This window comes from Mesorhizobium sp. M0862 (assembly GCF_040319795.1).
In the GTDB taxonomy this organism is placed as follows: Bacteria; Pseudomonadota; Alphaproteobacteria; order Rhizobiales; family Rhizobiaceae; genus Mesorhizobium.
In genome coordinates this window covers 225620-338145 of sequence record NZ_JAMYOJ010000002.1, presented here as the reverse complement: position 1 = coordinate 338145, position 112526 = coordinate 225620, and the positions used below count along the sequence as shown (strand labels likewise).

The window sequence follows — 112526 nt, the reverse complement described above, 5'->3', positions numbered from 1 at the left end:
CATCAGGTCGAAGCCATGTACCGTATGACCCGCCTTGACCAGATTGGCGGCCATAGGATTGCCCATATTACCCAAGCCGATGAAGGCGACAGTGGTCATAGTGGTGCTCCATGATGAGTAGGCAGTAGGCAGTAGGCAGTAGGCAGTAGGCAGTAGGCAGTAGGCAGTAGGCAGTAGGGCGACCTATTCGGGTGCGAGTTTGAGAATAAGTTGGCGAAGCATTTTTCCGATGGCCTCGGCCGCCAGAAGCAGGTGCTCAGCTTGCCCATGCGTGGCAACGCCAATGCGTTGAGCGATTTGGAGGTGTGTCTCGAACTCCTTAAGCGAGCCTTGGGCTATCCTGAGAAATTGCTGATAGGAGCCTCGGTTGTCTCGGCCATAGCCTTCCGCGATGTTTGCAGGGATAGAGGTTGCTGAACGGCGGATTTGGCTGGTCAGCCCATATAATTCCTCTTTGGGCCATGTCTTGGTCAATGAGTAGGTGCTGATAGCCAGATCCATCGCCTGCTGCCATACGATAAGATCCTTGTACGAGTTGACCTTGCCGGTCATCTTTGCCTACTGCCTACTGCCTACTGCCGTCCGATCAACGCCCGCGCGATGATGACGCGCATGATCTCGTTGGTGCCTTCGAGGATCTGGTGGACGCGCAGGTCGCGCACCAGTTTTTCGATACCGTAATCATGAAGATAGCCATAACCGCCATGCAGCTGCAGCGCCTCGTTGGCGACGTTGAAGCCGATGTCGGTGACGAAGCGCTTGGCCATGGCCGACCATTTGCCGGCATCCGACGCCTTGCGGTCGAGTTTCGAGGCGGCGGCGTAGAGAAAGATCCGCGCTGCCTGCAATTCGGTCTCCATGTCGGCCAACCTGAACTGCAGCGCCTGGAACTGGTTGATCTTCGAGCCGAAAGCCTTGCGCTCGGCGGTATAGGACAGCGCCTTGTCGAGCGCAGATTGCGCGCCGCCGAGCGAACAGGCAGCGATATTGAGGCGGCCGCCGTCAAGGCCGGCCATGGCGATGCCGAAACCTGCGCCTTCCCCCGACAGCAGGTTTGCAGCCGGCACCTTGCAGTCCTCGAAGATCACCTGGCGGGTCGACTGCATGTGCCAGCCCATCTTGTGCTCGTTGGCGCCGAAGGACAGGCCGGGCGCATCCTTCGGCACGACGAAGGTGGAAATGCCCTTCGGCCCGTCGGCGCCGGTGCGCGCCATGACGACATAGAGGTCGCTGTCGCCGGCCCCGGAGATGAACTGCTTGGCGCCGTTAAGCACATAGTCGTCGCCGCTCTTCACCGCGCGCGTCTTCAGCGCCGCGGCATCCGAGCCTGAGCCCGGCTCGGTCAGGCAGTAGCTCGCCAGCCATTCCATCGAGGTCAGCTTCGGCAGGAAGCGTTGGCGCTGCTCGTCGTCGCCGAAGCGGTCGATCATCGACGCCGCCATATTGTGGATCGAGATGAAGGAGGAAAACGCCGGATCGGCGTGCGACAGTGCCTCGAAGATCAGCACGGCGTCGAGCCGGCCGAGCGCCGAGCCGCCGACATCGTCCCTGACATAGATGCCGCCGAGGCCGAGCGGGCCGGTCTCGCGGATTACATCGGCGGGAAAGTGTCTTGCCCGGTCCCATTCGAGCGCATTGGGCGCAACGCGATCGGCGGCGAAGGCCTGTGCCATCTCCTGGATGGCGCGCTGCTCCTCATTGAGTTCGAACTGACTGGTGCTCGCATCGACCGCGGCGTCCATGGCGTGCTCCCTGTGTTTCCCCAGCTGGGGTTGGCTTGCTGGCCTGTTGTTTTTGGCTTTGCGCGCCGCTCAATCTAGACCAATGATGCCGCCGCGCAACCCGGCTCGCCGCGCAGCCGCTGTGCATGAATGGATCAACGGAGCATTGCGTGCCGACATATTTCGACGAATTGCTCGACCGCTTCCATGCCTATCTCCGGGGCGTGGACAACGCGCTGGTGCGGGACGCCGTGACCCGGATCGGCTGGAATATGACGGCGCGCGTGCTCGAAGCGCATCCGCTGCCTTGCCTTGGTCTGCTCGACCGCATTGTCAAACTGGCGCCGCCGGCCCCGCAGCCTCTGGTGCAACTGCTGGCGGAGCGTCGTGACGATCTGTGCTGGGGGCAGACCTACAACGCGAGCGATTTTGGTGAAGCGTTCTTGCAGAACTACGGCTGGCTGGAGGTGTTTGGCACGCGCGGCCATTTCGCCAATGAAGAGGTCGCGGCCGGATTGCTGATCCTGGGGCCCGGCATCACCTATCCCGACCATCATCACATTGCCGAGGAGATCTACATTCCGCTGACCGGCGGCACCGAGTGGCGCATGGGCGAAGGCGGCTTTCACACCCGCCAGGCGGGCGAAATTATCCATCACGCCTCCAATGTCAGCCATGCCATGCGCACCGGCAGCGAAGCGTTGCTGGCGCTCTACATCTGGCGCGGCGGGCCGCTGGCGCAGAAATCGACCGTTTCCGGCGCGCAGGGCAGGGGCTGAGCATGGCCAAGGCGATCATGCTGCAAGGCACGGGTTCGGATGTCGGCAAGACGGTGCTGGTGGCGGGGCTCTGCCGCGCGGCCAGGAATCGCGGGCTGAAAGTCAGGCCGTTCAAGCCGCAGAACATGTCGAACAATGCCGCCGTCGCCGACATTCCGGGCGACAACCGCCCCGGCGGCGGCGAGATTGGCCGTGGGCAATGGCTGCAAGCGCTGGCGTGTGGTGTTCAGCCGACCGTGCATATGAATCCGGTGCTGCTCAAACCCCAGAGCGACATCGGTTCGCAGGTGATCGTGCAAGGCAAGGTGTTCGGCGAGGCGCGAGCGCGCGACTACCAGACAATGAAAGCGGGGCTGATGGACGCCGTGCTGGAGTCCTGGACGAAGGTCGGTGAGGGCGCCGATCTGGTCGTCGTCGAGGGCGCCGGATCGCCGGCCGAAATCAACCTGCGCAGCCGCGACATCGCCAATATGGGCTTTGCCACACGCGCCGACGTGCCGGTGATTCTGGTCGGCGACATCGACCGCGGTGGCGTCATCGCTTCGGTCGCCGGCACGCATCTGATCCTGCCGGAGGAAGACAGGCGCATGATCGTCGGCTACCTCATCAATAAGTTCCGCGGCGATGTCTCGCTGTTCGACGACGGCATCCGGTCGATCGAAAGCTTCACCGGCTGGCGCTGCTTTGGCGTCGTGCCGTGGCTGAAGGCGGCGGCGCGATTGCCTTCGGAGGATTCGGTCGTGCTCGAACGCCTGGCATCGGGCGAGAAGCGGGCGTTGAAGGTCGCCGTGCCGATGCTTGGCCGCATCGCCAATTTCGACGACCTCGATCCGCTCAAGGCCGAGCCGCAGGTCGAAGTGGTGTTCGTGCCGCCGGGGCAGCGCTTGCCGGAGGATGCCGGCCTGGTGGTCATTCCCGGTTCCAAATCGACGATCGGGGATCTCATGAAATTCCGCGAGAATGGCTGGGATCGCGATCTCCTCGCGCACCGCAAACGCGGCGGCCATATCGTCGGCATTTGCGGCGGTTTCCAGATGCTCGGCCGCCTGGTGCGCGATCCCGATCGCATCGAGGGCAGCGTCACCGAGGCCGAGGGACTCGGCCTGCTCGACATCGAGACGGTGATGGAGCCGGAAAAGACGGTGCGCAATGTCAGCGCCCGCTCAGCGCCGTTCGGCCTGGCGCTCGAGGGCTACGAAATTCATCTCGGCCGCACCACCGGGCCGGACATGGCGCGGCCGTCGGCTGTGATCAACGGCATCGACGACGGTGCGATTTCCGCCGACGGCAAGGTTTTTGGCACCTATCTGCACGGCCTGTTTTCCGCCGACGCTTTCCGGGCGAGATTCCTGGAAAGCCTCGGCGTGAAAGGCGGCGGCATCGACTATCGCGCGGACGTGGAAAAAGCGCTGGACGAGATCGCCACCGAGCTGGAGCGCCATCTTGAGTGCGATGCGATTTTTGGGTTAGCAAGGTAGGACCGTCCACCGTTTCGCCATCCTCGGGTCTGCGCGTCCGCTTCATTTCCACTCCGTGGATGTCGAAGTTCGGGCGCTTTCGCCGACCTTCGACGCGGCGCTGAAGGACCAAGGCCGATGGCGAAGGATTCTGCGAAACTGATCACCAGCGGGACGGTGAGCGAGGCGTATTCGACATTGCGAAAATGGCCGGGCGCCGTTTCGCGATAGCCACAAATGTCGGTGACCGCGTTCTGCAGCCGCAGGCCCGGCGCGCGCCGCACCATCTCGAACCGGTCGGCTACCGGGCGGTGCTGTTGATCGTGGCGCTCCGTCTCGCCGGACATGGTCATCCTTCCGCGCGGAAGAGCCTAACGGACCATGCATCCAAAGCAAAAGCGCCCGGCTTTTGACCGGGCGCTTCGAATTGCAGAAGTCGCGGGCGCCTAGGCGCCGCGCATCAGGCAGGCGGCGGCAAGCACGATGTATGCGATGAGGACAATCCACACCGCAGCCAGAGGAATGAACGCAAGAACGCCGAGCGCGGCGAGCACGCCGATGATGGCGATGACAAGGGATATGATGAAAACAAGCTGAGTGGGTGCACTAAGATTCATGTGTGGTCCCTCCAACATGATTCGTACAACGGCACTCTATCAGGCGTGAGGCTTATACACCAATCAGCTGGCGCAATGGGTTCGCCGGGTCGGCCAGCAGCTTCACCGCCAGAGCCAGGCAGATGATCACCAGCAGCGGCTTGATCAGCCGGGCGCCGATGCGGATGGCAAGGCTGGCGCCGAGCCGGGCGCCGAGGAACTGGGCGACGCCCATCATCAGCCCGATCTTCCAGTAGACGACGCCGGCGACGGCAAAGACGATGAAACCGCCAATGTTGGAGGCGAAATTGAGCAGCTTGGTGTGTGCCGTGGCCTTGAGCACGCCGAAGCCGGCGAGGCTGACGAAGGCCAGCATGTAGAAGGAGCCGGCTCCCGGCCCGAACAGCCCGTCATAGAAGCCGACCAAAGGGGCGATGACCAGCCCGAACAGGAAGGGCGACAGGCGCTCGGCGCGGTCGACATCGTTCATGTTGGGTTTCACGGCGAAGTAGATCGCGATGGCGATTAAAAGCAGCGGCAGCAGCGCCCGCAGGAGATCACCCGGCACGAATGCCGCCAGCAAGGCGCCGACGGCACTGCCGGCAAGGGCCAGAAGCGCCGATGGCAGCTGTCGGCGCAGATCGACATGGCCATTCATGGCGTAGTGGATGGTCGCCGAAGCGGTGCCGAAAATGCCCTGCAGCTTGTTGGTTCCAAGTGCTGCGACCGGCGGGAAGCCGGCAAGCAGCAGGGCCGGGATGGTGATCAGCCCGCCGCCGCCGGCTATCGAATCGACAAAGCCGGCTGCAAAGGCGGCGAAGGCAAGCATGATGACGGTCTGGGTAGCGAGGTCGAGCATCGGGATTTTCTGAACATTCCGGCGGGAAAGGTGGTGCCGCGCCTTCTCATGGCCATCCGGTTTGCGCAAGGCCGATTCCGCGCTACGTCCATCCAAGCGCGTTGCGCTTGGATTTCCTGTGGTGCATGTCATTATCTCAGTACCGCTAGCAGTTTTGGGTCATGTGCGCTGGGCGGGCTCGGGAAAGGGACACTGTTGGCGATGGCATTGCTCGACCAGATACGCTCGATCTTCGATGGTGACCCCGGCGTGCGCAAGGTTGCCGACGACCCCGTGCTGTCGGCGGAACTCTTGATGCTGTTTCGCATGATCCTGGCCGACGGCTCGGTTTCGGAGAGCGAAATGGTCGCCTTCCGGCGCATCTGCAAGGACGCCTTCGGCATCCCGGAAACCAGCATCGACGCGGTCATCGAATATCTCAATGATTTCGGCTACGAGACCAACGGTTCGCAAGCCATGGCGCTGTTCCGCGATCTCGATGTCGAACGGCGCAAGTTGCTGGCGCTCCACATGGCGGAGATCGCCAAAGCCGATTCCAAACTGGCCGAGAGCGAAGTGCGGCTGTTGCGCCGCACGCTCGATTTGCTCGACATCAGCCCGGTCGATGTGGTGAAGCCGGAGGAGTGAGGCAGACCAGGGGCAACGGCCGCCCAGCCGGGTCCCCGCTGCTTCGCAGCGTCCCAGCGTTTGTGACCTTTCATCGTGCCACTGGCACGATGAATTCGCTGCGCGAACCGGTCACTTACCCCTGTTCCTGCATACGGTGAGCGATCGCCCGATGCAGATCGGGCGCAGCCGCGACCAGCGCCCTGGCCGCCTCCGACTGCGGATGATCGAGCACGTCGCCGGTCTTGCCGCGCTCGACGATCCTGCCGTCATGCATGACCAGCACCTCATCGGTGATGGCGCGGGCGACGGTCAAATCGTGGGTGATGAAGAGATAGCCGATGCCGAGCTTCTGGTTGAGCTCTGCGAACAGATCGAGGATCTGGGCGCGGATCGAGACGTCGAGCGCCGAGACCGGCTCGTCGGCGACGACCAGCTTCGGCCTAGTGATGATGGCGCGGGCGATCGACAGGCGCTGGCGCTGGCCGCCGGAAAACTCATGCGGATATTTGTCCATGTCGCTGGTGCCGAGGCCGACCTCGTGCAGCGCATGCGCCACCATCTCGCGCCGCTCGGCCGGTGTCGGCTTCGTCTCCAGTACATGCAGCGGCTCGGCGACCAGTTTTACGACCTTCTGGCGCGGGTCGAAAGAGCCGTAGGGATCCTGGAACACGACCTGCATGTCGCGCCGCGCGGCTTTGAGCTCCGCCTCGCTTTTGCCGGTTATGGTCTCGCCGCGAAAGCGGATCGTTCCCGATGTCGATTTGTCGAGCGCCAGGATCATGCGGGCAAGCGTTGACTTGCCGCAGCCGGAGCGGCCGACCAGCGCCACCGATTGGCCCGGCGCCAGCGACAAGGACACGTCGTCGACGGCGCGGATCGGAGCCGCTGACTTGAACAGGGAGGTGCGCCGGCCCGGATAGTCCCGTGTCACGCCTTCGACCTCAAGCAGCGGTTTGCCCTGGCCGGCGGCGTGAACCTTGGCGCGCGCGGGCACGTGCATGGAGGCCAGCGCCAGCTGGCGCGTGTAGGGATGCAGCTGTTCCGACAGCGTGCGTGCGGTGTCGCCGGCTTCCATCACCTCGCCATGGCGCAGAATGGTGATGCGGTCGGCCATTTCGGTGACGACCGCGAGATCGTGCGAGATCAACAGCAGGCCCATTCGGTTTTCGCTGACAAGGCCGCGCAAGAGGTCGAGGATCTGCGCCTGCAGCACCACGTCGAGCGCCGTGGTCGGCTCGTCGGCGATGAGCAGCTTGGGTTTCAATGCGCAGGCAATGGCGATGACGACGCGCTGGCGCTGGCCGCCCGACAGTTCGTGCGGATAGCGCGACAGCGGGAATTTGGCCTCCGGCAGGCCGACGCGGTCGAGCATTTTGCGCGCGCGGTCTTCGGCGTCGGCACGGCTTGCCCTAGTGTGCCAGCGTATGCCTTCGGCGACCTGCTCGCCGATGGTCTTGACGGGGTTGAGCGCCGTCATCGGCTCCTGGAACACCATGCCGATGTCGTCGCCGCGCAGCGCGCACATCTGGTCCTCGGTTGCGGCCAGAATATCGATGCCGTCGAAGGTCACGCGGCCGGTGGCGCGCGCCGCATGCGGCAGAAGCTGCATGATGGTCAGCGCCGTCATCGATTTGCCGGAACCGGATTCGCCGACCAGGCCCATCACCTCGCCGGGCGCGACGGAGAGCTCGACCCCTTTCAGGATCGGCGTGTCGCCGACGGCCAGCGACAGGTTCTCGATCTGCAGCAGGCTCATCGCTGCCGCCGCGATTTCGGGTCGAGTATGTCGGCGATGCCGTCGCCGAGCAGATTGAGCCCAAGCACGGTGACGACAATGGCCATGCCGGGGAAGATCGCCATCCACGGCGCCACCACCATGCGCGTCTGCGCGTCGAACAGCATGCGGCCCCAGCTCGGCATTGGCGGCTGGGCGCCGAGGCCGACATAGGAGAGACCGGCTTCGGCCAAAATGCCGAGCGCGAACTGGATGGTGCCTTGCACCAGAAGCAGCGTGGCGATGTTGGGCAGCACGTGCTCGATTGTAATCTGCGTCTTGCTCTTGCCGGCGGCGCGCGCGGCGAGAATGAACTCGCGTGGCCAGATCGCCAGCGCGCCGGCGCGGGCGACGCGCGCAAACACCGGGATGTTGAAGATGCCGATGGCGATGATGGCGTTGATCGCGCCCGGTCCGAAGATGGCGGTGATCATGATCGCCGACAGCAGCGCCGGGAAGGCGAAGACGAGGTCGTTCAGCCGCATCAGCGCCTCGTCGACCAACCCGCCGCGCGCCGCGGCGAAGGCGCCGAGCGGCACGCCGACGCCCATGCCGATGCCGACCGCGACCAGCGCCACGGCGATCGAGTTGCGGGCGCCGACCATGATCATCGACAGGATGTCGCGGCCGAAATGATCGGTGCCGAACCAGTGCGCCGCAGAGGGCGCGAGCGTCTTGTCCGAGATCACCAGTTTGGTCACGTCGTAGGGCGTCCAGACGTAGGAGATGACCGCTATTGCAGCCACCAGCACCGTGATGGCGAAGCCGATGAGGAAGGAGCGGTTGCGGAAGGCCTTGGCCAGAATGCTGCCCAACGTCTCCTGCGGGATGTCGATGTGCAGCGTCATTGCCGGCCTCGAAGGCGCGGATCGACGATGGCGTAGGAGACGTCGACGACGAGGTTAACGGCAATGACGGCGACGACCAGCAGCATGACGATGCTTTCGACGACGATCAGGTCGCGCTGAGTGATCGCCTGGAACACCAGCCGTCCGAGGCCGGGGAGATAAAAGACGTTCTCGATGATGATGGTGCCGGCGAGCAGGAAGGCGAATTGCAGGCCCAGAATGGTCAGAACCGGGATCATCGCGTTGCGCAGCGCGTGCCGCCATAGTACGGCACGATAGGGCAGGCCCTTGGCGCGGGCGGTGCGGATATAATCCTCGTTCAGCACCTCGAGCAGCGCGGAGCGGGCAACGCGCGCCAAGATCGCCGCCTGCGGCAGCGCAAGTGCTACGGCCGGCAGCAGCAGCGATTTCAGCGCCGGCCAGACACCGGCGCTCCAGCTGGGAAAGCCGCCGGCCGGCACCAGCCGCAGCCAGACGGCAAAGAGGTAGATCAACATCAGCGCGAACCAGAAGTTCGGGATGGCAACGCCAAGCTGGGCGGCGCCCATGGCGATCGTATCGCCGGCCCGGCCGCGCCGGCTGGCGGAAAAGAGCCCGACGGGAATGGCGATGACGGTAGAGAGCGCCAGCGCGATCAGCGCCAGCGGCAGGGAAACCGCCATGCGTTCGCGGACAAGGTCGATGACCGGCACCGAATAAGTGTAGGAGCGGCCGAAATCGAGGCTGAGCAGACCGCCGACCCAGTGGAGGTAGCGCAGGAAAAGCGGCGCGTTGAGGCCCATCTGGTTGCGCAGGAGTTCGACCTGCTCGGCGCTGGCGTTGAGGCCAAGCATCAGCCGCGCCGGATCGCCGGGCAGGATTTCGAGCACGGTGAAGACGACCATCGAGGCCAGGATCAAGGTGGCGATGGCAATGGCGAGGCGTTGGAGGAGGTAGGCGGTCATGGTGGAGGGAATGGTGCGTTGCCAAGTGCGATGACTGAGCAAAGGCAGCGTTCTGTCACACCCCCCTCTGTCCTGCCGGACATCTCCCCCTCAAGGGGGGAGATCAGCAGTTTCAGCGCCGGGCTTTCCTTTGCGGCGCTGGCAATTGGCGAAAGCAGAGATGAGAGCGCAATCTCCCCCCTTGAGGGGGAGATGTCCGGTAGCACAGTGGGGGGTGTGAAGGAATGCACACTGTTGCCTGTCGGGCGCCGCCTCAATTCGCCCACTTCACCTTGGTCAGGTCATTCGCCTGGATCGGGGCGTTTTCCCACAGGCCCTGCAGCTTGGCGTCCCAGACGCCGACCTTCGGCAGTTCATAGAGGAACCCCACCACGGCGTCGTCGGCCAGGATCTTCTGTGCTTCGCCGAGCCGCGTGTTGCGCTTGGCGTCGTCGGAGGTGAGGTTCAGCTCGGCGATGATCTTGTCGAAGGCGGGGTTGTCGTAGTTGAAGTAGTAGTCCTTGCGCGAGTAGATATCGATGTCGTTGGGCTCGGTGTGGGAGACGATGGTCAGGTCGTAATCCTTCTTGGTGAACACCTGATCCAGCCACTGCGCCCATTCGACCGGAATGATTTCCAGGTCGATGCCGACATCGCGCAGCTGCGAGGCGATGATCTCGCCGCCAAGCCGTGCATAGGAAGGCGGCGGCAGTTTCAGCGTCGCCTTGATGCCGTTTTCGAAGCCGGCTTGCTTCAGCAGCTCCTTGGCCTTGTCGACATTGTGCGGGTACAGGCCGGTGAGGTCGACATAGGCCTTGCTGGCGGGCGACATGTGCGAGCCGATCGGCACGCCGAGGCCGGCCGAGGCGCCGTCGATGATCGCCTTGCGGTCGAGCGCGAAGGCAATTGCCTGCCGCACCTCGAGCTTGTCGAAAGGCGGCTTCTTGTTGTTGATCGCCAGAATGGTCTCGCCCTCAGTCGAGCCGATCACCACCTTGAAGCGCGGATCGTCCTTGACCTGCGCGACGCTGTCGGGATCGAAGAAAGGGAAAGCCTGGATGTCGCCGGAGAGCAGCGCCGGCACGGCGGCAGCGGCGTCGGGAACGATGCGGAACTCGGCCTTGTCGAGGAACACCGGGGCGCCCCAGTAAGTGTCCGATTTCACCAGCGTGATCGACGAGCCCTTGGCCCAGCTCTGGAATTTGAACGGGCCGGTGCCGATGGGCTTTTCCTTGTTGGTGTCGGCGCTCTCGGGCGCCACGATCACCGCGTCGCCCCAGCCCAGATTGTAGAGGAACGACCCCTGCGGGTTCTTCAGCGTCACCTTGACCGTTGTCGGATCGACGACTTCGACCGTATCGATGGCGGCGAACAGGGCCTTTTGCGCGTTTACGGAATTGTCGGCACGGGCGCGGTCGAGCGAGAACTTCACGTCGCCGGCGTCGAAATCGCTGCCGTCCTGGAATTTGACGCCGGTGCGCAGCTTGAAGGTGTAGACCTTGCCGTCGTCGGAAATGGCCCAGCTCTCGGCGAGGTCGGGCAGCACTTCGCCATTCGGGCCGATGCGGGTCAGGCCCTCGAAGACGTTGGCGTAGAGCACTTCGTCGATCGCCGCGGCAGCACCGGCGGTCGGATCGAGATGTGGCGGCTCGAGCGGAATGCCGATCACCAGGTCGGTGCGTGCGGCAAATGCCTGACTGCCGGCCAGTGCCAGCACCGCGGCGGCAAGAATGGTTTTCCACAATTTCATCGTGCAACTCCCAAATGCTCGAACCCTAGTGCGATAGAAGCGTGATTTCGAGGTGGAGTAAATTGCGTTTCGTGCTCTGCAGCGGCGCGGGGAGGAATGTTTTTTCAGCGAAGTCGATGGTTCAGCCCGCGGCCGTGCCCCTGAGCAGCACATTGAGCCCGATCGCCATCACCTTGGCCGACTCCACCATATCAGAGATACCGACCCATTCGTCGGGCCGGTGGGCGAGGTTCAAAATGCCCGGGCCATAGGCGATGCAATCATAGATGTGGCCGATGCGGGCGATGTGCTTCTGGTCGTAAGTGCCTGGTGAAATGACATAATCCGGCTCGCGGGCGAAGATCGCCATGATGCCTTGCGCCACCGCCTTGACCACCGGCGCATCGCGCTCGGTCATCAGCGGCAGCACCTCCATCAGGTCGCGAATCTCGTAATCGAACTTTTTGCGCTCGCGCTTCAGCCGGTCGAGGATATCGGTCACCTCGCTCTTGACCGTGGCAAGGTCCTCCTCGAGCAGGAAGCGGCGATCGATGGTCAGCCGGCAGGCGTCGGGCACGTTGGGTGAGGGCAGGCCGGGGCGGAAATCCTCAGTCTGGCCGCCATGGATCGAGTTGATGTTCATGGTCGAGCGCTTTGCGCCTTCGGGCACGACAGGCATGCGCGTCACCTTGCGATCGAGCGCCGGAAACAGTTCATCCTCGAAGGCCTGCAGCACGGCGCCCATGTGGCGCACGGCATTGTCGCCGAGGAACGGCATCGAGCCATGCGCGATCTCGCCCTTGGTCTCGATCTCCGCCCACCAGACGCCGCGATGGCCAAGACAGATGCGGTCCTTGTTCAGCGGCTCGGGGATGATGACGTGGTCGACCTTGGGTTTCGAGAAATAGCCAAGCTTCGCCAGATGGGCGACGCCGCCGAAGCCGCCGGACTCTTCATCGACGGTGCCGGAGATTTCGATGGCGCCAGGAAAGTCGGGGAATACCTCCATGAAGGCTTCCGCCGCGATGATCGAGGCGGCCATGCCCCCTTTCATGTCGCAGGCGCCGCGCCCGTAGACCTTGCCGTCCTTCACCACGCCGGCAAAGGGATCGACGCTCCAGCCCTCGCCGGCTTCGACCACATCGATGTGCGAGTTGAAATGGACGCAGGCCCCAGGCGAGCGGCCGTCGAAGCGGGCGACGACATTGACGCGGGGATAGCGGTCGGTATCGCCGGGCGTGCCTTCGGCGCGGATGAATTCGGTTTCGAAGCCAAGCCTGCCTAGGCGCGCACCTATATATTCGACGCAGGGGCGATAGGCTTCGCCAGGCGGGTTGATGGTCGGGAAGCGGATCAGGTCGGCGGTCAGTGCGACCAAGTCATCAACACGGGCGTCTATCGCTTTGAAGAGTCGTTCGTTCATTCCCGGATTTGAGCAGGCAAGGGGGTGGTTTTGCAAGCATCGCGCCACTGGCGCCGAAACTTCGTGTCGCAGCGGCAACTACGGCGGGAAAATCGTTCAAATTCGCTGCTTTAGATTGGCGAATTTATCAAGGAGTGTGTGTTAGATCACTCACCTGTCGTTAAAAAGATGAAAAACCGCGTGATGACAGGGCAGGCAAGGGGCATCAAAGGGGTTTGATCTCATGACTAAAATCGTTCTCATGGCAGCTGCTTTTGCGGCGATGCTGTTCGGCACGTCCATCGAAAGCAGGGCTGCCTCGCTGGTGGCCAGCATCGACGTCTCGTCGCAGACCATGACCGTCAGCCAATACGGCCAGGTGCTTTATCGCTGGAGCGTGTCGACCGCCCGCAGTGGCTATTTCACGCCGCGCGGCACCTATCGGCCGCAACGCACGGCGAGGATGTGGTATTCGAAAAAATACCACATGTCGCCAATGCCTTACTCGGTGTTCTTCCATGGCGGCTACGCCATCCACGGCACCGGCGCGGTCAGGCAGCTAGGGCGTCCCGCATCGCATGGCTGCGTGCGGCTGCACACCGCCAATGCCGCGATGTTCTATGCGATGGTGCGCGAAGTCGGCTTCGGCAATACGCGGATCGTTGTTACGAACTGAGGCTATCGACGACTTAAGATTGACGCTGCCGCTGGCCGGTGGCGTTGGCCTGTCCGCGCCGGCGCCGACGCCGGCCCGAGATTTCCCACCTTTTGTGGAACCACATCCACTGTCCCGGATCCTCGCGCACCCAGCGCTCGACCACGTCGGCGAGCAGTTGGGTGGTGGCCGCGACATCGACGCTGCCGCTTTCATTGCGCGGCAAGGTCAGCTTGTCCTCGATCTCGAGGCGGAAGCGGTTGCCTGGCAGCCGCACACATCGCGCCGGATAGACGTCGCAATCATAGTGACGGGCGAGCATGCCCAGAACCGGATTGCTCTGGCACGGGCGACCGAAGAAGATCGTCTCCAGCCCGCTGGAGAATTTCTGGTCGACCAAAACGCCGATATTGCCGCCTTTCTCCAGAATCGACGCCAGCGCGAAGGAGGCGCCGGTCGAAGACGGCAGCAAGGCGCCCATGCTCGAACGCCGCGTCGAATGGATATAATCGGCGAGGTAAGGATTGTTCGGGGGACGAAACAGCGCCGTGATCTTCATGCCGAACGTCGCGGCTGCCACGGGCAGCAGTTCGAAATTGCCGAGATGGCCGGTGAACAGGATATGCGGTTTGTCCTCGCCAGCTATCTGATGGAAATGATCGGCGCCACCGACTTCGACGCGGCCGGGCGTCGCTGCGTTCGGATCATAGTCGAAGAGCGCGTCGAGAAAGATGTATTCGGCGGCGAGCCGGGCCATGTTGCCCCACATGTCGGAGGCGATGGCCTCGATCTCGACATCGCTCTTTTCGGGATAGGCAAGGCGCAGATTGTTGATGGCGACGCGGTGACGCCCGACCCACGGACCGATGCGCCGGGCCGCCCGGTCGGCGAAATTGAGCGCCCTGTCCGCGGGCAAGAGGCGCAGCAGCGAGATGATCGTCATCGCCACGCGCGCCACCAGCCAGTGCTCCATCTGGCGCAGTCTTCGGCCATAGCGGAACATGAAGTCCCGGCGGGCTTTCTTGAACACCTTGCCGACCATAGTCCTAAGAAACGCGCAGGATGATCTTGCCGAACACGTCGCGGCCTTCCATGCGCTTCAACGCGGCGTCGATGCCGTCGAAGCCGACCTCGGTGTCGATGACAGGTGCGACCTGTCCCGCCGCCATCTTCTGCATGGCGTTGGCCATGTTCTCCATGCGGCAGCCGAAGGACCCAAGCAGCTTCAGCTGCTGCTGGAACAGCTGCATCAGATTGATCTGCGTCGACACGCCGGAGGTCGAGCCGCAGGTGACCAGGCGGCCGCCGCGCTTGAGGCACAGCATCGAGGCGGCAAAGGTGTCGGCGCCGACATGCTCGAAGACGACGTCGACGCCCTTCTTCCTGGTGAGCTTGCGCACGACGCCTTCGAAACGGTCGTCGCGGTAGTTGATGACGTGATCGGCGCCGAGGGCCTTGGCCTTGTCGATCTTGTCGTTGGAGCCGACCGTGGTGATGATGGTGCAACCCATGCGCCTGGCCAGCTGGATCGCCGCCGAGCCGATGCCGGAGCCGCCGGCATGGATGAGGATGGTTTCGCCGGGCTGCAGCTTGGCATTGTCGAACAGCATGTGCTCGACGGTGCCGAAGGTGACAGGGGCGACGGCAGCGCCGACGTCGGTCACGCCGGGAGGGGCAGGGACCAGCAGGCGCGCCGGCAGGTTGATCTTCTCCTGCGCAAAGCCGTCGAGATGGAAGCCGTGGACGCCCGAGACATGTTCGCAGAGATTGTCACGGCCTTCGCGGCAGGCGCGGCAAAGGCCGCAGGTGCGCGCGCCGTAGATCGATACCAATTGTCCGGGCAGCAGGCTGGACACGCAGGGGCCGACAGCCTCGACCTCGCCGGAGGCTTCGGCGCCGACGACCAGCGGCAGCTTGCGCTTGGCGAACGCCATGCCGCGCCAGCCCCAGACGTCGATATGGTTCAGCGCCACCGCCTTGATGCGCAGCGTGACTTCGCCCAATGCGGGGGGCGGCGGGGGCGGCAGGTCCACCGTTTCAAGACGGCGGTCCTCGATAAGTTGCAGTGCGCGCATGGAGCCTGTCAGTTCAGTCTGGCTGAAAAAGGTCGCTTAGACCGGTTCCCGCGCCATGACAAGGCAAGTGTTCTGGCCGCCGAAGCCGAACGAGTTCGAGAGCACGGTGCCGACTTCGGCATTGCGCTTCTTGTTGGGCACCACGTCGAGCACGATTGCCGGGTCGGGATTGTCGTAGTTGATGGTCGGCGGAATGACGCTTTCGCGCATGGTCATCAGCGAAAACGCCGCTTCGACAGCACCCGCCGCCGACAGCGTGTGGCCGATCATCGACTTGTTGGACGAGACCGGCATCGAGCCGATGCGATCGCCGAACACGGTCGACAGCGACAGATGCTCCATCTTGTCGTTTTCCGGCGTCGAGGTGCCGTGAGCGTTGACGTAGTCGATCTCGTCCTTGCTCAAGCCGGCATCGGCAAGAGCGGCGCGCACTGCTGCGATCGCCGGGGAACCGTCGGGCTTGGAACGGGTGCGATGGAAATCGTCGGCCTTTTCACCGCAGCCGCGCAGGATGCCGAGAACGCTGGCGCCCCGGGCAAGGGCTGCCTCAAGCGATTCCAGCACCAGCGCGCCGGAGCCTTCGGCCAGCACAAAGCCGTCGCGGTCCCTGGAGAAGGGTTTTGACGCCTTTTCAGGGATGTCATTGTGGGTCGACAGCGCCGAGAGCAACGAAAAGCGGATCAGCGCCTCGGCGGTTGCCGAACCGTCGGCGCCGATCGACAGCGCCCGGTCGCATTCGCCGCGGCGGATCGCCTCGACCCCGAGCTGGATTGCGGTGGCGCCCGAAGCGCAGGCCGTCGACAGCGTGATCGGCAGGCCGCGCGTGCCAAAGCGGTCGGCCAGCCGGTCGGCGATCGCGCCGAACTGCGTGCTTGCGAACGTATCTGTTTCCTTCAGCCCGCGCGCCACCCTGAGCAGCCTTTCGGCGCCGGCGCCTTTGCCGTCGGAATTGTAAAGCGCGAAGCGGTCGTGCCAGTCGAGTTCGACCGGCGGCGAGGCGAGGAAGAGCGGGCCACCGAAATCAGAGGAATCGAGGCCGGATTCGGCCACCGCCTCATTCGCGGCGGTTTCGGCCAGTTCGTAGGTCAGCAGGCTGGCGCCTTTCGAGCTTGAGTCGAGGAAATCGACCATGCCGGAGATGCGGGTGTTGAGGTGGTCGACGGGAAAGCGGGTGATCGGGTGGATGCCCGATTTGCCGGAGGTCAGTGCCGCCCAATTGTCTGCCTTGCCGACGCCGAGCGAGGTTACCACGCCGATGCCGGTGACGGCGACGATCGGCCTGCCCATGTGATCTCTGAGATTGGCCATCCGGAACCTCTTAACTTTGCAGCATGATCGCGCAGCGCTGCTTCAAGCAGCGTTGACCAGCGCCATGCCCTCGAATTGGTGATAGCCGATCGCCGTTGCGAGCACGGTTTCGGGAATGCCTTCGAACGGCTTCTCGGCCGCGGCGTCGAATACGGGGTAGGCGGCCTTGCGGTCGACGGCCAGGGCGGCGAGGGCGACCGCGAATGGAAACTGCGCTTCCTTCATATGCCCGGTCAGCGTGGCGAAGCCGCGCGCCGATATCGCCGGATTGGCATCCAGCGCTGACTTTTCGGCTGACGTTGCGGTATGCGCCCCGGAGGCGCCCGACAGGGCCAGCAACTTGCCGTTCGGGAGAGTTGCCTGTTTGAGCAGTGTCGCGATCTCGGCGTCAAGCTCGCCGCGCGAACGCCGGGCGCGGCCTGAGACGACCGGTCCGAGCTCGGCATAGATTTTGCGGCCGCGGCTTTGCGCGTGTTCGCGCTGCTCCAGCACCAGGAACGCGCCGCCGGAGCCGGAGACCAGGCCGCCGCCCTCGGCGCCCTGTCTCTGCCAGACCGGCTTCCATGGGCCGCGATGCAGATAGCCGGCCAATTCATAGCCGAGCAGCATGTCGGAATGTTCGGTCTGGAAGGCGCCACCGACCAGTATGTGCGTCGACTGTCCGGAGCGGATGCGCGCGGCGGCGGTCTCGACGGCGGCGACGCCGGCACCTTCCTCGCCCATGAAGGTCCTCGACGATCCCGTCACCTTGTGGACGATGGAGATGTTGCCGGCGAGCAGATTGGAGAGCTGGGCCAGGAAAAGCGTCGGCCGCAATTCGGTGGTCAGTTTCTCGTTGAGCAGCACGTCGCGGTCGTTGCGACTCTCGGACGCTGCGAGGATGGCGGCATCGACCGCCTCGTCTCGCTCGCCGCCGCCGGCAGCGACAACCATGTCCATGGTCGTGCAGAGCTCGTCATTGCCCTTGATGCCGGCGTCGTCCAGCGCCACGCCGGCGGCATAGGTGCCCAGCCTCTGCCATGTTTCCATCTGCCGCTGGTCACCGCGCTTGGCGATCTGCAAGTTCCAGTCGATCTCCGGCAGGGGATGCACGGTGTAGGGCGCAAAGCGCGCGGATTCGAGCACCGGCTGCAGGCCCGGCTGCGCCAGCTTCTGCCAGTGGGTATCCGGACCCTCTCCCAGCGAGGAGACAAGGCCGATACCGGTGATGACGACGTCGCGAGGGCTGCTCATGAGCGGCTTTGTGGGTCAGGCGGCGCAGCCCGTCAAGGCCGCGCGCCAGCCGATATCAGGCGGTCTTGGCGGCGACCAGCGCGTCGATCTTGGCGCACAGGTTCTTCATGACGAAGTAATCGTCGGTCGAAGCCTTGCCGTCATTGACTTCCTGGGTCCACTTTTCCAGCGGCACCTTGATGCCGAATTCCTTGTCAATGGCAAAGACGATATCGAGGAAATCGAGACTGTCGATGCCGAGATCGTCGATCGTGTGGCTCTCGGGAGTGATGGTGTCGATATCGATCTCGCTGGTGTCGGCAATGATCTTGGCGACTTTGTCGAACGTGGTGGACAAGGGCTCTTCCTTCGGTTGCGGGCGGAATCTGTCCGCATCTGGTTTGGGCGCTGTCTAATCGGTTTTTCCCGGCAGGAAAAGGCCTGATGCGCGGGGCGCAGATGGGATGGCCCTCCCGTGAAGACAAGAAGGGCCGCCCGACAAGCTGGTGGCCCTTCCAGTTGACGTTACGTCAGCTCAGTTTTCACGGAGCTTGACCACTGGCTCTCTCAGAACGTGACGCGGCCGAGCACGCGCAAGCCATCGCCCTGCGGCTCGACCACCACCGCTTCGCCCTCGCGCGGCGAGACGCCGGTCAGCGCGACGATGTTTTCGAGATGCGTGACCATGACCAGATTGTCGGAACCGGTGTAGGCGCGGATTTCCTTCATCACCGCGTCGAGCTGCGCGGCCTTCTCGGTCGGATCGCTCCTCAGGAGGTCGAGCGGCGCAAAAAGCTCCGGCTCCGCCTCGAAGGCGATGCGGGCGGTGTCGAGGCAGCGGCAATATCGGCTGGACAGCACCCGCTCGATGGGGGCGGCACGGGCGCCGAACAAGGCGCCGATCTTGCTCGCCTGCTGCTTGCCGCGCGCCGATAGGTTGACCTGGGTGGCGCAGTTGTCGATGACGAAATTGGCGGGGTCGGTGGTGCCGGTGACCAGTGCGTGGCGAAGCAGCACGACATGGCCGCCGTCACGCAGCAGCGCCCAGCCGGCGTCGGTCGCGTGGGCGACGGCGGGAACAGCAAGCAGGAACAGCGACAGCACAAATCGAATCATCGAAACCTTTCCGGGAGCCGGATGCCGCTCCGGTCATTCTGATATAGGGATCGGAAAGCCGGCACAAAGACAAGCGAAAGGCGAACCCTCGGTTCGCTTCACATTTTCGCCATTTGCTTCTTCGCCAGCTCGATCTTCTGATCGGTGAGCGGGATAGGGATCGTGTAGCCGGCTTCGGTGAAGCCCTGCTTGGCGTTCTCGAAGAATTCGATCGCCTTGAGATATTCCGGCTTGCCCGCGCCATAGCTGGCGCGGTTCCAGTGGACGTCGCCGATATTGTTCTGCTCGAAGGCCCACTGCAGCGGCTGACTTTCGCGCGTAAACACCTTCAGCGCCGCCGTGAACGCGGCTTCGGCGTCGTTGAGATATTTGTCGGTCCGTTGGAGATTGCCGAGATTGAGCAGGCTCATACCGATGCCATTTTGAGCGTTGGCCCAGTCGACCGGCGCGGCCTCGATGGTGAGTATTTCGAGCGCGGCTCGCCGCGCCGCAATCGAATCCTGCAGCGTCTTGGCATCGCCATTGCTCATGCTCAACCAGTGCAGCGTCGAGCCCAGGCCGGCCTGGGCCATTGCCCATTGCCGCGGGTTGGTCTCGCGCTTGTACTCGCGCAACGCATTGCCGTAGGCGTCGACCGCCTCGCTGTAATGCTCGGGCTTGTCGGTGACGCCGCCGAGAAGCTGCAGCGTGTTGCCGAGATTGTAGTAGCTCATCGCCCAGTCCTGCGGGAACTTCCGCCTGACATAGACCTGCCGTGCCGCCTGGAAGGCTGCCGCCGACTGTTCCAGCTTGGCCGCATCACGCGTGCGCTGGCCCAAAGTCTGATAGATCGAGCCGAGATTGTTCTGGGCTGACGCCCAGTCCATCGGGAAGCGCTTGCGGGTAAACACCGTCAGAGCGTCGTCATAGGCAGCAGCAGCTTCTTCGAGCGTAGCCGTGCCCATATCGAAGCGGGCGATACCGCTCAGCGCATTGCCCAGGTTGAGGCGGCTGGTCGCCCAGGACACCGGGAAAGTTTCGCGGGTTCGCACTTCCAGCGCGGCGCGAAACGCGTCGGCCGCCTCGTTGATCTTCGCCTTGTCGTTGAGCTGGATGCCAAGCGTTACAAGCGTGTTGCCGAGATTGTTCTCGACCATCGCCCATTCCACGGGTGCTTTCTCGCGTGTGTATTCCTCAAGCGCCAGCCGGTAGGCTGCTTCCGCCTGGGTGAGATGCTCGCCGGCAGGCTCACGCTCGGAGAGTGCATAGAGCGCGAGGCCTAGATTGTTCTGCGAACCGGCCCAGTCCAACGGCAGCTTGTCGCGCGGACGCTTCTCAAGGGTGGCGCGCGTCGCCGCCACCGCTTCATTGAGACGCTTCGGGTCGCTCTCGCGTTCGCCGATCTTCAGAAGCACGTTGGCCAGGTTGTTCTGCGCCGCGGCCCAGTTGCGGTCGTCCTTCTCGCGCTCGAACACCACCAGCGAATCGCGGAAAATCACCGCTGCTTCTTCGAGATGCGCAGTCTCGGTTTCGCGCTCTCCAATGGTCTGCAGCACCACCGCCATGTTGTTGCGGGTGATTGCCCAGTCGCGATTCTGTTCGCCGTTGGGGATGAAGTTCAAGATGGTGCGATAGGCCTCGATGGAGTGCTGCAGCGCATCGAGGTCGCCGGTGGCGTAGCCATGAGCGTTCAACGCCTCGGCCTCCTGGTTCTTGTAGTTCCAGCGCAGCTTTTCGTCCCACTTCTCGACCAACGAATACGCCTTGGCATAGTCGTTGGCGGCGGATTTGTAGTCGAAGACCAGCGCGGCGGCGTCGGCGCGTTTGGCATAGATGGCGGCGTCGGCGATGCGCTTTTGCCGGAGCAGGTCCTCGGCCTCGTCGACCGCACCGCTGTTTTCCTCGATCCGGCCGACCGCGTCGTCGAGGAATTTGCGCGCCGTCACCATGGCGCCCTGGCCTATGGCCTTGTCGGCGGATGCGACCAGGCGACTGATCTCGGGATCGTCGGTGCGTAATGCGGCGCGCTCGGCCATCATCTTCTTCAGACGCTCGGCCTGGCTGTCCAGCACCTTCTGCAGGTCGTTCGGGTCCTCCGGGATCTTTTCCGTGCCGAGCGCCTTGAGCACGCCGTAGAGCGCGTCAAGGGGCACGCCGTCCTGCAGAGAAGCCAACTCCACCTGAGCCCGTTTGGGATCGGGCAGGTCGGAAATGGTCAGCAGCAATTGCCGCCGCTCACCGGTGATCAGCCCGTCGTCGCCGGTCGGTTCCGGCGGCGCGACGCCGAAATAGAGCAGGCGACGCAGACTCTCGCTGACCCAGGGGCGCTGCTTTGCCTTGGTGTCGAGATAGACCTCCTCGGTGACCATGCGCATGACCGAGCCGAATTCCGTGCCTTTCATCGCGGTGAGGTGGCGCAGCAGGGCGGCGGCGTAGGGGCTGTTTTCGCCGGCTGCGCCATCAAGCGCGGGTCGGCCCGGCTCGGCGGCGAAGCCGACCACGGTTCCCAGGCTGGCATCATCCACTGAGGCATCGGCGAGGGCCTTGGCGCCGCGCACCGGCTCCAGCCCACCGGCGCCCACAGGCTCGGCGGAAGCCGTCGGCCCGCGGCGCACGACCGCGTCCGGCGGAAACGGGTTGGTGCGGCAGGCGTCAAGCAGCACGATCGTCATCGGCACGGTCTTTTTCAGCTCGTCCATGACGGCTGAAATCGGCACCAGCGCCTCACCGGCATTTTTCAACGACGAGACGTCGGCATCGACCGGCACCAGATAATTCTCGCCGCCCGCCTCGATGCCGTGGCCGGAATAATAGATGAAGGCGACGTCGGCGCCTTCGGCGTCCTCGACAAACCGATCGAGATCGCGCTTCAGCTTGGCGGCATCGCGATCGGTGACGTTGCGGGCGTCGAAGCCGAGGTCGGTCAGCATCTTGGCCATGTCGCGGGCGTCGTTGGCCGGGTTGGCAAGGGCTGCGATGTGTTCGTATTTCGACTGGCCGATGATCAGCGCCACGCCCTTGAGACTTTTGGTCTCGGCGGCCTGGGCCACAAATACGCCAAGGCAAAGCAGTATAGCGACGAAAGCCGCCAGCCACTCCTGTCTGACCAGCCACTCCTGTCTGAAATGACGCTGTTTCGGCGTCGCAACCATTCGCTGTGTGTCCGCCCTGATGATCCCAAGCCTGTATAGCGCTGCCACCCGACCATGATCAAATTCAGGCGCCGGGCGGATCGAGGATCAGTTTCTGAAGATCATGGCGATTGCGCTGGAATCCGGGCTCGCCTATCCCTGAAAAATGTCTCCGCTTACCGAAACCGTTCTTTTCGTCTTCAGCCTCGTTGCGCTCGGCTATGTCACCGGGCTCACCGGCTATCTGAAACCGGCCAGCGGGGACGGCATCTCCGAATTCGCCATCAACGTGGCGATGCCGCTGCTGCTGTTTCGGACGATGGTGAATTCCGATTTCCACGGCGTGGCGCCCTGGTCGCTGTGGGGTGCTTATTTCGCGGCGGTTGCAATGACATGGGCCGCCGGCCATCTGGTGACGACACGGATCTTCGGGCGGGACGCGCGCACCGGCATCGTCGGTGGAGTGTCGTCATCCTTCTCGAATGTGGTGTTGCTGGGCATTCCCTTCGTTCTCGGCGTATTCGGGTCCAGCGGATTCGAAGTGCTGTCGCTGCTCGTTTCCGTGCACCTGCCGACCATGATGATGGCTTCGATCATCATGTTCGAGATATTTGGCCGCGGCGGCAGCGAGCCCGTACACCCGCTGCGCATCATCCAGAGCTTTCTGAGAAGACTGTTCACGAACCCGCTGATCATCGGCATCCTGGCCGGGCTGGCATGGCGCCTCACCGGCGCGCCGCTGCCGAACCTTGCGACGCGGCTGGTCGATGCGCTGGCTAACACCGCCGGGCCGGTGGCGCTGTTCGCCATGGGGCTCAGCCTGCGCCGTTTCGGCATTTCCGGTAACATCCGACCGGCGCTGGCGCTGTCGACGCTGAAACTGTTCCTGATGCCGGCGCTGGTGCTCGGCCTGGTCTGGCTGTTTGGCCTGCCGCCCTTGACGGCCAAAGTGGCGGTCGTGGTGGCGGCGCTGCCGTCCGGCATCAATTCCTATCTCATCGCCGTGCAGTTCAACACCGGCCAGGCGCTGGCGTCGAACCAGATGACCATCGCCACGGCAAGCGCGGTTGTTACAACCGCCTTTTGGCTGACGGTGGTGGTGCATGTCTTTGGGTAGGCTTGGTCTTCTGTAAGGCTGGTCTTTGGCAAGGCTGGTCTTTGACAAGGCTGCGGCCCAAACTAATTTACATGTGAATTTTCTCTGGCGTTGGGCTGGCCCAAAGCCTATATGCCATCTTGCAATTGCTTGCCGGGCTTGCCCTAGGTAAAGAGCATTGGCTTCAGCGTGTCGGCTCCGCCGCCATTGTGCACGCTCGTTCAAGAGATCCAGGAAACCGGCCCGTCAGTGCGCCGAACGGAGGCTAGACCATGCTGCAGAAAACCAGCCATTTCATGCGCCAGGCCAATCTCATCAACGGCGAATGGGTGCAGGCCGACAGCGGCCAGACGGTCGACGTCAACAACCCGGCCACCGGTCTCAAGATCGGCACCGTGCCGAAGTCGGGCAAGGCGGAAACCCGCCGCGCCATCGAAGCCGCAAGCGAAGCCTTCAAGACCTGGCGCAAGACGACCGCGCTTGAGCGCTCGAAGCTGTTGCGCAAGCTGCATGACGCGATGATGGATAATCAGGATGTGCTGGCCGAACTGCTCACCATCGAGCAGGGCAAGTCGCTCGCCGAATCCAAGGGCGAGATCGGTTCGGCCGCCGCCTACATCATGTGGTTTGCCGAGGAAGGCCGCCGCACCTATGGCGATGTCGTGCCATCGCCGTGGGGCGATCGCCGCATCCTGGTGACCAAGGAGCCGGTCGGCGTCATTGCCGCCATCACGCCGTGGAATTTCCCCTCCTCGATGCTTGCCCGCAAGCTCGGCCCCGCGCTTGCCGCCGGCTGCACCGCCGTGGTCAAGCCCGCCTCGCAGACGCCGTATTCCGGCCTTGCATGGGGCGCGCTCGCCGAGGAAGTCGGCTTCCCAAAGGGCGTCATCAACATCCTCACGGGTGCTGCCGGCGAAATCGGCGACGAGATCTGCGCCAATCCGCTGGTGTCGAAGATCACCTTCACCGGCTCGACCGAGATCGGCAAGCTGCTGATCCAGAAGTCGTCCGTCACCGTCAAGAAGGTCTCGATGGAACTCGGCGGCAATGCGCCGTTCGTGGTCTTCGACGATGCCGACCTCGATCGCGCCGTCGCCGGCGCCATCACCGCCAAATACCGCAATTCAGGCCAGACCTGCGTGTGCACCAACCGCTTCCTGGTGCAGGCCGGCATCTACGACAAGTTTGTCGAGAAGCTGGCCGCTGCCAGCAATGCGCTGAAGGTTGGCTCGGGCCTGGAAGAGGGCGTGCAGCAGGGACCGCTGATCGACGTGAAGGCGGTCGAGAAGGTCGAGGAATTCATCGCCGACGCCACGTCGAAGGGCGGCAAGGTCGTTGCCGGCGGCAAGCGCCACGCGCTTGGCGGCTCATTCTTCCAGCCGACCGTCATCGCCGATGCGAAGCCTGACATGCGCTTCATGAAGGAAGAGATTTTTGGCCCGATCGCCCCGGTGTTCAAGTTCGAGACCGAGGAGGAAGCCATTGCGCTTGCCAACGACACCGAGTTCGGCCTTGCCGCCTATTTCTACACCGGCGACCTCGGCCGCGCCTTCCGGGTCATGGAAGGCCTGAAATACGGCATGGTCGGCGTCAATGAAGGCCTGATCACCACGCCGGAAGCGCCGTTCGGCGGCGTCAAGGAATCGGGCCTCGGCAAGGAAGGCGGACATCAGGGCATCGAGGACTATCTCGACACCAAATATGTCTGCATCGGGGGTCTCGGCCTCTAAATCATTGACGGGCAGGGCAGGCCGCGGGCCGGCCCTTGCCAGACGACATTCAGCCGGCCTGGAGCGGTTCAGCGTTTCACGGAAACGCCGAACCGCTCCAGTTCTTTGTTTTTTGCAATTCCGGACGGAAAACCGTTTCACACTTTTCCTGGAATTGCTCTAAGTCGATAGATCGACGAATTAGCATTTGGACATAGCGATGAAGGACGGCGAAGTCTTCGGCACGACGCAGGCGGGCGAACCCGTTCGCCGTTTCACCATCCGGGGCGGCGGCATCAGCGCCAACATCATCGGGCTCGGCGCAATCATCCAGGATCTGCGCCTCGCCGGCCACGATGCGCCGCTGGTGCTGGGCTACGACCGCTTCGAGCCTTACGAGACCGACCGGGCCTTCTTCGGCGCGGTCGTCGGCCGTTACGCCAACCGCATCCGCGACGGCCGCTTCACCATTGCCGGCCAGCGCTACCAGACCGAGCGCAATTTCCTCGGCAAGCACACGCTGCATGGCGGTTCGGAGGGCTTCTTCCAGCGGCCGTGGACGGTTTCGCTGCATGGCCGGGATTTCGTCACCCTGACCCTGCACGATCCCGAGGGCACGATGGGCTTTCCCGGCGCGCTCGACGTCACCTGCACCTACCGGCTGAAGATTCCCGGCACGCTCTCGATGGAGCTGACCGCCACCTGCGAGGAGCCGACGCTGTGCAATCTGGCGCAGCATTCCTATTTCAATCTCGACGATGGCGGCACCGGTGACATTCTCGACCACCGGCTGATGCTGAATGCCGGCGCCTATACGCCGGTCGATGGCGAGATGATCCCGACCGGCGTCGTCAAACCTGTCGACGGCACGCCCTTCGACTTCCGCCAGGCGCGGCCGCTGCGCATGGAAACGGAAGGCGAGCAGCTTCCCTACGACGTCAATTTCTGCCTGGCGTCAGCCCGGGGCCCGCTTCACCAGGTGGCGTGGGCGCAAGGCGCCAATTCCGGCGTCGAGATGGAAGTCTGGACCACCGAGCCGGGCCTGCAGCTTTACACCGGCCAGTATGTCGCGCCGACCTCGGGCGGCCTGGACGGACGGCGCTACAAGGCGTTTTCCGGCTTTTGCCTGGAAGCGCAGACCTGGCCCGACGCGCCGAACCGGCCCTATTTCCCGCAGGCCACGCTGTGGCCGGGCCAGATCTATCATCAGGTGACGGAATATCGTTTCAGGCTTCCCTAAGGTCTTAGCCCTCGAAAGCGGTTCTTAGAACCTCGAACGGCGCCAGCGCGCCTCGCACCTGCACGACAGCGGCGGCGACGCGATGCGCGCGCTGCACGGCATCCGCCGGGGCATGGCCGGCAAGCCGGGCGGCGAGATAGCCGCCATTGAAGGAATCGCCGGCGCCGGTGGTGTCGACCGGGGTGGCGACATGCTGGGCCGGAACCGGCTGCAGGGCTCCGCCAGTGGCGATCAGCGCGGGTTCCTCGCCATTCTTGACGACGACTTCGCCGACCAGTTTTCCGAACCGCTCGGCGGTCGCTTGCGATGCCGTGTCGCCAAACAGCATCTGCTCGTCGGGAAAGGTCGGCAGCGCGATGTCGGTGACGGCAAGCGCGTCGAGGATCGCGGCTTGCGCCTCCTCGCGGCTCTGCCACAGGCGCGGCCGGTAGTTGGGGTCGAAGGCGACGAGCGAACCGGCAGCCCGCGCCTTGGACACTTCCGCCAGCAACGTCTTGCGCGCGGCGGCATCCAGAATTGCCAAAGTGATTCCGGAAAAATACACAAGAGCCTGGTTTTCAAGGCTTTTTGCCAAGGCGGCCGGGTCCGAGGCGAGCCGCCTGGCCGCCGCGTCGCTGCGCCAGTAGGTGAAGGCGCGTTCGGCGCCGGTCAAGGTGATGGCGTAGAGGCCGGGCCGCGCGCCTGGGATGACCGGGCTGGCGCCGATGTCGATGCCGTTTTCGGCGAAGAACGAAATCTGGCCCTGCGAGAAGGGATCGTCGCCGAAGGCCGAGACATAGGTCGCCGGCCGCTCGCCGCTCAGCGCATGCAGCGCCCACAGCGTGTTGAACGTGTCGCCGGCAAAGCCCATGCGCCAGTTCGGCCCGGCCTGGCCGGACAGCTCGAGCATGCATTCACCGATCGAAGCGACGCCGTCTGCTGCCATGTATCTGTCTCCGGATCAGTTCGCTGCTGTAGCTTTTTGCGGCCGGCAGCGCCATGCTTGGCGGCGGCGGTTTTTTGCGCCAGAAGCGTTTTCCCACAGAAGCGGCGGGACGCGAATTGCTTCCCGAGACGTTATGCCCAGAAGAGGAACCGGTTTGGCATCGATATGGCGTTATCTTCTTGCGGGCGTTGGTCTGGCCGGCTTGCTGGCTGGCATATTGGCGATCGTCTATCTGACCGCGCCGCAGTCGGCGCCGGGCCCGGATATTTCGCGCTCGAAGAAGACGGCGAACGGCTTGTTTGTCGCCAGCATTCAGCCGGAACGCGGCGTTATCCGGCAAGGCGAACTGCAATCCTGGTTGCTGACCCTGAAGACGGTCAACGGCGATTCCGTGGAAGGTGCGGCGATCTCGGTGTCCGGCGGCATGCCGCAGCACAATCACGGCTTGCCGACCAGTCCGCAGGCGACCGATTATCTTGGCGAGGGGCGCTACAGGATCGAGGGGCTGAAATTCACCATGAGCGGCGTGTGGCAGTTGCGCTTCGCCATTTCGGCGGCGGCCGGTTCCGACACGGTCGTCTTCAACGTGGTGCTGTGAGCGGATGAACGGCCTGTTGCGCCTTCTGGCATTGGCGGCGGTCGTGCTCGTTGCCGGCTGCGGCAAACCGGATTTTTCCGATGCCGAGAAGAAGACCATCGCTTCGCTGGCGCTGAACACCTTGCCGGCGCTCAAACCCGACACCACCAACCGCTTCGCCGACGTGCCGGCCGCCGCCGCCCTGGGCTCCACTCTGTTCTTCGATCAGGGGATGAGCCGTGACGGGAACGTATCCTGCTCGACCTGCCACAAGATCGACCGGCAATTCCAGGATGACCTGCCGCAATCCGTCGGCGTTGGCCGAACCAACAGGCGCTCGATGCCGCTGGCCGGCATTGCCCGCAATCCGTGGTTCTTCTGGGATGGACGGCGCGACAGCCTGTGGGCGCAGGCGCTGACGCCGCTGGAAAACCCGCTTGAGCAGGCGGGGAACCGCGCGGCCTTCGCGCATTACATCCAGAAGCGGTTCGGCGAGCGCTATGAGCGCATCTTCGGGCCACTGCCGGATCTTTCCGCCGTGCCGGCCAACGCCAGCCCGCTCGGCAATGAGGCCGAGCAGGCGGCGTGGAAGGCAATGACCGCGGCGCAAATGGACGACGTCAACCGCGTCTTTTCCAACATCGGCAAGGCGATCGCCGCCTTCGAACGGTCGATCGAACCGGCACAGACGCGCTTTGACCGCTTTGCCATCGATCTTGCGTCAGGCGCCAAGCCGAAAGCCGACGATGCCTTTTCGCAGGAGGAGATGCTCGGGCTGAAACTGTTCATCGGCAAGGCCAATTGCGTCACCTGCCATAACGGCCCGCGCTTCACCGACAACGCTTTCCACAACACCGGCGTGCGGCCGGTCAGGGATTTGCCATTGGATCGCGGCCGTTTCGATGCGGTGGCCCAGGTTCAGGCCGACCCATTCAACTGCTTCGGCGCCTTCCGCGATGGCGACGCCGGCGCCTGCGGAGAACTGCGCTTCATCGTCAAGGCAGCACCCGAACTGATGCGTGCCTACAAGACGCCGTCGCTGCGGGGCGCGGCGACACGGCCGCCCTATATGCATGCCGGACAGTTCTCCACGCTGGAGGAGGTGGTGGCGCACTACGCGAAGGCGGAGGCGGCCGTTGAAGGCACCTCCGAAGTGCACCCGTTGCAACTGTCGGACCGCGAACGCGCGGCGCTGGTGGCGTTTTTGAAGACGCTGTCGGAGTGAGCTAGCGATCCTTCACCGTCTCCATCGCCACGAAGGTCGAGGTCTGGGCGACGTGGGGGAGCGCCGAGATGCGCTCACCGAGAACACGGCGATAGGCGGCGATGTCGGTGGTACGGACTTTCAGGAGATAATCGAAGCTCGACGCCATCATGTGGCACTGCTCGATCTCCGGCACGGCCTGCACCGCGCGATTGAAAGCATCGAGCGCGGCCGAGCGTGTGTCCGACAATTTGACCTGGACGAAGGCGACATGACCTTCGCCCATGCGCTCGCGATCGATGATCGCCTGATAGCCCCTGATATAGCCGTCCTTCTCCAGGCGCTTCACCCGCGCCTGCACCGGCGTCTTCGACAGGCCGACCTTGCCGGCCAGTTCCGACATGGACAGCCGCCCGTCGCGCGCCAGCGCCGACAGGATGTTTCTGTCGATGCGGTCCAATTGGTCTCCTGTCACGGATATCACAGTCCATCTGATAACAATTTAGCCGCATGATAGACCGCTCGGCCTGCCATGTCGATTTCTTTGGACCGGCCGAAAATGCGGCTCTGTGCTAGCTTGCGCCATTCGGTCCGGCGACCGCCGGCCCGCTCCCAGATGCTTGCTCCGCAGGACCGCCATGCCGCTCGACACCATCCGCCAGCAGATCCGCGCCAACTACCTGCCCGACGAAGACGCGGCTGTGAAGCGCCTGGCTGCCGCGACAGAACTTTCGGCCGATGACCGCAAAGCCGTCTCGGCCCGTGCCGCGGATCTGGTGCGCGCGGTGCGCGGCTCGTCCGACCCGCGGCTGATGGAGGTTTTTCTCTCGGCCTACGGCCTCTCCACCAAGGAAGGAGTGGCGCTCATGTGCCTGGCCGAGGCACTGCTGCGCGTGCCTGACACCGAGACCATGGACGACCTGATCGCCGACAAGATCGCACCGCATGACTGGTCGGCGCATTCGGGCGGTTCGAGCTCGATCTTCGTCAACGCCTCGACCTGGGCGCTGATGCTGACCGGCCGTGTGCTCGACGAAGGCGAGGGCGGCATTGAAGGCACGCTGCGCTCGATGGTTCGCCGGCTGGGCGAACCGGTGATCCGCAAGGCGGTCGCCGCCGCCATGCGCGAAATGGGCGAGCAGTTCGTGCTCGGCCGCACCATTGCGGAAGCCGTCAAGCGCGGCAAGTCGATGATCCAGAAAGGTTATCTCTATTCCTTCGACATGCTGGGCGAGGCCGCCCGCACCGAGGCCGATGCGCTGCGCTACCTCAAGGCCTATGCCGACGCGATCTCCTCGCTGGATTCAGGCTCCAACGGTCCCGATATCCGCCAGAACCACGGCATCTCGGTCAAACTATCGGCGCTGCATCCGCGCTATGAAGAGGCACAGAAGGAAAAGATGCTGCCGGTGATGGCCGAGCGGCTGCTGTCGCTGGCGCTGGCCGCACGCCATTCGCGCATGGGCCTCAACATCGACGCCGAGGAGGCCGACCGGCTCGACCTGTCGCTCGATGTCATCGAGCGCGTGCTGGCTGAGCCGGAGCTTGCCGGCTGGAACGGCTTTGGCGTCGTCGTCCAGGCCTACGGCCCGCGCGCGGCCTTCACAATCGACTGGCTCTATGCGCTGGCGAAAAAGTACGACCGCAACATCATGGTGCGGCTGGTCAAGGGCGCCTATTGGGACACCGAGATCAAGCGGGCGCAGACGCTGGGGCTTTCCGGCTACCCCGTCTTCACCCGCAAGGCCAACACCGATGTTTCCTATATGGCCTGCGCTAGGAAGCTGCTTGGCATGACCGACCGTATCTATCCGCAATTCGCCACGCACAATGCCCATACCGTCGCCGCCATCCTGTCGATGGCTGACAACCGTGACGCTTTCGAATTCCAGCGCCTGCACGGCATGGGCGAAGCGCTGCATGAGACGGTGCGCCGGGCCGAAGGCACGCGCTGCCGCATCTATGCGCCGGTCGGCGCGCACTCCGACCTCTTGGCCTATCTGGTTCGCCGCCTGCTGGAGAATGGCGCCAACTCCTCCTTCGTCCATCAGCTCACCGACGAGGACGTCGAGCCGGAGGATATTGCGCGCGATCCGCTCGAGACGGTCGAGAGCCAGGGCCCCGCCGCCAATCCGGCAATCGCTCGTCCTGCGACGATCTTCGGCGCTGGTCGGCGCAACTCGAAGGGGTTCGACATCACCGATCCGGTGACGCTGGCGGCGATCGACAAGGCCAAGGCGGCCTTTGCCGGGCCCGAGCGCTGGCATGCCAAGCCGATGACGCGCGCCGCCGGCTACGGCAAGCAGCGCCCGGTGGTCAATCCGGCAAAGCCTGCCGAGATCGTCGGCACGGTCGCCGAAGCCGCTGCCAAGCAGGTCGCGACCGCGGTGCGCTTTGCTGTGGAAGCGCAGCCGTCCTGGGCGAAGCGTCCCGTTGCCGAGCGCGCCGCCATCCTCAACCGCGCCGCCGACCTCTATGAGGCCAATGCGGTCGAGTTTTTCGCGCTGGCTACAAGGGAAGCCGGCAAGTCGCTGGCCGACGGCGTGGCTGAAGTGCGCGAAGCCGTCGACTTCCTGCGCTACTACGCTGCCGAAGCGGCCAACAACGAAGCGGGCACCGAGGCGCGCGGCGCGATCGTGTGCATTTCGCCGTGGAATTTCCCGCTCGCCATCTTCACCGGCCAGATCGCGGCAGCGCTCGTCACCGGCAATTCGGTCATCGCCAAGCCAGCCGAACAGACCCCGCTGATCGCCTTCCGCGCCGTCGAGCTGCTGCGCGAGGCCGGCGTGCCGGAAGATGTCATCCAGCTTCTGCCGGGCGACGGTCCGTCGGTCGGCGGACCGCTAACTGCGGATCCGCGCATTGCCGGCGTATGCTTCACCGGCTCGACCGAGGTTGCAAAGCTGATCGAGAAGCAACTGGCCGAGACAGCCGCGCCCGACGCCATGCTGATCGCGGAGACCGGCGGTCTCAATGCCATGATCGTCGATTCCACAGCACTGCCCGAACAGGCGGTGCGCGACATTCTGGCATCCGCCTTCCAGAGTGCGGGTCAGCGCTGTTCGGCGCTGCGCGTGCTCTACGTGCAGAAGGATGTCGAGAAGAAGATGCTGGAGATGCTGAAGGGCGCCATGGAAGCGCTCACCATCGGCGATCCCTGGCAGATTTCGACCGATGTCGGGCCGGTCATCGATGACGAGGCGCAGGAATCGATCCGCGAGTATTGCACCAAGATGGGGCTGCAGGGCCGGTTGATTGCCAAACTCGAAGCACCGAAGGACGGCCGCTTCGTTGCGCCGCATGTGTTCCGGGTCAAAGGCATCGAGGAGATGGAGCGCGAAGTGTTCGGCCCGGTGCTGCATGTCGCCAGCTTCGACGCCGACGGGATCGACGCCGTCATCGCCGCCATCAACCGCAAGGGCTATGGCCTGACCTTCGGCCTGCACACCCGCATAGAAGGCCGCGCCCAGCATTTCGTCGACGGCATCCATGCCGGCAACATCTATGTCAACCGCAACCAGATCGGCGCCGTCGTCGGTTCGCAGCCCTTTGGCGGCGAGGGGCTTTCGGGCACCGGGCCGAAGGCCGGCGGGCCGCATTATCTCCGGCGGTTCCGCAAAGGGCCGGAGGCGGGCACGGAGATTGCCGAGGGCCACAAGGTGACTGCGACCGAACTCGCCGACAATCTGCCCGATCCGACGCTTGGCGGCTGGTCGACGCGGCCGGATCGCATCGCCATCTTGAGAAAGCATTTGCGTGGCAAGGGCGCTGCAGCCATCGGCGCTGCAGCCGCCATCGATTTCGGCCAGGTCGACCTGCCCGGACCGACCGGCGAGGCCAACACGCTGTCGCTGTCGCCGCGCGGCCGGGTGCTGTGCCTCGGTCCGGACGCCGAAACGCTGCTTGCCCAGACGATCCAGGCGCTGGCCGCCGGCAATGCGGTGCTGGCCGTGGCGCCGGGCGCGCCGGCAGCACTGTCGGCGCTGACCGGCAAGGGGTTGCCGCTGGCGGCCATAGACGGTCGGCCAGACCCAGTCGAAGCGCGTTCGCTGCGCGTCGATGTCGTCGCCTTCTCGGGCAGGCCCGAGGCGGCGCGGATCGTGCGCAAGGTCATTGCCGACCGCAGCGGGCCGATCGTGCCGCTGGTCAGCGAGGTGCTCAACCCGGCGGCCTATGCGCATGAACGCGCTGTCTGCGTCGACACCACGGCTGCCGGCGGCAATGCCAGCCTGCTCGCGGCGGCCTAGGGGGCTTTTCGCGGCTCGCTTGCCTGCGTCGGGTTGCAAGGGTATGCGCAAGGGACAGAGAGCAACTCGAGCGGGGCAGCCGAACAGATGGAAGACACGTCCCGACCGTTTGAGCTGCCGCGCGTGGCGGTGGTCATCACTTGCTTCAACTATCGGCCGTACGTCGAACAGGCGATCCGCTCGGTGCTTGCGCAGACCTACCGGAATTGGGAATGCGTCATCGTCGACGATGCCTCGACGGACGGCTCGGCCGACCATGTCCGACAGCTTCTAAGGGATATAGACGATCCGCGCCTGCGCCTGTTGGCGCGCACGGAGAATGGCGGCCAGACCGCGGGATTCCGCGACGGCTTTGCCGCAACCGACGCGCCCTTCGTCGCGTTTCTCGACGCCGATGACGTGTGGCTGCCAGATTTTCTCCTCGCGCATCTGTCCGCCCATCTCAACACGACGCATTCGGCCGCTCTCTCGAGTTCCGATGTGTTCCTTGTCGATGGCGACGGCACGTTGCTGGGCGGCACCTTCCTTGCCTTGCGCAAACCGCGCTCCGGAGCGGATCGCAGCGGCGTCGCCATCGCGCCCGGTGGCTGGCTTGCCGGCATGGCGCCTGGGATCGCCTACGCATCGGAGCATCCGGTAACCTATTTCGCACCTGCGGTGACGGGCTGGCTGTGGTCGCAATGCTCGGCGATCATGTACCGGCGTGGCGCGCTGGAACCGGTATTGTCCTTCCCGTTCAAGGCCAAGGTCGGGACGGATTATCTGACGGCGACACTCGCGCACCAGGCCGGCGGCAGCCTCATCCTGTCAGAAGGTCTCGGGCTCTATCGCCTGCATGGCTCCAACCTGTCCACCGGAACTGCCTTTGCTGGCGGCAATGTGCGGCAAACGCCTGCATACAGGAGCTACAGGAGCGTGTTGGCGGCGGATGCCGCAGACTATTTGCTGGCGAATTCTGCCTGGCTCAGCGATCTCAACGGGCGCAATTTCATACCTGCATTCCTGACGCAGCATGTGAGCCAGTTCCCGGAGTTGGCCGGTGATCCGCGGTTGGCGCGCTACCTGACACGCGGACAGCCCTGGCGGCGGCTGCGCCTGCACATTGCCCAGTGGCTTCGGCGACTGGGCGGCCGGAATTCAACCGGAACCTGACGGCATCTGCCCGTCGTCAGATCTCGTCGACGGGTGAAATCTCAATCAGGCCCCTTCGACGACCGAAAAGCCTTCGAACTGCGGATGGCCGAGATAATGCACCTTCGAGGTGCCGGTGTTGCGATGGGCGGCGCGAAAATTCTCGGATTTGGTCCAGGCGACGAAATCCTCATGGCTTGCCCACACCGTGTGCGAGGCAAACAGCGTGTAACCCTCGGCCTCGTTGACCGGGCCGCGCAGCAAGTGGAATTCCCTGAAGCCTTTCATCTCCGAGAGGCTCGAATCGCGGTTCTTCCAGACATCCTCGAAGGCGGTCTCCGAGCCATTCTGGACCTTGAAGCGGTTCATGGCGATGTACATTGGCTTCCTCTCGAATTGGTGGACGATGCCATTTGGCGAAGGTCTACAAGCTGTTTAAAACGGACCGATCCGCGCCCTGAACACCCAACTTGATAATCCGGTCTCGGGTGGAATGGGCGGGAACGGGGCTTGCTGGCGCACCAGTTTCAAAGCGAATTGGTCTAGCTCGGCAGACCCTGAACTTTCGACAAGCTGCAAGTCGCTGACGCTGCCGTCGGCCATGACGACGAAATAGACCCTGGCATTGTTGCGAGCCTTGGCTTGAACCGCCTTCGAAACGTGGCGGTTGGCGCGGACAAGCTTGTTCTGAACTTCAACGCTGTAGCCGGATTCCATCGAATTGCCCGCCGCGCTCTGTTTTCCGCCTTTGCTGGCAACCGCCGTTGCCTCGCGCTCCTCGCCATCTGCCGTGCCGCCAGTCTCTCCCGATATTGGTGCGCCCGATATTGATGTACTTGGCCTCGGGCTTGGGACTGGTGGCCTCGCGGCAGGCAATTCAACGGCAGGCTGATTGGCGGGAGATGCCTCCGAACTCTGCGTTTGAACCGGTGACGGTGCAGGCGTCTCAGCCTCTGGGGCGACACTTTGATCATCCGGGATGGCGGCCGTTGGTGCATCGGGAGCGACGGTTGCCTGGTTGGCAGATTCCGGCGCAGATTTGGGCGCCGCCGGCTCCTCTACGGCTTGAGGCGCCTCGGTTTGCGGCGTGGGTTGGACGGGCTTGGCCGGCTGCGGATCGGTTACCAGGGTAACATCCACCGCGTCGGGTACCGGGTTTTGCAAAGCGGTGCCGAGGACGTCTGCGCCTGATCGATCGGCGCCTTCGGCCTGTATTGCCTTCCCGGTATCAAATGTCCCGGCGGGTGCGACCATGAACGCCGCTGCGGCAGCGGCATGGAGCAGGCAGGACGCGACGATCGCCACAGTCCATTTGCGGTCCGCGGCCGCCGGCTGTACGAGCTCGTCCATTGTTATCGCCGGTTCGTTGCCGGCGTCGGGGAGGGGGGTGATGTCCTGCATGGTTCGCGGCGAGACCTGCCGCGAGCGCGGCGGGATTGTCAAATCAAGATCGGTTGCCGGCCATAACGGCGGAGCTGCGACCGGTCGTGTCGCATTGTCGTGCAGGAAGGCGGGATGCAGACCCACCTCAAACGCCGAATGCGATACCGGTCTTGGTCTGCGTCTTCAGGCCGCGCATGCAGGCGCCCGGTTCGACGCCGGCGCATTCGGTGGCGCTGTTGATCAGCACGCGGCTGAGTTTGGTGCAGTCGGTGCCGGCGAGGTCGAAGCGGATCACCTTGGTCTTGCCGGCCGGCAGGTCCTTGAAGTCGAGCACGCTCAGGCGGTCGACAATGCCGGCCTCGTTGAACAGCGCGATCTCGAATGCCGCCTTGGAAAGATCGGCGCCGAGCGCATTGTTGACGACGAAGGTCAGGCGGCAACCCTTTTCGGAGGGCTGCGCGGCATTGAGCTCGAGGCTGAGTTGCGGAGCCGGCGCGGACTGAGCCCACGCCGGCATCAAGCCAAGCGACATCGCCAGCGTCGAGGTCAGGAGCCGAAGCGATGCCGTCAAACTTGTCATGGGTGTCAGCCTCCAAAGCGCATGGTTGCGGCCAGCTTCAGCGTGATGCCGGGTTCATAGATGACGGCGGTGGTGCCGCCGTTCAGCGGGTTGGTGTATTTGACGTCGAACAAATTGTCGGCGCGGAAGTCCACCTTCAGATTGTCGGTGGCCTGGTAACTGGCGAAGGCGTTGACCAGAGTATAATCCTTGGCCACGGGGTTGCCCTTCGGCTTGCCGTTGTACTGCACCTCGCCGCCGACGGTCAGCTTGTCCTGAAGGAAGCGGAAGCCGAGCTGCCCGGTGACCTGCGAGGACGGGATGGTGGCAAGGTCGGCGCGCTCACCTTCATCGGAGATGGTGTGGCCGTTGGTGATCGAGGCGGAGAGCCCGGCATAACCCCAGGCGGCATCGTAGACGCTTTCCAGTTCGAAGCCGTTTATCTTGGCCTGGGCGACGTTCTGGTACTGGAAGCAGATCGGAATGCCGGGGCCGAACGGGCAGCCGCTGGTCGGGTCGAATGCCGACAGCGTGACGCCTTCGATGTAGTCGTCGACATCGTTGTGGAAGTAGGCGGCCTTGAGCCGGAACGCGTCGCCGGCCTCGATAAGGTCGTCCAGCTTGTAGTTGACGCCGAACTCGGTGGTCTTGCCGGTTTCAGGCCGCAGGTTTGGGTTGGGCAGGAACGGGAAGGTGACGCCTGCCGGATGGTTGCCGCTGATCAGCGTTTCGGTCAGCGACGGCGAGCGGTAGCCTTCCGCGTAGGTGCCATAGAACTGCAGGCCCGCCAGGCTGGCGCTTTCGAAGGGCGTGACACCAACGGTGATGCGCGGCGACAGCCTGGCGCCTGAGGTTTCGTTGTCCGAATCCTTCAGGCTGTAATTGTCGTAACGCAGACCGGTGATGACCTCGAGCCAGTCCCAGCTCAGCCTGTCCTGGATATAGGCGCCCGAAACGTTGCGCTTGCCCGACGGCGTATAAAAACTGTCGCCGCCCGACGTGCCGCCGGTCTCGACATCGTCGCCGACCCAGTCGCCGCCATAAGTCAGCTCATGCGAGATGCCGGCGGTCTCGAAGCGCGACGTGTTCCAGATGTCGATGCCGGTCGTGCCGACACCGAAGGTCGACGTTGAGCCTGCCGGAAGCACGACGGGAAGACCGGTTACCGGATCGAAGCGGTTTTGCGAAACAAGCGTGGTGAGGTCGAGATTGGTCTTGTTGTAGGAGGCGTTGATGTGGAGATCGAGCCAGCTCCTGGCGTCGTCAGTGATGTTGTAGCGGGCGGTGAAGGTGTTCGACTTCAGGTCGACGTCGTTGGCCGGCACGCCGCCGCTGGTTTCCGTCCAGCCGTCGCTCGAGCCGACCCAGCCGAGCTTCAATTCGCTGTCTTCGCTGGGGCGGATTGTGGTCTTGAGCAGGCCGCTCAGCAGGTCGAAGCCGGTGCCGGCGACGGTGTCGCCGCTGCCATTCTTGTAGTCTCCGTAGTCGCGGTAGACGATGTTGCCCAGCACATCCAAATCGTCGTTGAATTTGTAGGCGCCGCTGGCACTGGCGGTCCAGCCCTTGCCGTTGCTTTCATAGCGCCCGGTGACGGAGCCGGCCCAGGTTTCGCCCGGTCTGAGGAAATCCACCGCATCCTTGGTGTCGAAGAAGACGACGCCGCCAATGGCGCCGGAGCCGTAGGTGTTGGCGGTCGGTCCGCGAATGACGTCAACGGATTTGATGAGCTCGGGATCGACATAGAAGGTCGACTGCGTGCCGTGGTCTGAGCGCTGGAAATTCTGCCTGGCACCGTCGATGATGACGGCGACGCGACCGAAATCCTGCAGGCCGCGGATGTTGATGCTGGAGCTGACGCGTCGCGCATCGGCCTGCACGGCGACACCAGGCACACCGAGCAGCATTTCGTTCGGCGTCGTCGCCATGCGGCGGTCGAGCTGTTCCTGGTCGACATGGCTGGCTGAGGCCAGCGATTCGATTGCCGTCTTGCCGGTGCGGCTGATGACGAGGATCTTGTCCAGCAGGGTCGCGCCGGCGGGCGCCGGCTTGGTGTCCTCGGTTTTCCTGGTCTGGTCGGCCTGGTCAGCGGCCGGCTGAGCGCTGGCCGGCGATGTCAGCAGCGCGATCGTCGCTGCCCCCGCAAGCGAGGCTGCCATTGCCTTTGCCATAGGCCGATGCACCGGATCGGCGTTCGCCAGACCCAGTCGTCCACAATTTCCCAAGCCCATGCCCCAACTCCAAAATTCCAGGTTCGATGCTGGCTGGCTTGGTGCTCGCTGGCATTTTTCATTCTGTCCGGCGTCTTAAATGTTGACTAATTTGGTCCGGTATTGCACTGACTAATAAACATGATTATTCGAGTCAAGAAATGAATCGGCATTTTTGCAACGCCTAGCCAGTTGCCCGGCACAGGAAAGGGATCGAAAGAGATGAACACCCACAATCCCAACGACTTTCGTTACCGCGTCCGCCGTTCCGAGGAGACGCCGACCCGCTTCGACCGGGTGCCGCTGGCGGTGCGGACGCTGTCCTCCAACACGCTGTTCCAAGGCGAGCACGAGATCGGCATCGAGCACCATGGCGCGCTCTATCGGCTGAAGATCACCCGCCAGGGCAAGCTCATCCTCAACAAGTGACGAAACGACCAAACACGGCAGACAGGTAAGCAGGACATGGACCAGCGCGCAAAACCCGCCCCGCATGAAATCCGGCGGGCGCGGGCAGACAATCCGAAAGCGCGCGAGCGCGATCTTGCCGCCGAGCTCGGTATTTCCGAGGCCGAGCTGGTGGCCGCGCATTGCGGCGACGGCGTCGTGCGCGTCGAGCCCAGGGTCAACGATCTTCTGACCGGCCTCGACGCCGTCGGCGAAGTGATGGCGCTGACCCGCAACGAAAGCGCGGTGCACGAGAAGATCGGCGTCTACGACAAGGTTGTCACAGGCACGCACAACGCCATGGTGCTGGGCGAAAACATCGACCTGCGCATTTTTCCCAAAGTCTGGGCGCATGGCTTTGCCGTGGAAAAGCGCGACGGCGGCGACATCCGCCGCAGCCTGCAATTCTTCGACGCGGCCGGCGATGCGGTGCACAAGGTGCATCTGCGGCCGGCGTCCAATCTCTATGCCTACCAGAAGCTCGTGGCCGCACTCGAATCGCCGAACCAGGAGGCGACCGTGTCTATCGCAGGCTTGGCCGACGACGACGCGGAGACGTCGGGCGTTGCCGCAGACATCGATGACCTGCGCGACCGCTGGAGCCGGCTGACCGACGTCCACCAGTTCTTCGGCATGTTGAAAGAGCTGAAGCTCAGCCGCCGCCAGGCCGTGCGCATGGTCGGCCAGGACTATGCCTGGCTGCTCGACAATGACGCCGTCAGCGCCATGTTCCATCATGCCGCCGCCGACGGCATGCCGATCATGTGTTTTGTCGGAAACCGCGGCTGCATCCAGATCCATTCGGGTCCCGTCAAGTCGATCAAGCCGATGGGTCCGTGGATCAACGTCATGGACGAGACCTTCCGCCTGCATCTGCGCACCGATCACATCCAGGAGGTGTGGGCGGTGCGCAAGCCGACCAAGGACGGTCATGTGACGTCGCTCGAAGCCTATGGCGCCGACGACGGCAAGATGATCATCCAGTTCTTTGGCAAGCGCCGTGAAGGCGAGGGCGAGCGTGACGACTGGCGGTTCCTCGCCGAAAACCTGCCGCGCATTCCAAGCCCGACCGCAGCCTGAGGATCACGACGATGATTTCACTGTTCAGGCGCCCGACGCTTGCCGCAGCCATGGGCCTGTCGCTGGCTCTTGCCGCGCCCGCGCCAGCCAGCGAAAACCTCGCCGTCTTTGACGACACGTCGCGGATCGCGGCGATCGGCGGCTCGATCACCGAGATCGTTTACGCGCTTGGCGAAGAAGGCCATCTCGTCGCCCGCGATTCGACCAGCCGCTACCCCGCGGCCGCGGTCGCGCTGCCCGATGTCGGCTATATGCGCCAGCTGTCGCCGGAAGGTGTGCTTTCGGTCAATCCGTCGGGCATCCTGGCGCTGCATGGCAGCGGCCCTAGGGAAGCGGTCGACGTGCTGAAAAAGTCGAGCGTTCCGTTCATCGACGTGCCCGAGCACTACAGCCATGACGGCATCCTGGAAAAGATCCGCATCGTCGGCAAGGCGCTTGGCGTCGACGCCAAGGCCGAGACGCTGGTGGCTGAGACCGACGCCAAGCTGAAGGCGGCCGAGAAGCAGACGGCGTCGATCAAGCAGCGCAAGCGCATCCTGTTCGTGCTGTCGATCCAGGGCGGCAAGATCCTGGCCGCCGGCACCGACACCGCCGGTGACGGCATCATCAAGCTCGCCGGTGCGGTCAACGCCGTCGAAGGTTTTTCCGGCTACAAGCAGATGTCCGACGAGGCCGTCGTAACCGCCAGGCCGGACGTGATCCTGGCCATGAAGAATGCCGGCCCGCCGATTGCGGAGGCCGAGCTTTTCGCCATCCCGTCGATCACCTCGACGCCGGCGGGTGAAGGCCGCAAACTGACCCTGATGGATGGCAGCTATCTCCTCGGCTTCGGGCCGCGCACGGCCGATGCCATCCACGATCTGGCCGCCTCGCTCTATGGCAGCCAGGTCACGGACTGAGCCGATGGTGGATCAGTCGATCGCCGGCGCGGCGGGCAAGGTGGCCGAGGGCGATCGCTCCGGGCGCGCTCGCCTGGTTATTGTGCTCCTGTGTGTGGCGCTTGCCCTTTCGATGTTCCTGTCGCTGAGGACGGGCGCTTCCGATGCATCGGCCGTTGGTGTCATTCGTGACTGGCTGACCGGCGCCATGCCGGACGACGCCGCGCTTGGTGCCCGCGACCGGTTGATCGTCTACGATATCCGCATGCCGCGCGTACTGCTCGGTGTGCTGATCGGGGCGGCACTGGCCGTATCGGGTGCGGTCATGCAAGGCCTGTTTCGCAACCCGCTCGCCGATCCCGGCCTGATCGGCGTTTCCGCCGGGTCGAGCCTCGGCGCGGTCGCCGTCATCGTGCTCGGCACGACGTGGCTGGCGCCGCTCACTCTGGCGCTCGGCGGGCTGGCCTTGCCGCTCGCCGCTTTCTGCGGCGGCCTTGCGGTCACGCTGGTGCTCTACCGCGTCGCCACGCGGCAGGGGCGCACCTCGGTCGCCACCATGCTGCTTGCCGGCATTGCGCTCGCAGCCCTTGCCATGGCGCTGACCGGTATCCTGATTTTCATGGCCGACGACCGGCAGTTGCGCGACCTGACCTTCTGGCAGCTGGGCTCGCTTGGCGGCGCGACCTGGCCGAAGATCGCTTCCGTCGGGCCGATCATCGTGCTGGCGCTTGCGGTAATGCCGTTCCTGGCCAAAGGCCTCAACGCCCTGGCGCTCGGCGAGGCGACGGCCGGACATCTCGGCATCCCGGTACAGCGGCTGAAATACACCGCGATCGTCGGCGTCTCGGCAGCGGTCGGCGCCTCTGTCGCAGTCAGCGGAGGCATCGGTTTTGTCGGCATCGTCGTGCCGCATCTCTTGCGGCTGCTGATCGGTCCGGACAATCGCTATCTCTTGCCGGCATCGGCGCTGCTCGGCGCCTCGATGCTGCTGATCGCCGATGCCGTTGCCCGCGTGGTCGTGGCCCCGGCCGAACTGCCGATCGGCATCGTCACCGCGATCGCCGGCGCACCGTTCTTCCTCTGGATCCTGCTGCGCAAGCGCGGCGTAATCGACTTGTGAGATTTGAAACCTATGAGGCCGGCATGATCGAAGCACGCGATGTCTCGGTAGCGATCGGCGGCAAGCGCATTGTTGCCAATGTCGATTTCGTCGCGCGGCCGGGCGAAATTGCGGCAGTCGTCGGACCCAACGGCTCGGGCAAGACGACGTTTTTGAAGGCGTTGTCGGGCGATCTGGCGTTTGTGGGGACAGTGGCCGTCAACGGGCGCGATCTCACGGCGATGAGGCCGGTGGAGGCCGCCACCGTGCGTGCCGTGCTGCCGCAGGCCGCGACGCTGTCCTTTCCCTTCACGGTGCACGAAGTGGTCAGGCTCGGCCTTATCGGCGGCCGTTCCGGCGTTCTGCCGGGCGAAGATGATCGTCTGCCCGAGCGGGCGCTGGCGCGGGTCGACCTCGACGGCTTTGCCGGCCGCTTCTATCAGGAGCTTTCGGGCGGCGAACAACAGCGTGTGCAGCTGGCGCGCGTGCTGTGCCAGGTCTGGGCGCCGGTGCTGGACGGCAAGCCGCGCTATCTCTATCTCGACGAGCCGGTCTCCAGCCTTGATATCAAGCACCAGCTGATCATCATGAACATCGCCCGCGATTTCGCCCGGCGCGGCGGCGGTGTGATCGCCATCCTGCACGACCTCAATCTGACGGCCATGTATGCCGACCGGATTTTCGTGATGCATCGCGGCCGGCTCGCCGCCGACGGTTCACCGCAGGAGGTGCTGAGCGACGATCTGATCGAAAAGGTGTTCGATTGTCGGCTAAGGGTCGGTGTGTTGCCGGCGGCGAACATGCCGTTTGTCTTGCCGCAGTCAGCCGCCTAAAGCGCGTCGCGTTTGAACGAACTCAGGCGACGCGCTTTAGGTCTTTGTCTTTATGCATGTCGTTGTCTCAAAACCGGGGCCACTTTTGAGCGACATGCACTAGAAAACTCAGGCGGCCGGTGCTCGCTGGACCAGCATGTCGATGCCGAGCAAATGACGCACATTCGGGCGCGCCGCCACCATATCGGCGATGGTGTAGCGGGAGAGTACGGCAAAGAAGGCGTTGAGCGCCTCGCGCAGCGCCGAATTCAGCTGGCAGCTGTCGACCAGCGGGCATTCGGCGGCGTCGTTTTCGAAGCACTCGGCCATGGCGAAGCTCTCTTCGGTCACCCGTACGACGTCGAACAGGCTGATCTGCTCGGCGGGGCGGCCGATCCTCACGCCGCCATTCCTGCCGCGCACCGTCTCGACCAGGCCATGCTCGACCAGCGGCTGCAGGATCTTGAACAGGAAAAGCTCCGACACCGAATAGGCGGCCGCAATCTCGGGGATGCGGCTCAGGCGATCGTTGTTGGCGGCGCAATACATCAGGATGCGCATGGCGTAGTTGGTCTGGCGCGTCAGCCGCATTTAATTCCTCACCCGAGTGCTGGCGCGCTGGAACTGCACCAGATTTTAGATTGTGCTGGTGCGGCTTTCTCACCCGGAGTTTCGGATTCGCCCACACTGGCCTGATCGGAATATGGCCTATACCTTGGAACAATTCCAGACTGGGATTGCATGATAGATGAACATTCTTGTCAACTTTGCGTGCGAAACCGGCAATCCCCGGACGAAATCGGCCCATCCGATCATGCTACGGGCCCAAACACCCCCTAAATAGCCCATGCCAGATAGCCAAGAGATCGATGAGGAGCGGCGTATCATGTCCCAATCGGCTTCGTCCCTGGCGCCTGGCGGTTTTGATGCCGAGACGGGCGCCAAGCTTTTCGCGTTGCGGCGGACAAAGTTCCTCGCCACGGCTGCGCTGGTGCTTTGCGTCGTGGTTTTTGCCGTGGCCAAATCGTCCGAGGCCAAGTATCCGTGGCTGGGCTTCGTGGCGGCCTTCGCCGAGGCGGCGACCATTGGCGGCCTGGCCGACTGGTACGCGGTGGTGGCGCTGTTCAAGCGGCCGCTGGGCCTGCCGATCCCGCACACCGCCATCATCCCAGCGAACCAGAACCGCATCGCCGATAATCTGGGCCGCTTCATCGAGGTCAATTTTCTGGCGCCGGAGCCGGTGCGGGAAAAGCTGGCCGAGGTCGATTTTGCAGCACTCGTCGCCGACTGGCTGACTGACGCCGAACGCTCTGCCGGCCTGTCACGCTTCGTCGTACGGCTGGTCCCGCAGACGCTTGCGGCGATCGAGCAATCCGGCCTGCGCGGCTTCGTCACCAGCCGCATGCTGGAGCAGATCGACAAGGTGCCGCTGGCGCCGCTCGCGGCCGAATTGCTGTCGGCACTGACCGACGACCGCCGCCACCAGAAACTCTTCGACGAATTCACCAGGGTGATCGGCCGGTTCCTGAACGATGAAGAGGCGCTGGCGACCATGCGCGAGAAAATCCGCGAGGAATTGCCGTCGCTGTTCAACCTGTTCAGAGCCGACGCCTATCTGCTGAAGAAGATAGTCGCTTCCGCCGGTTCGCTGCTTGACGAGGTGCGGGCCGACCCCGACCATCCGATGCGCGCCGAATTCGACCGTTTCGCGCACAGCTTCATCGAGCGGCTCAGAACCTCGAAGCAATACGCCAAACGGGCCGAGAAGCTGAAACGCGATTTCCTGGCGCGGCCGGAAGTGAAGTCGCTCGCCGGCGACATGTGGCAGAGCCTCAGCCTGTTCATCGAACAGGACGCCAAGGCGGAGAATTCGATTGTTCGCGCGCATCTCGCCAACATGTTCGTCGAGGTCGGCCGCCATCTCTCAGGCGATCCGCAGATCAGGGCCGACATGAACCAGGGCTTTGTCGTGGCGCTGTCGTCGTTCGTCGAGAGCCAGAAGAGCGGTGTGTCGACATTCATCGCCGACCAGGTCAAGCGCTGGGACCTTGCCCAACTGACGAGGCTGATCGAGATGAACATCGGCAAGGACCTGCAATATATCCGCTTCAACGGCATGATTATCGGCGGATTGGCGGGTATCGTGCTCTACACGGCGGAGAGGCTGTTTCTCGCTGGCTGATGCTGCATTTGCCGCTGAATTGCTTGGGCGTCCGAATGGACACACGGCGCGCGAGTGCTATTGTCCAGAACAGGGTTCAGCATTTGCGACACTGGGGAGCACGAGCAATGGCCAAACAACCCGACTCCGATTCGTTCCTTGACATGTTCAGCCGGTTCGGCCGTGACCTGAAGGTGCCGAATGTCGAGGCGATCCTCGCGCATCATCGCAAGAACCTCGAGGCCCTGGAAAGATCGGCGCGGGCGGGAGCTGCCGGCGCGACCTCGTTGTTGTCCAGACAGCGCGAGATGCTGCAGGACACGCTGCGTGAAGTCAGCGACATGGCGCAGAGCTACAAGGCGCCGGGCAATCCCCAGGAACTGATGACAAAACAGGCGGAGTTCGCCAGGAAATCCTTCGAAGCCGCCCTGAAAAATGCCGGCGAAGTGGCCGAGCTGGTCAAGAAATCCGGCACCGAATCGATCGAAATCCTGCGCAGCCGCATCAAGGAAGCGATGGAGGAAATCCGCTCGGGCTATGACAAGAAGTGACTCTCAACGCAACCATGAGAGGAGCGGGCCGGTTGCGGCGCATGAGCATGGACGAGGGACGCTGTTTGGCGGAAAATGGCGGAACGGAATCGCAACGGGCGAATTGACAGGAGCCGTCCGTTCGTGGTCCGAGGCACTGGGAGCCACCGGGAAAGCAGGAATGACGGAACTACGGCCGAAAACGCCGCCGACCTTCGAGCAGTTAAGGGCGATGGCCGGGCAGGAGCTCGGCGTGTCGGAATGGACGACCGTCGACCAGAACCGCATCAACCAGTTTGCCGAATGCACAGGCGACCATCAGTGGATCCACGTCGATCCGGAGCGGGCGAAGCGGCAGAGCCCATTTCGCACCACGATCGCGCATGGCTATCTGACGCTGTCGATCATCGGCGCGCTGGCGCTGGGCATGGGCATCGTCCCCGAAAACACGCAAGCCGCCTTCAATTACGGCTTCGACAAGGTGCGGTTCCTGGCGCCCGTCAGGGTCGGCGCACGCATCCGGCTGCGCACGACGCTGTTGTCGGTGGAGGACAAGGGGCCGGGCCAGTATCTGATGAAGGCCGCCAATACGGTCGAGATCGAGGGCGAACAGAGGCCGGCGCTGACCGCCGAAACGCTGGTCATGCTTTATGAGCGGCGCAAGCGGGCGGGAGCGTAAGCTCCCTATCTTCGGTCATGATGGCTGTTGCCGCACCGACAGCCTGCCGCCGGCGCGGGTCGAGAGCAGTGCCAGCAACAGCGCAGCCACCGCCAGGACCGTTGCCGTCTGAAAGGTAACCTGCATGCCGTGCGCGGCTGCCGCTGAGGTCAGCATGTCCTGGCTTTGCCGTTCTCCCGTCGAGGCAGCCGCAAAAATGGCGCCCATAAGCGATGCGCCGGTGATCAGGCCGAGATTGCGCGACAGATTGAGCAGGCCGGACACCACGCCGCGCTCGCCGGCAGCGACACCGCTCATGACGGCGGCATTGTTGGATGTCTGGAACAGGGCGTACCCGAAGCAGGTGACGGCGATCGGCACGATATAGCTGGCAATGCCGAGTTTTGTTGCGGCGAGCGACAAAAGCAAGGTGCCGTTGACCAGGCCGAATAGTCCGGCGATCATCATCCTGTTGGTACCGAAGCGATCGGTGAGGCGGCCGGCGATAAGTGCCGAGAGCGCTGAGACCAGCGGACCTGTCGACAGGACCACGCCGACCATCGCAGCATTGAGCCCCAGCCCTCGCGACAAATAGAACGGAGCGACCACCAGGGTCGCCATCATCACTGTGGCGACAACGAGGTTCGTGGCGAGGCTGGCGCTGAGCCGGATGTCGTACAACCGGGCAAGCCGGATCAAGGGATTCTTCGCCCTCTTCTGCGCGACGCCGAACAGAACGACGCCGATGCCGGCGGCAACCAGCAGGCCGGTGTTGAGGGCGCCGAAATGGCCGTGGCCGAGCGTCATGGCCAGTGCATAGGCGGCGAGCGTCAGGCCTAGCAAGACCGTCCCGATCGCGTCGAACCCGCCTTGAACGCCCGCAGCCTTGCCGCGGGCAGGCAGGGCCAGCCAGGCGAGGGCAAAGGTCAGGAGGCCGAGCGGCACATTGACGAGGAAGAGCGCCCGCCAGCCAAAGCCGGCGATCAGCAAGCCGCCGAGGGAGGGTCCGAGCGTCGTGCCGATCGCCGACATGGCGCCGAGCAGGCCCATGGCGCTGCCGGTTCTCTCCTTGGTCACGGTCTCCGCGACAAAGGCCAGCGTCAACGCCATCATCAGCGCGGCACCCAGCCCTTGCACGGCGCGCGCCGCAATCAGCAGCCAGAGCGTCGGCGCCAGGCCGCAGAGCACCGAGGCCAGTGTGAACAGCGCGATGCCGCCGAGCAGCAACGGCCGGCGGCCGACCATATCGGCCAGCCGGCCGGCGCTGACGATCAGGGCCGTGATGGCGAGCAGATAGGCGAGAACCACCCATTGCACGGACTGGAACGGCGCACCGAACGCCTGCATGAGGGAAGGCAGTCCGACGCTGGCAATGCTGGTTCCAAGCGAGGACAGCAGCGTGGCGAGCGACAGGCTGGCCAATGCCAAGACAGGAGAGTGGGCCAGGCCTGCGGACCGGGTGTTCTGCGGCGCCGATGCGCACTCGTTCTGCTCGGCAGTTGCCATGGCGATTTCCTCCTTGTCAGTCCCGCAACCGGACCTGTCGGAGATCTAGTCGTCAGGGTGGAATGGCGGAAGGCGCAGCATTTGCATCTTATTCGTGCACCAAACGCCATGGCATGTGCTACAATCCGCCAATGACATCGCCCGACCTCAATCTGCTGTTCGCTCTCGACGTCCTGCTGACCGAAGGTAGCGTGGCTCGCGCGGCAACCCGGCTGCGGCTCAGCCCTTCGGCGATGAGTCGCACCCTGGCGCGACTGCGCGAAGCGACCGGCGACCCGCTGCTGGTTCGGGCCGGTCGAGGCCTTGTGCCGACGCCGCGCGCGGAGGCATTGCGGCAGCAGACCGGCCGTGTCGTCCAGGAAGCAGAAACGTTGCTGCGCCCTGCCAGGCCTCTCGATCTCGCGAAGCTGAACCAGATCTTCACGCTGCGCACCAATGAAGGGTTCGTCGAGGAGTTCGGGCCGCGTCTTGTCGCTCGCATCCAGGCCGAGGCGCCGGGCGTGCGGCTGCGATTTGCGCCGAAAGCCGACAAGGATGTCGCCTCGTTGCGCGACGCAGCGATCGATCTGGAAATCGGCGTTGCCGGCGAGACCGGACCTGAAGTGCTGATACAGGCGCTGTTCCGTGACCGGTTCGTCGGCGCCGTAGGAGCCGGCCATCCCTTGAGCGAAGGCGCGGTGACGCCTGAACGCTACGCGGCCGGCCGCCACATCAGCGTTTCACGGCGGGGTCGGGAAAGAGGGCCGATCGATCAGACTTTGGCGCTGCTCGGCCTGCAGCGAACCGTGGCGTGCATGGTCTCCGGCTTTTCGGCTGCACTCGCCATGGCGCGCGCTTCGGACCTTATTGCCAGCGTGCCCGAACGGCACACGCAAGGCGCACGCGCCGGCATGGTCAGCTTTCTGCTGCCGGTCGCCACGGTGGAGGTCACCATCTCGATGCTCTGGCATCCACGGCTCGATGCCGATCCGGCGCAACGCTGGCTGCGAGATTGCGTTCGGAAGGTCTGCGCGGCCTCCCGCTGAGCGCTCAGCGCGCCATTGCCGCCTTGAGCACCCTGAAAATCCGCTCGTCTTGGCATTGGGCAACGTTGAAGCGCAGGAACCGGCTGGCGGTTCCCGACAGGCTGAATGCATTGCCGGGCGCCAGCACGATGTTGTCGGCCAATGCACGGCGAGCAATTTCAGCCGCATCCACGCCATCCGGCAGGCTGCACCACAGGAACAAGCCGGCCGGTTGGTCGATCCAGGGCGTGATGCCGATCGCCTTCAGGCGCGCGCCCGTCTCACCCATGGCGCGGGAAAGCCGCGCGCGCAGCAATTCCATGTGCTTGCGGTAGCTGCCGTCCCTAAGCAGCGTCAGCACCAGTTCGGCCGCCAGCCGGCCGCCGCCGAAGGTGGTGGCAATCTTGAGGTCGGTGAGTTGCTCGATCCAGTCGCGCGGTGCCGCGATGAAGCCGCAGCGAACCGATGCCGATAGCGTCTTGGAGAAGCTACCGATATGGACGACGCGGTTGAGGCCGTCGAACGCCGCCAGCCGGGGCGCGGGACTGTGCTCGAAATCGGCGAAGATGTCGTCCTCGACGATGGTCAGGTCCGACTGGTCGGCGAGCTTCAGCAGCCGGTGCGCGGTGACCGGCGACAGGATCGCGCCGGTCGGGTTGTGGATGGCGGAATTGGTGATGTAGAGGCGCGGCCTGTGCTCGGCGAGCGCCTGCGCGAACAGCTCGATATCAGGCCCCGATGGCGTGTAGGGCACGCTGACGACCTTGGCGCGGTGGGCGCGCAGCAGCGCGTGAAAATTGAAATAGCAGGGGTCGTCGACCAGCACGGTATCGCCCGGTTCGATCAGGAAGCGGCACAGAAGATCGATGGCCTGCGTGCCCGATTCGGTCAGCATGATCTGTTCGGGCGAGACCTCGATGCCGTGGCCAGCCATGCGCCGCGCGAGCAATTGCCTGAGCGGCGGCAGGCCGAGCGGCGTGCCGTAATCGGCTAGGTCGACATCGTCGGCGCGCGCCACGGTGCGCAGCGCCCGGCGCAAGGCCCCCTGCGGCATCCATGAGGCCGGCATCCAGCCGCAGCCGGGTTTCAGCATCTCGTCGCCGGCTTCCAGTGACTGGCGCGAAACCCAAAGCGGATCGACAGCGCGGTCGAGCCGCGGGCCTATCTCGGCCAGCGACAGTGGCGCCAGCGATCCGGCGGCATAAAAACCCGAACCCGGCCGTGAGCGTATCGCGCCTTCGGCAGCGAGCCGCTCATAGGCTTCGACCACGGTCGACTTGGACACCTGCATGGCCTTGGCAAAGGCGCGGATCGAAGGTAGCCGCGCGCCTGGCGTCAGGCTGCGCGCCGATATCCGCTGGCGGATGGTCGCCATGACAGTTTCCACAAGCGTGGTCGCGACAGGAGGGTGCGCATTGCCGGTTTCCAAAATGAGTTCGGTCATCTGTATTGCTCTGATAGCCATTACAGTTTTGCGGAATTGTACTGCATTGTCTCTGGCTGCACCATAGGCACTTGCCCGATAGAGGGCGAAAGCAATGGAGCCTGGAATGGACAAAACCGCGAGCGGCTGGATGAACGGATTCATCGGCGTGCTGATCTTCTCAGGCTCGCTGCCGGCAACGCGCGTGGCCGTGGCCGATTTCGATCCGATATTCCTGACCTCGGCCCGCGCCGCGATTGCCGGACTTCTCGGTCTCGCCATGCTGATGCTGTTTCGGCAGAAACGCCCGGAGCGCGGCGATTTTCTGTCGCTGGTGATCGTCGCCCTTGGCGTGGTTGTCGGCTTTCCCTTGCTCACCGCGCTGGCGCTGAAGCACGTCACCTCCGCCCATTCCATCATCTTCGTCGGCCTGCTGCCGCTGGCCACCGCGATCTTCGGCGTGCTGCGCGGTGGCGAGCGTCCGCGCCCGGCCTTCTGGCTGTTTTCCTGCATCGGCAGCGCGCTGGTCGCCGGTTTTGCCCTGATGCAAGGCGTGACGGCCTCACCTGTCGGCGACGGCCTGATGCTGGCCGCCATCATCGTCTGCGGCCTGGGCTATGCCGAGGGGGCGGCATTGTCGCGCAGGCTGGGCGGCTGGCAGGTGATCTGCTGGGCGCTGGCGATCTCGCTGCCGATCATGCTGGTTCTGACCTTTGCGACGCTGCCGTCGTCCTTCGCCGGCATCGGCTCTCACGCCTGGATGGGTCTCGCCTATGTCTCGCTGTTCAGCATGCTGATCGGCTTCGTGTTCTGGTATCGCGGCCTGGCCCAAGGCGGCATCGCTGCCGTCGGGCAGTTGCAGTTGCTGCAGCCCTTTTTCGGCCTGGCGCTGGCAGCGTCGCTGCTGCACGAGCAGGTCAGCCCGCTGATGGTGGTCGTGACGCTCGGCGTGGTGGCTTGCGTGTTCGGGGCGAAGAAATTTGCGCGCTAGGAGTTTGGTGGTGGAGGGCGACTCCGCCCTAGAACTTCGTCACCACCCCAATGCCAATCCCCTCGAACCCGCCCATTGCCACCAGCGCCGCAGGCGCCTCATCAAGGCTGATCTTGTTGCCGACCAGCAGTTCGGGCTTGAGCTTGCCGGTGCGGATCATCTCCATCATGGCGGGGTAGCGGTGGGCCTGCATGCCGTGGCTGCCGAGGATTTCCAGCTCGAAGGCGATCACCTTGTCCATCGGCACTTGCGGGCGGGCGTGTTCGCCCAGCATCAGGCCGACCTGCACATGGCGGCCGCGCCGGCGCAGATTGGCAATCGAGTTGAAGGATGTCGTGGGGTGGCCGAGCGCGTCCATCGACATATGCGCGCCGCCATTGGTGATTTGCTTGACCGCCTTGACCACGTTCGGCGTGGTCGCGGCGTTGATGGTCGCCACGGCGCCGATCTTTTTGGCGAAGTCCAGTTTCTCGTCGGTGAGGTCAATGGCGATGACATTGGCGCCCATGGAACTGGCGATCATGATCGCCGACAGGCCGACGCCGCCGCAGCCATGCACCGCCACCCATTCCCCCGGCGTCACCCGGCCCTGGTCGACAATGGCGCGAAACGAGGTGACGAAGCGGCAGCCGAGGCTGGCGGCGGTGGCGAACTCCATCTCCTCGGGCAGGCGTACGAGATTGGTGTCGGCATTCTCGATGGCGACATATTCGGCAAACGATCCCCAGGCGGTGAAACCCGGCTGCGTCTGGTGCTCGCAGACCTGATGATTGCCCGAATTGCATTCGAAACAGCGGCCGCAGCCGACGCAAAACGGCACGGTGACGCGTTCGCCGGCCTTCCAGCGGGTCACCTGCTTGCCGACGGCGACGACGATGCCGGCCAGTTCATGGCCCGGCACATGCGGCAGTGTGATGCCATCGTCATGGCCCATCCAGCCATGCCAGTCGCTGCGGCAGAGCCCGGTCGCCTCGACCTTGATGACGACGCCGTCGGCGGCCGGTTTAGGATCCGGCACGGTCTGGATTCTCGGCGCTTCGCCGAATTTTTCGAAGACGACGGCTTTCATCGGCAACTCTCCGTGCTCTGCTCCGGCATTGTGAGCCTATTCGGCATCTATCTGATTCTCCGGCGCTGCCTTCTGAAAGGCCGGCAGCGCCATGCAGGCGGCGTGGATGCGCGAGATCTCGGGGTAGGGTGTCAGGTCGACTCCGAAGCGGGCGTTGCTGGCGATCTGGGCGACCAGGCAGATGTCGGCGAGGCCCGGTGCGTCGCCATGGCAAAATGTGCCGGTCTCATCCGATGAAGCCAGAATCTTTTCAAGCGGCTGGAACCCTTCGTTCACCCAGTGGCGAAACCAGTGGATGACATCCTGGTCGCCGGCGCCGAACAAAGTGCGCAGCGAGGTCAGCACGCGCAGATTGTTCACCGGGTGGATGTCGCAGGCGATCATCTGCGCCAGCATTCGCACGCGCGCCCGGCCGAGCGCGTCCTTCGGCAGCAGCGGCGGTTCGGGGTGGGTCTCGTCGAGATATTCGATGATCGCCAGCGACTGCGTCAAAAGCGTGCCGTCGCCCAGGATCAGCGCCGGCACCAGCCCCTGCGGATTGACCGCCAGGTAAGCCGGCTCCAGATGGTCGCCATGACGCAGATGATGCGGCACGTAATCGTAGCCCAGCCCCTTCATCTCGAGCGCAATGCGGACGCGGTAGGAAGTGGAGGAGCGGTAGTAGTTGTGGAGGACGAGGTCGCTCATCGGATCACGGCTTGCCGGTGGAATTTTGGCCGATCGAATCTTGGCCGACAGTGATCTCGATGGTGCCGATGCCGTCGACACCGCCGGTCATCGTCTGTCCCGGCGCCACCGCGCCGACGCCGGCCGGCGTGCCGGTGAAGATCAGGTCGCCCGGTTGTAGTACAACCGCACTGCTGCAGATCGAAACGATATCGGCGATCGGCCAGATCAATTCGGCGAGGTCGCCCTCCTGTTTCACCGTGCCGTCGACGGCGAGCCAGATGCGGCCCTTTTGCGGGTGGCCGGATTTGGCGGCTGATACCAACGGGCCGCAGGGCGCCGAGCGGTCGAAGGCCTTCGACCAGTCCCAGGGCCGGGCTGCTTTCTTGGCCTCGTCCTGCAGGTCGCGGCGGGTGAGGTCGATACCGACGCCGTAGCCCCAGACATGGTCGAGCGCCTGCGCGCGAGGAATGCGGAAGCCGGCCTTGCCGATCGCCGCGACCAGCTCGATCTCGTGGTGCAGGTTCTTGGTCAAGGGCGGGTAGGGGATCGTGGTGCCGGAATCGACCACCGCATCGGCCGGCTTGGTGAAAAAGAACGGCGGGTCGCGCTCGTCATTGCCGAGTTCGCGGGCGTGGGCGGCGTAGTTGCGGCCGACGCAGAAGATGCGGCGCACCGCAAAACGCTCGGCCGAGCCGGCGACGGCGACCGATGGTGTTGCGGGCAGGGGAAGGACGAAGTCTGTCATGCGCGGGTCTCTGCTTGGGATCTTGACGGCACATTTGACCGATTTGAACCCCCGGGCAAGGCATCAGCGTCCGCAAAAGCACGAGCTGCGCCTTGATTGTCGGATAAAGTCGGCTTCGCCTCCGGGGGTTAAGATGGCGATAGACTATTTGCCAATAAGCTGGCCATACCAGCGGGAGTATCGTGCCCACGGAGAACTGAAACGAACACCATGACCGCAATCAACGATCGCGCCCGGTTTCTGATCATCGACGACCATCCGCTGTTTCGCGAGGCGCTGCACAGCGCCGTGCAGATGGCGTACCCGGAAGTCGACACGGTGGAGGCGCGCTCGATTGCCGAAGCGCTCGATCTCCTGGGTGGGATAAAACCGTTCGATCTGGCGCTGCTCGATCTCAACATGCCCGATGTGCATGGCTTTGACGGGTTGCTGCAGCTGAGGACCCGCCATCCGCGGCTGCCGGTGGTCGTCGTCTCGGGCTATGAGGAGCCGAAGATCATCTCCGAGGCGCTTTCCTATGGTGCAGCCGGCTTCATCCCGAAATCGGCGCGCAAGAGCGATCTCGCCGCCGCCATCCGCTCGGTGATGGAGGGCGCGATCTATGTGCCGGAGACATATGAGGGACAGCCGCCCGACGCCGACAGCGCCGACCGCGCCGACATGGTGCAGCGGCTGGCCAAACTGACGCCGCAGCAGCTGCGCGTGCTGCAGATGCTGCGCCAAGGCCTGCTCAACAAGCAGATCGCCTACGAGCTGCAGGTCGGCGAGACCACGGTCAAGGCGCATGTCTCGGAGATCCTGCGCAAGCTCAACGTCTACAGCCGCACGCAAGCGGTGATCGAGGTGTCGAAGCTCGACAATGCGGAGCTGTTTCGCGATCAGGCCGGGTTTTGATCTTTACCCTCCCCCTTGTTGGGAGGGTCGATCCGCGAAGCGGAGCGGGGTGGGGGACCTTGGCGCTGCACCCCGCCCCGGCGTTGCGCGCCGACCCTCCCCATCAAGGGGAGGGTATGGGGCTCAAGCCAGCAGATGCGCCAGCAGCGCCCTTAGCTGCGCCGGTTTCAGCGGCTTGCGCATCAGTTCGATGCCGGCGGCGCGGGCGGCTTTGGCGACGGCCTCCGATCCGTCGGCGGTGACGATCAGCGCCGGCACGGCGCGGCCGAGATAATCGCGCACTTCGGCTATTGTTGCGGTGCCGAGGTCGCCGTCGTCGAGATGCTGGTCGGCAATGACGATGTCGGGCACCCAGTCGGTGTCGCCGAGCAGGCTGAGCGCATCCTCGGTCGAGGTCGCGGCACGCACCAGGCACTGCCAGCGCTCGAGCAGGAAGGTCATCGCCTGCAACACATCGGCGTCGTTTTCGACCAGCAGCACCTTGGTGCCGAACAGGCCGTAGCCGCGCGGCCGCTCCATCTCGGCAAGGCTGGCGATGGCGTCGGCGCTGGCGCCGATGCCGACCGGCACATCGATGTGGAAGATGGTGCCGCGCCCGACTTTCGACGAAAACGTCACGGGGTGGCCGAGCGCGGCGGCCATGCGCCGCACGATGGCAAGGCCCAGCCCCAGCCCGCCGCCGGAAATTCCGGTATCGGCCGGAATGGCGGAGCCGCGATGGAATTCCTCGAACACCGCCTCGCGCTGGTCGTCGGGAATGCCGCAGCCGGTGTCGGCGACATCGATGCGGATGGTGTCGCCGCGATGCCTGGTGCCGACCAGCACGCCGCCCGAGCGGGTATAGCGCAGCGCATTGGACAGGATGTTCTGCAGGATGCGGCGCAAAAGCGTGCGGTCCGAACGCACCACGGCGCTGACCGGGCGGAATTTAAGTGTCAGCCCCTTCAGCTTGGCAACCGGCTTGAAATCCGAGCGCAGCGACGAAAACAACGTCTCCAGATTGACGTCGCCAATGTCGGGCTGGACCACGCCGGCGTCGAGCTTGGAAATGTCGAGCAGCGTGCGCAACAGGTCTTCCATCGTCTCCAGCGAGCGCTCGACCTGACGGACGAGTTTCTTGCCCTCGTCGCTGGTCTGCACTTCGGCCAGTGCCGAGACCGAGAGGTGGGCGGCGTTCAGCGGCTGCAGCACGTCATGGCTGGCGGCGGCCAGGAACCTGGTCTTGGACAGGTTCGCCAGCTCGGCGTTTTCCTTGGCGGCGCTGAGGTCGATGTTCGACTGTTCCAGCCGGCGCAAGGTCGAGTGCAGTTCCTCGGTGCGCATGCGCACCCGGTTTTCCAGTGAAATTGCAGTCTGGAACAGCGAGAAGGCATTGCCCTGCTGGTCCATCGAGCGCTCGACGCGGCTGACCAGAGCGGCGTTGATCTTCTTCAGCCTGTCGACGTCGTCGATGTCCCTGAGCGGCATGGGCTATTCCGCCGCCTGGCATTCGCCGAAGGCGATGCCGGTGAAAGTCTGGTTGAGGTGCATCGAACGATACTGTTCGCCATAGGTGCCGAAGCCGATGACATTGTTGACCCGGTAAAGCTCCGAAATGTCGCGGAACACCTGGCGGTTGCGGGCGTCGAGCCGGCGCAGCACGCAATCGAAGCCGAGGATCATGTCGATGCCGCCGAGCCGCTCCTCGACGTCGCGCAGTGCGGCGCGCGTCGATTCCACCATGTCCTTGGGCTGGGCGATGGACAGCACGACGCCGTCGTCGATGGCGCAGAAGAACGACAGCGAGCCGTCGGGATGCATCTTCTGGATCGAGCGGCAGTAGTATTCGCCGCCCACCTTCACCACAACGGGGTGAGAGGCGAAGCTCAGCGGCGTCAGGTTCTGCGCAACGATGCCGACCGAGGCTGCATATTCCTCGGCCGCATTGGTGGCGTTGAACTCGCGCACGGTGCGGTGGTCCGGGTCGGATGCCGTCACCACCAGCTTTTCGTCGGTGGGGATGAAATTGTCGGTCTTGAAGACGTGGAAGGGAATTTCGGTAGCAATCAACACGATGATGGCGCTGTCTGACGCCACCTTGCCGTTCGAAATCAGACTGGTGGTTTCGAATTTGAGGTCGTCGCCCGCCGAACCGCCGAGCAGCGGGATGTCGTCCAGCCCCCAATGGATGGCCGAGGTCACCGCTTCCTCGGCAAAGGACAGGCCGTCGATGAAGCAGAGCGCGAAGGTGCTTTTGGTATGGCAACAGCCGAGGCGCCCGCGCAGTAGGCGCCGCAGGGCCTCGACTTCATCAGTGATCCTGTCCATGCCCGACGAGGAGAGATTGTCGACCATGGTGCTGACCGCCGAAAACGACGCGGAGGGAAAGAGCAGCGCCAGCACATGGCCTTCCTCCAGGCCCTGGGGGGTAATCTCGCCGGCGGTCGAGCAGGCGGCGTAGGCCAGCGTCGGCGCGTGGGTCTTCAGCCCTTGCGAAAGGACGCTCGCGTCAAACAGGCTCTGGGAGAAGAACAGCAGGGCAAAGCCGGCATCGATGGCTGCGGCCTCGACGGCGACCGCCAGGGCGAATGCATCGGCGTCGGGCTCGTCGGTGGTGAGCGCCGACAGACCGGATGCATAGCTCGTCCGTGAACTGGCCAGAGGCTTCCTCCCGATATCCTCCGACGCTTCCTGCGCGCGCCCGTTTTATGTCTCTCGGCGCGCTGGCGTCGAGGGCATTGTTGCCCCCTATTCGCTCTTTGGCAATGGGGCGGACAGGCCCATGATTTTCGTTTTCTCCATGACCGAAAGTACAATGAGCGCCGTGTGTTTTTTGCGCTTTGTGCAGTGTACCAATAGCGCATGGCCGAGCGCCAAAGCCGCATCGGCAGCATGACTACCAAGGTCATACCCAGGGAGGATGCATGTCGGACGTTTCGTTTGTCGTGAACGGAAAACGGATCAGCGGCGCTGCCGAGGACCGAACGCTTCTGGTTCATTTCCTGCGCGAAAATCTTGGTCTCACCGGAACGCATGTCGGTTGTGACACCTCTCAATGCGGCGCCTGCGTCGTGCATGTCGACGGCAAGGCGGTGAAGTCCTGTTCGATGCTGGCCGTGCAGGCCTCCGGGTCGACCGTGGTGACGATCGAAGGGCTTGCCAATGGCGGCGACCTGCATCCGATGCAGGCCGCGTTCAAGGAACATCATGGGCTGCAATGTGGCTTCTGCACGCCGGGCATGATCATGACCGCGACCGACATGGTCGCGCGCCATCCCGAAGGCCTCGATGAGGCGACGGTGCGCGCCGAGCTCGAAGGCAACATCTGCCGCTGCACCGGCTACCACAACATCGTCAAGGCGATCCTCGCCGCATCGCAGACTATGGCGAAGGTGCCGAAGGGCAGGGCGAAACAGGCAGCGTAAGAAAGAAGCGAGTAGCGAATAGGGAGTAGCGAGTAGTCGGTTTAGCCGAACCGCTCCGAGCACAATTCCCTACTCACTAATCACTATTCGCCACTCACTATTCGCTATTCCGGAGGAATTCCTATGGGCATTGAAGGCATCGGCGCTCGGGTCGTGCGCAAGGAAGACAAACGCTTCATCACCGGCGCCGGCCGCTATGTCGACGACATGGTGGTTTCCGGCATGAAGCATGCCGCTTTCGTGCGCAGCCCGCACGCGCATGCTCAGATCAAGAAGATCGACGTCAGACGAGCGCAGGCGATGCCCGGCGTCATCGGCGTCTTGACCGGCAAGGAGCTCAAGGCCGACGGCATCGGCAACCTGATCTGCGGCTGGATGATCCATTCCAAGGACGGCTCGCCGATGAAGATGGGCGCGTGGTCGCCGCTGGCCGTCGACAAGGTGCGCTATGTCGGCGACGCGGTCGTCATCGTGGTGGCGGAAACCAAGGGCCAGGCCCGCGACGCGGCCGAAGCGGTCGAGATCACCTACAAGGAATTGAAGGCGGTGGTCGATGCCACTAAGGCGCTGCAAAAAGGTGCGCCGCAGGTCCATGCCGAAGCCGAGGACAATCTTATCTTCGACTGGGAGATCGGCGATGCCAAGGCGACCGACGCGGCGATCCAGGCGGCGGCCCATGTCACCCGCATGAAGATCGTCAACAACCGGCTGGTTCCCAACGCCATGGAGCCGCGCGCTGCGCTTGGCCATTACGACAAGGCCGAGGACCATTTTACCTGCTGGACGACGTCGCAGAACCCGCATGTCGCGCGGCTAGTGATGAGCGCCTTCTACAATGTCGCGCCGGAAAACAAGCTGCGCGTCATTGCGCCCGATGTCGGCGGCGGCTTCGGCTCGAAGATCTACATCTATCCCGAAGAGATCGTCTGCCTGTGGGCGTCGAAGAAGACCGGCGTGCCGGTCAAATGGGTTGCCGACCGTACCGAAAGCTTTCTCACCGACGCACATGGCCGCGACCATGTCTCGACGGTCGAAATGGCGTTCGACAAGAACAACAAGATCACCGGCTTCAAAGTCGACACCATCGCCAATCTCGGCGCCTACATGTCGCTGTTCTCGTCTTGCGTGCCGACCTATCTCTACGCGACGCTGCTGTCGGGCCAGTACAACATCCCGACGATCCACGCCAATGTGCGCACCGTCTACACCAACACGGCACCCGTCGATGCCTATCGTGGGGCAGGGCGGCCGGAAGCGACCTATTTGCTCGAACGCACAATGGAGACCGCCGCACGCGAACTCGGCGTGTCTCCGGCGGAGCTTCGGCGCGCCAATTTCATCACCGAGTTTCCGCATCAGACGCCGGTCATCATGAACTATGACGCCGGCGACTATGGAGCTTCACTCGATGCGGCGACACAGGCGTCCGACTATGCCGGCTTCGCCAAGCGCAAAGCGGCGGCCGCCAGCCAGGGCAGGCTGCGCGGCATCGGCATGAGCTGCTATATCGAGGCCTGCGGCATCGCGCCGTCGGCGGCGGTCGGTTCGCTCGGCGCCGGCGTCGGTCTGTGGGAATCGGCCGAGGTGCGGGTCAATGCCGTCGGCACGATCGAGGTGCTGACCGGCTCGCACAGCCACGGCCAGGGCCATGAGACGACCTTCGCGCAACTGGTCACCCAGCGCTTCGGCGTGCCGCTCGACTCGGTGTCGATCGTCCATGGAGATACCGACAAGGTGCAGATGGGTATGGGCACCTACGGCTCGCGCTCGGGCGCGGTCGGCATGTCGGCAATTGCCAAGGCGCTCGACAAGGTCGAGGCCAAGGCCAAGAAAATCGCCGCCCATCTGCTCGAGGCCGACGAGGGCGACATCGTCATCGAGAATGGCGAGGTCAAGGTTGCCGGCACCGACAAGAGCCTGCCCTGGTTCCAGGTGGCGCTTGCCGCCTACACCGCTCACAATCTGCCGGCAGGCATGGAGCCGGGACTGAAGGAAACAGCCTTCTACGATCCGGCGAACTTCACTTTCCCGGCGGGCTGCTACATCTGCGAGGTCGAGATCGATCCGGAAACCGGCACGACCGAGATCGTCCAGTTCGTCGCGGCGGACGATTTCGGCAACATCATCAACCCGATGATCGTCGAGGGTCAGGTGCATGGCGGCATCGCCCAGGGTATCGGCCAGGCGCTGCTGGAAGGCGCGCACTATGACGATAGCGGGCAGCTGCTGACGGCGAGCTACATGGACTACACCATGCCGCGCGCGGACGACCTGCCGTCATTCAAGGTGTCGACCTCGAACACGCCGTGTCCGAGCAATCCGCTTGGCATCAAGGGCTGTGGCGAGGCCGGCGCCATCGGCTCGCCGCCGGCGGTCATCAACGCCATCACCGACGCTTTGGGGATTGTGGACATCGCCATGCCGGCCTCGCCGTCGACGGTGTGGGCGGCGATTAGGGCGAAGAAATGAGTGAGTAGGGAGTAGTGAGTAGGGAATGGGCATTACCGGAGATGACAGCGTCCCTATTCCCTATTCCCTACTCACTACTGCCTAACCACTTCAGGGGAGGATCCCATGTACGCAGTCAACTACCACCGCGCCGCCTCGGTCGCCGACGCCGCCAAGCTGGTGAAGAGCGGCGACGCCAGGCTTTTGTCGGGCGGCATGACGCTGATCCCGGCGATGAAGACGCGGCTCGCCGCACCCTCCGACCTGGTCGACCTGTCGCGGATCAAGGAGCTGCAAGGCGTCAAGGTGTCGGGCAAGACCATCACCATCGGCGCCGCCACAACCCACTACGACGTCGCCAATGACGAGAAGCTGCGGAAGGCCTGTCCGGCGCTTGCGCACCTTGCGTCGCTGATCGGCGACCCGGCGGTGCGCCACAAGGGCACGATCGGCGGCTCGGTCGCCAACAACGATCCCGCCGCCGATTATCCGGCGGCGCTCTTGGCGCTGGGCGCCACCATCGTCACCAACAAGCGCGAGATTTCAGCCGCGAAATTCTTCACCGGCCTGTTCGAAACGGCGCTGAAGGAGGGCGAGATCATCACCGCGGTGAGTTTTACCGCGCCGGCCAAGGCTGCTTACGAAAAATTCCGCAACCCGGCCTCGCGCTATGCGATCGTCGGCGTGTTCGTGGCCAAGGGCAAAGACGGGGTCAGCGTTGCCGTTACCGGCGCCGGAGATGACGGTGTGTTCCGCTCGAAGGAGATCGAAGCCGCACTGGCGAAGAATTTTGCCACATCGGCGCTCGACGGCGTGAAAGTGCCGGCGAAGAATTTGATGACCGACCTCCACGCTTCGGCCGAATACCGCGCCAATTTGATCGCCGTGATGGCCAAGCGCGCGGTGAACGCCGCCAACGCTTGACATCATAAAGCTACTGACAAGGAAAGGGGCCATCGCGGCCCCTTTGTTCGTCTGCGGCGGGCTGTAACTGCCCAGTCCTTGCGGGTTCGCTGCCACGCGCAAATCCGTTGTTTAGGTAATTCCCGTGCAAGAACAGGCGCATACTTCCCAAGGGACTGCCCAGCCCCATTCTCGCACTTGCACAATCTGATATTGCACTGCAATATGTATAGCTAGGCGGAACACGGGGTGGATTCTGCGCGCGGCGGTGTGAGCTGCGCCAAGATCTTGCGTCGTAGAGGATCGGCATGGCCGACATCTCCGCAGCGTCTGTTGCCCTGCCGCGGGCCACAGCCGACAAAGCAGCCAGAGCAAGACTGGCCTATCTCGATGGCTGGCGCGGGCTTTCGATCGCACTGGTGCTGATCGGCCATTTCTTCCCCGTTCCCGGGATCAATCTCGGCGTGCTCGGCGTCGAGTTCTTCTTCGTGCTCTCAGGCCGGCTGATGGGCGAGATACTGTTCATCGAACGCTTTCCGCTGAAAAAATTCTTCAAGCGCCGCTTTTCGCGCATCTATCCCGCGCTGCTGGTGTTCGTGACATCAGCCATGATCGGGCTCTCCGGCACCTTTATCGCCTTCAAATGGAAGGCGGCGCTGACGGCGCTGACATTCACCTACAACTATGCCGGAATTCTCATCACCCGCGCCGGCGCGCTCGACCACATCTGGTCGCTATGCGTGGAAGAGCACGCCTACATCATCCTGGCGCTGATCAGCGTGGCGGTGACCGGGCGGGGCAATGTCGTGCGGCTGCTGGTGACGCTGTCGCTGCTGGCGATGGCCAATGGCGCCATTTCGTACTGGGTGCTCGGCATGGATTACGAGCACAGCTATTGGCGCACCGACGTGCATATCGCCTCGATCCTGCTGTCGGCATCGATCTGCCTGCTCAGGCACGATGACCGGCTGCCGGCATTCCTGAAGGGTCCCTATGTCAGTCTGGTGTCGGCGGCCGCCGCCATTCTGCTGTTCCTCGATCCGGTGCCGACGCCGGTCCACTATCTCCTGGCGGTGCCCTTGCTGGCGCTTGCCGTCAATACGCTGGACACCAGCAGCTGGCATCTGACCGGCCTGCTTTCATCCAGGCCGATGGTGATGATCGGGCTGTGGTCGTACTCGCTCTATCTCTGGCAACAGCCCTTCTACAAATTCGTCGCCGAGCAGGGCAGTGCGCCGATCCCGATGCTGGCGGCTGTCTTCGCCTGTGCATTATGCAGCTACTATCTGGTCGAGAAGCCCGCGCGGGCCTGGCTGAACCGGAATTGGTGAGGGCTACGGACTCCTAATCTTATGCCGCCGTGGCGATCTGCTTGCCGATCATCAGCCGGCGACCCATCAGCCGGCGATCTCCTTGAGGTAGTAGCGCACCGCCTTCTTGCCGCCATGGATCACCGCGTCACCGACCTCGGCAAAGCCAAGCGCCGCATGGAAGGCGTCCGAAGCCGGATTGGGCGGTTCGACATTGACCTCGCAGGTGACGATGCTGTGGCCCGCGCGTGCGACTTCCCCGAACAGATCCTCGTAGAGCCGGCGGGCATGGCCGCGGCCGCGCGCTTGCGCCGCGACGACGACGCGGTCGACATAGACGAAGCGTGGATAGCGCTCGCGGAACCAGAGGAAATTCGGGCTGTCGTAGGCCGCATTCTGGTCGAAGGTCATGATGAAGGCTTCGAGCGTGCCGATGCGCCTGACGTAAAACGCTTCGCCAAGCAGGAAAGACAGCCGTTCGGGCTCGAGCCATGACAGTTCGGCGGCGTGCTCATTGTTGAGTGCGAGGATGGCCGCTTCGTCCTGAGGCGAGACACGGCTGATCGGCGACGGCCCAGTCACGGCTTCGCTCATCATGCTCTGGCCGCCGCAATCGTCGCGGCAACCAGCGCCCCATCGGTGACTGTGGTGCGGTATTCGCGGTCCAGATCGCCGCCGCCCATGCCGACTTGCGGGTTGCGGTAGGCCATGGCGCTCGGTACGTCCTTGAGCGCGGCGAAATGCAGTTCCGTCAGCCCGGTTGATGCCAGCACCCCGGCGATGTTTTCGGGGTCCAGCGCGCCGCAGCCGAGGATGATGATGCGGCCGTCGGCCTGGCGGACGAGATCCGCCAACAGGCCGGCGCCTTCCACCGCGGTGTCCCTCTGGCCGCTGGTCAGCACGCGGCCGACCTTGCAGCGGATCAGCGCTTCCAGCGCCTCGGCCGGGTCGCGGGTCATGTCGAAGGCGCGGTGGCAGGTGACGGCGAGCGGACCGGCGGCATGGACCAGCGCGCCCATGCGGGTTTCATCGATGGTGCCGTCGGCATTGAGGCAACCGACAACGACGCCGGCGACGCCGAGGTCACGAAGCGCTGCGACATCGGCGAGCATCGAGCTGTATTCGGCCTCGCTGTAGAGGAAATCGCCGCCGCGCGGCCGCACGATGACATGGAAGGGAATTGTCGCGCTCTCGAGTGCGGCGCGCACCGTGCCGAGGCTGGGCGTGATGCCGCCTTCGACCAGGCTGGCGCAGAGCTCGACCCGGTCGGCGCCGGCGGCCTGCGCAGCCAGCAGTCCATCGATGCCTTCGACGCAGATTTCGATCAGGGGGCGAGCATTTCCGGCCAAGGGGCGATCCTTCATGATTGCATGACGGCCAGCCCTAGCATCGGCTCGGTTGGTGGGGAAGCCGGAACAGCCAGTCGCTGCTTGGGCCAGCCCGGCAACCCGGCCGATCCGCAATTACTGGCGCAGCACCGTGTTCTTGGCGCCTTGTTCGACCTGGTCGATGACCAGCAGCTTGACCGGGCCGTCGCCGATGTTGGTGGCCTGGTGCCACTGGCCGATCATCTCGATGATGAAATCGCCCGTCTTGTAGGTGTTGCTGTTGCCGGTCTCGACATTCGTCACTTTGAGTGTCCCGGCTTCGACATAGGCGTAGCGGGCAAACGGGTGCTTGTGCACCGGCAGAGTGGCACCGACCGCAATGTCATAGGTTGAAACCAGGACCTGGACATTTTTCTGCGGCAGCACGATCGGCTGGCCGGACGCCGTCTGGCTGCGATCGGCAAGCGGTGTGACGACAACCGGCGGGATGGTACTGTCCAGCGCCCGAGCGGGGTTTGCCGATAGCGCTGCCGCGAACAGCAGCATCGATGCCAGGATCTTTCGCATGGTTCCTCCAGGTTTTACCGCCACCGCGCGGCGCGACGCCAAAGTTCTAACTCTCGTCAGTTACTGGAGACACAACGTCATCCGCCGGTGCCGTCGTCCATCATCGTATTCGTGAGCGCTTCATAGATGTTGCTGCATACCTGAGACCGCGGACAGTGTTTTACGATGAATGCCGGCACGACAGTCAGTGCGGCGGCGATCAGGATTTGCAGGAAGAGAGGAGCAGGCTCGAAGCGTTTGCCAAACAAGGCTCGGCAAGCGAAGTAGAGACTTTGAGCCAGGCATGCCCAGACAAGGACATGCAACAGCGTGCTCGTTGCTCGGGCATAGGGCGTTATGTATCCGTCGGGAAAGCCGACCATGCCAAGGTCGACGAGCCACTGCAGAGCCAGAACGCAGGACAGGCATGCCCACAGAAAGAGCGCCACGCGGGTAACCAAAACTCTGCTGCGATCCACGCTCATATGCAATCGAAGCACAACTGCGCTCGGCCTTCCAGAGCGGCTGCTGCGTGGCTTGGAGTATCGCCTATTTAAGAGTGCGCAGCGTGATCGAATAGCGGTGCCCGGCGACCGGCGGAATGCTGTGCTCCCATTCGTGGCGCGCTGGGCCATTCATGAGATAGACAGATCTCGGCTGAACCTCAATCGTCTCGCGATTCCATTTCGAGCCGTTTTTGCGGCGCAGCCGAAAGCTGCAGGACGCCAGCAGCGAGACGCCGGCGACGAGATCGAAATGCGGCTTGTCGCGATGCCAACCTATGCCCGCGCCCGGCCGATACTCGTTGATGAGCACTTGGGCGAATTCCGTGGCCTGCCTGCCGGCAAAATCCGCGACCTTGTCGCGAAGCGGCAGCAGGAATTTCGGGATGGGCGGCGCTTCGACGACCTGGCGCCGGTCGTAGTCGTAGCGCCAGCCGAAGCCGGCGACCAGCCGGTTGGCAATATGGCCATGGAAATCGAACGGCTTGAAGGACAGTTCATTGAGGTGACGGACCAGTTCCGCCTCTTCGTCCGTTGTGATCAGGCTAGGCCGGTAAGAAAATCCTTCCGGCAACGCGTCGGCCGCGCCGAAGAGATCGCCCTGGCTGGCATATGCTGTTGTGCTGGATTTCGTCTGTGCCATCTGACGGAGAGATAGGAAGCCTCGCCGCCCGGGCAAGATTGTCGGCGTTGTGGTGCGCCTCCCTCTCGGAACCTCCGCATCGTTGCGGCATTACGCATGTTCGAAGCAGGATTTGGGGCGAAAGATTTGGGGACGAAGCAGGATTTTCGACATGCCGTCCACTGCCATTCGCAACACCCACTACGACCCGTCGACGAAAATCCTCTCGGTCTGGTTCGTCCCGAGCGGAGCCCGCTACGACTATGAAGAGGTCGAGCCCGAGACCTATGCGGCGTTCCGCGCCGCCTTCTCGAAGGGGCAATTTTTCAACGAGTTCATACGCGATCGCTACCGGTTTCACCTGGTTGAAGAAGGGCGCCGGCGCGTGACTGGATCCTGAAGGCGCTACCAGGAGTCGCAGCGCAGGGCTAGTTTTCGGGCTGAGAAGACCAGGGACCCAGGCAGCTATAGGCCCGCCAAGCGCGAGTGGAATGCCAAACGGGCCCGTATAGCCGCTCATCAAAGCCCTGTTCAACTCCTCAATTCGTGGTAAGGTGATTATACCAGTTAATAACATGACGATCGGCGCGGCCGTCGTTTAATGCGGGAGTAAGGATAGATGACGACGATTGCGCTGTTCGGTGCCGGCGGCAAAATGGGTTACCGCCTGTCGACCAATTTTCGCGGATCGCCCTACACGGTACGCCATGTCGAGGTCAGCGAGGCCGGCCGCGAGCGGCTGAAGACCGGACTGGGCTTCGACGCGGTCAGTGCCGATGCGGCGCTCGACGGGGCGGATATTGTCATCCTGGCCGTTCCCGACACGCATATCGGCAAGGTGGCGGCTGATATCGAGAGCAAACTGGCGCCAGGCACAATGGTGATAGTGCTCGATGCGGCCGCACCCTTCGCCGGCCATCTGCCCAACCGGCCGGACCTGACCTATTTCGTCACCCATCCCTGTCATCCGCCGATCTTCAACGACGAGACCGACATGGCGGCCAAGAAGGACTATTTTGGTGGCGTCAAGGCCAAGCAGCATATGGTCAGCGCGCTGATGCAGGGACCGGAAGCGGATTACGCCAAGGGCGAGGCGGTCGCGAAAATCATCTGGGCGCCGGTCATGCGCTCGCACCGTGTCACCGTCGAGCAGATGGCGCTGCTGGAGCCCGGTCTATCGGAGACGGTGTGCGCATCACTGCTTGTCGTCATGAAGGAAGCCGTCGACGAGGTCGTCGCGCGTGGCGTCGACCAACAGGCGGCGCTCGATTTCCTGCTCGGCCACATGAACGTGCTCGGCGCCGTCATTTTCGGCGAGACCAAGGGTGTGTTTTCCGACGCTTGCAACAAGGCGATCGAGTTCGGCAAGCCGGTGCTGATGCGCGACGACTGGAAGCGGGTGTTCGAGCCGGAAGAGATCGCCGCGAGCATTCGGCGCATTACCTGAGGCAGGCCGAGTCAGGCGCTGGCCGGAGTGCCTCGATCGCTCGACACACCCGCCATGACAGCCACATGTTTTTGCTCAGTGGCACATGTCACCTCAATTAGTGATTGACTCATCATACCAGTTGGCTTAGCTGTTGATGGCTTGGACAAGGGTTCGCGGGAAGTACGAAGCCTGGGCGAGTGGAGGGACGGCGGGGGAGCAGCGATCGTTTGGGAAGCCGGCACCGGCATTCAGCCTGAACCGATCGGCGGCCCGCGTTGCGCGACGAATTCGAGTGCAGAGGCCTTGATTGATCAAGGCAATTTTTCAAACGGGAGGACATCATGAAACTCACACGCAGAATGACACTTGCGGCTTTTGCCGGCATGCTGGCGCTTGGCACGGCGGCGCCCGCCTATGCGGCCGAGCTCATTGCCATCATCACGCCCTCGCACGACAATCCGTTCTTCAAGGCGGAAGCCGTCGGCGCCGAAGCCAAGGCCAAGGAACTCGGCTACGAAGCGCTTGTGCTCGTCCATGATGACGACGCCAACAAGCAGTCCGAATTGATCGACACGGCGATCGGTCGCGGCGCCAAGGCGATCATCCTCGACAATGCCGGCGCCGACGCCACCGTCGCTGCCGTGCAGAAGGCCAAGGACGCCGGTGTTCCGTCGTTCCTGATCGATCGCGAGATCAATGCCACCGGCGTCGCCGTGGCGCAGATCGTCTCCAACAACTACCAGGGCGCCCAGCTCGGCGCGCAGGAGTTCGTCAAGCTGATGGGCGAGAAGGGCAATTTCGTCGAACTGGTCGGCAAGGAATCCGACACCAATGCCGGCATTCGCTCGAAGGGCTATCATGACGTCATCGACGATTATCCGGATCTGAAGATGGTCGCCCAGCAATCGGCAAACTGGAGCCAGACGGAAGCCTATTCCAAGATGGAATCGATCCTGCAGGCCAACCCGGATATCAAGGGCGTCATCTCCGGCAATGACACGATGGCGATGGGCGCCTATGCGGCGCTGGTCGCGGCAAACCGCAAGGACGTCATCGTCGTCGGCTTCGACGGATCCAATGACGTGCGCGACTCCATCACCGCGGGCGGCATCAAGGCAACCGTCCTGCAGCCGGCCTATGCGCAGGCGCAGATGGCGGTCGAGCAGGCCAACGACTTCATCAAGAACAAGAAGTCGCCGGCCAAGGAAAAGCAGTTGATGGACTGCGTCCTGGTCAATGGCGACAATGCTGCCAAGCTGGAAACGTTTGCGCTGACCAACTGAGCCGGCGTGACATGAACAGCGAGGGGCGACCCAAGGGTCGTCCCTCGTCGCCATTTTCCGTGGGTACTGATCACCATGCTCAACAAGCCATCATGCTGAACAACAAGCCGACCTGGCCGATCCTTGCCGTGATACTCGGCATCAGCCTGACCGCATGTAAGATTTTGCCGACTCCCTCGGGGGATAGCGGCAACGGCTTCAATCCTGACAGGATGGTCGAGGAGATCTGGGCCGCGAAGGTCGTACCTTACCTCCAGCAGAAAGCCGGGCCGTTTGCCCAGGTCCACGCTCTGGCGAAAACCGATCCTGCTTCCGCCGGCGCCAAATATGGCAATCCGAACAAGCAGGCGAATTCGCCCTGGACCTTCGCGGTTCGCGTCGAGGGCAAGATCATCGCAGCCAACACGCAGTCGCGGGCCGCGACCATGGATATCGATGTGGACGGCGACGGCAAGGCCGATGCGCGGGTACAGATCGGACCGGCCATGCGCGGAACCGCGCTGCGCGACAGCCTCGATTTCATCCAGTTCAACGATTTTACCAACCAGATCGACTTCGCCCAGTTCGGCAAGGCGTTCAACGCCTATGCCGTCAAGGCCGTGCTTGCCAAACTGCCGCGTGACGCCTTGGAGGGCCGGACCGCCAAGGTCCTCGGCGCCTATACGCTCGAAAACGGCCAGGACCTGCCGCTGGTGACGCCGGCGGAGGCAGAAATCGGGCCGAAGCCATGAGCGCTGCGGTTGCTCACGATGTCATCCTGAAACTGGAGGACGTCTCCAAGGTGTATTCAGGCACCGTCGCGGTCAAGCGCGCGAATTTCGAGGTGCGCAAGGGCGCGGTCAATGTGCTGGTCGGCGAAAACGGCGCCGGCAAATCGACGCTGATGAAGATCATCGCCGGCGTCGAACAGCCGACGCTTGGCCGGATCCTCCTGGAAGGGGAGGAGGTCTCCTTCTCGTCATCGGGCGATGCGGTGAACCGCGGCATTGGCATGGTGTTCCAGGAGCTGAACCTGTTTGGCAATATGACCGTCGCCGAGAACATCTTCGCCACGCGCGAGATCACCAACCGGTTCCGCAAGATCGACCGCAAGGAGCAGGAGCGTCGCGCGGCGCAATTTCTCGAACGCCTGCAGGCCGGGATAAGGCCCGACATGCTGGTCGAGGATCTGCGCATCGGCCAGCAGCAGCTGGTCGAGATCGCCAAGGCGGTTTCGCTCGATGCGCGCATCCTGATCATGGACGAGCCGACCTCGGCGCTCAGTGCGGCGGAAGTCGAGATCCTGTTCAAGGTGATCGCCGACCTCAAGGCGCGCGGCGTGGCGATCGTCTACATCTCGCACCGGCTGGAAGAGCTGATCCGCATTGGCGACTACATCACGGTGCTGCGCGATGGACACATCACCGGCCAGGAAGAGATGAAAAACGTCGACACGCGGTGGATCGTGCGGCAGATGATCGGCTCCGACGCCAAGGATTTCGCCAAGGCCGACGGCCATGTTCCCGGCGGAGAGATATTCCGCGCCGAGGACATCTGCCTGCCGCGCGCGACCGGCGGACTGGCGGTCGATCACGTCTCGCTGTCGCTGCGCGCCGGCGAGATCCTCGGCATATACGGCCTGATGGGCGCCGGGCGGAGCGAGCTGTTCGACTGCATCATGGGCCGCCATGGCCAGGCTACCGGCGCGATCTTCATCGCCGGCAAAAAGGTCAAGGAGCGCGACACGACGCGGCGTATCCGGCGCGGGCTGGCGCTGATCCCCGAAGACCGCCAACGCGAAGGGCTGGTGTCGATCCTCTCCGTCGCCAGCAATCTGACACTGGCCAGCCTGTCGCGTTTTGTCCGCCTGTTTCACATTCGCGGCGGCCAAGAGAAGCAGGCGGTGACGCAGATGGTGCGGGAACTGGCGATCAAGGTCGCCGACCCGGCGCAGGAGGTCTCATCGCTGTCGGGCGGCAACCAGCAAAAGGTGGTAATCGGCAAGGCGCTGCTCACCGGGCCGAAGGTGCTGCTGATGGACGAGCCCAGCCGCGGCATCGATGTCGGCGCCAAGGCCGACGTCTTCCGCACCATGCGCAAACTGTCGCGCGATGGGCTCGGTATTCTGTTCGCCACCTCCGATCTCGATGAGGTGATGGCGCTGTCCGACCGGATCGCGGTGATGAGCAATGGAAAACTGACCGGCATGTTCGATCGCGCCGAGGCGACGGAGGCAGCCCTTGTCGCCGCCTCGGCACTTGGCCACGGACCGGCCCCGCACACGGAGAACCCATGACTGACATCCCGGCCAAGGCGGCTGTCTCCTCCGTTTCGAGCGGCTCGCTGCTGCTGACGCTGATGAAGGCGAGGACCTTCATCGCGCTGATCGCCGTCTTGATCTTCTTCTCGATCGCGGCGCCGAATTTCCTGTCGACCGCCAACCTGATCCTGATGTCGAAACATGTGGCGCTGAACGCCTTCCTCGCTATGGGCATGACCTTCGTCATCATCACCGGCGGCATCGACCTGTCGGTCGGCTCGATCGTCGGCCTGTGCGGCATGGTCGCCGGCTACCTCGTGCTGAACGGAATCGACCTGCAATTCGGCTACACAATCTATTTCAATGTCGTCGAGATCGCCCTGATCACGCTGGCGGTCGGCATATTGATCGGCGCCGTCAACGGATTGCTGATCACCAGGTTGAATGTCGCGCCGTTCATCGCCACGCTCGGCGTGCTCTATGTCGCGCGGGGCCTGGCGTTGCTGTCGTCGGACGGCCGCACCTTCCCCAACCTCGTCGGCAAGCCGGAGCTTGGCACCACCGGGTTTGGTTTCCTCGGCGCCGGGCGGCTGCTCGGCCTGCCGGTGGCGATCTGGATCCTGATCGTCGTTGCGCTGGCGGCGGCATATCTCGCCAAATACACGCCGCTCGGCCGCCACATCTTCGCCGTCGGCGGCAATGAACGGGCGTCGCGAATTTCGGGCGTTCGTGTCAACGTGGTGAAAATGTTCGTCTACATGTTCTCCGGCTTTTGCGCGGCGATCGTCGGTTTGATCATCTCGTCCGAACTGATGGCCTCGCACCCGGCAACGGGCGAAAGTTTCGAGCTCAACGCCATCGCGGCGGCAGTGCTCGGCGGCACCTCGATGTCAGGTGGGCGCGGCACGATCGGCGGCACCATTGTCGGCGCCTTCGTCATCGGCATTCTTTCGGACGGGTTGGTGATGATGGGCGTGAGTTCCTTCTGGCAGATGGTGATCAAGGGCCTTGTCATCATCGTCGCCGTCGTCGTCGACCAGGCGCAGCGCCGGCTGCAGAGCCGGGTGACGTTGATGCAGATGGCAAAGGCAGGCTGAGCATGGCGGAGTTGCGGGGAGGGCTCATCGGCTGCGGCTTCTTTGCCATCAACCAGATGCATGCCTGGCGCGACATTGAAGGCGCCGCGATGGTCGCCATTTGCGACCGCGACCCGGAGCGGCTGCGCATCATCGGCGACCAGTTCGGCATTGCGAAGCGCTACACCGACGCGGCAGAGATGTTTGCAAGCGAAAGCCTCGACTTCGTCGATATCGCCACTACCGTTCCCAGCCATCGTCCGCTGGTCGAGATGGCGGCGCTGCACCGTGTGCCGGTGATTTGCCAAAAGCCGTTCGCGCCGACGCTTGCCGACGCCAAGGCGATGGTGAGGGCCTGCGTGGAAGCCGGCGTACCGCTGATGGTGCATGAGAATTTTCGCTGGCAGTCGGCGATCCAGGCGGTGCGTGCCGTGCTCGACAGCGGCGAGATCGGCACGCCGTTCTTCGGGCGCATCTCCTTCCGCTCTGCCTATGACGTGTTTTCCGGCCAGCCCTATCTCGCCAAGGGAAAGCGCTTCATCATCGAGGACCTCGGTATCCACAGTCTCGACATCGCCCGTTTTCTACTGGGCGACGTGTCGACGATCACGACGCGAACCGCGCGCATCAACCCCGGCATCGCGGGCGAAGATGTCGCGACGATGCTGATGGACCACAAGAGCGGGGCGACGTCAGTGGTCGACTGTAGCTACGCGACGAAGCTCGCCACCGAACCGTTTCCCGAAACGCTGATCGAGATCGACGGCAGCGACGGCACGATCCGCTTGGCGCAGGGATATCGGCTCACCGTCACCGGCAGGAGCGGCACGAAGATCACCGACGTTTCGCCGCCCGTACTCGCCTGGGCATCGCGCCCATGGCACAACATCCAGGAGAGCGTCGTCGCCATCCAGCAGCACTGGGTCGACTGCCTGGCAAAGGGAACCGAGCCGGCGACCTCGGGCGCCGACAATCTCAAGACATTCGCGCTGGTCGAGGCGGCCTATCTGGGCGCCGCGAGCCACGAACCTGTCCACCTGGATGGCTTGCTGACATGACAGCCGACGCCTTCCTCCTATACGGCACACGCGTGGTCGAGGCCGAGCCGGTTAGGCTGAGTGCGGGCTTGCTCAGCGCCGACTTTGTCAACGGCAGCCTGCGCACCATCCGTTACGGCGGCATCGAAGTGCTGCGCGCCATCGCCTACATCGTGCGCGACCGCTACTGGGGCACCTATGAACCGGCGCTGACGGACCTTGCCGTCGATCAGGACGCCGACAGCTTCTCCGTCAGCTACTCCGCAACTTGCTTAGCACCGGGCGGAAGCCGGCTCGACTTTCGCGCTACGATCAAGGGCTCCGCCAACGGTCACCTAGTGTTCGACGTCAGCGCGGTCCCTGAAAGCGATTTCGAGACCAATCGCTGCGGTTTTTGCGTCCTGCATCCGATCGCCGGCCTCGCCGGCAGCCCGGTCACGGTCGAGCATACCGACGGCAGCGTGGTGGCGACGAAACTGCCGCTGTTGATCGATCCCTGGCAGCCTTTCAAGGATTTGCGCGCGATCACCCATGAAGTCCGGCCGGGCATTACTGCCGAATGCCGGATGGAGGGCGACACTTTCGAGATGGAGGACCAGCGTAACTGGTCGGACGCGTCCTACAAGACCTATGTGCGGCCACTGGCGCTGCCTTGGCCCTATGTACTGCCGGCCGGCCAAACTGTAAGCCAGACGGTCAGCCTGCGCATCACCGGCGAGGGGGGAATGCCGGCCGCAGCATCTGCCGCCGAACCGGTCAGCGTCGAACTCGGCGAGACCGGGCAGAGGCTGCCGGATCTCGGCGTGATCATCTACCCGGATGAGGTCGAAGCAGCGCTCGCAAATCTTTCGACATTGACCGAGCTCGGCCCGCAGCAACTTGTCTTCCACTACGATCCGACGCGCGGCCACGGTCTCGAAGCATTGCAGTCTTATGCAAGGCTCACCGCCGCCTATCCGGTGCAGACGACGCTGGAATGCGTCGTTGCCTGCGCGGGCGACCTCGATCCCGAGCTGTCAGGCGTTGCCGACATGGTGCGTCAAGCCGGGTTGAAGCTTTCGGCCATTGCCGTCTCGCCTTCGGTCGACCGGCAGTCGACACCGCCGGGCAGTGCGTGGCCGGACTGTCCGCCGCTCGAAGACGTCTATGACGCGGCGCGGCGCGCCTTTCCCGATATCCGGCTTGGCGGCGGCATGTTCAGCTATTTCACCGAGCTCAACCGCAAGCGCGTGCCGGGGGGCCTGCTCGATTTCGTCACTCACTGCACGTGCCCGATCGTGCACGCCGCCGACGATCTCAGCGTCATGCAGTCGCTGGAGGCGCTGCCCTCCATAACCGCGTCGGCGCGGGCGATCTTTGGGGAAAAGCCTTACCGCATCGGTCCATCGACGATCGCCATGCGCCAGAACCCCTATGGCGGCGCGACCAAGGGCAATCCCGGGGGACAGCGCATCACCATGGCCGATCGCGACCCTCGCCATGCCGGCCTGTTCGCAGCCGCATGGGCGATCGGCTATGCCGCGCGTGTCGCGCCGGCCGGGCTGGAACTGCTCACGCTGTCCGGCTTCGCCGGGCCCTTCGGCGTGCTGGCAGCATCCGGCGAACCCGTCGCGGAAGGATCGCCTCGGCCGATCTTCGATGCCATCAAGGGGCTTTGCGAACTGGCCGGCCTTGCCCATGTTGCGGCAAGGACGAGCGACGAGACCAAGGTGCTGGCGCTGGCCGGCCGCTCCGCTTCGGGCAAGACCGTGGCGTGGCTGGCGAACCTGACGGCGGACGACGTGACGGTCGACATCTCAGCGTTTGGCCGAGGCCAACTGGTGATGACCCCTTACGCGATCACGCGGATCAGCTGAAATCAGTTGCCGGAGTTCATCACATAAAGCGCGCGCGAGCGCTCGAGGTGCTTGATCATCGCCTTCTCGGCGCCGTCGGCATCCTTCTTCTCAATGCGGCCGATGATCTCTTCATGCTCGGTCAGCGTGAACTGTTCCTTGCCGGTCCAGATCAGCATTTCGGTGTGATATTCCTTCAGCCAACCGAGCATCGCCTCGCTGACGGCGATATAGATCGGGTTGCCCGAGATCGCCGCGATCTGGGTGTGAAACTTCATGTCGGCGGAGATGAAGGCTTCGGAATCGCCGCGAAAGCCACGCTGTTCGGCAATTGTGGCCCGCAGCTGCTCAACGTCCTCGGCAGTGGCGTTTTCGGCGGCTTCCCTGACCATACCGCGCTCGAAGAAGATGCGCGCCGTTTTCAGGTGTTCCAACGTGTCCTTCGACGACGACAGGATGATCTTGGCTGCGCCATCGACCTGCTTGATGATCGACTTGGCGGTCAGCTGGAGCACCTTGGCGCGTTCCCCATGCGAGATCGCGACGAGGCCCATATTGCTCAGCGCCTGCATCGCCTCGCGGATCGCGGGACGGCCGACCTCGAAGCGCTCCATCAACTCGCGCTCCGACGGCATGTCGTCGCCCGGCGTCAATTCTCCGCTGGTGATCAGGCGCTTCAGCCGCAAAAACACTTCGTCGGAAAGTTTGCGCCGGACGATCGGCTCCGAACGGTTCATCGTCGCGAATCACTCCCTTGACCTGTCTCTATCTAGCATTGCCACAGCCATTCCCGGAATGGCCGTCGCCCCGATCGGCCATAGCCGCAAGACAGGATATTGCTTGCAAAGCTTATGTACTCATTATACCAGATTCTGACGATCAAGGAACTCATTTCGAACCTCCGCGGCCTCAGACAACGAACCATGATCACGCTCACCTACCGCATCGAAACGTCAGGTAGCATCGAGGCGCTGGCGACCAAGATCGCCAGCGACCAGTCGACTGGAACCTTCGTCGCGCTGCCCGGTGAGACCGAGGAACTGAAAGCCCGGGTGGCCGCGCGTGTCCTGACCATTCGGCATTTGCCTGAGGCTGACAGGCCATCGCTTCCCGAGGCCGGTGACGGGCCGTTCAAGCGCGCGGATGTCGACATCGCCTTTCCATTCGATGCCATCGGGACCGACCTGTCGGCGCTGATGACGATTGCCATCGGCGGCGCCTATTCGATCAAGGGCCTGTCCGGCATTCGCGTCGTCGACATGAAATTGCCGGGGGAATTCAGTGGCGCCCATCCGGGTCCGCAGTTCGGCGTCGCCGGCAGCCGCAGGCTGACAGGTGTTGCGGACCGACCGATTATCGGCACCATCGTCAAGCCGGCGCTGGGGCTTCGGCCACACGAGACCGCCGCAATGGTGGGGGAGCTGATCGCCGCCGGCGTCGATTTCATCAAGGACGACGAGAAGCTGATGAGCCCGGCCTATTCGCCGCTGGCGGAGCGGGTGAAGGCAATCATGCCGCTGATCCTCGACCACGAGCAGAGGACCGGCAAGAAGGTGATGTATGCCTTCGGCATCTCGCATGCCGACCCGGACGAGATGATGCGCAACCACGATCTGGTGGCCAAGGCGGGCGGCAATTGCGCGGTGGTCAACATCAATTCGATAGGCTTCGGTGGCATGGCGTTTCTTAGAAAACGCTCCAGCCTGGTGCTGCATGCCCATCGCAACGGCTGGGACATTCTTACTCGCCATCCCGGCCTCGGCATGGACTTCAAGGTCTGGCAACAGTTCTGGCGGCTGCTCGGCGTCGACCAGTTCCAGATCAACGGCATCCAATCGAAATACTGGGAGCCGGACGCGTCTTTCGTCGAGTCCTTCAAGGCGGTGACGACGCCGATTTTTGCGCCTGAGGATTGCGCCTTGCCTGTGGCGGGCTCCGGCCAATGGGGCGGGCAAGCGCCCGAGACCTATGAACGGACCGGCCGCACGGTCGATCTGCTCTATCTGTGCGGCGGCGGCATCGTCAGCCATCCGGATGGACCGGGCGCCGGGGTGCGTGCCGTGCAGCAAGCCTGGCAGGCGGCGGTCGACGGCATTCCGCTGGCGGATTTCGCCTTGAGCCATCCGGAGCTGGCGCGGTCGATCGAAAAATTCGGCGACGGCAAAGCGGCCTGAAGCAATGCAAGACCTGCTTCTCAGCTATTATGGCGACGACCTCACCGGCTCGACCGACGTCATGGAAGCGCTCGAACTCGGCGGCGTCCCGACCGTGCTGTTCATGCGCCAGCCGGACGCGGCCATGGTTGAGCAGTTCAGCCATTGCCGCGCCATTGGCCTGGCCGGCACCAGCCGCAGCGAGACGCCGCAATGGATGGACACGCATCTGAGCGATGCCTTCGCTTGGCTGAAGACGCTGAATGCCGCGATCTGTCACTACAAGGTCTGCTCGACCTTCGATTCCAGCCCGGCGATCGGCAGCATCGGCCGGGCGATCGAGATCGGCCGCTCGGTCTTCGCGCAGGACAGCGTGCCGCTGCTGGTTGGGGCGCCGCAACTCAAGCGTTACACTGCCTTCGGTCATCTATTCGCGGCCTATCGTGAAAAGTATTTCCGCATCGACCGCCATCCGGTGATGAGCCGCCACCCGACGACGCCGATGGATGAATCCGACCTGCTGATCCATCTGTCGCGGCAGACGGAGCTCACGTCGGGGCTGGTCGATCTCGCGACGTTGCAGTCGGCGTCGCGCTCGGAAGCCTTCGACCGCTTGCTCGCTGAGGGCACCGACATCGTACTTGTCGATGTCGACAGCCTCGAGACGCAGGCGCTTGCCGGCAAGGAGATATGGCGCGCCCGCAAGCCGGGCGGTTCGTTCGTCGTCGGCTCGTCGGGGATCGAATATGCGCTGCTGGCCGAATGGGTGTCGAACGGGACAGTCAGAGCTGAACCAGAATTTTCGCCGCCGGGTGCCGCCGACCGGATCGCGGTCGTCTCGGGCAGTTGTTCGTCGACGACCGAACGACAGATCCGTCACGCTTTGACTGACGGCTTCGACGGCATCGAGGTCGATCCCGTCGAACTGGTCTCCGAAGCTTCCGGAGATGCGATCGCACGCGCAGCAGCAGCCGGTCGCGCCAGCCTGGAAGGCGGACGCAGCGTCGTTCTCTACACGGCCCTTGGACCCGCGGCCGACAGGGGGGACGACATCGACCGCCAGGAAGGCGCCCGCCACAAGCTCGGGCGGGGCCTCGGCGAACTGCTTCGCGCGCTGACCATCGAGCAGAAGTTGCAGCGCGTGGTCGTTGCCGGCGGCGATACGTCGAGCCACGCGCTCGGCCAGATGGGTGTCGATGCGCTGACCGTGCGGATGCCGTTGCCGGCGTCGCCGGGCTCGCCGCTTTGCGTCGCTCACTCGCGCGTCAAGGCGATCGATGGGCTGGAGGTGGCACTCAAGGGCGGGCAGGTTGGAACCGACCGCTATTTCAGCGCCATCCGTGACGGCCTTAGCAGCTGATTACGCGTCGCCTGGCAACGGCGAGATCCATTCATGCCCTCTAACGGCGCCGTAGCGGTTTTTGTCGCGCATGTTGACGTTAAATTCACATAAAGATATGGGTGTTTTGTCGGGGCAAGGTACTTTTGCCATTTATCCGCCTTGCTCAATCGGGGTTGTCGCCATGTGTTTCGCCCTTGCATCAGACTGCAGGATCGCCCTGTAGCAATCGCCAATGCTGAAAGAGGCGGTGATCATGCCCAGCCTGCTCGGAATCGATAACGGCCTCACGGTCACCAAGGCGGTCATCTTCGATGGCGACGGCACGCAATTGTCCGTGGCGCGTCGCCGGGTGGCGCAATCGATGCTCCACGCGCGCTGGGTGGAGCGCGACATGGCAGGCCTGTGGCAAGCAACCGCCGACGCCATCAAGGAGGCGATCGCGCTCTCCGGCAGGCCGGCGGAAGACATCAAGGCGGTGGCGGCGACCGCGCATGGCGATGGTCTCTATCTGCTCGATCATGATCGTCAGCCTTTGGGACCAGGCATCCTGTCGCTCGACAGCCGCGCCGGCGACATTGTCGACAGGTGGTCCGCCGGTACCGTTTTCACCGATGCGCTGGCGACGACAGGCCAGACGCCGCATGTTTCGGCGCCGTCGGCGCTGCTGGCATGGCTCAAGCAGAACGATCCTGATCGCTATGGCCGCATTGGCCATGTGCTGGCCTGCAAGGACTGGCTGCGCTTTTGCCTGAGCGGCACGATCGGGACCGACCGCACGGAGGCCAGCACCTCATTCACGGATTTTCGCACGCAAGCCTATGCGCCTGAAGCGCTGCGCATCTTCGGGTTGGAGGATCTGTTCGACGCGCTGCCGCCGGTGGCGCATTCGGCTGACATCGCCGGTCAAGTCACCGCCGATGCCGCCGAAAAGACCGGCCTTCGCAAGGGAACACCGGTCGCCTGCGGCCTGCACGACGTGGCCGCCTCGGCGCTTGGCATGGGCGGTCATGAGGACGGCGTGCTCGCCATCGTCGCCGGCACCTATTCCATCAACGAAGTCGTCTCTTCGCAACCGCGCGTCGACCGACGCTGGTTCTGCCGCAACGCCATCGATGCGGGCCGTTGGAACAACATGTCGATCTCGCCGGCCTCGACCGCGAACTACGACTGGTTTCTCGACACGTTTTGCCGCGCGGAGCAGGACAGGACGGATGGCGGTTCCATCCACGAACTGCTGGCGAGCGAGATCGACGCGGCGCTGAAGAAGCCTTCCACCGTCCTGTTTCATCCCTATCTGTTCGGCTCTCCCTATGGCGATTTGGCCAGCGGCAGCTTTGTCGGCCTGCATGGCTGGCACAATCGCGGCGACATGCTGAAGGCGGTTCTGGAAGGCATCGCCTTCAATCACCGAACCCATGTCGAAGCCTTGCGCGACGGCTTTGCTATCAGCGAGATCCGCCTGACCGGCGGCGGCTCGCGTAATCCTGCCTTCGTCCAGATGTTTGCCGACGTGCTGAACGCCCCGGTCACCGTCACCTCGACGGATGAGACCGCGGCTTTGGGTGCCGCGCTTTGCGCTGGTGCCGCGGTCGGCTTGTTCAAGACGCCGCAAGAGGGCGCCAGGCAGGTCGGCATGACGGCGCGGACGTATCAACCCGTGCCCGCTTCCAGTGCTGTGTTCAATGAGCGGTTTTCGCTCTACTGCCGCATAGCCGAGCAGCTGAAGTCGCTTTGGCCTGATATCGAAAGGCTGGCGGGGGTAAACGCATGATCAAGGCCGACGAACGACGCGAAGAGATCGCCGATTATGTGATCAAGCTCGGCCAGGTGCGCATCGATGATCTGGTCGAGCATTTCGGCGTGTCGCGCATGACCATCCACCGGCATATCGACCGGCTGGCGCAGCAGGGCGTGCTGCGCAAGCTGCACGGTGCGGTGACGGTCCAGCCTTCCGGCCTGTACGAGAGCGCTTTCCGCTACCGGGTGACCGTCAATCGAGCCGAGAAGGATGCACTGGCGCGGGCGGCACTGGATTATATCGAGGCCGGCCAGGTGGTGATGCTGGACGATTCATCGACGGCAAACGCGGTCGCGACGCTGCTGCTCGACGTCAAGCCGCTGACCGTCATTTCCAACAGCGTCTCGACGGCGGGCCAATTGATCAATGTGGACGATATCGATTTCATCTGCCTCGGCGGCCAGTATCACGGCACCTACAATGCCTATATCGGCATTGTCTGCGAGAACGCCGTGGCGCAGTTGCGCGCCAATGTGCTGATCTGTTCGGCTTCGGCCGTCACCGGAACCACTGCTTTCATCCAGGATCCGAATGTCGTGCGGGTCAAGCAGGCGATGATGACCGCCTCCGTGAAGCGCATCCTTTTGGTCGACCACGCAAAATTCGACCGGATCGCGCTGCATGTCTTCGACGATCTGACCAGTTTCGACGCCGTGCTGGTGACCGAGGGTCTGGGCGATGCGCAGGCGCAGAGCCTCGAACGGGCGGGGGTGAAGTTGCGCATCGTCAAGACGAAGGCGCCATGAACCCAGCAGATGGAGCCGGGGCGGACAATCCCGCCGGGCGTCTCGCCGCGATGGCCGGGACCGGCGAAGTCGACGTCGTCATTCTTGGCGCCGGCATCAACGGGGCTGGGCTGTTTCGCGATCTGTGCGCGCAAGGTGTCAGCTGCCTGATCGTCGAAAAGGCGGATTTCGGCTCGGGCACCAGTGCCGCGCCGTCGAGGCTCATCCACGGCGGCTTGAAATATCTCGAGACCGGCGAGTTCGGGCTGGTGGCGCAGTCGACGCTCGAACGCAATCTGCTTCTTCAAAACGCGCCGCACTATGTCAGCCCGCTGCCGACCGTCATCCCGATCTTCTCGTGGAGCAAGGGCATGCTCGCGGCGTTGCGAACGCTGTTCGGCTCGACCAGCGCGCCGCGCAGCCGCGGCGCCATGCTGATCAAGATCGGCTTGATGATCTACGATTTCTACGGTTCACGAAACCAGGTCATGCCGCGCCACCGCATGGTCGGGCGGCGGCAGGCGCTTGTTGAGATGCCGGCGCTCAATCCGGCGATCGTCGCCACCGGCACCTACTACGACGCCAAGATAAGTCACCCGGAAAGGCTGGTGCTGGAACTGATCCTCGACGGCTTGCAGGCTCACGCGGCGTCTGCCGGTGCCAACTACACGACACTGGCGGCTTCAGCCAATGGCGCGCTCACCTTCCAGCCGGAAAACGGCGCGGCCTTTTCGGTGCGGCCGAAGCTGGTGGTGAACGCCGCCGGTCCGTGGATCGACGACGTCAACGCGCTGCTTGGTGCTCCATCGAAGATGATCGGCGGCACCAAGGGCTCGCATATCCTGTTAAGGCATGACGAACTGGTCAAAAGCCTCGCCGGGCGCATGCTCTATTTCGAGGCCGATGACGGCCGCATCTGCCTGGTCTACGACTATCTCGGCCTGGCGCTGGTCGGCTCGACCGACATCAAGGCCGACAATCCGGACGCGGTCCGCTGCGAACCCGAAGAAGTCGACTATCTGCTCGACAGCGTGCGAACGCTGCTGCCGGGCATGGCGTTCGAGCGCGACCAGATCGTCTACGCCTATAGCGGCATCCGGCCGCTGCCGACGTCTGAAGCAGCGACGCCCGGACTGATCAGCCGCGATCATTCGGCGCCCGTTGCCGAGCCGGACGGCAACAGGCCCTTTGCAGTCATTTCGCTGGTCGGCGGCAAATGGACGACGTTCCGCGGCTTTGCCGAGGAAGTCACTGATACCGTACTCAAGCGCTTGCAGCGCAGCCGCAAGGTGACGACGCGAGCCATGCCGATCGGCGGCGGGAGGGATTTCCCGGCCAACGCCCCGGCCCGCGCGGACTGGCTGGCCGAGGCACAGCAGGCAACAGGCGCCGGGGAAGGGCGCCTTGATCAATTGCTGTCGCGCTACGGGACCAGAGCCGTTGAGATCGCCAGGCATGGGTCGGATGATGAGGGTCGTCTGCCGGACTCGGACGGCTACGGCAAGGCGGAAATCGACTACATCGTGCGCAACGAATTCGTCGAACATCTGGCCGATGTCGTTATGCGCCGCAGCACGTTGGCGATAGGCGGCTCGTTGACGAGCCGCGACCTGCAGGAGATTGCCGCGATCGCCGGGCGGGCGTTGGGGTGGAGCACCGAGCGCCTCGCGCGGGAGGTCGAAGCCGCTGTTGTCGAACTCGAGGGCAGGAACCTGATGCGGCTGGACTGATCGCTCCATCGCCGACACCTTAGCTTTTCCTGAGGCAATCCGATCGATTTGCCCTTGTTGCGCCGTGTGCATCAACCTTCCCATTTTGCACCCGGATTGGGATTTTGCCGGCGCCCTACGGGTTCATGCCGTCACCTGGATGAGGGAACACAAATTGACGTTAAATTAACACTGCCGTATGGTCGGATTATATGCTTAGCTTCTAATAGGCCCGCGTTGGCTGCCGAACATCGGCTGAGGCAACCATCTGCGGAGGGATTGACAGCGATGCAAAGGTATGAAAATTTTTGCACACAAAGATAATATTATCACCTGGGGAGGGGATGGCTTGAATTCCGGCGGAAGCGCAAACCGCGACCATGAGTCCAGCCTCGCCACGCGCGCGGCCTGGCTGCACTATGCCGGTGGTCTGACCCAGGCCCAGGTGGCCAAGCGGCTTGGCCTGACCAGCCTCAAGGCGCATAGGCTGATCACCAAGGCCAACCAGGAAGGTCTGGTCAGGGTCTTCATCGACGGCGACGTCGCCGAATGCGTCGACCTGGAACAGCGCCTGATCGCCGCCTATGGGCTCCACTATTGCGAGGTGGTTCCCGATCTCGATCAGGACGAACTGCCGCTGAAGGGGCTGGGCATTGCAGGCGCCCAGTTCCTGAAGCGCGAAATCGATCGCGGCGAAGACATGCTGATCGGCGTCGGCCATGGCCGCACGCTTGCCGCCAGCGTCGAATATCTGACGCGCGCAACTGCTGCTCACATCCGTTTCGTCTCGCTGCTTGGCGGCGTGACGCGCAAATTCGCCGCCAATCCGCACGACGTCATGCATCGCCTGGCAGAGCGGACAGGCGCGCAGGCCTTTGTCATGCCGGTGCCTTTTGTCGCCAATACCGCCGAGGACCGTGAAGTGCTGCTTGGCCAACGCGGCATCAGCGATGTGTTCGCTCTCGCCAGCCGGTCCGACCTGATGTTCGTCGGAATAGGCACGGCCGAGCGGGAGGCGTCGCTGGTCGCCACCGGCATGATCGAGCCTTCCGAAATCGATGAGGTCAAGCGGGACGGCGGCGTCGGTGAATTGCTGGCGCATTTCTTCGACGACAAGGGGCGTCCGGTCGAAACGGCGCTGTCGGAAAGAATACTGGCGCTTCCGCGCGATCAGTTGAAGGGCCGCAGGATCGTTGCCGTCGCCGGCGGCAAGGTGAAGGTGCGCGCCATCAAGGCGGTACTCGAAAGCCGTTATCTCAGCGGCCTGATCACCGACGAATGCACGGCCCGCGCGCTGGTCGAGCTCGACGATGCAGCCGGGACCGCGAAGCGCTACGTGAACGGAGGAACTTCGAATGCGTGACAACGGACAATCCGCACCGCTGGTGGTTGCATCATGAGCGCGAAGGCCACCGCCCGGCAAGCTTCGCCCGGCCTGCGCCGGGTGCTTGCCGGCGCTGCGGTTGTGGTTCTGCTCGGCGCCATGGCGCTCGACACCAAGGTGATCAAGATCGGCTCTGCCGGCGATGTTCGCAACGCGGTGTTTTCGGCCGCCGACTACGGCAAGTCTGAATTTCCCAAGGTGCAGGCCGATGTCGAAGCGCGTGCCGCCGACGCCGCGACGGTGGCGGCGGCGATCGCCAAGGACAGGGCGACGGCCGAAAAGGAATATGGCGTGCCGGCGGGAGTCGGACCGGTCATCTCGGTCAAGTTCACCGGCGTCGTCGGCGAGGGAAAATCGGGCATCTACAAGGTCGCCGTCGACGGTTTGCCGGACACGTTGACCGTCCGCGTACAGACTGGGCCGGCGATCAACGGAACCGAGCTTCGCGACGCCACCGGCAAGATCACCTTTGGTCAGTTCACCAACCAGATCGAGTATCAGGACGCCGGCTCGGCGCTGAACAACGAGATGAAGAAGGAGGTGCTGGCGAAAGTCGATACCAGTGCCTTGACCGGCAAGACAATAGCGGTGGTCGGCGTCTTCAAGCTGGTCAATCCGAAGAGCTGGCTGGTCACACCGGTGAGGCTGGACGTCAAATGACAATGGCTGCCGGCACAGAACCCGCGACTGGCGATGCCGTGCTTTCGGCGCGCAATGTCGTCATGTCGTATGGCGGCGTCCACGCGCTCAAGGGCGTCAACTTCGACATCCATCGCGGCAAGGTCACCACCCTGTTCGGAGAGAATGGCGCCGGCAAATCGACGCTGATGAAGATCCTGTCCGGCGTGGTCACGCCGACATCCGGCGACATCGTGCTCGACGGCAATCTCGTCAGCTTTTCCTCGTCTTCGGACGCGCGCGACCGCGGCATTTCGATCATCCACCAGGAGCTCAGCCTGGCGCCGAATCTGAGCGTTCGCGACAACATCTTCATGGGCCGCGAACTGCGCACCAGAACCGGCCTCGACTTCGCCGAGGAGTCGCGCCAAGCGCGGGCGCTGATGGCCGACCTCGAAGAAGACATCGATCCGATGACCTTGGTGGAGGACCTGCGCCTGGGGCAGCAGCAGATCGTCGAGATCGCACGCGCGCTATCGGTCGACAGCCGCATCCTGATCATGGACGAGCCGACCTCCGCGCTGAGCGCCACGGAGGTCGAAGTGCTGTTCAAGGTGATCCGCGATCTGACCAGCCGCGGTGTCTCCATCGTCTACATCTCGCATCACCTCGAAGAGGCGCTGCAGATCACCGACTACGCCGTCGTGCTGCGTGACGGGGCGATCACGGCGACGGCCGAAGCCAAGGACATCGACCTCGAATGGATCGTCCGCAACATGGTGGGTGAGAATTTCGACCTCGGCTCGCCGCCGACCGGCCATGCGTTTGGTGAGGTCGCGCTGTCGATCGAGGATGTCAGCGTCACCGACGCTTCGGGTTCAGGCTACGTCGTCGATCATCTGTCGCTGGATGTCAAAGCGGGCGAGATCGTCTGCATCTATGGGCTGATGGGCGCGGGCCGCACGGAATTGCTGGAGGCCGTCGCCGGCCGTGTGCCCATGGCGGGCGGGCGGGCGCTGCTGGAGGGTGAGGACGTTTCGGGGCTGACCATTGCCCAGCGCATCGCCCGAGGTCTGGTTCTGGTCCCCGAGGATCGCCAGCGCGACGGCCTGGTTCAGACCATGACCGTCGGCCGCAATCTGTCGCTTGCCAGCATCGAGGCGTTCGCGAAAGGCCTGTTCCTCTCCCGGCCGAGGGAACGCGCACTGATCGACGATTCGATCCGCAAGGTGACCATCAAGACCGCGGGCGGCAACGCCATGATCGGATCGCTGTCGGGCGGCAACCAGCAGAAGGTCGTCATCGGCAAGATGCTGACGACAGATCCCAAGGTCATCCTTCTCGACGAGCCGAGCCGCGGCATCGATGTCGGCGCCAAGGCCGAAGTCTTTCGCTTGCTCAGCGAGCGTGCCGCGCAAGGCCTGGCGGTCGTCTTCTCGACCTCGGAGGTCAATGAGTGCCTCAGCATCGCCCATCGCATCGTCGTCATGCGGCGCGGCAAGATTTCAGCCGAATTCGGCGCCAACGCCACCAAAGAGCAGATCATGGCCGCCTCCGGCGAAGCCGTGGTCGCCTGACCATAGAATTTCGGAGCCCCGACCCATGAGCGATGTCAGCCAGGCCAGCAAACAGTCCAGCCCCAATGCGGGCGGCGAGGGCTTCGACGTGGCCAAGCTGCTGCTCGAAGGCCGGGCCTTCTTTGCCCTGATCGTCATCATTGTCGTCTTCTCGATCCTGTCGCCCTATTACCTCTCGGTGGCGAATTTCCTGACCATGGCCTCGCATGTCGCCATCTTCGGGATTCTCGCCGTCGGCATGCTGCTGGTCATCCTCAATGGCGGCATCGACCTGTCGGTGGGGTCGACGCTCGGGCTTGCCGGCGTCGTCGCTGGGTTTCTGATGCAGGGCGTGACGCTGACCTGGCTGGGCGTCGTTCTCTACCCGCCGGTCTGGATGGTCGCGGTGCTGGCCTGCATGCTGGGTGCGGCCGTCGGGCTTATCAACGGCGTGCTGATCGCGCGGTTCAAGGTTCCGGCCTTCGTCGCCACGCTCGGCGTCATGTACATGGCGCGCGGCCTGGCACTGCTGATGACCAGCGGCCTGACCTACAACAATCTCGGCGGCAAGCCGGAGTTGGGCAACACCGGTTTCGATGCTCTCGGCTTCAACCGCCTGTTCGGCGTGCCGACCGGCGTGGTGGTGCTGGCGGTTATCGCGCTGATCGGCAGCATCGTCCTGAACCGCACCGCCTTTGGACGCTGGCTCTACGCCTCGGGCGGCAATGAGCGCGCCGCCGAACTCTCCGGCGTTCCGGTCAAGACCGTGCAGATTTCGGTCTATGTGCTGTCGGGCATCTGCGCCGCCATTGCCGGCCTGATCCTGTCCTCGCAGCTGACCTCGGCCGGGCCGACCGCCGGCACCACCTACGAACTGACGGCCATCGCCGCCGTGGTCATCGGCGGCGCCGCACTCACCGGCGGGCGCGGCAACATTCGCGGCACCTTGCTCGGAGCCTTCGTCATCGGCTTCCTATCCGATGGTCTGGTGATCATCGGCATCTCATCCTACTGGCAGACAGTGTTCACCGGCGCCGTCATCGTGCTCGCCGTGCTCCTCAATGCCGTTCAGTATCGCCGCCGTAGCAAGCTTCCAGCTTCGACGGGCGGCCAACCGACTTCTCAGAAACGGGGGAAGGCCGAACCGGCCAATCCTGCCCAAGGGAAGACTGCCAGCTGACTGGCAGCAAGACCGCGTAAAATCATTGGAGGAATGTACATGAAAATCGTGCTTAGAAGTTTGCTTGCCGCCGCGATGGTGGTCGGGTTTAGCGCAGCCGCATCGGCCGCGGGCCTGATCTCGATCATCGTCAACGATCCGGCCAACCCCTACTGGCTGACCGAAGGCAACGTCGCCAAGGCCGAAGCCGAAAAGCTTGGCTATACAGCCAACGTCGCCGCCCACAAGGGCGACACCAATACCGAAAGCAATCTGATCGACACCGCCATCACCAACAAGTCGGTGGCGATCATCCTCGACCCGGCCAATGCCGATGGTTCGGTCGGCGCGGTGAAGAAGGCGATTGCCGCCAACATCCCGGTTTTCCTCGTCAATGCCGAGATCAACCAGGAAGGTCTTGCCAAGGGACAGCTCGTCTCCAACAACGCCCAGGGTGCGGCTCTCGGCGCCCAGCAGTGGGTGCAGGCGGTCGGTGAAAAGGGCAAGTATGTCGAACTGCTCGGCGCCCCCTCGGACAACAACGCCGCCACGCGCTCGAACGGCTACGCGACTGTGCTGAGCCAGTATCCGGATCTCGAAAAGGCCGCTTCGCAGGTCGCCAACTGGGATCGTACCCAGGGACACGACAAGATGCAGAGCATGCTGCAGGCCAATCCCGACATCATCGCGGTGATCAGCGGCAACGACGAAATGGCGCTTGGCGCGGTTGCGGCGCTGAAGGAAGCCGGCAAGCTCGCCGGCATCAAGGTCGGCGGCTTTGACGGCTCCCCGGATGCGGTTGCGGCCATCAAGTCCGGCGAACTGCAGTACACCGTGCTTCAGCCGGTGGCCATCTTCTCGGCCAAGGCCGTGCAGCAGGCCGACTCGTTCATCAAGACGGGCGCTACCGGCGCCACCAGCGAGAAGCAACTGTTCGATTGCCTGCTCATCACCAAGGACAATGTGGACAAGTACACCGCACCCTTCGTGCTGTCGGAATAAAAACCTGCTCAGGGGGTGTCCTTCGCGGACACTCCCTGGCTCTTCCATGGCTTCGAGACAACAAAGACTGCTCCTTGTGACTTGCCTTCATAACCATCCGGAACTTGCGGCATGAAAGACCTGCTGATCGGGATCGACGCGGGAACGTCCGTGATCAAATCGGTCGCTTTCGATCTATCGGGGCGGCAGCTCGCCATGGCATCGGTGACCAACAGCTTCGTCACGCTGGAAGGCGGCGGCGCCGAACAGGACCTTAATCAGACCTGGCGCGACATGGTGCTGACCGTTCTCGATCTGGCGACGAAAATTCCAGACCTCGCGCGGCGAACCGCGGCCGTCGCGGTCACCGGGCAGGGCGACGGCACCTGGCTGATCGATGGCGACGGCATGCCGGTCGGGCGCGCGTGGCTCTGGCTCGATGCGCGCGCCGGACATCTGGTGGACGAGATGCGCGGCGATTCCCGGGATCGCACGCGGTTCGAGATCACCGGCACCGGGCTCAACGCCTGCCAGCAGGGCGCTCAGCTCAGCTGGCTGAAGAAAAACAGCCCGGAAATCCTGGAGCGCGCCGCCACTGCCTTTCACTGCAAGGACTGGCTCTATTTCAAGATGACCGGCGAGCGCGCCACCGATCCTTCGGAGGGAACATTCACCTTCGGCGATTTCCGCGCGCGCAGCTATTCCGACGAGGTGCTCGACATTCTGGATCTGACGTCGCACCGCCGCCTGCTGCCCCCCATGCTCGAAGGCACGACCGACCATCATCCGCTTTCTGCGTCGGCAGCAGGCGAGACCGGCCTGCTTGCGGGCACGCCGGTGGTGCTGGGCTACGTCGACATGGTCAGCACCGCGCTCGGCGCCGGCCTCTATGATCCAAGCGGCAATGTCGGCTGCACGGTCATCGGCTCGACCGGCATCCACACACGCCTAGCGCGCACTCCTGATGATGTCGTCCTCAACGACAATGCCTCCGGCTACACGATCGCCATGCCGGTTCCGGGCGCCTATGCGCAGCTGCAATCCAATATGGCGGCGACGCTCAACATCGACTGGCTGCTTGGCCTGGCGCGCGACGTGCTGACCGCCAGCGGCGCAAAACCTTCGCGCGACGAGCTGCTGAAAGCGCTCGATGTCTGGGTCGAAGGATCGGAGCCGGGATCGCTGGTCTATCAGCCCTATATCTCGCTCGCCGGCGAACGCGGACCGTTCGTTGACCCCGACGCACGCGCGGGCTTCATCGGCCTCTCGGTCAAGCACGGTTTTGGCGATCTGGCGCGCGCCGTTCTCGAGGGATTGGCCTTCGCGGCCCGCGATTGCTACCAGGCCATGGGCAGCATGCCCAGCGAGATCCGCCTGTCTGGCGGCGCGGCGCGCAGTCCGTCGCTGCGCCGTATTATCGCCGCGGCAACCCGCGCGCAGGTCAGAACCAGCAGCCGCCAAGAAGCAGGTGCCGCGGGTGCGGCGATGATGGCCGCGGTCGGGCTCGGCTTTTATCGCTCGATGGATGATTGCTGCGCCGAATGGGTGACGCCGCTTCTGGGCGAATGCGACGCCTATGACGAGGCGCTTTCGCAAACCTACGATGCGCTGTTTCCGTCTTTTGTCGCGGCGCGTCAGGCGCTGCATCCGGTGTGGAAATCGATGGCGCACCGCACAGGAGCTAAGTCTTGAGCGATACAACGGATATTGTCGATCTCTTCGTGATCGGCGGTGGCGTCAACGGCGCCGGCATAGCGCGCGATGCCGCGGGTCGCGGGCTGTCGGTCATCCTGTGCGAGAAGGACGATCTGGCGCAAGGCACCAGCTCGCGTTCCGGCAAGCTGGTGCATGGCGGCCTGCGCTATCTCGAATATTACGAGTTCCGGCTGGTGCGCGAAGCGCTGATCGAGCGCGAGGTGCTGCTTGAGGCGGCGCCGCACATCATCTGGCCAATGCGTTTCGTGCTGCCGCACAGCCCCGAGGACCGGCCGGCATGGCTGGTGCGGCTCGGGCTGTTTCTCTACGACCATCTTGGCGGCCGCAAGCGGCTGCCGGGAACGAGGACACTGAACCTGAGAACGGCGCCGGAAGGGGCGCCGATCAGGGACGAATTCAAGCGTGGCTTCGAATATTCCGACTGCTGGGTCGATGACGCCAGGCTGGTGCTGCTCAATGCGCTCGATGCCAGTCAGCGCGGCGCAAAAGTCTTCACTCGCACGGCCTGTATTGCTGCCTGGCGCGAAGACGGCCTGTGGTCGATCGACATGCAGGACGGCCGCACGGGCGCTGTGACGAGGGTCCGCGCACGCGGGTTGGTCAACGCGGCCGGGCCATGGGTGAATGACATCGTCAGCCGCGTCGCCGGACAGAATTCCACCCGCAACGTTCGCCTGGTAAAAGGAAGCCATATCGTCGTGCCAAAATTCTGGGAGGGACGGCAGGCCTATCTGATCCAGAACAACGACAAGCGGGTGATTTTCGTCAATCCGTATGAGAACGATCTGGCGCTGATCGGCACCACCGACATACCCTATGAAGGCAGGCCTGAGCTAGTGGCGGCCGAAGCCAGCGAAATCGATTATCTGATCAAGGTGGTCAACCGCTACTTCAAGCGCCAACTCACCGCGCAGGACGTGGTCTACAGTTTCTCGGGCGTGCGGCCGCTCTATGACGACAATGCCGACAACCCGAGCGCGGTGACGCGCGACTACATCTTCGAACTCGACGCCCCGAACGGTGGCGCGCCGCTGCTTTCTGTGTTCGGCGGCAAGATCACCACCTTCCGCAAACTGTCCGAACATGCGCTGGAAAAGATCCAGCCCTTCTTTCCGACCATGAAGAAGGCCTGGACAGCCAAAATTCCCCTGCCGGGAGGCGACCTGCCCAACGCGGATTTCGAGCAGTTCCTGGGCGATCTGCACGCCGAGTTTTCGTGGCTTAGCCCGTCGCTGGTGAAGCACTATGCCCGCAGCTACGGCACGCGCACGCGCGCCTTGCTGAAAGGCGTAAAAGGCGAAGCCGATCTCGGCCGTCGTTTCGGCCCGGATTTCTATGAGCTCGAAGCTGTCTTCCTGTTCGAGACCGAATGGGCGATGACCGCCGCCGACGTTCTCGAACGCCGGACCAAACACGGGCTGCATATCAATGCGGCCGAGCGGAAAACATTCGAAGACTGGTGCACAAAGACAATGGCGGCGGTGAACTGATGGCCTTCACGCTTTCGCTGAACACCAACCCGCTGGTCAATCGCTTCGCCGATCCCGACGATCTGATCGACGCCATTGCCTATGGCATCGGCATCCGCGACGTGCAACTGACGCATGAATTCGTCAATCCGGGCTGGCCGGCGGCAACGATCGCCAAGTTCGTTCGCCTGTTCAACAGCGCCCTGGCGCGGACCGGCGTGCGGATCACTTCGGGTATGACCGGTCCCTATGGCCGGCTCAATCATTTCGGCCATCCGGACGCGGATGTGCGCCGCTATTATGTCGATTGGTTCAAGACCTTCGCCGACATCTCCGCCGAACTCGGCGCGTCGGGCATGGGCACGCAGTTCGCCATATTCACCTACAAGGATTTTGACGATCCGCAGCGGCGCGCGGCGCTTCTCGACATCGCGCTCGAATGCTGGCGCGAAGTGGCCGAGCACGCCAAGGCGGCGGGCCTGACCTACCTTTTCTGGGAACCGATGTCGGTCGGCCGCGAGTTTGGCCACACGATCGAAAGCTGCGTCGAATTGCAGGGCGCCATCGATGCGGCCAAGCTGCCGATCCCGATGCAGATGATGGTCGACATCGACCATGGCGACGTGACCTCGCCCAATCCTGACGACACTGATCCCTATGCCTGGGCGAAAGCGTTCCCGTTGCAATCGCCGATCATCCACATCAAGCAATCGTCGATGAACAAGGGCGGGCACTGGCCGTTCACCGCCGCCTACAACAAGGATGGCCGCATCATCCCGCAGAAGCTGCTCGACGCCGTGCGGGCGGGTGGCGGAACCGACAATGAAATCTGCCTTGAACTTTCCTTCCGGGAGAGGGAACCGGTCGATCATCAGGTTATTGCAATGATCCGTGAGTCGGTGGATTTCTGGGCGCCTTACATCGACAGCGGCCGCGAAAGTCTCAAGCCTCGCGCTTGAGGCAAACCGCCGGCCCGAAGGCCGGCGCAGACCCGGAAACACGCATCATTCGAATTTCGGATCGAAGGAGAGAAGAATGGCCCCATATTGGGTCGGCACGAGCTGGAAGATGAACAAGACGCTGGCGGAGGCGCTGCAGTTCGCCGAGGCATTGGCTGCCTTCGTGCCCGGCTTCGATCCGGCGATACAGCCTTTCGTCATTCCGCCCTTCACCGCGGTGCGGCAGGTCAAGGCGGCGCTCGCCAACACCCGCGTCAAGGTTGGCGCCCAGAACATGCATTGGGCCGATGCCGGTGCCTGGACGGGCGAGATTTCGCCGGTGATGCTGAGGGATTGCGGGCTCGACCTGATCGAACTAGGCCATAGCGAACGCCGCGAGCATTTTGGTGAGACGGACAGGACCGTAGGACTGAAAACGGCGGCGGCGGTCAGGCACGGCTTTGTGCCGCTGATCTGTGTCGGCGAGACGCTGGCCGAGCGCGAGGGCGGCCGCGCCGACGAAATTCTGACCGCGCAGGTCTTGGGCGCGCTGCAGGGTCTCGCAAACAATGAGTTGTCGGCAGAGATACTCTTTGCCTATGAACCGGTGTGGGCGATCGGCGAGAAAGGCATTCCGGCCAGCGCCGACTATGCCGACAAGCAGCAGGCGCTGATCAAGCAGGTCGCAGCAACCCGGTTGCCGACCGCCCCGCTTGTGCTCTACGGCGGCAGCGTCAATCCCGGCAACGCGGCTGAACTGATTGGCCAGCCGCGTATCGATGGGCTGTTCATCGGCCGCTCGGCATGGCAAGCGGAAGGCTATATCGACATTCTCAAAAAGGCGTCGGCCGCCATCGCGCGCTGACCACGAAAACGAAGGAGTTCATTGCCATGAAGATCGCACTCGGAGCCGACAGCGCCGGCAAGCCGCTGCTCGATGTCATCGCCAAGCATCTCGCCACCAAGCCAGAACTGCAGGTCGTCGATCTCAGCCAGGCCGGATTCTACGCCGATATTGCCGCTGCGGTCGGCCACGAAATTGTCGACGGCAATTACGACCGCGCCATCCTGTTTTGCGGCACCGGCATCGGCGTCAGCATCTCGGCCAACAAGGTGCCCGGAATCCGTGCCGCGCTAACCCACGACACCTATTCGGCGGAACGCGCTGCGAAATCCAACAATGCCCAGATCATCACCATGGGTGCGCGCGTCATCGGCCCCGAACTGGCCAAATCGATCGCCGACGCCTGGCTGGCCTCGGAGTTCGATCCGAACGGTCCCTCTGCCGCCAACGTGCAGGCTGTCGACAAGCTCGACGCGAAGCGCTGAGGATCCGCTCCCGACCTAGCCGGTCAAGGCGATCCGCATCGCCTCGATGACGGTTACGGCGGACGCCGCGCCTGGATCCATATGGCCAAGCGAGCGTTCGCCGAGGCGGGAGGCCCGGCCCTTGGTGGCGATCATCGCCTTGGTCGCCTCCGCGCCGGCCTTTGCCGCCTCGGCTGCAGCCGCGAGGCTGCCGGCCAGCCCCTTGCCGGCGGCCAGTGCCTCGCCCGCAGCCGTCGCGGCCGGCGCCCACGCATCGATCATCGTCTTTTCCCCAGGCTCGGCCTTGCCGCGATCCTGAATGCCTCTGGCCATCGCTTGGAACATAGCGACCGCGTCGGCGTCGTCGAGCGTCGCCTTGCCCTTGACGGCGGCCGCGCCGCGCATGAATGCCGTGGCATAGAGCGGGCCCGAGGAGGCGCCGACGGCGTTGAGGAACGACTTCGCCGCCGTGTTCAGCAAGATGGTCGGATCGGTGGTCCCGTCGTCCAATGCGGCCACCGCGTCGCGTGCCGCGGCAAATCCCAACTCCATGGCAATGCCGTGGTCGGCATCGCCGATCACCCCGTCAAGCGCGCACAACCGGTCCCGGTCGGCTGACATGGCGTCGGCGATGGCAACGAACATCGCGGCAAGGCGGGTGGTGTCGATTGTTGTCATCTGTTGTTCCTTGCCGTCCCCAGTTTACCCGGCGCGAAACATGGCGCAGTCGCAAGGGTGGTCGAGCATCGTTTGCAACTCGTCGTCGAGGTGGTGCAGCGTGATCGAAGCGCCGGCCATTTCGAGCGAGGTGCAGTAATTGCCGACCCAGCTTGCGTGAATGGATACACCGATATCGTCAAGCCGCTGCTTCACGCGCCGGTTCATGATGTAGAGTTCCATCAGCGGTGTCGAACCCAGCGAATTGACCAGCACGGCGACCTTCTCGCCGCGTGCCGGCGCCATCTCGGCGAGAATCCTGTCCAACATTTCGTCGGTGATCTCGTCGGCCGTTTTGAGTTTTCCGCGTGCGATGCCGGGTTCGCCATGGATGCCCATGCCGATCTCCATCTCGTCGGGTCCGATTTCGAAATTCGGCCGGCGGGTTTGCGGCAACGAACAGGGCGCCAATGCGACGCCCATGGTAAAGGTGTGGTCGTTGGCTTTCCCGGCAATGCGTTCGCATTCATCGAAAGACAACATGCGGTCGCAGGCGGCGCCTGCCGCCTTGAAGATGAAGAAGTTCCCTGCGACACCGCGCCGCTTGTGCCTGTCACCAACGGGCGCGGAAGCGACGTCGTCGGTGCTCAGCACCGTGCGCACCTCGATGTCGTCCATCGCGGCCATCTCGGCCGCCATGTCGAAATTCATGACGTCGCCGGCATAGTTGCCGTACATGAACAGCACACCGGCGCCGCCGCTCGCCGCCTTGGCGCATTCGAGGATCGGGTCGGGCGGCGGAGAGGCGAAGACATTGCCGATCGCCGCCGCGTCGGCCAGCCCCTTGCCGACGAAGCCGAGAAAACTCGGCTCGTGGCCCGAGCCGCCACCAATGACGAGGCCTACCTTGCCTTGGCGCGGTCCATCGCGGGCGATGATCGAGCGCGGGCTTCCGTCAACGGCTTTGAGATGGCGGGGATGCGCAGCCAGGATGCCTTCCAGCATCTCGTCGACGGCCCGATTGCCGTCATTGATGATCTTCTTGGTTTGCACCAACGTCCTCCCGATTTGGTATTTTCATAGGTGATACCGGGCGTTATCAGGCTGCCTTCGGGCGAGGGCAGGGGCGCGATGCCCACCAAACTGCCTCGATCGGCTTCGTAGCTGTTACCAGCCGTTCTGGCAGAAGCTAAGCGGACCGAAGTGCGCGGACAATGGCGCTGTAGTGTACAAGATCGCACCACGGCTTAGAAAAGGCGGTGGCTCCCCGGGCCGGATTCGAACCAGCGACCAACCGGTTAACAGCCGCTCTCGGGATAGCCCACCAGCGCCATATACCGGTTGTTCCACTCCTGAAAAACCCCTTGTTTCATAACGATTTCAGCTTTCCTGTTGCACATTAGAGCACACAGGGCAACATAGGCAGCAGTTGCATCCTGTTGCCCCGACGTTGCCCCGGAGAGCCCTAATGCCCCGCGAGAACCTGAACGACAACCGCCTGAAGGCTTTGAAGCCGGCTGCTCCTGGCAAGCGATACGTGATCATGGATGCCCAAGTCCCGAGCATGGGCGTCCGCGTAACCGACAAGGAGCCGTCCAACGGTTCAAAGCTTAAGGCCGGACAAGTCAGCTTTGTCTACATCGCCCGTTTCGGTGTTGCAACTCAGCCAGCCCGCCGCGCGCTGGGAGAGTACGACGTCATGTCGCTTGAAGCGGCACGCACCAAGGCGAGGCAGTGGGCAGCGCTCATTGATCGCGGCATTGACCCGAAGGTCCAGGCTGACGAGGAGCGGCAGGCGGCGGCGAGGGCAGCGACAGAGAGCCGTGACCGGTCTTTCGAAACCATCCTTGAACGGTTCATCAAAGCCCGGCGCCGCGATGGCATCCGCAAGGCCGACGAGGACGAGCGCGACCTCAACCGGGAATGCCTGCCGAAGTGGAAGGGCAGGGACGTCGCCACCCTCACCAATGCCGACATCATGGAAGTGGTCGAACCGATCTATGCGCGCGGCGCGCAGCGGCAGGCGCTCAACATCGCCCAGAAGATCGGGACGTTCTTCGGCTGGTGTGTCGATGACGACCTGATCACCGCCTCACCCTTCCGGGCAAAGAAGGTGCGCACCACCATCGGCGAGAAGGGATCAAGGGACCGCGTCCTGACCGATGCTGAGATTGGGGCGCTCTGGACTGCCACGGCCGCTGGCGACGTCTACAGCGCCGTCTATCGGCTGCTGCTGCTGACCGGCCAGCGCCTCAACGATATCGCCCAGGCGTCATGGACCGAAGTCGACGTTGACCGCAAGACGCTGACTGTGCCGGCGGCGCGCTTCAAGTCCGGCCGCGATCACGTTGTGCCTCTCACTGACGAAGCGCTCGGCATCATCGCCAAGTTGCCGCGGTTAAAGAAATGCAACTGGCTTTGCTCGCTCGACGGCGCGGGACCGGTGACGATCGGCCATAAGGTCAAGCTGCGGATTGACGCCGCCATGCTCGCAGCGCTTCGGAAAGACGATCAAGAGGCCAAGCTGCCGGCGTGGGTCAATCATGACATCCGCCGGACGGTTCGCACCCGGCTGTCCGAGCTCGACGTGATGGACGAGGTTGCCGAGGCTGTCATCGGACATGTGCCTACGGCGCTAGTCAGGACGTACAACCAGTCTGACCGCCTCAAGGTGAAGCGAGACGCCCTGACGCGCTGGGAGGGCGCGCTTGTGGCGCTGACAGGCCGCAAGACGGCCAACAATGTCATCCAGATAAAGGCGGCCGGTCAATGACCCTCAATTTCAACTATCAGCACGATTTCTCGGAGCGAGCCGAACGAGAGATCGTTTGTCGAGGCTGAGTTAGATGCTTGGGTGAAGGCCCGCGTCGACCAGCGAGACGCGGTGGCCTAATGACCACTGATCACGAACATAGCGCTGCTATCGATGAGGCTGCAGCCTGGCTGCGATCTGACAGCCGGGAGCGCATCAGCCGGCCAATTATCCCCCACCTGAAGCAGGCGTTCGGCCTGACCGCTGCTGAAGCGATCGAAGCGATCAGGGAAGCGAACCTGCGGCGGGCCCGCCCCACATGAGCGAAATTACGCCTAGCCGTAAAACTGGCCGACCGAAGGGCTACATCGCCAACTACCAGCCGCAGACCAAGACGCTGGCGCTGCTCGATGCGGTCGACATGGTTCTCAATACCGGGAACACTGGCCGCTCACGATCCGCCATGTCTTTTATCGGCTGGTCGGCGCCTACGGTTATCCGAAGGATGAGTCGTTTTACTCGAAGCTGATCGACCATATCGGCAACGCGCGCCGCGGCCGGGTGATCCCGTTCAATGCGATCCGCGACGATGGCGTGGTCACGCACCGCATGGACCATTTTGACGACCAGAACCATTTCCTGCGCCATGTGCGGGTGCTCGGCGAAAACTACCATCGGAACATGCTCGCCAATCAAAACCTGCACGTCGAGGTCTGGTGCGAGGCCGCCGGCATGCTGTCGCAGCTCTTCAAGGTCAGCCGAGAATTCTCGGTGCAAGCCTATTCCTCAGGCGGCTTCGACAGTCTCACTGCGAAGAAGGATCTGGCCGATCGAATATGCGAGATCGCAAAGCCGACGGTGATCCTGCACCTGGGCGACTATGACCCGAGCGGCAAATCGATGTTCGATGTCATCGCCGAGGACGTCTCTGCCTTCGTCATCGCCGATCGCCCATGGAGTTCGGTGACAGTCGACTTCAAACGCATCGCCCTGACCGCCGACCAGGTGTTTCGCTATTCGCTGCCCCGTGCCGCCCAAGAAGACCGACAGCCGCACCGCGCGATGGGAGGGTGAGACATGCCAACTCGAGGCGCTGTCGCCCGACAACATCGCTCATATCTTGCGGTCACATATCATTGACCTGTTCGACGTTCACCAGTTCCATGAAGACCGCGATATACAGGCACGCGAGCGGCAGTTGATCACTGCAGCCTTGCCGGCCCCGAGGGGGGATGCGTGACCGTCCAGCCCAGCCCATTCATCCCCGGCGCCGACGCCAGCAATCCGCGGTGGACCGGCAAGCGGAAGAAGATCCAGCGCAGCGCTGCCATCCACATGAGGTGGGGATCCACGTTCAAGGAATGCGAGGAGGCTTTCGCCGACTGGCACCACTGCGCCCTGCAAATCGTTCACGCCGAGAACATCAGCTTCCGGTTGCTGGCCTTCGTCCGACAGCACCTCAACATGAAGGCCGGGACCATCAGCGGCACGAATTTCGAATTTGCCAAGATGGGAGGAGGCTGCTCAATCAAAACGATATCCCGCGAGATAGGCCTGTACGAGCGGCTCGGCCTGTTCATCGTGAGCCGGTGTCGGCACAAAATCCCGGGTGGTGGCATCAACGAAGTGCGGACGCTTCGGTTGGCGCTGCCGACGCCCTTCAATCCAAAATTTACAGCGAGAGGTGAGGAGCCATGAGGACCACAGTGGTCCCGCATGCCGGCGCTGGTCTCCTGGACCACAGTGGTCCCGCTAATACAGCCATCTTGCTCGGGTGACGCATGACACAACTCGACCTTTTCAAGCAGCCAGCAAGGAAGACCGGCCAGGTAGTGGCATTCCCCGCCGATCGCCGCGCCGCCCTTATCCGCGCCACCGCCCACGAACTCTGCACCCTCGACTATATCGCCGGCCGCAAGTTCTGGAGCGAGCACGTCAAAGGCTGCGAGCCCAGCTTCGCGCTGTCGGCATCCCCTCTCGCCAAGTCGATATGGAAGTCCGTCGATACTCCGCAGCCGTTGCCCGCACTATCGACCATTCCCTGCCCAATCATGGAGCGCCGCCACCAACGGCAGCCTGAGGCCCCACACCCCCACTCGTTCCGCTTCGCGGACGGTTATGCCCCAAGTTGGCGGTGATGATGCCAACGCCGACATGAGCCTGATAGGCAAGGGGACTGGTGGTATCCGCCTCGTGACGGCGCGGCCAACAACCAGATAAATACGGCTGGTGTTGGTTTCTTCAATGAATACAACTCCGGTTGCTAAAGCCACTGTCGGTGCCGCCCTCTCTACAGGGGGCGCCGAAACAAACGTCAACCTCGCCACACGCATCAATGAACTTCGCACCGCGCTGATCAACTACGGGTTGGCGGTATGATAGGAGAAACCATGTACACATTGACCTTTACCGAAGAGCAGATGGCGGTTCTCGACCGCGCCCCGCAGGACGTGCCTTTCAAATTTGCAATGCCGATCATTCAATCCATAAACGAGCAGCTTGTGAAGCAGCGCGATCCGGCTAAGGAAGCCGAAGAAGTGAAAAACTTGAAGAGCGCCTAAGCCGCCCGGCCTTCAACCGCAGCGAACCGGACTTTGTACATCGCCACCCACTTCTCGAAAGCGAAGTAGCTGATGGTCGCGGCTACAATTGTCAGCATCAGCGCGGTTGCCCACAATGTCCAATAGTCGCCGGCATTCGTCGCGGGTGCGATGGCATGTCCTCGCGCCTTCGTTGCCGTCCCGACCGAGTAGGCGATAACGGCAAAGTGATAGACGTACAGGCCATACGAGATTCGGCCCAGGAACCGCAACGGAGTGGCCGACAGGACCGTTGCTAGAAGCGGTGCGCGTAATCCGGCGTCGACCAGCCCGCCGAACATCAACGCCGCCAGAGGGTAACTGAAGGCAGAGGCCACGGGCGAGACCCACGGCGGCGCCAACGACAGGAAAGCAGCGCCAGCAACCACGGCTACGGCGATCGAGACCCCCCAATGCCACTGCGGTCGAAGGATGTAGAGCGCCATTCCGCACAGAACGCTCTCAGGTCGCAGGAACGGCGTAACCCAAATGATCGGGTGGCTCGCTCCGAGGCTGTAGACCGTCATCCGCGCAAGGAAGCAGTAGACGAACACAGTCAGCAGCGCTCCAAGGAAGACGGTTTTGCCGAACCGGCGATAGGCGAGAAAGACGAACGGATCAGCAGGTAAACCTGGAACTCGAATGAGAGCGTCCACAGGTGCGCTGTGTTTGGGATCGACAGGTTGTAGCTCTTGAACCACGCGACGGCGTTATCAAGAAAAAGTGCCAGACCAGCCAGCCGGAAGTAGCCATTGCCGTCCGGGCTGCCGTGGATCACCAGCATGGCGATCGGAAACAGGATCATCAGCGGGTAGATGCGTAGGAATCGGCGCACAAAGAAATTCCGCACGCCGATGCCGCCTGTCTTGACGTACTCCGCATCGAGCAAGTGGAAAAACAGGAACGACGATATCAGGAAGAACAACTCGACGCCGACCCAGCCGTAGTTGTGCATCTTGTCAAGTACGGCAGACACCGTGAAGTCCGACATGTGGTGGAAAAACACCGCAAGGAACGCGAAGAACCGCAGGCCGTCTAGCGGCGCCAAGTACAATTTTGGAGAGGTCATGGCCGGCTTCTCGCACCAAATCCCCACAACCTCAAGAGGCACCCATGGCCGTAACCCGCGAGAAGCAAAGCCTTGACCTCGTGCTGGTGCACGAAGGCGGCTACTCAAACCACCCTGCCGACCCTGGCGGCCCAACAATGAAGGGCGTTACCCAGCGCGTCTATGACGGCTACCGGAAGCGCAATGGCCCTTGCGCTTCAGGTATAGCAAGATGCCGGCAGCGTTGGCGCAGCCGGGTGAGGCCGTCCAACCGAAAGTCAAGCGGCAGTTCCGCTCCACTCTCCAATCGGAGAAAAATGGCTACAGTGCCGTCCTCTTTGATTGCGTGGCCTTCCACGCTGCCGTTGAAAGACAGTTAAAAGAAGGGCATGAGGAGCGCTGCCAAAGCTAGTTAGATTGGATGAGGCCTATGACGCAGAGCATTCTCGATAAGACATTGGCAGGGGCCCAGAAGGATCAGGAGACGGTTCGATCCGGCGAGCCGATCGGCAAGGTCCCCGACGGCGTGACGTTTCACGACATGACCGCTCACCTCGACGACAGGGGAAGCGTCACCGAGGTCTACGACCCTCGCTGGAATTGGCATCCCGATCCGCTTGTTTTTTGCTACATGTTTACCATACGACCGAGAACGGTGAAGGGTTGGGCGCTGCATAAGCTTCACGAGGATCGATACTTCGTTGTCGATGGCGAGATGGAGGTCGTCCTGTATGACCCAAGGCCCGAGTCGAGCACCTGCGGACAGGTATTTCGGATTGTTCTGTCTTCAGCCCGGCCACGCCTGATGAACATCCCCAGATTCGTCTGGCACGCGGACCACAACATCGGCGCGAGGGACGTTAGAGCAATCAATTTTCCTACAATGCAATATGACCACGCCAATCCCGACAAATACCGGCTGCCGCTGGATACCGATTTGATCCCGGTCGACTTTGGCGGCCTCAAGGGATGGTAGACGACGCTCCGCCGCTCTTCAGCGTTCTGATGCCGACCCATAATCGTCCCGACTCTCTTGCCTATGCGATCCAGTCGGTGCTGGCGCAGACGGAGCAATCGTTCGAGCTTCTGGTCGTTGGCGACGGTGCAGCACCGGAGACCGAAGCGGTCGTGAAAAGCTTTTCCGACCCGCGCATTCGTTGGTTTGATTTCCCCAAGGCGCCTCACTTTGGCTATGCCAATCGAAATCTGGCGCTTCGATCGTCACGCGGGGAATTGATAGCCTTCGCCGCCGACGATGACCTGATGATGCCGGATCATCTTGCACTCATGCGCGGCCAGTTCGTCGATCCGTCGGTGGCACTTGTCTACGGCCAGGTCCTCTGGGTCTCGACCGACGGCATTTGCGGTCCTGATCTTACCAACCTGTTTTTTCCCGAAGAGCGGCGCCAATTCATGGCGAGAGGGAACACGATAGCGGCCTCAGGCGTCGTATATCGCGCCAGCGCTCTTGCAGAGCGGACGGTGTGGCCAGAAGATGTGAACGGGGCGGGAGACTGGGAGATCTGGCGTCGGATCGTGCTCACAAAGGGCTTCGCCGCCGTGCGCTACCTTCGCCTTCCTACGTGCCTGCATTTCTCCGCTAAGTGGAAAAACCTCAGAGACTCCGGATTCGCGAGGCTGACGGGCTTCATCAAAGCGTGTGAGACGTCGATCTGGTTTCCGGCGCCGCTACGGGTCGCCATTCCGACAGGACACCTGGAACAAAAGGTCTTCTGGGACATCATGTGTGTCGATCCCGATGGCTGGACCGCGCTCATTCGGGAAGCCGCAGCCGACGCCGTGAACCGACTTGCGCTCGACCGTCTCGAAAAGCTGGCTACACCCGACTCGCCGCCCACACCACCTCCTCCCCCCGCTGCCCCAGATGACGGCCGAGCCGAGGCGCTTGCGGTAGAAGTACAGGCTCTCGCGATTGAAAGGGACGCTATGAAGATGGAGATGGAGGCGCTCAAGCGCTCGAAGAGTTGGCGTTGGACTGCCCCTTTAAGGCAATTGCGAAGGCATATCGGCCGATAGGAGCCGGCGCCAAAGGGCATGAAGCGGCCGGATAATCCTATTCGTCCCCGTCGCCGAGGTACGCCTTCACACGTCCGAAATCGCGGTACATTCCGCCGTCCGGGTGTTTCTTCTCATGCCAGGTGATCGCCCAATAGCCGGTGTCCTGAAGACCCTCCATGACCATCACCCGATCGCGGTCGGTCGGGAAATGCTCCTTGAGAAGATCCTTGACGGCATTCAAGCCGCCGTCTCGGTAGGCTTGCAGATATACATCATCTACCATGGGATAATTCCCCTTTTCGCGGACTGTTGCTACCGACAGGGATGTTGCAGCCGGTGCTCTAGCAAGAGGGTTAAGACCTCTTCGGTTTTGTCCCGCCGGTGCTTCTCTGCCAAAGCGACTCTATCATTGCTAGGCCCCAGCGGCATCGATATCAGGAGGTCGGTGAGTTGCGGGTTGCACTCGAAGAGGATTGCCCTGGCCAGTAGGTCGGCCGGCTCGCAGAGGCCTTTGAACCGGTCGATCCCGGCGCCAAGGCAGGCTTCGAACGCCTCCCGCTTAGTAGTTTCGGCGCCCGCGGTGCAGATCGTCGCACCCATCACCAACGAACAAAGCATCGCTTTCATGGCTGAAGCATCGCGCGCAAGCTTCGCCCCCGCAAGGGCGTGCTTGAGTTTTTAAAGGTGTCGGCGCATCATCACCGGCGGAGCGTGAGAACTCCCGCGGATGGCCCTGCCGGGCCATCTGCACCCAGAGCGTTGGCGGGGCGATCCCTCCAAGGATCGATATTGCCAACGGGTAGAACGAGCCGACTTAGCCGTCGGAGCGAACGGCAGCACTATGCCGGGAGAGCGGCGGCTATACAAGACCCGAAAGGGAAAGGCCGTTCGCGCATGGTCTCTGGCCATGTTCTCACCCTCCCGGCGCCAGTGCTGTCCACTGGCAACCGGCCGTGAGAAGCCGAAACCAGAGAGCCTACATCATGACCATCCATCAACCTGAAATGCGCCGTGAAGACGGGGCAATCTTCCTCACCGTGGCGGAAAACGACCGCCTGGGGATAGCAACCACGATAGAGCGACTGATCGACCTGCTCGACGCCATGAGCCCGGATCCTGATCTCGAGGAAAGCCTCGGATGGGGATATGGCAGCCAATTGGAATTGCACGCCCAGGACGGCGAGCGCGAGGAGGAGAACGAGCACGGTGGCGACGTCCAAGACGACACGATTCGCAGGACGAAGGGGACTACGAGCCGAGCCTTGGCTGGGGCAACCGTACGGGGCAAAGCGGCGTCGGGCTGGAAGCCTGGAGCCTTGAGGATGCCTGCGACATCAGCGGCCTCGGCGGGCCCGCGCTCTTCTCAGGCACGGGCTATGCGATCGGGAAGGCAATCCTACGAGAGTTTGCGCAGCGCCGCCCTGATGTGACGCAGGCCTATGTGAAGACGTCGTGCGCGATTGGGGGCGCTGGCGAAGCGGCGAGATCGGCGACGTACCTCTGCTGAAGATCATACCGGGGGTGACGCGCATCCTTCGCGACTGACCTTTCGCCAACTGGCGATAAATGGCCCGCCGCCCCGCGGTGCCGGGCTGGGCGCGCTAGATCATTCCGTGCCGAAACAACCAGCCCCCTGTCTTGCTATGGCGGGCTGCTTTTTAGAATTTCCGCTTCGGTCGATCGTCAATGGACCGAGTAATTGCATTCAGTTCTTCCTGCGATGGCACAGGGGGAGCTTCACCGGTCTTCCACCCCGTCGCCATCTGCCGTTGAACATGTTCCCAGAGTGGCCCGAGCACTTGGTTCATCGGGAAGCCTTTCGAGATCAATGGCAGCATGCTTGTATTGTTGATTCGACAGCCATCGGCATCATAAGCTGAATGCGCCCCGCCGCCTTCGCGGTAAGCCCATGCGCAAAGTGCTTGCGGTCCCACGGTCGCCGGCTCCTTCGCGCTGATCTCCCTGTTCATTCGCACGAACCATGCGCAGAGACGATCGGCCGCACGCTCCTTCGTTCTGGCACGAGCGGCCTGTCTCGTCATTGTTTGCATAATCGTCACGGGCAGGAAGTGGGGAGCGCCTGAGCCGAGAGCGATGCCAAAGCTATAAACACGCGGCCCGAGCTTCAAGTCCATCACCCGAAATTTGGTTTGGCCTTTCGTATCGATTGTCGAGGCACCCGTCTCCAGCCTCATTTGCATCTGGTCCAGCGACGTAATAGCCGCAACTCGGGCCTTCCCGTCGATGAAGCCCACATACCCGAACGTGTGGCCGGGGGCGTGTTTATCGAAGCCCTGCTCTTCGGCAGCAGCGGCAATTTCCCGCAAGGTCTGATCGAGCGTGCGGTTCGCTCCGCGCAGAACGCCCTCGATCCACTCGCAGACTTCGAAAGGCTTGCTACCTGATCTCGCGCCGGCGCCAGCATAGGTGATGAAGCCGTGACCGTCGGCGGTTTCCAGCCTGGCCATCTTGGTGGCCGCGAACGACTTCATGCTGTCCACGCCGCTGTATAGACGGTCTGCGCCGACGAACGCCACGCGAGCAGTAACCATTGCAAGGGCGAAGGTCATCGTTGCCCCAGATGTTGCCCTGTCCGGAACTCAAGTAAACGGTCAGGAAAGGGAAAGCGGGCTAAGTGTTTGGAAATGTTGGCTCCCCGGGCCGGATTCGAACCAGCGACCAACCGGTTAACAGCCGGTTGCTCTACCACTGAGCTACCGGGGAATAGAGGCTCTCATGTGAGTGGCGCAGCCTATAGCAAACCCTTTTCGGCTTTGCAAAGAAGCTTTCGCATTTTTTAGCGCATTTTCACCCAATGGTTTCTGGCAATCGCCGGATGACACCACATATGAGCCGTCTTGGGCGCCGTCGGACCTTGGTCGGCGGAACCTGAAAGGCGATTGCAGCCTTTAGCGCATATGGCTTTATCGAAGGCAACCGGATCGACTTTCGACATGACTGCAGCAGACGAAAACCAGGCACCGGCGCGGAAAATCTCGGTGTTCGGGCGCGAGTTCACCATGCCGCGCTCGCGCGGGCTGAGGATCGCCATCGGTATCGTGCTGGTGTTTTTCGGCCTTCTCGGTTTCCTGCCGATTCTCGGCTTCTGGATGATTCCGCTCGGCCTTTTGGTGCTTTCCTACGAATTTGCCGCGGTGCGCCGCCTGCGGCGCCGGTTCGTCGTCTGGTGGGAACGGCGTCGCCGGCCAAATTGAAAGCGATGGCGCGCGGTCCCGGTTCAGTGGACGCTTCGCTTCCAGCCCCCCGCAGACCTTCCCCTCGAATATCTCCTTGAGAACGGCAGCCCCTGGTGTCAGCCGCGCGTTTACGGTGAAAGCCAGTTTGCACCCGCTGCGTAAAGCTGCGGGTTCGAGTTTCGCCGGTCGCGCAGCCATGCTTGAGGAGCGGCCAATATGCCGGTGCGCCAAGCGCTGAAATCGCTCGGGAACCACGTTGCGGCGGCTGATGAGGAAAGCGCGCCGGAATGCCGCGCGGACGCTTGACGACCTTTCGCTGCCACCATATTGAGTTCGCTCGCCGGGAGCGATGAGGCCTCGTGGCGGAGTGGTTACGCAGAGGACTGCAAATCCTTGCACCCCGGTTCGATTCCGGGCGAGGCCTCCAATCGCTTCAACTCCCGCATGCCGGGGGCTTGAGTTCGAATGCGCCGCAGTGTCGGCGCGACAAGCGCATTTCAGCGCATTGGCTTTTGACGGATTGGTTGGGACATGAGCGCTGATTTCTCCGAACTTCGCGTCAAGATGGTCGACGGCCAGGTCCGCACCACCGATGTGACCGACGCAGCATTGCTCGATGCCATGCTTGCCGTGCCGCGCGAGGCCTTTGTCGGGGCCGGCCAACAGGCTCTCGCCTATATTGACGAGGATATCCGCATCTCCGACGGCGCCGATGGCAGCGGTGCGCGCTACCTCATGGAGCCGTCGCCACTGGCCAAGCTTTTGCAGTTGGCCGAGATCGACGTCGGCGATTCGGTGCTCGATGTCGGCTGCGGAACCGGTTATTCCGCGGCGCTGCTGTCCAGGCTGGCCAAATCCGTCGTGGCGCTGGAAAGCGATACCACACTGGCGGAAGCAGCCAAAGCGGCGCTTTCGGCGCAGGGCTGCGATAACGTCACCGTGGTCACCGGCCCACTGCCGCAAGGTCATGCCGCCAAGGCGCCCTACAATGTGATTCTCATCGGCGGCAGCGTCGAGAAAGTGCCTGCGGCGCTGCTTGACCAGCTTGCCGAAGGCGGCCGGCTGGTGGCTGTGGAAGGGCAGGGCAATGCGGGCGTAGCCCGGCTCTTTTTCAACGCAGGGGGGGTTGTAACAGGAAGACGGGCATTTAATGCGGCAATTAAGCCACTACCCGGATTTGAACGCATTCATGCCTTCGAGTTCTAAGTGATTTTGCCTTGCAGCAAAGACTCTGTCATGTTGGCTTACGATTGAACAATCGTTGCTGATTGGTTAACCGGGGTTTCGGGAGCTGTCAGCGGGGGAACGATAGATCGACGCGGCGCTGGCCGATCCCTAGGGATGGGCTGGCGTGGCGTGGTTCCCGTGCAAAACGAATGAGGGATATAAAGTGCCGTCCTTAGCCAAGAGTCTGTTTGTTACCGTCCTCATTTCCGCGACAGCGCTTTCGCCGATAGCCGCCTCGGCGGAAACCATTCTCGGCGCGCTTTCCAAGGCCTACCAGAACAATTCCTCGCTGAATTCGGCCCGTGCCGGCGTGCGCGTCACCGATGAGGGCGTGGCGATCGCCAAGTCGGGCTATCGCCCGGTGATCACTGGTTCGGCTGATATCGATTACACCTCCAGGCACCTAAACGGCAGGAACGCGAGCCTGGCATTGACCACCGGCAGCTTCGGCGTTCGGATTGACCAGACGCTGTTCGACGGCTTCCAGACCAAGAACAGGGTCGCGTCGGCCGCTGCACAGGTGAGGGCCTCGGTCGAGGGCCTGCGCAACACCGAAGAGAACACGCTGTTCAACGCGGCGAGCGCCTATATGGACGTGATTCGCGACCGCCAGGTGGCGGTGCTGACCGAACAGAATCTGCAGTTCCTGACCGAGCAGGCGCGCGCGGCACGCTCGCGCTTCGAGGTCGGCGAGGGCACGCGCACCGATGTGGCGCAGGCCGACGCGTCTCGTTCGGCCGCGGTGGCGCAATTGAGTGCTGCCCGTGCGCAGGCTCTGGCCAGTGCAGCAACCTATCATCAGATCGTCGGTGACGAGCCGGGCAAGCTCAAGGCCGCGTCGCCGTTGGCGAAGCTGTTGCCGAGGAGTCTCGATGCGGCGATCGGCATTGCATCGAACGAGCATCCGGCCATCCTGGCCGCCCTACATTCCGTCGATGCAGCGGGATTTGATGTAAAGACGCAGGAAGGTGCGTTGCTGCCGCAGTTGACTGCTAGTGCCGGCCTTTCCCATGCCTATCAAAATACTGTACCTGGCGCGGGGAATTCGGACGGCGACTCCAATGCCGCCACCGTCGGCGCGACGCTGACCGTTCCGATCTATTCGGGCGGCCGTACCTCCGCACTCGTTCGTCAGTCGAAGGAATCGCTCAGCCAGGCTCGCATCGAGGTGGATGTCAGCCGTGACTCGGTGCGCCAGGCCGTGACCTCGGCATGGACGCAATACATCGCAGCGCGGGAAAGCGTCGACGCTAATCGGCAGGTGATCGCGGCCGCACAGTTGGCGCTCAACGGCGTCATCGAGGAGCGCAATGTCGGACAGCGCACCACGCTCGACGTGTTGAATGCCCAGAACGCCGTCATCTCGGCAAAGATCGACCTCGCCAGCTCCGAGCGCGATGTGGTTGTAGCGAGCTACGCCATCCTGTCGGCCATGGGCCGCCTGTCGGCCGATCGCCTGGCGTTGAATGTGGTGAAGTACAAGCCTGAAGAGCACTACAGAGCCGTAAAGGACAAATGGATCGGGCTGCGTACGCCGGACGGTCGTTGAGCCCACCTGGGCGGCTCAAGTCCCGCCAGGGTTGAAGCATTTCACGCCGCGCTTCCCATGGATGCGCGGCGTTTGTCTTTTGTAGCCTAAATTGTTGAAATCCGGCGTCTTCCGAGATTGGGGATTCTCGGATGGCGATCCGTCGGCTACGCTGTCGCCATGATTCGTATCCGGCTTTGCCGGACAGGAATCCAGGAACGGGTCACTACAGCGCCACGCGTCCGATGGATGCGCAAAGGACGCTGTAGAATTTTGATTTGCGCCTGATCCTCTTCGAAAATCGAAGATCGATTTTCGGGATCATGCGCGGGGGCGGCGGATGTGACGATGGCGACGGCAAGCAGCGCACAGCGCGAACCTTCCATGGAAGAAATACTGGCTTCCATCAGGAGGATCATCGAAGACAGCGACACCGGCCGCAAGCTGCCGGGCGACGCCGATGAGTTGCGCCAGGACCTTGTGCCGGCCGCCGGGCCTGTTTCGGATGTTGAGGCCTTCCGCAGCGAATTGCACAGCTCGACCGAAAGCAAGAAGCCGGTGACGCTGGCCGAGGTGCAGGCCCAACTGGCCGAGCCGGTGGTTGCGCGGCTGGAGCCGCGGTCCGAGCCGTCGCCAGTGAAGCCTGCCATTGCGGCAAATGCCACGACCGCCGCGCCACCCGCGCATGCTCCGATGACATTGGCGGAAGTAAGCGCCAGGATAGCCAGTGAGCCAGCTCCCGCCGTCAGGGCAGAAGCTGCAGTGCGGGCAAAGGCGGAAACCACCGACTCGATCGTCACGGATTGGCGCCGCGAAATCGCGGCCGTTGGCAATCAGGCAAAACCGGCTGACACAGTACGGCGGCCCGAGATCAGGCAGCCGAAGATCAGGCAGCCGGAGACTGAAAATCGGCAGGCAGCAATCGCGGAGGTCGAGGCTTTCGAGGACGATCTCGCTGCCGAGCCGGCTTTCGAGCCTCGTCCTTCGCGCAGCGAGCACGCGCGCCCGGCCGATACAACCCCGGCCCGTCCGGCGATCGTTTCGGAACATACGGGACGGCAGGTCGCAGCCGCCTTCGGCGAGCTCTCCGACGCCTTCGCCAGCCGCAGCAAGAAGACCTTCGACGAGATGGCCGAGGAGATGCTGCGGCCGATGTTGCAGGACTGGCTGGACAACAATCTGCCGACGCTGGTCGAGCGCCTGGTACGCGAAGAAATCGAGCGCGTCGCGCGCGGCGCGCAATAGACATCACCATAGCCCGTTCCGGATTAAGGCGCCGCCTTCGGGCGACGCTTTCGCTGCAGGTCAGCTTCCGGCCGATGTCGCGAACACGATCAGCTTACCGTCGGGATCGCTGACGATGAAGGTGCAGGCATGGCCTTCCCGTTGAAATGACCAGGGCCCCGCCTATTTGCGTTGAAGGACTGAGGCCGCCCTCGCGGTTGACTTGGCCAAAACCTTCCGATTTACACCGGGTCAGCAAAACTCCCGACCGCGCGGACCATTTTCCCATGCTTGAAAAGACCTACGACGCCAAGACCGTCGAGCCCAGGATCGCCAAAATCTGGGAAGAGGCGGACGCATTTCGCGCCGGCGCCGGCGCCGAGGAGGGGGCGGAGGCCTTCACCATCGTCATCCCGCCGCCCAACGTCACCGGCTCGCTGCATATGGGCCATGCACTCAACAACACGCTGCAGGACATACTCGTGCGCTTCGAGCGCATGCGCGGCAAAAACGTGCTGTGGCAGCCCGGCATGGATCATGCCGGCATCGCCACGCAGATGGTGGTCGAACGCCAGCTGATGGAAAAGCAGATACATCGCCGCGATCTCACCCGCGAACAGTTCATCGACAAGGTCTGGGAGTGGAAGGCCGAGTCCGGCGGCGCCATCTTCAACCAGCTGAAGCGGCTCGGCGCCTCGGCGGACTGGTCGCGCGAACGCTTCACCATGGATGAAGGCCTGTCCAAGGCCGTGCTCGAAGTTTTTGTCAGCCTCTACAAGGAAGGGCTGATCTACAAGGACAAGCGCCTTGTGAACTGGGACCCGAAGCTGTTGACGGCGATCTCCGACCTGGAGGTCGAGCCGCAGGAGGTCAATGGCAATCTCTGGCACTTCCGCTATCCGATCGAGGGCGAGATTTTCGATCCGGAAAATCCTGGGACATTCATCACCGTGGCGACGACACGGCCCGAGACGATGCTGGGCGATACGGCAGTCGCCGTGCACCCGGACGACGAGCGCTACTGGCATCTGGTCGGCAAGAATGTCGTGTTGCCGATCGTCGGCCGGAAAATTCCGGTTGTGGCTGACGAGTATTCCGACCCGGAAAAGGGTTCCGGCGCCGTCAAGATCACGCCGGCGCACGACTTCAACGATTTCGAGGTTGGCAAGCGCCACAAGCTGCCGGCGATCAACATCCTGACCATCGAGGCGGCAATAACGCTCAGGGATAACGAGGATTTTCTCGCCGGGCTCGACGTGACGCCGGAGCGCCAGGCCGTCTGGGACGAGCTCGACGGTCTCGACCGTTTCGTCGCGCGCAAGAAAATCGTCGAGCTGATGGAGGCCGGCGGCTTCCTCGACAAGATCGAGCCGCATCGCCACGCCGTGCCGCATGGCGACCGCGGCGGCGTGCCGATCGAGCCGTTTCTGACCGAGCAGTGGTATGCAAACGCCGCCGAGCTGGCCAAGCCGGCGATCGCATCGGTGCGCGAAGGCCGTACCAACTTCGTGCCGAAGAACTGGGAAAAGACCTATTTTGACTGGATGGAGAACATTCAGCCCTGGTGTATTTCACGCCAGCTGTGGTGGGGTCATCAGATCCCGGCCTGGTACGGGCCGGACGGCCGCGTCTTCGTCGAGAAATCAGAGGAAGAGGCGTTGGCTGCAGCGATTGAATATTATCTGGCGCTGGAAGGTCCATGGAAGGCCTGGGTCGAGGACAAACTCGAGAATTTCAAGCCGGGCGAGATCCTGAGCCGCGACGAGGACGTGCTCGACACCTGGTTCTCGTCTGCACTGTGGCCGTTCTCGACGCTCGGCTGGCCGGATCAAACGCCGGAGCTCAAGACCTATTACCAGACCGACGTGCTGGTGACCGGTTTCGACATCATCTTCTTCTGGGTCGCGCGAATGATGATGATGGGCCTGCATTTCATGCACGAGGAGCCGTTCCACACCATCTATGTGCACGCGCTGGTGCGCGACAAGAACGGGCAGAAGATGTCGAAGTCGAAAGGCAACGTCATCGATCCGCTCGACCTCATCGACGAGTTTGGCGCCGACGCACTGCGCTTCACGCTGACGGTGATGGCGGCGCAGGGGCGCGACGTGAAGCTCGATCCGGCGCGCATCGCCGGCTACCGCAATTTCGGCACCAAGCTGTGGAACGCGACACGCTTTGCCGAGATGAACGAGGTCGCGCGCAATGACGATTTCTGGCTGAACGACGCCAAGCTGCCGGTCAACCGCTGGATCCTGACCGAGCTGACCAGGGCGTCGCACGCGATGACCGAGGGCATCACCGGCTACCGCTTCAACGAAGCAGCGGGCGCTGCCTACCGCTTCGTCTGGAACCTGTTTTGCGACTGGTATCTGGAACTGCTGAAGCCGGTGTTCATGGGCGCCGACGAGGCGGCCAAAGCCGAAAGCCGCGCCTGCGTCGCCTTCGTGCTCGACGAGATCTACAAGCTGCTTCACCCCATGATGCCGTTCATGACGGAGGAGCTGTGGGCGCAGACGGCAGGTGGGGGCAGGCCGCGCGCAACGCTGCTGTGCCACGCCGCCTGGCCGTCGCCCGACTTCGAGGACGCCGATGCAGCCGCCGACATCAACTGGCTGGTCGATCTGGTCTCCGGTATTCGCTCCGTGCGCTCTGAAATGAACGTGCCGCCGGCGGCGATCGCGCCGCTGGTGGTGGTCGGCGCCAGCGCCGAGACTCACCAGAGGCTGGAACGCCATGCGTCCGCCATCAAGCGGCTGGCGCGGGTCGGCGACATCTCGCTGCAGGACGCCGCACCCAAGGGCTCGGCCCAGATCGTGCTCAACGAGGCGACGATCTGCCTGCCGCTCGGCAGCCTGATCGATCTGTCCGCCGAGGCGGCGCGGCTGCAGAAGGAACTGGCCAAGGTGACCGAGGAAATCGCGCGGTTGCACAAGAAGCTGTCGAACGAACGGTTCGTCGCCAGCGCGCCGGAAGAGATCGTCGCGGCCGAGCGCGAAAAACTCGACGAATACCGCGATCAGCAGGAGAAGCTTTCGGTGGCGCTGACCAGGGTGCGC

Annotated in this window: 110 protein-coding genes, 2 tRNA genes and 1 pseudogene (3 of these 113 only partly in view); 65 read left to right on the top strand and 48 right to left on the bottom strand. The window is 63.3% G+C overall.

Annotated features, from left to right (window positions below):
• From mmsB to NKI15_RS04265, 3 genes are all read right to left on the bottom strand, one after another.
• Positions 1–99: the 5' portion of a 3-hydroxyisobutyrate dehydrogenase gene (gene mmsB, locus NKI15_RS04275; protein ID WP_023688136.1), read on the bottom strand. The gene continues 786 nt to the left of window position 1, outside the view; 99 of the gene's 885 nt are visible here — the first part of the coding sequence; its start codon is at positions 97–99; the stop codon falls past the left edge of the window.
• Between the two features lie 84 nt (positions 100–183).
• On the bottom strand, positions 184–552 hold the full coding sequence (locus NKI15_RS04270) for a four helix bundle protein (protein ID WP_023688137.1): 369 nt from the start codon (positions 550–552) through the stop codon (positions 184–186).
• 20 nt (positions 553–572) lie between these two features.
• On the bottom strand, positions 573–1742 hold the full coding sequence (locus NKI15_RS04265) for an isobutyryl-CoA dehydrogenase (RefSeq protein WP_023833830.1): 1170 nt from the start codon (positions 1740–1742) through the stop codon (positions 573–575).
• Between the two features lie 149 nt (positions 1743–1891).
• On the opposite strand from NKI15_RS04265, the gene NKI15_RS04260 reads away from it, so the two are divergent.
• Entirely contained in the window at positions 1892–2500 is a 609-nt protein-coding gene (locus NKI15_RS04260) for a dimethylsulfonioproprionate lyase family protein (RefSeq protein ID WP_352514122.1), read from the top strand.
• 2 nt (positions 2501–2502) lie between these two features.
• Positions 2503–3978, top strand: coding sequence for a cobyric acid synthase (locus NKI15_RS04255; RefSeq protein WP_352514121.1), 1476 nt, complete (start codon positions 2503–2505; stop codon positions 3976–3978).
• 107 nt (positions 3979–4085) lie between these two features.
• Here the strand turns inward: NKI15_RS04255 and NKI15_RS04250 are convergent.
• The 3 genes and pseudogenes from NKI15_RS04250 to NKI15_RS04240 all read right to left on the bottom strand — a co-directional run.
• Positions 4086–4304: pseudogene (locus NKI15_RS04250) on the bottom strand (AraC family transcriptional regulator); the annotation flags it as partial.
• A 99-nt stretch (positions 4305–4403) separates the two neighbouring features.
• Positions 4404–4574, bottom strand: coding sequence for a hypothetical protein (locus tag NKI15_RS04245; protein WP_023670429.1), 171 nt, complete (start codon positions 4572–4574; stop codon positions 4404–4406).
• A gap of 52 nt (positions 4575–4626) precedes the next feature.
• Positions 4627–5412: a TSUP family transporter gene (locus NKI15_RS04240; RefSeq protein WP_023681754.1), complete on the bottom strand. Its 786-nt coding sequence runs from the start codon at positions 5410–5412 to the stop codon at positions 4627–4629.
• Positions 5413–5607: 195 nt separating this feature from the next.
• Between NKI15_RS04240 and NKI15_RS04235 the strand changes: the two genes are divergently transcribed.
• Positions 5608–6039, top strand: a complete 432-nt coding sequence (locus tag NKI15_RS04235) for a TerB family tellurite resistance protein (RefSeq protein WP_023691035.1) — start codon at positions 5608–5610, stop codon at positions 6037–6039.
• Between the two features lie 115 nt (positions 6040–6154).
• Here the strand turns inward: NKI15_RS04235 and NKI15_RS04230 are convergent, their stop codons facing one another.
• The 5 genes from NKI15_RS04230 to NKI15_RS04210 all read right to left on the bottom strand — a co-directional run bounded on the left by NKI15_RS04230 (position 6155) and on the right by NKI15_RS04210 (position 12718).
• Complete coding sequence (locus NKI15_RS04230) at positions 6155–7777, bottom strand: ABC transporter ATP-binding protein (protein WP_023670432.1); 1623 nt, start codon at positions 7775–7777, stop codon at positions 6155–6157.
• Positions 7774–8643: an ABC transporter permease gene (locus NKI15_RS04225; RefSeq protein WP_023733741.1), complete on the bottom strand. Its 870-nt coding sequence runs from the start codon at positions 8641–8643 to the stop codon at positions 7774–7776. Before NKI15_RS04225 ends, NKI15_RS04230 begins: the two co-directional genes overlap by 4 nt.
• Positions 8640–9587: an ABC transporter permease gene (locus NKI15_RS04220; protein ID WP_352885788.1), complete on the bottom strand. Its 948-nt coding sequence runs from the start codon at positions 9585–9587 to the stop codon at positions 8640–8642. The genes NKI15_RS04225 and NKI15_RS04220 overlap by 4 nt, the downstream gene beginning before the upstream one ends.
• Positions 9588–9840: 253 nt before the next feature.
• The gene (locus NKI15_RS04215; protein WP_352514120.1) at positions 9841–11316 is read right to left on the bottom strand and encodes an ABC transporter substrate-binding protein; all 1476 of its coding nucleotides are present in this window, start codon (positions 11314–11316) and stop codon (positions 9841–9843) included.
• Between the two features lie 121 nt (positions 11317–11437).
• The gene (locus NKI15_RS04210; RefSeq protein WP_023746808.1) at positions 11438–12718 is read right to left on the bottom strand and encodes an acetylornithine deacetylase/succinyl-diaminopimelate desuccinylase family protein; all 1281 of its coding nucleotides are present in this window, start codon (positions 12716–12718) and stop codon (positions 11438–11440) included.
• Between the two features lie 223 nt (positions 12719–12941).
• Here NKI15_RS04210 and NKI15_RS04205 point away from each other — a divergent pair, with 223 nt between their 5' ends.
• A complete protein-coding gene (locus NKI15_RS04205; protein ID WP_023681747.1) occupies positions 12942–13373 on the top strand; it encodes a L,D-transpeptidase in 432 nt (143 codons plus the stop codon).
• Between the two features lie 13 nt (positions 13374–13386).
• On the opposite strand, the gene NKI15_RS04200 is transcribed toward NKI15_RS04205, so the two are convergent.
• From NKI15_RS04200 to NKI15_RS04170, 7 genes are all read right to left on the bottom strand, one after another.
• A complete protein-coding gene (locus tag NKI15_RS04200) occupies positions 13387–14394 on the bottom strand; it encodes a lipid A biosynthesis lauroyl acyltransferase (protein ID WP_031242599.1) in 1008 nt (335 codons plus the stop codon).
• A gap of 4 nt (positions 14395–14398) precedes the next feature.
• Positions 14399–15427, bottom strand: coding sequence for a zinc-binding dehydrogenase (locus tag NKI15_RS04195; RefSeq protein WP_023746807.1), 1029 nt, complete (start codon positions 15425–15427; stop codon positions 14399–14401).
• A 36-nt stretch (positions 15428–15463) separates the two neighbouring features.
• Positions 15464–16735, bottom strand: a complete 1272-nt coding sequence (locus NKI15_RS04190; RefSeq protein WP_023746806.1) for a beta-ketoacyl-ACP synthase — start codon at positions 16733–16735, stop codon at positions 15464–15466.
• Positions 16736–16777: 42 nt separating this feature from the next.
• Entirely contained in the window at positions 16778–17968 is a 1191-nt protein-coding gene (locus NKI15_RS04185; RefSeq protein WP_352514119.1) for a beta-ketoacyl-ACP synthase, read from the bottom strand.
• Between the two features lie 55 nt (positions 17969–18023).
• Positions 18024–18305, bottom strand: coding sequence for an acyl carrier protein (locus NKI15_RS04180; protein ID WP_010909964.1), 282 nt, complete (start codon positions 18303–18305; stop codon positions 18024–18026).
• 209 nt (positions 18306–18514) lie between these two features.
• Complete coding sequence (locus tag NKI15_RS04175) at positions 18515–19063, bottom strand: histidine phosphatase family protein (protein ID WP_023670442.1); 549 nt, start codon at positions 19061–19063, stop codon at positions 18515–18517.
• Positions 19064–19161: 98 nt separating this feature from the next.
• Positions 19162–22194, bottom strand: a complete 3033-nt coding sequence (locus NKI15_RS04170) for a caspase family protein (RefSeq protein WP_023746805.1) — start codon at positions 22192–22194, stop codon at positions 19162–19164.
• Between the two features lie 145 nt (positions 22195–22339).
• Here NKI15_RS04170 and NKI15_RS04165 point away from each other — a divergent pair, with 145 nt between their 5' ends.
• The 3 genes from NKI15_RS04165 (at position 22340) to NKI15_RS04155 (ending at position 26218) form a co-directional block, all read left to right on the top strand.
• The gene (locus NKI15_RS04165; protein ID WP_023670444.1) at positions 22340–23290 is read left to right on the top strand and encodes an AEC family transporter; all 951 of its coding nucleotides are present in this window, start codon (positions 22340–22342) and stop codon (positions 23288–23290) included.
• 251 nt (positions 23291–23541) lie between these two features.
• Positions 23542–24999 (top strand): NAD-dependent succinate-semialdehyde dehydrogenase, encoded by a 1458-nt coding sequence (locus NKI15_RS04160; protein ID WP_023753404.1) that lies wholly within the window; start codon positions 23542–23544, stop codon positions 24997–24999.
• A 193-nt stretch (positions 25000–25192) separates the two neighbouring features.
• Positions 25193–26218: an aldose epimerase family protein gene (locus NKI15_RS04155; protein WP_023714373.1), complete on the top strand. Its 1026-nt coding sequence runs from the start codon at positions 25193–25195 to the stop codon at positions 26216–26218.
• A 4-nt stretch (positions 26219–26222) separates the two neighbouring features.
• Here the strand turns inward: NKI15_RS04155 and NKI15_RS04150 are convergent, their stop codons facing one another.
• On the bottom strand, positions 26223–27143 hold the full coding sequence (locus NKI15_RS04150; RefSeq protein ID WP_023725631.1) for a sugar kinase: 921 nt from the start codon (positions 27141–27143) through the stop codon (positions 26223–26225).
• A gap of 154 nt (positions 27144–27297) precedes the next feature.
• Between NKI15_RS04150 and NKI15_RS04145 the strand changes: the two genes are divergently transcribed.
• Positions 27298–27741, top strand: a complete 444-nt coding sequence (locus NKI15_RS04145; RefSeq protein WP_023725632.1) for a FixH family protein — start codon at positions 27298–27300, stop codon at positions 27739–27741.
• A 4-nt stretch (positions 27742–27745) separates the two neighbouring features.
• The gene (locus NKI15_RS04140) at positions 27746–28945 is read left to right on the top strand and encodes a cytochrome-c peroxidase (protein ID WP_023696486.1); all 1200 of its coding nucleotides are present in this window, start codon (positions 27746–27748) and stop codon (positions 28943–28945) included.
• A gap of 1 nt (position 28946) precedes the next feature.
• Here NKI15_RS04140 and NKI15_RS04135 read toward each other — a convergent pair whose 3' ends face one another.
• Positions 28947–29399, bottom strand: a complete 453-nt coding sequence (locus tag NKI15_RS04135; protein WP_023688158.1) for an Lrp/AsnC family transcriptional regulator — start codon at positions 29397–29399, stop codon at positions 28947–28949.
• Positions 29400–29562: 163 nt separating this feature from the next.
• Here NKI15_RS04135 and putA point away from each other — a divergent pair, with 163 nt between their 5' ends.
• Both putA and NKI15_RS04125 read left to right on the top strand, forming a co-directional pair.
• Positions 29563–33171 (top strand): bifunctional proline dehydrogenase/L-glutamate gamma-semialdehyde dehydrogenase PutA, encoded by a 3609-nt coding sequence (gene putA, locus NKI15_RS04130; RefSeq protein WP_023815476.1) that lies wholly within the window; start codon positions 29563–29565, stop codon positions 33169–33171.
• A gap of 87 nt (positions 33172–33258) precedes the next feature.
• Positions 33259–34323 carry a glycosyltransferase gene (locus tag NKI15_RS04125; protein WP_033001102.1) on the top strand — a complete coding sequence of 355 codons (1065 nt, stop codon included), beginning with the start codon at positions 33259–33261 and terminating at the stop codon, positions 34321–34323.
• Positions 34324–34368: 45 nt separating this feature from the next.
• Here the strand turns inward: NKI15_RS04125 and hmuQ are convergent, their stop codons facing one another.
• The 4 genes from hmuQ to NKI15_RS04105 all read right to left on the bottom strand — a co-directional run bounded on the left by hmuQ (position 34369) and on the right by NKI15_RS04105 (position 38400).
• On the bottom strand, positions 34369–34683 hold the full coding sequence (gene hmuQ / locus NKI15_RS04120) for a heme-degrading protein HmuQ (protein ID WP_023681734.1): 315 nt from the start codon (positions 34681–34683) through the stop codon (positions 34369–34371).
• A gap of 54 nt (positions 34684–34737) precedes the next feature.
• Positions 34738–35556 carry an energy transducer TonB family protein gene (locus NKI15_RS04115; protein ID WP_352885787.1) on the bottom strand — a complete coding sequence of 273 codons (819 nt, stop codon included), beginning with the start codon at positions 35554–35556 and terminating at the stop codon, positions 34738–34740.
• A 274-nt stretch (positions 35557–35830) separates the two neighbouring features.
• Positions 35831–36265, bottom strand: coding sequence for a hypothetical protein (locus tag NKI15_RS04110; protein WP_023710743.1), 435 nt, complete (start codon positions 36263–36265; stop codon positions 35831–35833).
• A gap of 5 nt (positions 36266–36270) precedes the next feature.
• On the bottom strand, positions 36271–38400 hold the full coding sequence (locus NKI15_RS04105; protein ID WP_352514117.1) for a TonB-dependent hemoglobin/transferrin/lactoferrin family receptor: 2130 nt from the start codon (positions 38398–38400) through the stop codon (positions 36271–36273).
• 273 nt (positions 38401–38673) lie between these two features.
• Here NKI15_RS04105 and hemP point away from each other — a divergent pair, with 273 nt between their 5' ends.
• Genes hemP through NKI15_RS04080 form a run of 5 tightly spaced genes read left to right on the top strand, consistent with a single transcriptional unit; the run spans position 38674 to position 42788 of the window.
• Positions 38674–38880 carry a hemin uptake protein HemP gene (gene hemP, locus NKI15_RS04100; RefSeq protein ID WP_023673860.1) on the top strand — a complete coding sequence of 69 codons (207 nt, stop codon included), beginning with the start codon at positions 38674–38676 and terminating at the stop codon, positions 38878–38880.
• A 36-nt stretch (positions 38881–38916) separates the two neighbouring features.
• The gene (locus tag NKI15_RS04095; protein ID WP_352514116.1) at positions 38917–39978 is read left to right on the top strand and encodes a hemin-degrading factor; all 1062 of its coding nucleotides are present in this window, start codon (positions 38917–38919) and stop codon (positions 39976–39978) included.
• Positions 39979–39989: 11 nt separating this feature from the next.
• On the top strand, positions 39990–40877 hold the full coding sequence (locus NKI15_RS04090; protein WP_031196346.1) for a heme/hemin ABC transporter substrate-binding protein: 888 nt from the start codon (positions 39990–39992) through the stop codon (positions 40875–40877).
• Between the two features lie 4 nt (positions 40878–40881).
• Positions 40882–41976, top strand: a complete 1095-nt coding sequence (locus tag NKI15_RS04085; protein ID WP_286438808.1) for a FecCD family ABC transporter permease — start codon at positions 40882–40884, stop codon at positions 41974–41976.
• A 23-nt stretch (positions 41977–41999) separates the two neighbouring features.
• Positions 42000–42788 (top strand): heme ABC transporter ATP-binding protein, encoded by a 789-nt coding sequence (locus NKI15_RS04080; protein WP_023707864.1) that lies wholly within the window; start codon positions 42000–42002, stop codon positions 42786–42788.
• Positions 42789–42896: 108 nt separating this feature from the next.
• Here the strand turns inward: NKI15_RS04080 and rirA are convergent, their stop codons facing one another.
• Positions 42897–43358, bottom strand: coding sequence for an iron-responsive transcriptional regulator RirA (gene rirA / locus NKI15_RS04075; RefSeq protein WP_023672640.1), 462 nt, complete (start codon positions 43356–43358; stop codon positions 42897–42899).
• 295 nt (positions 43359–43653) lie between these two features.
• Here rirA and NKI15_RS04070 point away from each other — a divergent pair, with 295 nt between their 5' ends.
• The 3 genes from NKI15_RS04070 (at position 43654) to NKI15_RS04060 (ending at position 46137) form a co-directional block, all read left to right on the top strand.
• Entirely contained in the window at positions 43654–44949 is a 1296-nt protein-coding gene (locus tag NKI15_RS04070; protein ID WP_023691056.1) for a DUF445 domain-containing protein, read from the top strand.
• 107 nt (positions 44950–45056) lie between these two features.
• On the top strand, positions 45057–45479 hold the full coding sequence (locus NKI15_RS04065; RefSeq protein ID WP_023672638.1) for a phasin family protein: 423 nt from the start codon (positions 45057–45059) through the stop codon (positions 45477–45479).
• Positions 45480–45639: 160 nt separating this feature from the next.
• Positions 45640–46137 carry a MaoC family dehydratase gene (locus NKI15_RS04060; RefSeq protein ID WP_023681725.1) on the top strand — a complete coding sequence of 166 codons (498 nt, stop codon included), beginning with the start codon at positions 45640–45642 and terminating at the stop codon, positions 46135–46137.
• Positions 46138–46152: 15 nt separating this feature from the next.
• On the opposite strand, the gene NKI15_RS04055 is transcribed toward NKI15_RS04060, so the two are convergent.
• Positions 46153–47622, bottom strand: a complete 1470-nt coding sequence (locus NKI15_RS04055; protein WP_023706044.1) for an MFS transporter — start codon at positions 47620–47622, stop codon at positions 46153–46155.
• Between the two features lie 131 nt (positions 47623–47753).
• Between NKI15_RS04055 and NKI15_RS04050 the strand changes: the two genes are divergently transcribed.
• Entirely contained in the window at positions 47754–48647 is an 894-nt protein-coding gene (locus tag NKI15_RS04050; RefSeq protein ID WP_023691058.1) for a LysR family transcriptional regulator, read from the top strand.
• Between the two features lie 4 nt (positions 48648–48651).
• Here NKI15_RS04050 and NKI15_RS04045 read toward each other — a convergent pair whose 3' ends face one another.
• A complete protein-coding gene (locus NKI15_RS04045; protein ID WP_023739060.1) occupies positions 48652–50070 on the bottom strand; it encodes an aminotransferase-like domain-containing protein in 1419 nt (472 codons plus the stop codon).
• A 106-nt stretch (positions 50071–50176) separates the two neighbouring features.
• Between NKI15_RS04045 and NKI15_RS04040 the strand changes: the two genes are divergently transcribed.
• Positions 50177–51040: a DMT family transporter gene (locus NKI15_RS04040; RefSeq protein ID WP_023706042.1), complete on the top strand. Its 864-nt coding sequence runs from the start codon at positions 50177–50179 to the stop codon at positions 51038–51040.
• A 28-nt stretch (positions 51041–51068) separates the two neighbouring features.
• On the opposite strand, the gene NKI15_RS04035 is transcribed toward NKI15_RS04040, so the two are convergent.
• From NKI15_RS04035 to NKI15_RS04025, 3 genes are read right to left on the bottom strand one after another with little or no spacing between them, the layout of a single operon-like run.
• Positions 51069–52109, bottom strand: a complete 1041-nt coding sequence (locus NKI15_RS04035; protein ID WP_352885786.1) for a zinc-dependent alcohol dehydrogenase family protein — start codon at positions 52107–52109, stop codon at positions 51069–51071.
• 36 nt (positions 52110–52145) lie between these two features.
• Positions 52146–52796 (bottom strand): maleylacetoacetate isomerase, encoded by a 651-nt coding sequence (maiA, locus tag NKI15_RS04030; protein ID WP_023746798.1) that lies wholly within the window; start codon positions 52794–52796, stop codon positions 52146–52148.
• A 4-nt stretch (positions 52797–52800) separates the two neighbouring features.
• Positions 52801–53523, bottom strand: a complete 723-nt coding sequence (locus NKI15_RS04025) for a fumarylacetoacetate hydrolase family protein (RefSeq protein WP_023746797.1) — start codon at positions 53521–53523, stop codon at positions 52801–52803.
• A gap of 210 nt (positions 53524–53733) precedes the next feature.
• Between NKI15_RS04025 and NKI15_RS04020 the strand changes: the two genes are divergently transcribed.
• Complete coding sequence (locus tag NKI15_RS04020) at positions 53734–54417, top strand: response regulator (RefSeq protein WP_023672627.1); 684 nt, start codon at positions 53734–53736, stop codon at positions 54415–54417.
• A gap of 123 nt (positions 54418–54540) precedes the next feature.
• Here NKI15_RS04020 and NKI15_RS04015 read toward each other — a convergent pair whose 3' ends face one another.
• Positions 54541–55884, bottom strand: coding sequence for a hybrid sensor histidine kinase/response regulator (locus tag NKI15_RS04015; RefSeq protein WP_023672626.1), 1344 nt, complete (start codon positions 55882–55884; stop codon positions 54541–54543).
• Positions 55885–55887: 3 nt separating this feature from the next.
• Complete coding sequence (locus NKI15_RS04010; RefSeq protein ID WP_245271815.1) at positions 55888–56979, bottom strand: FIST signal transduction protein; 1092 nt, start codon at positions 56977–56979, stop codon at positions 55888–55890.
• Between the two features lie 341 nt (positions 56980–57320).
• On the opposite strand from NKI15_RS04010, the gene NKI15_RS04005 reads away from it, so the two are divergent.
• The 4 genes from NKI15_RS04005 (at position 57321) to NKI15_RS03990 (ending at position 62503) form a co-directional block, all read left to right on the top strand.
• A complete protein-coding gene (locus tag NKI15_RS04005; protein ID WP_023706035.1) occupies positions 57321–57821 on the top strand; it encodes a (2Fe-2S)-binding protein in 501 nt (166 codons plus the stop codon).
• A gap of 123 nt (positions 57822–57944) precedes the next feature.
• A complete protein-coding gene (locus NKI15_RS04000; RefSeq protein WP_023707866.1) occupies positions 57945–60290 on the top strand; it encodes a xanthine dehydrogenase family protein molybdopterin-binding subunit in 2346 nt (781 codons plus the stop codon).
• 105 nt (positions 60291–60395) lie between these two features.
• Positions 60396–61193, top strand: a complete 798-nt coding sequence (locus NKI15_RS03995; protein ID WP_352514114.1) for an FAD binding domain-containing protein — start codon at positions 60396–60398, stop codon at positions 61191–61193.
• Positions 61194–61480: 287 nt separating this feature from the next.
• Positions 61481–62503 carry an acyltransferase family protein gene (locus NKI15_RS03990; RefSeq protein ID WP_352514113.1) on the top strand — a complete coding sequence of 341 codons (1023 nt, stop codon included), beginning with the start codon at positions 61481–61483 and terminating at the stop codon, positions 62501–62503.
• Between the two features lie 66 nt (positions 62504–62569).
• Here the strand turns inward: NKI15_RS03990 and NKI15_RS03985 are convergent, their stop codons facing one another.
• The 5 genes from NKI15_RS03985 to NKI15_RS03965 form a co-directional block, all read right to left on the bottom strand.
• Positions 62570–63076: a GNAT family N-acetyltransferase gene (locus NKI15_RS03985; protein WP_023741532.1), complete on the bottom strand. Its 507-nt coding sequence runs from the start codon at positions 63074–63076 to the stop codon at positions 62570–62572.
• Positions 63076–63846 (bottom strand): copper homeostasis protein CutC, encoded by a 771-nt coding sequence (locus tag NKI15_RS03980; protein ID WP_031246097.1) that lies wholly within the window; start codon positions 63844–63846, stop codon positions 63076–63078. Before NKI15_RS03980 ends, NKI15_RS03985 begins: the two co-directional genes overlap by 1 nt.
• 99 nt (positions 63847–63945) lie before the next feature.
• Positions 63946–64377 carry a cupin domain-containing protein gene (locus tag NKI15_RS03975; protein ID WP_023681708.1) on the bottom strand — a complete coding sequence of 144 codons (432 nt, stop codon included), beginning with the start codon at positions 64375–64377 and terminating at the stop codon, positions 63946–63948.
• Positions 64378–64454: 77 nt separating this feature from the next.
• Entirely contained in the window at positions 64455–64841 is a 387-nt protein-coding gene (locus NKI15_RS03970) for a hypothetical protein (RefSeq protein ID WP_023691071.1), read from the bottom strand.
• 64 nt (positions 64842–64905) lie between these two features.
• Positions 64906–65502, bottom strand: a complete 597-nt coding sequence (locus NKI15_RS03965; RefSeq protein WP_031246096.1) for an alpha-ketoglutarate-dependent dioxygenase AlkB — start codon at positions 65500–65502, stop codon at positions 64906–64908.
• A 151-nt stretch (positions 65503–65653) separates the two neighbouring features.
• On the opposite strand from NKI15_RS03965, the gene NKI15_RS03960 reads away from it, so the two are divergent.
• The 8 genes from NKI15_RS03960 to apnL all read left to right on the top strand — a co-directional run bounded on the left by NKI15_RS03960 (position 65654) and on the right by apnL (position 74401).
• Positions 65654–65881: a KTSC domain-containing protein gene (locus NKI15_RS03960; RefSeq protein WP_023681706.1), complete on the top strand. Its 228-nt coding sequence runs from the start codon at positions 65654–65656 to the stop codon at positions 65879–65881.
• A 219-nt stretch (positions 65882–66100) separates the two neighbouring features.
• On the top strand, positions 66101–66928 hold the full coding sequence (locus tag NKI15_RS03955) for a phosphogluconate dehydrogenase C-terminal domain-containing protein (RefSeq protein WP_023688186.1): 828 nt from the start codon (positions 66101–66103) through the stop codon (positions 66926–66928).
• 323 nt (positions 66929–67251) lie between these two features.
• The gene (locus NKI15_RS03950; RefSeq protein WP_023741529.1) at positions 67252–68193 is read left to right on the top strand and encodes a D-ribose ABC transporter substrate-binding protein; all 942 of its coding nucleotides are present in this window, start codon (positions 67252–67254) and stop codon (positions 68191–68193) included.
• Positions 68194–68285: 92 nt separating this feature from the next.
• The gene (locus NKI15_RS03945) at positions 68286–68924 is read left to right on the top strand and encodes a DUF2291 family protein (RefSeq protein WP_023741528.1); all 639 of its coding nucleotides are present in this window, start codon (positions 68286–68288) and stop codon (positions 68922–68924) included.
• Positions 68921–70468, top strand: a complete 1548-nt coding sequence (locus NKI15_RS03940; RefSeq protein WP_023741527.1) for a sugar ABC transporter ATP-binding protein — start codon at positions 68921–68923, stop codon at positions 70466–70468. Before NKI15_RS03945 ends, NKI15_RS03940 begins: the two co-directional genes overlap by 4 nt.
• On the top strand, positions 70465–71529 hold the full coding sequence (locus tag NKI15_RS03935; RefSeq protein WP_023741526.1) for an ABC transporter permease: 1065 nt from the start codon (positions 70465–70467) through the stop codon (positions 71527–71529). The genes NKI15_RS03940 and NKI15_RS03935 overlap by 4 nt, the downstream gene beginning before the upstream one ends.
• Positions 71530–71531: 2 nt before the next feature.
• A complete protein-coding gene (locus tag NKI15_RS03930; RefSeq protein ID WP_023681700.1) occupies positions 71532–72566 on the top strand; it encodes a Gfo/Idh/MocA family protein in 1035 nt (344 codons plus the stop codon).
• Positions 72563–74401, top strand: a complete 1839-nt coding sequence (gene apnL / locus NKI15_RS03925; protein WP_352514112.1) for a D-apionate lactonase — start codon at positions 72563–72565, stop codon at positions 74399–74401. Before NKI15_RS03930 ends, apnL begins: the two co-directional genes overlap by 4 nt.
• A gap of 2 nt (positions 74402–74403) precedes the next feature.
• On the opposite strand, the gene NKI15_RS03920 is transcribed toward apnL, so the two are convergent.
• Positions 74404–75117, bottom strand: coding sequence for a transcriptional regulator NanR (locus NKI15_RS03920; RefSeq protein ID WP_023672607.1), 714 nt, complete (start codon positions 75115–75117; stop codon positions 74404–74406).
• Between the two features lie 186 nt (positions 75118–75303).
• Between NKI15_RS03920 and oiaX the strand changes: the two genes are divergently transcribed.
• From oiaX to derI, 15 genes are all read left to right on the top strand, one after another.
• Entirely contained in the window at positions 75304–76554 is a 1251-nt protein-coding gene (gene oiaX, locus NKI15_RS03915) for a 3-oxo-isoapionate-4-phosphate decarboxylase OiaX (protein ID WP_023701694.1), read from the top strand.
• A 4-nt stretch (positions 76555–76558) separates the two neighbouring features.
• Positions 76559–77893, top strand: coding sequence for a four-carbon acid sugar kinase family protein (locus NKI15_RS03910; protein WP_023706024.1), 1335 nt, complete (start codon positions 76559–76561; stop codon positions 77891–77893).
• A gap of 235 nt (positions 77894–78128) precedes the next feature.
• Complete coding sequence (locus tag NKI15_RS03905) at positions 78129–79646, top strand: FGGY-family carbohydrate kinase (protein WP_023706023.1); 1518 nt, start codon at positions 78129–78131, stop codon at positions 79644–79646.
• On the top strand, positions 79643–80419 hold the full coding sequence (locus tag NKI15_RS03900; protein ID WP_031194761.1) for a DeoR/GlpR family DNA-binding transcription regulator: 777 nt from the start codon (positions 79643–79645) through the stop codon (positions 80417–80419). Before NKI15_RS03905 ends, NKI15_RS03900 begins: the two co-directional genes overlap by 4 nt.
• On the top strand, positions 80416–82128 hold the full coding sequence (locus tag NKI15_RS03895) for a glycerol-3-phosphate dehydrogenase/oxidase (protein ID WP_023706022.1): 1713 nt from the start codon (positions 80416–80418) through the stop codon (positions 82126–82128). The genes NKI15_RS03900 and NKI15_RS03895 overlap by 4 nt, the downstream gene beginning before the upstream one ends.
• 277 nt (positions 82129–82405) lie before the next feature.
• Positions 82406–83470, top strand: a complete 1065-nt coding sequence (locus NKI15_RS03890) for a sugar-binding transcriptional regulator (protein WP_245261041.1) — start codon at positions 82406–82408, stop codon at positions 83468–83470.
• A gap of 33 nt (positions 83471–83503) precedes the next feature.
• Positions 83504–84151, top strand: coding sequence for a DUF2291 family protein (locus NKI15_RS03885; protein ID WP_023681693.1), 648 nt, complete (start codon positions 83504–83506; stop codon positions 84149–84151).
• Positions 84148–85686, top strand: a complete 1539-nt coding sequence (locus NKI15_RS03880) for a sugar ABC transporter ATP-binding protein (protein WP_023818099.1) — start codon at positions 84148–84150, stop codon at positions 85684–85686. The genes NKI15_RS03885 and NKI15_RS03880 overlap by 4 nt, the downstream gene beginning before the upstream one ends.
• A 25-nt stretch (positions 85687–85711) precedes the next feature.
• Positions 85712–86845 carry an ABC transporter permease gene (locus NKI15_RS03875; protein WP_023672598.1) on the top strand — a complete coding sequence of 378 codons (1134 nt, stop codon included), beginning with the start codon at positions 85712–85714 and terminating at the stop codon, positions 86843–86845.
• Between the two features lie 39 nt (positions 86846–86884).
• Positions 86885–87826, top strand: a complete 942-nt coding sequence (locus tag NKI15_RS03870) for a D-ribose ABC transporter substrate-binding protein (RefSeq protein ID WP_081726801.1) — start codon at positions 86885–86887, stop codon at positions 87824–87826.
• Positions 87827–87937: 111 nt separating this feature from the next.
• Entirely contained in the window at positions 87938–89497 is a 1560-nt protein-coding gene (locus NKI15_RS03865; RefSeq protein WP_352514111.1) for an FGGY-family carbohydrate kinase, read from the top strand.
• Positions 89494–91011: a glycerol-3-phosphate dehydrogenase gene (locus NKI15_RS03860; RefSeq protein WP_023672595.1), complete on the top strand. Its 1518-nt coding sequence runs from the start codon at positions 89494–89496 to the stop codon at positions 91009–91011. Before NKI15_RS03865 ends, NKI15_RS03860 begins: the two co-directional genes overlap by 4 nt.
• Positions 91011–91949 (top strand): sugar phosphate isomerase/epimerase family protein, encoded by a 939-nt coding sequence (locus tag NKI15_RS03855; RefSeq protein ID WP_023710712.1) that lies wholly within the window; start codon positions 91011–91013, stop codon positions 91947–91949. The genes NKI15_RS03860 and NKI15_RS03855 overlap by 1 nt, the downstream gene beginning before the upstream one ends.
• A gap of 76 nt (positions 91950–92025) precedes the next feature.
• Positions 92026–92793: a triose-phosphate isomerase gene (locus tag NKI15_RS03850; RefSeq protein ID WP_023823023.1), complete on the top strand. Its 768-nt coding sequence runs from the start codon at positions 92026–92028 to the stop codon at positions 92791–92793.
• Positions 92794–92819: 26 nt separating this feature from the next.
• Positions 92820–93257 (top strand): D-erythrulose-4-phosphate isomerase, encoded by a 438-nt coding sequence (gene derI / locus NKI15_RS03845; protein ID WP_023672592.1) that lies wholly within the window; start codon positions 92820–92822, stop codon positions 93255–93257.
• Between the two features lie 15 nt (positions 93258–93272).
• Here the strand turns inward: derI and dhaL are convergent, their stop codons facing one another.
• Positions 93273–93914, bottom strand: coding sequence for a dihydroxyacetone kinase subunit DhaL (gene dhaL / locus NKI15_RS03840; protein ID WP_023744772.1), 642 nt, complete (start codon positions 93912–93914; stop codon positions 93273–93275).
• 24 nt (positions 93915–93938) lie between these two features.
• Complete coding sequence (locus NKI15_RS03835; RefSeq protein ID WP_023667709.1) at positions 93939–94946, bottom strand: dihydroxyacetone kinase subunit DhaK; 1008 nt, start codon at positions 94944–94946, stop codon at positions 93939–93941.
• A 415-nt stretch (positions 94947–95361) separates the two neighbouring features.
• Here NKI15_RS03835 and NKI15_RS03830 point away from each other — a divergent pair, with 415 nt between their 5' ends.
• Both NKI15_RS03830 and NKI15_RS03825 read left to right on the top strand, forming a co-directional pair.
• Positions 95362–96666 (top strand): site-specific integrase, encoded by a 1305-nt coding sequence (locus NKI15_RS03830; protein ID WP_023746776.1) that lies wholly within the window; start codon positions 95362–95364, stop codon positions 96664–96666.
• Positions 96667–96785: 119 nt separating this feature from the next.
• Positions 96786–96968 (top strand): hypothetical protein, encoded by a 183-nt coding sequence (locus NKI15_RS03825; protein ID WP_023746775.1) that lies wholly within the window; start codon positions 96786–96788, stop codon positions 96966–96968.
• A 52-nt stretch (positions 96969–97020) separates the two neighbouring features.
• Here the strand turns inward: NKI15_RS03825 and NKI15_RS03820 are convergent, their stop codons facing one another.
• Positions 97021–97281, bottom strand: a complete 261-nt coding sequence (locus NKI15_RS03820) for a hypothetical protein (RefSeq protein WP_198020965.1) — start codon at positions 97279–97281, stop codon at positions 97021–97023.
• Between NKI15_RS03820 and NKI15_RS03815 the strand changes: the two genes are divergently transcribed.
• The 4 genes from NKI15_RS03815 to NKI15_RS03800 all read left to right on the top strand — a co-directional run bounded on the left by NKI15_RS03815 (position 97255) and on the right by NKI15_RS03800 (position 99206).
• On the top strand, positions 97255–97719 hold the full coding sequence (locus tag NKI15_RS03815; RefSeq protein ID WP_198020964.1) for a hypothetical protein: 465 nt from the start codon (positions 97255–97257) through the stop codon (positions 97717–97719). The two genes, NKI15_RS03820 and NKI15_RS03815, sit on opposite strands and share 27 nt — an antisense overlap.
• Before the next feature lie 162 nt (positions 97720–97881).
• Positions 97882–98343 (top strand): hypothetical protein, encoded by a 462-nt coding sequence (locus NKI15_RS03810; protein ID WP_023746773.1) that lies wholly within the window; start codon positions 97882–97884, stop codon positions 98341–98343.
• Between the two features lie 83 nt (positions 98344–98426).
• The gene (locus NKI15_RS03805) at positions 98427–98783 is read left to right on the top strand and encodes a DUF6074 family protein (RefSeq protein ID WP_023750188.1); all 357 of its coding nucleotides are present in this window, start codon (positions 98427–98429) and stop codon (positions 98781–98783) included.
• A 252-nt stretch (positions 98784–99035) separates the two neighbouring features.
• A complete protein-coding gene (locus NKI15_RS03800) occupies positions 99036–99206 on the top strand; it encodes a hypothetical protein (RefSeq protein WP_156932365.1) in 171 nt (56 codons plus the stop codon).
• Here the strand turns inward: NKI15_RS03800 and NKI15_RS03795 are convergent.
• Positions 99203–99880: an acyltransferase family protein gene (locus NKI15_RS03795; RefSeq protein ID WP_352514110.1), complete on the bottom strand. Its 678-nt coding sequence runs from the start codon at positions 99878–99880 to the stop codon at positions 99203–99205. The two genes, NKI15_RS03800 and NKI15_RS03795, sit on opposite strands and share 4 nt — an antisense overlap.
• Entirely contained in the window at positions 99781–100293 is a 513-nt protein-coding gene (locus tag NKI15_RS03790) for an acyltransferase family protein (protein ID WP_352514109.1), read from the bottom strand. Before NKI15_RS03790 ends, NKI15_RS03795 begins: the two co-directional genes overlap by 100 nt.
• 44 nt (positions 100294–100337) lie before the next feature.
• Here NKI15_RS03790 and NKI15_RS31965 point away from each other — a divergent pair, with 44 nt between their 5' ends.
• The 3 genes from NKI15_RS31965 to NKI15_RS03775 are packed head-to-tail and all read left to right on the top strand — an operon-like array spanning position 100338 to position 102309.
• Positions 100338–100652, top strand: coding sequence for a glycosyl hydrolase 108 family protein (locus tag NKI15_RS31965; protein ID WP_502895746.1), 315 nt, complete (start codon positions 100338–100340; stop codon positions 100650–100652).
• 50 nt (positions 100653–100702) lie between these two features.
• Complete coding sequence (locus NKI15_RS03780; protein WP_023681672.1) at positions 100703–101248, top strand: cupin domain-containing protein; 546 nt, start codon at positions 100703–100705, stop codon at positions 101246–101248.
• Positions 101242–102309, top strand: coding sequence for a glycosyltransferase family 2 protein (locus NKI15_RS03775; RefSeq protein WP_023746767.1), 1068 nt, complete (start codon positions 101242–101244; stop codon positions 102307–102309). The genes NKI15_RS03780 and NKI15_RS03775 overlap by 7 nt, the downstream gene beginning before the upstream one ends.
• 37 nt (positions 102310–102346) lie before the next feature.
• Here NKI15_RS03775 and NKI15_RS03770 read toward each other — a convergent pair whose 3' ends face one another.
• Together NKI15_RS03770 and NKI15_RS03765 are read right to left on the bottom strand one after the other, a co-directional pair.
• On the bottom strand, positions 102347–102574 hold the full coding sequence (locus NKI15_RS03770; protein ID WP_023746766.1) for a hypothetical protein: 228 nt from the start codon (positions 102572–102574) through the stop codon (positions 102347–102349).
• Positions 102575–102603: 29 nt separating this feature from the next.
• Positions 102604–102918 (bottom strand): hypothetical protein, encoded by a 315-nt coding sequence (locus NKI15_RS03765; RefSeq protein ID WP_023739027.1) that lies wholly within the window; start codon positions 102916–102918, stop codon positions 102604–102606.
• A gap of 356 nt (positions 102919–103274) precedes the next feature.
• Between NKI15_RS03765 and NKI15_RS03760 the strand changes: the two genes are divergently transcribed.
• Entirely contained in the window at positions 103275–103721 is a 447-nt protein-coding gene (locus NKI15_RS03760; RefSeq protein WP_156932364.1) for a hypothetical protein, read from the top strand.
• Between the two features lie 228 nt (positions 103722–103949).
• Here the strand turns inward: NKI15_RS03760 and NKI15_RS03755 are convergent, their stop codons facing one another.
• Both NKI15_RS03755 and NKI15_RS03750 read right to left on the bottom strand, forming a co-directional pair.
• The gene (locus NKI15_RS03755; RefSeq protein ID WP_023746764.1) at positions 103950–104861 is read right to left on the bottom strand and encodes a hypothetical protein; all 912 of its coding nucleotides are present in this window, start codon (positions 104859–104861) and stop codon (positions 103950–103952) included.
• A gap of 79 nt (positions 104862–104940) precedes the next feature.
• Positions 104941–105015, bottom strand: a tRNA-Asn gene (locus tag NKI15_RS03750).
• Between the two features lie 230 nt (positions 105016–105245).
• On the opposite strand from NKI15_RS03750, the gene NKI15_RS03745 reads away from it, so the two are divergent.
• From NKI15_RS03745 to NKI15_RS03720, 6 genes are all read left to right on the top strand, one after another.
• Positions 105246–105506 (top strand): PGPGW domain-containing protein, encoded by a 261-nt coding sequence (locus NKI15_RS03745; protein ID WP_027050334.1) that lies wholly within the window; start codon positions 105246–105248, stop codon positions 105504–105506.
• Positions 105507–105841: 335 nt separating this feature from the next.
• Positions 105842–105915, top strand: a tRNA-Cys gene (locus NKI15_RS03740).
• 104 nt (positions 105916–106019) lie between these two features.
• Positions 106020–106694 carry a protein-L-isoaspartate O-methyltransferase family protein gene (locus NKI15_RS03735; protein WP_023706014.1) on the top strand — a complete coding sequence of 225 codons (675 nt, stop codon included), beginning with the start codon at positions 106020–106022 and terminating at the stop codon, positions 106692–106694.
• Positions 106695–106878: 184 nt separating this feature from the next.
• Complete coding sequence (locus NKI15_RS03730; protein WP_352885785.1) at positions 106879–108264, top strand: TolC family outer membrane protein; 1386 nt, start codon at positions 106879–106881, stop codon at positions 108262–108264.
• A 327-nt stretch (positions 108265–108591) separates the two neighbouring features.
• Positions 108592–109488 carry a PopZ family protein gene (locus NKI15_RS03725; RefSeq protein WP_023706013.1) on the top strand — a complete coding sequence of 299 codons (897 nt, stop codon included), beginning with the start codon at positions 108592–108594 and terminating at the stop codon, positions 109486–109488.
• A 266-nt stretch (positions 109489–109754) separates the two neighbouring features.
• On the top strand, positions 109755–112526 hold the 5' portion of the coding sequence (locus tag NKI15_RS03720; RefSeq protein WP_023706012.1) for a valine--tRNA ligase. The gene runs 12 nt beyond the window's last position; 2772 of the gene's 2784 nt are visible here — the first part of the coding sequence; the start codon lies at positions 109755–109757; its stop codon lies beyond the right edge, outside the window.
• A protein-coding gene (locus NKI15_RS03715; protein ID WP_156932363.1) for a hypothetical protein crosses the window boundary here: on the bottom strand, positions 112487–112526 show its 3' portion. The gene runs 290 nt beyond the window's last position; the window shows 40 of its 330 coding nt (coding positions 291–330); the start codon falls outside the window, past its right edge; its stop codon occupies positions 112487–112489. The two genes, NKI15_RS03720 and NKI15_RS03715, sit on opposite strands and share 52 nt — an antisense overlap.

Bases quoted from the DNA above. Each gene is read 5' to 3' on its own strand.
- NKI15_RS04270 (WP_023688137.1), bottom strand. From the start codon at position 552: ATGACCGGCAAGGTCAACTCGTACAAGGATCTTATCGTATGGCAGCAG.
- NKI15_RS04265 (WP_023833830.1), bottom strand. From the start codon at position 1,742: ATGGACGCCGCGGTCGATGCGAGCACCAGTCAGTTCGAACTCAATGAG.
- NKI15_RS04255 (WP_352514121.1), top strand. From the start codon at position 2,503: ATGGCCAAGGCGATCATGCTGCAAGGCACGGGTTCGGATGTCGGCAAG.
- NKI15_RS04245 (WP_023670429.1), bottom strand. From the start codon at position 4,574: ATGAATCTTAGTGCACCCACTCAGCTTGTTTTCATCATATCCCTTGTC.
- NKI15_RS04240 (WP_023681754.1), bottom strand. From the start codon at position 5,412: ATGCTCGACCTCGCTACCCAGACCGTCATCATGCTTGCCTTCGCCGCC.
- NKI15_RS04230 (WP_023670432.1), bottom strand. From the start codon at position 7,777: ATGAGCCTGCTGCAGATCGAGAACCTGTCGCTGGCCGTCGGCGACACG.
- NKI15_RS04225 (WP_023733741.1), bottom strand. From the start codon at position 8,643: ATGACGCTGCACATCGACATCCCGCAGGAGACGTTGGGCAGCATTCTG.
- NKI15_RS04220 (WP_352885788.1), bottom strand. From the start codon at position 9,587: ATGACCGCCTACCTCCTCCAACGCCTCGCCATTGCCATCGCCACCTTG.
- NKI15_RS04215 (WP_352514120.1), bottom strand. From the start codon at position 11,316: ATGAAATTGTGGAAAACCATTCTTGCCGCCGCGGTGCTGGCACTGGCC.
- NKI15_RS04210 (WP_023746808.1), bottom strand. From the start codon at position 12,718: ATGAACGAACGACTCTTCAAAGCGATAGACGCCCGTGTTGATGACTTG.
- NKI15_RS04205 (WP_023681747.1), top strand. From the start codon at position 12,942: ATGACTAAAATCGTTCTCATGGCAGCTGCTTTTGCGGCGATGCTGTTC.
- NKI15_RS04200 (WP_031242599.1), bottom strand. From the start codon at position 14,394: ATGGTCGGCAAGGTGTTCAAGAAAGCCCGCCGGGACTTCATGTTCCGC.
- NKI15_RS04195 (WP_023746807.1), bottom strand. From the start codon at position 15,427: ATGCGCGCACTGCAACTTATCGAGGACCGCCGTCTTGAAACGGTGGAC.
- NKI15_RS04190 (WP_023746806.1), bottom strand. From the start codon at position 16,735: ATGGCCAATCTCAGAGATCACATGGGCAGGCCGATCGTCGCCGTCACC.
- NKI15_RS04185 (WP_352514119.1), bottom strand. From the start codon at position 17,968: ATGAGCAGCCCTCGCGACGTCGTCATCACCGGTATCGGCCTTGTCTCC.
- NKI15_RS04175 (WP_023670442.1), bottom strand. From the start codon at position 19,063: ATGATTCGATTTGTGCTGTCGCTGTTCCTGCTTGCTGTTCCCGCCGTC.
- NKI15_RS04170 (WP_023746805.1), bottom strand. From the start codon at position 22,194: ATGGTTGCGACGCCGAAACAGCGTCATTTCAGACAGGAGTGGCTGGTC.
- NKI15_RS04165 (WP_023670444.1), top strand. From the start codon at position 22,340: ATGTCTCCGCTTACCGAAACCGTTCTTTTCGTCTTCAGCCTCGTTGCG.
- NKI15_RS04160 (WP_023753404.1), top strand. From the start codon at position 23,542: ATGCTGCAGAAAACCAGCCATTTCATGCGCCAGGCCAATCTCATCAAC.
- NKI15_RS04150 (WP_023725631.1), bottom strand. From the start codon at position 27,143: ATGGCAGCAGACGGCGTCGCTTCGATCGGTGAATGCATGCTCGAGCTG.
- NKI15_RS04140 (WP_023696486.1), top strand. From the start codon at position 27,746: ATGAACGGCCTGTTGCGCCTTCTGGCATTGGCGGCGGTCGTGCTCGTT.
- putA (WP_023815476.1), top strand. From the start codon at position 29,563: ATGCCGCTCGACACCATCCGCCAGCAGATCCGCGCCAACTACCTGCCC.
- NKI15_RS04125 (WP_033001102.1), top strand. From the start codon at position 33,259: ATGGAAGACACGTCCCGACCGTTTGAGCTGCCGCGCGTGGCGGTGGTC.
- hmuQ (WP_023681734.1), bottom strand. From the start codon at position 34,683: ATGTACATCGCCATGAACCGCTTCAAGGTCCAGAATGGCTCGGAGACC.
- NKI15_RS04115 (WP_352885787.1), bottom strand. From the start codon at position 35,556: ATGGTCGCACCCGCCGGGACATTTGATACCGGGAAGGCAATACAGGCC.
- NKI15_RS04110 (WP_023710743.1), bottom strand. From the start codon at position 36,265: ATGACAAGTTTGACGGCATCGCTTCGGCTCCTGACCTCGACGCTGGCG.
- NKI15_RS04105 (WP_352514117.1), bottom strand. From the start codon at position 38,400: ATGGCAGCCTCGCTTGCGGGGGCAGCGACGATCGCGCTGCTGACATCG.
- hemP (WP_023673860.1), top strand. From the start codon at position 38,674: ATGAACACCCACAATCCCAACGACTTTCGTTACCGCGTCCGCCGTTCC.
- NKI15_RS04095 (WP_352514116.1), top strand. From the start codon at position 38,917: ATGGACCAGCGCGCAAAACCCGCCCCGCATGAAATCCGGCGGGCGCGG.
- NKI15_RS04090 (WP_031196346.1), top strand. From the start codon at position 39,990: ATGATTTCACTGTTCAGGCGCCCGACGCTTGCCGCAGCCATGGGCCTG.
- NKI15_RS04085 (WP_286438808.1), top strand. From the start codon at position 40,882: ATGGTGGATCAGTCGATCGCCGGCGCGGCGGGCAAGGTGGCCGAGGGC.
- NKI15_RS04080 (WP_023707864.1), top strand. From the start codon at position 42,000: ATGATCGAAGCACGCGATGTCTCGGTAGCGATCGGCGGCAAGCGCATT.
- rirA (WP_023672640.1), bottom strand. From the start codon at position 43,358: ATGCGGCTGACGCGCCAGACCAACTACGCCATGCGCATCCTGATGTAT.
- NKI15_RS04070 (WP_023691056.1), top strand. From the start codon at position 43,654: ATGTCCCAATCGGCTTCGTCCCTGGCGCCTGGCGGTTTTGATGCCGAG.
- NKI15_RS04065 (WP_023672638.1), top strand. From the start codon at position 45,057: ATGGCCAAACAACCCGACTCCGATTCGTTCCTTGACATGTTCAGCCGG.
- NKI15_RS04060 (WP_023681725.1), top strand. From the start codon at position 45,640: ATGACGGAACTACGGCCGAAAACGCCGCCGACCTTCGAGCAGTTAAGG.
- NKI15_RS04055 (WP_023706044.1), bottom strand. From the start codon at position 47,622: ATGGCAACTGCCGAGCAGAACGAGTGCGCATCGGCGCCGCAGAACACC.
- NKI15_RS04050 (WP_023691058.1), top strand. From the start codon at position 47,754: ATGACATCGCCCGACCTCAATCTGCTGTTCGCTCTCGACGTCCTGCTG.
- NKI15_RS04045 (WP_023739060.1), bottom strand. From the start codon at position 50,070: ATGACCGAACTCATTTTGGAAACCGGCAATGCGCACCCTCCTGTCGCG.
- NKI15_RS04040 (WP_023706042.1), top strand. From the start codon at position 50,177: ATGGACAAAACCGCGAGCGGCTGGATGAACGGATTCATCGGCGTGCTG.
- NKI15_RS04035 (WP_352885786.1), bottom strand. From the start codon at position 52,109: ATGAAAGCCGTCGTCTTCGAAAAATTCGGCGAAGCGCCGAGAATCCAG.
- maiA (WP_023746798.1), bottom strand. From the start codon at position 52,796: ATGAGCGACCTCGTCCTCCACAACTACTACCGCTCCTCCACTTCCTAC.
- NKI15_RS04025 (WP_023746797.1), bottom strand. From the start codon at position 53,523: ATGACAGACTTCGTCCTTCCCCTGCCCGCAACACCATCGGTCGCCGTC.
- NKI15_RS04020 (WP_023672627.1), top strand. From the start codon at position 53,734: ATGACCGCAATCAACGATCGCGCCCGGTTTCTGATCATCGACGACCAT.
- NKI15_RS04015 (WP_023672626.1), bottom strand. From the start codon at position 55,884: ATGCCGCTCAGGGACATCGACGACGTCGACAGGCTGAAGAAGATCAAC.
- NKI15_RS04005 (WP_023706035.1), top strand. From the start codon at position 57,321: ATGTCGGACGTTTCGTTTGTCGTGAACGGAAAACGGATCAGCGGCGCT.
- NKI15_RS04000 (WP_023707866.1), top strand. From the start codon at position 57,945: ATGGGCATTGAAGGCATCGGCGCTCGGGTCGTGCGCAAGGAAGACAAA.
- NKI15_RS03995 (WP_352514114.1), top strand. From the start codon at position 60,396: ATGTACGCAGTCAACTACCACCGCGCCGCCTCGGTCGCCGACGCCGCC.
- NKI15_RS03990 (WP_352514113.1), top strand. From the start codon at position 61,481: ATGGCCGACATCTCCGCAGCGTCTGTTGCCCTGCCGCGGGCCACAGCC.
- NKI15_RS03985 (WP_023741532.1), bottom strand. From the start codon at position 63,076: ATGAGCGAAGCCGTGACTGGGCCGTCGCCGATCAGCCGTGTCTCGCCT.
- NKI15_RS03980 (WP_031246097.1), bottom strand. From the start codon at position 63,846: ATGAAGGATCGCCCCTTGGCCGGAAATGCTCGCCCCCTGATCGAAATC.
- NKI15_RS03975 (WP_023681708.1), bottom strand. From the start codon at position 64,377: ATGCGAAAGATCCTGGCATCGATGCTGCTGTTCGCGGCAGCGCTATCG.
- NKI15_RS03970 (WP_023691071.1), bottom strand. From the start codon at position 64,841: ATGAGCGTGGATCGCAGCAGAGTTTTGGTTACCCGCGTGGCGCTCTTT.
- NKI15_RS03965 (WP_031246096.1), bottom strand. From the start codon at position 65,502: ATGGCACAGACGAAATCCAGCACAACAGCATATGCCAGCCAGGGCGAT.
- NKI15_RS03960 (WP_023681706.1), top strand. From the start codon at position 65,654: ATGCCGTCCACTGCCATTCGCAACACCCACTACGACCCGTCGACGAAA.
- NKI15_RS03955 (WP_023688186.1), top strand. From the start codon at position 66,101: ATGACGACGATTGCGCTGTTCGGTGCCGGCGGCAAAATGGGTTACCGC.
- NKI15_RS03950 (WP_023741529.1), top strand. From the start codon at position 67,252: ATGAAACTCACACGCAGAATGACACTTGCGGCTTTTGCCGGCATGCTG.
- NKI15_RS03945 (WP_023741528.1), top strand. From the start codon at position 68,286: ATGCTGAACAACAAGCCGACCTGGCCGATCCTTGCCGTGATACTCGGC.
- NKI15_RS03940 (WP_023741527.1), top strand. From the start codon at position 68,921: ATGAGCGCTGCGGTTGCTCACGATGTCATCCTGAAACTGGAGGACGTC.
- NKI15_RS03935 (WP_023741526.1), top strand. From the start codon at position 70,465: ATGACTGACATCCCGGCCAAGGCGGCTGTCTCCTCCGTTTCGAGCGGC.
- NKI15_RS03930 (WP_023681700.1), top strand. From the start codon at position 71,532: ATGGCGGAGTTGCGGGGAGGGCTCATCGGCTGCGGCTTCTTTGCCATC.
- apnL (WP_352514112.1), top strand. From the start codon at position 72,563: ATGACAGCCGACGCCTTCCTCCTATACGGCACACGCGTGGTCGAGGCC.
- NKI15_RS03920 (WP_023672607.1), bottom strand. From the start codon at position 75,117: ATGAACCGTTCGGAGCCGATCGTCCGGCGCAAACTTTCCGACGAAGTG.
- oiaX (WP_023701694.1), top strand. From the start codon at position 75,304: ATGATCACGCTCACCTACCGCATCGAAACGTCAGGTAGCATCGAGGCG.
- NKI15_RS03910 (WP_023706024.1), top strand. From the start codon at position 76,559: ATGCAAGACCTGCTTCTCAGCTATTATGGCGACGACCTCACCGGCTCG.
- NKI15_RS03905 (WP_023706023.1), top strand. From the start codon at position 78,129: ATGCCCAGCCTGCTCGGAATCGATAACGGCCTCACGGTCACCAAGGCG.
- NKI15_RS03900 (WP_031194761.1), top strand. From the start codon at position 79,643: ATGATCAAGGCCGACGAACGACGCGAAGAGATCGCCGATTATGTGATC.
- NKI15_RS03895 (WP_023706022.1), top strand. From the start codon at position 80,416: ATGAACCCAGCAGATGGAGCCGGGGCGGACAATCCCGCCGGGCGTCTC.
- NKI15_RS03890 (WP_245261041.1), top strand. From the start codon at position 82,406: ATGAAAATTTTTGCACACAAAGATAATATTATCACCTGGGGAGGGGAT.
- NKI15_RS03885 (WP_023681693.1), top strand. From the start codon at position 83,504: ATGAGCGCGAAGGCCACCGCCCGGCAAGCTTCGCCCGGCCTGCGCCGG.
- NKI15_RS03880 (WP_023818099.1), top strand. From the start codon at position 84,148: ATGACAATGGCTGCCGGCACAGAACCCGCGACTGGCGATGCCGTGCTT.
- NKI15_RS03875 (WP_023672598.1), top strand. From the start codon at position 85,712: ATGAGCGATGTCAGCCAGGCCAGCAAACAGTCCAGCCCCAATGCGGGC.
- NKI15_RS03870 (WP_081726801.1), top strand. From the start codon at position 86,885: ATGAAAATCGTGCTTAGAAGTTTGCTTGCCGCCGCGATGGTGGTCGGG.
- NKI15_RS03865 (WP_352514111.1), top strand. From the start codon at position 87,938: ATGAAAGACCTGCTGATCGGGATCGACGCGGGAACGTCCGTGATCAAA.
- NKI15_RS03855 (WP_023710712.1), top strand. From the start codon at position 91,011: ATGGCCTTCACGCTTTCGCTGAACACCAACCCGCTGGTCAATCGCTTC.
- NKI15_RS03850 (WP_023823023.1), top strand. From the start codon at position 92,026: ATGGCCCCATATTGGGTCGGCACGAGCTGGAAGATGAACAAGACGCTG.
- derI (WP_023672592.1), top strand. From the start codon at position 92,820: ATGAAGATCGCACTCGGAGCCGACAGCGCCGGCAAGCCGCTGCTCGAT.
- dhaL (WP_023744772.1), bottom strand. From the start codon at position 93,914: ATGACAACAATCGACACCACCCGCCTTGCCGCGATGTTCGTTGCCATC.
- NKI15_RS03830 (WP_023746776.1), top strand. From the start codon at position 95,362: ATGCCCCGCGAGAACCTGAACGACAACCGCCTGAAGGCTTTGAAGCCG.
- NKI15_RS03825 (WP_023746775.1), top strand. From the start codon at position 96,786: ATGACCACTGATCACGAACATAGCGCTGCTATCGATGAGGCTGCAGCC.
- NKI15_RS03815 (WP_198020964.1), top strand. From the start codon at position 97,255: ATGGACCATTTTGACGACCAGAACCATTTCCTGCGCCATGTGCGGGTG.
- NKI15_RS03820 (WP_198020965.1), bottom strand. From the start codon at position 97,281: ATGGTTCTGGTCGTCAAAATGGTCCATGCGGTGCGTGACCACGCCATC.
- NKI15_RS03805 (WP_023750188.1), top strand. From the start codon at position 98,427: ATGACACAACTCGACCTTTTCAAGCAGCCAGCAAGGAAGACCGGCCAG.
- NKI15_RS03800 (WP_156932365.1), top strand. From the start codon at position 99,036: ATGTACACATTGACCTTTACCGAAGAGCAGATGGCGGTTCTCGACCGC.
- NKI15_RS03790 (WP_352514109.1), bottom strand. From the start codon at position 100,293: ATGACCTCTCCAAAATTGTACTTGGCGCCGCTAGACGGCCTGCGGTTC.
- NKI15_RS31965 (WP_502895746.1), top strand. From the start codon at position 100,338: ATGGCCGTAACCCGCGAGAAGCAAAGCCTTGACCTCGTGCTGGTGCAC.
- NKI15_RS03780 (WP_023681672.1), top strand. From the start codon at position 100,703: ATGACGCAGAGCATTCTCGATAAGACATTGGCAGGGGCCCAGAAGGAT.
- NKI15_RS03775 (WP_023746767.1), top strand. From the start codon at position 101,242: ATGGTAGACGACGCTCCGCCGCTCTTCAGCGTTCTGATGCCGACCCAT.
- NKI15_RS03770 (WP_023746766.1), bottom strand. From the start codon at position 102,574: ATGGTAGATGATGTATATCTGCAAGCCTACCGAGACGGCGGCTTGAAT.
- NKI15_RS03765 (WP_023739027.1), bottom strand. From the start codon at position 102,918: ATGAAAGCGATGCTTTGTTCGTTGGTGATGGGTGCGACGATCTGCACC.
- NKI15_RS03760 (WP_156932364.1), top strand. From the start codon at position 103,275: ATGACCATCCATCAACCTGAAATGCGCCGTGAAGACGGGGCAATCTTC.
- NKI15_RS03755 (WP_023746764.1), bottom strand. From the start codon at position 104,861: ATGACCTTCGCCCTTGCAATGGTTACTGCTCGCGTGGCGTTCGTCGGC.
- NKI15_RS03745 (WP_027050334.1), top strand. From the start codon at position 105,246: ATGACTGCAGCAGACGAAAACCAGGCACCGGCGCGGAAAATCTCGGTG.
- NKI15_RS03735 (WP_023706014.1), top strand. From the start codon at position 106,020: ATGAGCGCTGATTTCTCCGAACTTCGCGTCAAGATGGTCGACGGCCAG.
- NKI15_RS03725 (WP_023706013.1), top strand. From the start codon at position 108,592: ATGGCGACGGCAAGCAGCGCACAGCGCGAACCTTCCATGGAAGAAATA.